This is a genomic window from Arthrobacter sp. BL-252-APC-1A (assembly GCF_009696625.1).
Classification (GTDB): domain Bacteria; phylum Actinomycetota; class Actinomycetes; order Actinomycetales; family Micrococcaceae; genus Arthrobacter_B.
This window is the reverse complement of sequence record NZ_VULS01000001.1, coordinates 1-115,103: the sequence shown is the minus strand read 5'-3', so window position 1 is coordinate 115,103 and position 115,103 is coordinate 1. Positions and strand designations below refer to the sequence as shown.

103 protein-coding genes and 1 pseudogene (1 of these 104 running past the window's edge) are annotated in these 115,103 nt (G+C 64.9%); 38 read left to right on the top strand and 66 right to left on the bottom strand.

Annotated elements, in window-relative coordinates; all coding sequences use genetic code 11:
• The 3 genes in view from cydD to FYJ28_RS00500 are tightly spaced (at most 15 nt apart) and all read right to left on the bottom strand, a layout consistent with a single transcriptional unit that may run on beyond the window.
• Positions 1-168 carry the beginning of a thiol reductant ABC exporter subunit CydD gene (gene cydD, locus FYJ28_RS00510; RefSeq protein WP_326831408.1) on the bottom strand. 3,189 nt of this gene lie to the left of the window's left edge, so the window shows 168 of its 3,357 coding nt (coding positions 1-168); it begins with the start codon at positions 166-168; its stop codon lies beyond the left edge, outside the window.
• Entirely contained in the window at positions 165-1,181 is a 1,017-nt protein-coding gene (cydB, locus tag FYJ28_RS00505; RefSeq protein ID WP_055241683.1) for a cytochrome d ubiquinol oxidase subunit II, read from the bottom strand. The genes cydD and cydB overlap by 4 nt, the downstream gene beginning before the upstream one ends.
• Positions 1,182-1,196: 15 nt before the next feature.
• On the bottom strand, positions 1,197-2,825 hold the full coding sequence (locus tag FYJ28_RS00500; RefSeq protein WP_326831407.1) for a cytochrome ubiquinol oxidase subunit I: 1,629 nt from the start codon (positions 2,823-2,825) through the stop codon (positions 1,197-1,199).
• A gap of 224 nt (positions 2,826-3,049) precedes the next feature.
• Here FYJ28_RS00500 and FYJ28_RS00495 point away from each other — a divergent pair, with 224 nt between their 5' ends.
• The gene (locus FYJ28_RS00495) at positions 3,050-3,421 is read left to right on the top strand and encodes a BlaI/MecI/CopY family transcriptional regulator (RefSeq protein WP_055241689.1); all 372 of its coding nucleotides are present in this window, start codon (positions 3,050-3,052) and stop codon (positions 3,419-3,421) included.
• A 21-nt stretch (positions 3,422-3,442) separates the two neighbouring features.
• A complete protein-coding gene (locus FYJ28_RS00490) occupies positions 3,443-4,414 on the top strand; it encodes a M56 family metallopeptidase (RefSeq protein ID WP_154577923.1) in 972 nt (323 codons plus the stop codon).
• A 43-nt stretch (positions 4,415-4,457) separates the two neighbouring features.
• On the opposite strand, the gene FYJ28_RS00485 is transcribed toward FYJ28_RS00490, so the two are convergent.
• Entirely contained in the window at positions 4,458-6,584 is a 2,127-nt protein-coding gene (locus tag FYJ28_RS00485; protein ID WP_326831406.1) for a DNA gyrase/topoisomerase IV subunit B, read from the bottom strand.
• Positions 6,585-6,876: 292 nt separating this feature from the next.
• On the opposite strand from FYJ28_RS00485, the gene FYJ28_RS00480 reads away from it, so the two are divergent.
• Positions 6,877-7,098 carry a DUF7455 domain-containing protein gene (locus tag FYJ28_RS00480; RefSeq protein ID WP_055241697.1) on the top strand — a complete coding sequence of 74 codons (222 nt, stop codon included), beginning with the start codon at positions 6,877-6,879 and terminating at the stop codon, positions 7,096-7,098.
• Between the two features lie 226 nt (positions 7,099-7,324).
• Here the strand turns inward: FYJ28_RS00480 and FYJ28_RS00475 are convergent, their stop codons facing one another.
• The 4 genes and pseudogenes from FYJ28_RS00475 to FYJ28_RS00460 all read right to left on the bottom strand — a co-directional run.
• On the bottom strand, positions 7,325-8,533 hold the full coding sequence (locus tag FYJ28_RS00475) for an RNA polymerase sigma factor (protein ID WP_235472088.1): 1,209 nt from the start codon (positions 8,531-8,533) through the stop codon (positions 7,325-7,327).
• Between the two features lie 334 nt (positions 8,534-8,867).
• A complete protein-coding gene (locus tag FYJ28_RS00470) occupies positions 8,868-10,202 on the bottom strand; it encodes a DUF4192 domain-containing protein (protein ID WP_154577922.1) in 1,335 nt (444 codons plus the stop codon).
• A gap of 153 nt (positions 10,203-10,355) precedes the next feature.
• A complete protein-coding gene (locus tag FYJ28_RS00465) occupies positions 10,356-11,750 on the bottom strand; it encodes an MFS transporter (RefSeq protein ID WP_154578167.1) in 1,395 nt (464 codons plus the stop codon).
• Between the two features lie 261 nt (positions 11,751-12,011).
• Positions 12,012-12,905, bottom strand: a pseudogene (locus FYJ28_RS00460) (proteasome assembly chaperone family protein); the annotation flags it as partial.
• Positions 12,906-13,115: 210 nt separating this feature from the next.
• Here FYJ28_RS00460 and FYJ28_RS00455 point away from each other — a divergent pair.
• From FYJ28_RS00455 to FYJ28_RS00390, 14 genes are all read left to right on the top strand, one after another.
• Positions 13,116-14,642, top strand: a complete 1,527-nt coding sequence (locus FYJ28_RS00455) for a leucyl aminopeptidase (protein ID WP_326831405.1) — start codon at positions 13,116-13,118, stop codon at positions 14,640-14,642.
• Positions 14,643-14,836: 194 nt separating this feature from the next.
• On the top strand, positions 14,837-16,219 hold the full coding sequence (gene lpdA / locus FYJ28_RS00450; protein WP_326831404.1) for a dihydrolipoyl dehydrogenase: 1,383 nt from the start codon (positions 14,837-14,839) through the stop codon (positions 16,217-16,219).
• Positions 16,220-16,346: 127 nt separating this feature from the next.
• Positions 16,347-18,095 carry a 2-oxoglutarate dehydrogenase, E2 component, dihydrolipoamide succinyltransferase gene (sucB, locus tag FYJ28_RS00445; protein WP_154577920.1) on the top strand — a complete coding sequence of 583 codons (1,749 nt, stop codon included), beginning with the start codon at positions 16,347-16,349 and terminating at the stop codon, positions 18,093-18,095.
• A gap of 147 nt (positions 18,096-18,242) precedes the next feature.
• A complete protein-coding gene (locus FYJ28_RS00440; protein WP_055241710.1) occupies positions 18,243-18,590 on the top strand; it encodes a hypothetical protein in 348 nt (115 codons plus the stop codon).
• A 196-nt stretch (positions 18,591-18,786) separates the two neighbouring features.
• Positions 18,787-19,215 carry an OsmC family peroxiredoxin gene (locus FYJ28_RS00435; RefSeq protein WP_154577919.1) on the top strand — a complete coding sequence of 143 codons (429 nt, stop codon included), beginning with the start codon at positions 18,787-18,789 and terminating at the stop codon, positions 19,213-19,215.
• A 164-nt stretch (positions 19,216-19,379) separates the two neighbouring features.
• Positions 19,380-19,685 carry an urease subunit gamma gene (locus FYJ28_RS00430; protein ID WP_154577918.1) on the top strand — a complete coding sequence of 102 codons (306 nt, stop codon included), beginning with the start codon at positions 19,380-19,382 and terminating at the stop codon, positions 19,683-19,685.
• 1 nt (position 19,686) lies between these two features.
• On the top strand, positions 19,687-20,592 hold the full coding sequence (locus tag FYJ28_RS00425) for a cobalamin biosynthesis protein CbiX (protein ID WP_154577917.1): 906 nt from the start codon (positions 19,687-19,689) through the stop codon (positions 20,590-20,592).
• A 59-nt stretch (positions 20,593-20,651) separates the two neighbouring features.
• Positions 20,652-21,098, top strand: a complete 447-nt coding sequence (locus FYJ28_RS00420; protein WP_229780065.1) for an urease subunit beta — start codon at positions 20,652-20,654, stop codon at positions 21,096-21,098.
• Entirely contained in the window at positions 21,098-22,822 is a 1,725-nt protein-coding gene (gene ureC, locus FYJ28_RS00415; protein ID WP_154577915.1) for an urease subunit alpha, read from the top strand. The genes FYJ28_RS00420 and ureC overlap by 1 nt, the downstream gene beginning before the upstream one ends.
• A 9-nt stretch (positions 22,823-22,831) precedes the next feature.
• Complete coding sequence (locus tag FYJ28_RS00410) at positions 22,832-23,521, top strand: urease accessory protein UreF (RefSeq protein ID WP_154577914.1); 690 nt, start codon at positions 22,832-22,834, stop codon at positions 23,519-23,521.
• 81 nt (positions 23,522-23,602) lie between these two features.
• A complete protein-coding gene (gene ureG, locus FYJ28_RS00405; RefSeq protein ID WP_055242287.1) occupies positions 23,603-24,238 on the top strand; it encodes an urease accessory protein UreG in 636 nt (211 codons plus the stop codon).
• Entirely contained in the window at positions 24,235-25,284 is a 1,050-nt protein-coding gene (locus FYJ28_RS00400) for an urease accessory protein UreD (protein WP_082413567.1), read from the top strand. The genes ureG and FYJ28_RS00400 overlap by 4 nt, the downstream gene beginning before the upstream one ends.
• A gap of 14 nt (positions 25,285-25,298) precedes the next feature.
• Complete coding sequence (locus tag FYJ28_RS00395) at positions 25,299-26,495, top strand: HoxN/HupN/NixA family nickel/cobalt transporter (protein ID WP_326831402.1); 1,197 nt, start codon at positions 25,299-25,301, stop codon at positions 26,493-26,495.
• Positions 26,492-27,421, top strand: coding sequence for an urea transporter (locus FYJ28_RS00390; protein ID WP_154577912.1), 930 nt, complete (start codon positions 26,492-26,494; stop codon positions 27,419-27,421). Before FYJ28_RS00395 ends, FYJ28_RS00390 begins: the two co-directional genes overlap by 4 nt.
• A gap of 37 nt (positions 27,422-27,458) precedes the next feature.
• On the opposite strand, the gene crcB is transcribed toward FYJ28_RS00390, so the two are convergent.
• The 4 genes from crcB to FYJ28_RS00370 form a co-directional block, all read right to left on the bottom strand.
• Positions 27,459-27,836 (bottom strand): fluoride efflux transporter CrcB, encoded by a 378-nt coding sequence (crcB, locus tag FYJ28_RS00385; RefSeq protein WP_154577911.1) that lies wholly within the window; start codon positions 27,834-27,836, stop codon positions 27,459-27,461.
• On the bottom strand, positions 27,833-28,288 hold the full coding sequence (locus FYJ28_RS00380) for a fluoride efflux transporter FluC (RefSeq protein WP_154577910.1): 456 nt from the start codon (positions 28,286-28,288) through the stop codon (positions 27,833-27,835). The genes crcB and FYJ28_RS00380 overlap by 4 nt, the downstream gene beginning before the upstream one ends.
• A gap of 189 nt (positions 28,289-28,477) precedes the next feature.
• Positions 28,478-31,990, bottom strand: coding sequence for a S41 family peptidase (locus FYJ28_RS00375; RefSeq protein ID WP_154577909.1), 3,513 nt, complete (start codon positions 31,988-31,990; stop codon positions 28,478-28,480).
• A 10-nt stretch (positions 31,991-32,000) separates the two neighbouring features.
• On the bottom strand, positions 32,001-33,650 hold the full coding sequence (locus FYJ28_RS00370; RefSeq protein ID WP_154577908.1) for a serine/threonine protein kinase: 1,650 nt from the start codon (positions 33,648-33,650) through the stop codon (positions 32,001-32,003).
• Positions 33,651-33,727: 77 nt separating this feature from the next.
• Here FYJ28_RS00370 and lipB point away from each other — a divergent pair, with 77 nt between their 5' ends.
• The 3 genes from lipB (at position 33,728) to FYJ28_RS00355 (ending at position 36,350) form a co-directional block, all read left to right on the top strand.
• Complete coding sequence (gene lipB, locus FYJ28_RS00365) at positions 33,728-34,480, top strand: lipoyl(octanoyl) transferase LipB (RefSeq protein WP_268234965.1); 753 nt, start codon at positions 33,728-33,730, stop codon at positions 34,478-34,480.
• Positions 34,477-35,481, top strand: a complete 1,005-nt coding sequence (gene lipA / locus FYJ28_RS00360) for a lipoyl synthase (RefSeq protein ID WP_326831401.1) — start codon at positions 34,477-34,479, stop codon at positions 35,479-35,481. Before lipB ends, lipA begins: the two co-directional genes overlap by 4 nt.
• 116 nt (positions 35,482-35,597) lie before the next feature.
• Positions 35,598-36,350 (top strand): DUF4191 domain-containing protein, encoded by a 753-nt coding sequence (locus tag FYJ28_RS00355; RefSeq protein ID WP_154577906.1) that lies wholly within the window; start codon positions 35,598-35,600, stop codon positions 36,348-36,350.
• A gap of 65 nt (positions 36,351-36,415) precedes the next feature.
• Here the strand turns inward: FYJ28_RS00355 and FYJ28_RS00350 are convergent, their stop codons facing one another.
• Positions 36,416-36,862, bottom strand: a complete 447-nt coding sequence (locus FYJ28_RS00350; RefSeq protein WP_326831400.1) for an RDD family protein — start codon at positions 36,860-36,862, stop codon at positions 36,416-36,418.
• Between the two features lie 262 nt (positions 36,863-37,124).
• Here FYJ28_RS00350 and glnA point away from each other — a divergent pair, with 262 nt between their 5' ends.
• On the top strand, positions 37,125-38,549 hold the full coding sequence (gene glnA / locus FYJ28_RS00345; RefSeq protein ID WP_055241744.1) for a type I glutamate--ammonia ligase: 1,425 nt from the start codon (positions 37,125-37,127) through the stop codon (positions 38,547-38,549).
• A gap of 147 nt (positions 38,550-38,696) precedes the next feature.
• Complete coding sequence (locus FYJ28_RS00340; RefSeq protein ID WP_154577905.1) at positions 38,697-39,818, top strand: serine hydrolase domain-containing protein; 1,122 nt, start codon at positions 38,697-38,699, stop codon at positions 39,816-39,818.
• A gap of 5 nt (positions 39,819-39,823) precedes the next feature.
• Here the strand turns inward: FYJ28_RS00340 and FYJ28_RS17190 are convergent, their stop codons facing one another.
• The 5 genes from FYJ28_RS17190 to FYJ28_RS00315 all read right to left on the bottom strand — a co-directional run bounded on the left by FYJ28_RS17190 (position 39,824) and on the right by FYJ28_RS00315 (position 46,991).
• Positions 39,824-40,012 carry a hypothetical protein gene (locus tag FYJ28_RS17190; protein ID WP_229780058.1) on the bottom strand — a complete coding sequence of 63 codons (189 nt, stop codon included), beginning with the start codon at positions 40,010-40,012 and terminating at the stop codon, positions 39,824-39,826.
• 298 nt (positions 40,013-40,310) lie between these two features.
• Complete coding sequence (locus FYJ28_RS00330) at positions 40,311-41,039, bottom strand: amino acid ABC transporter ATP-binding protein (RefSeq protein WP_055241750.1); 729 nt, start codon at positions 41,037-41,039, stop codon at positions 40,311-40,313.
• A complete protein-coding gene (locus FYJ28_RS00325) occupies positions 41,036-42,511 on the bottom strand; it encodes an amino acid ABC transporter substrate-binding protein/permease (RefSeq protein ID WP_055241752.1) in 1,476 nt (491 codons plus the stop codon). The genes FYJ28_RS00330 and FYJ28_RS00325 overlap by 4 nt, the downstream gene beginning before the upstream one ends.
• Positions 42,512-42,610: 99 nt before the next feature.
• Positions 42,611-45,634: a bifunctional [glutamine synthetase] adenylyltransferase/[glutamine synthetase]-adenylyl-L-tyrosine phosphorylase gene (locus FYJ28_RS00320; RefSeq protein ID WP_154577903.1), complete on the bottom strand. Its 3,024-nt coding sequence runs from the start codon at positions 45,632-45,634 to the stop codon at positions 42,611-42,613.
• Between the two features lie 16 nt (positions 45,635-45,650).
• A complete protein-coding gene (locus tag FYJ28_RS00315) occupies positions 45,651-46,991 on the bottom strand; it encodes a glutamine synthetase family protein (protein WP_055241758.1) in 1,341 nt (446 codons plus the stop codon).
• Between the two features lie 251 nt (positions 46,992-47,242).
• On the opposite strand from FYJ28_RS00315, the gene panB reads away from it, so the two are divergent.
• Positions 47,243-48,097 carry a 3-methyl-2-oxobutanoate hydroxymethyltransferase gene (gene panB, locus FYJ28_RS00310; protein WP_055241760.1) on the top strand — a complete coding sequence of 285 codons (855 nt, stop codon included), beginning with the start codon at positions 47,243-47,245 and terminating at the stop codon, positions 48,095-48,097.
• A gap of 19 nt (positions 48,098-48,116) precedes the next feature.
• Here the strand turns inward: panB and FYJ28_RS00305 are convergent, their stop codons facing one another.
• Positions 48,117-48,281, bottom strand: a complete 165-nt coding sequence (locus FYJ28_RS00305; protein WP_152969970.1) for an SPOR domain-containing protein — start codon at positions 48,279-48,281, stop codon at positions 48,117-48,119.
• 103 nt (positions 48,282-48,384) lie between these two features.
• Between FYJ28_RS00305 and map the strand changes: the two genes are divergently transcribed.
• Together map and ppgK are read left to right on the top strand one after the other, a co-directional pair.
• A complete protein-coding gene (gene map, locus FYJ28_RS00300; RefSeq protein WP_055241762.1) occupies positions 48,385-49,263 on the top strand; it encodes a type I methionyl aminopeptidase in 879 nt (292 codons plus the stop codon).
• Between the two features lie 24 nt (positions 49,264-49,287).
• The gene (gene ppgK / locus FYJ28_RS00295) at positions 49,288-50,085 is read left to right on the top strand and encodes a polyphosphate--glucose phosphotransferase (protein ID WP_055241763.1); all 798 of its coding nucleotides are present in this window, start codon (positions 49,288-49,290) and stop codon (positions 50,083-50,085) included.
• 77 nt (positions 50,086-50,162) lie between these two features.
• Here ppgK and nrdR read toward each other — a convergent pair whose 3' ends face one another.
• The 25 genes from nrdR to dinB all read right to left on the bottom strand — a co-directional run bounded on the left by nrdR (position 50,163) and on the right by dinB (position 78,851).
• A complete protein-coding gene (nrdR, locus tag FYJ28_RS00290; RefSeq protein ID WP_055241765.1) occupies positions 50,163-50,660 on the bottom strand; it encodes a transcriptional regulator NrdR in 498 nt (165 codons plus the stop codon).
• A gap of 95 nt (positions 50,661-50,755) precedes the next feature.
• A complete protein-coding gene (hisD, locus tag FYJ28_RS00285) occupies positions 50,756-52,117 on the bottom strand; it encodes a histidinol dehydrogenase (RefSeq protein WP_326831399.1) in 1,362 nt (453 codons plus the stop codon).
• A gap of 14 nt (positions 52,118-52,131) precedes the next feature.
• On the bottom strand, positions 52,132-55,671 hold the full coding sequence (dnaE, locus tag FYJ28_RS00280; protein ID WP_326831398.1) for a DNA polymerase III subunit alpha: 3,540 nt from the start codon (positions 55,669-55,671) through the stop codon (positions 52,132-52,134).
• A gap of 27 nt (positions 55,672-55,698) precedes the next feature.
• Positions 55,699-56,634 carry an RluA family pseudouridine synthase gene (locus tag FYJ28_RS00275; protein ID WP_154577901.1) on the bottom strand — a complete coding sequence of 312 codons (936 nt, stop codon included), beginning with the start codon at positions 56,632-56,634 and terminating at the stop codon, positions 55,699-55,701.
• Complete coding sequence (gene lspA, locus FYJ28_RS00270; protein ID WP_055241771.1) at positions 56,627-57,199, bottom strand: signal peptidase II; 573 nt, start codon at positions 57,197-57,199, stop codon at positions 56,627-56,629. Before lspA ends, FYJ28_RS00275 begins: the two co-directional genes overlap by 8 nt.
• Before the next feature lie 172 nt (positions 57,200-57,371).
• Positions 57,372-58,031, bottom strand: a complete 660-nt coding sequence (locus tag FYJ28_RS00265; protein WP_055241773.1) for a DivIVA domain-containing protein — start codon at positions 58,029-58,031, stop codon at positions 57,372-57,374.
• A 156-nt stretch (positions 58,032-58,187) separates the two neighbouring features.
• Positions 58,188-58,475, bottom strand: a complete 288-nt coding sequence (locus FYJ28_RS00260; protein WP_055241775.1) for a YggT family protein — start codon at positions 58,473-58,475, stop codon at positions 58,188-58,190.
• A 60-nt stretch (positions 58,476-58,535) separates the two neighbouring features.
• The gene (locus tag FYJ28_RS00255; protein WP_154577900.1) at positions 58,536-59,069 is read right to left on the bottom strand and encodes a cell division protein SepF; all 534 of its coding nucleotides are present in this window, start codon (positions 59,067-59,069) and stop codon (positions 58,536-58,538) included.
• An 81-nt stretch (positions 59,070-59,150) separates the two neighbouring features.
• On the bottom strand, positions 59,151-59,897 hold the full coding sequence (locus tag FYJ28_RS00250; protein WP_154577899.1) for a YggS family pyridoxal phosphate-dependent enzyme: 747 nt from the start codon (positions 59,895-59,897) through the stop codon (positions 59,151-59,153).
• Positions 59,898-59,947: 50 nt separating this feature from the next.
• Complete coding sequence (locus FYJ28_RS00245; RefSeq protein WP_154577898.1) at positions 59,948-60,637, bottom strand: polyphenol oxidase family protein; 690 nt, start codon at positions 60,635-60,637, stop codon at positions 59,948-59,950.
• A gap of 31 nt (positions 60,638-60,668) precedes the next feature.
• Positions 60,669-61,838, bottom strand: a complete 1,170-nt coding sequence (gene ftsZ / locus FYJ28_RS00240) for a cell division protein FtsZ (protein WP_055241783.1) — start codon at positions 61,836-61,838, stop codon at positions 60,669-60,671.
• 215 nt (positions 61,839-62,053) lie between these two features.
• Entirely contained in the window at positions 62,054-63,085 is a 1,032-nt protein-coding gene (locus tag FYJ28_RS00235) for a cell division protein FtsQ/DivIB (protein ID WP_195840570.1), read from the bottom strand.
• Complete coding sequence (gene murC / locus FYJ28_RS00230) at positions 63,075-64,493, bottom strand: UDP-N-acetylmuramate--L-alanine ligase (RefSeq protein ID WP_154577895.1); 1,419 nt, start codon at positions 64,491-64,493, stop codon at positions 63,075-63,077. Before murC ends, FYJ28_RS00235 begins: the two co-directional genes overlap by 11 nt.
• The gene (gene murG, locus FYJ28_RS00225) at positions 64,490-65,599 is read right to left on the bottom strand and encodes an undecaprenyldiphospho-muramoylpentapeptide beta-N-acetylglucosaminyltransferase (RefSeq protein ID WP_055241788.1); all 1,110 of its coding nucleotides are present in this window, start codon (positions 65,597-65,599) and stop codon (positions 64,490-64,492) included. The genes murC and murG overlap by 4 nt, the downstream gene beginning before the upstream one ends.
• A complete protein-coding gene (gene ftsW / locus FYJ28_RS00220) occupies positions 65,596-66,915 on the bottom strand; it encodes a putative lipid II flippase FtsW (RefSeq protein ID WP_055241791.1) in 1,320 nt (439 codons plus the stop codon). The genes murG and ftsW overlap by 4 nt, the downstream gene beginning before the upstream one ends.
• On the bottom strand, positions 66,916-68,457 hold the full coding sequence (gene murD, locus FYJ28_RS00215; protein ID WP_154577894.1) for a UDP-N-acetylmuramoyl-L-alanine--D-glutamate ligase: 1,542 nt from the start codon (positions 68,455-68,457) through the stop codon (positions 66,916-66,918). It lies immediately after the preceding gene.
• On the bottom strand, positions 68,454-69,560 hold the full coding sequence (mraY, locus tag FYJ28_RS00210; RefSeq protein WP_055241794.1) for a phospho-N-acetylmuramoyl-pentapeptide-transferase: 1,107 nt from the start codon (positions 69,558-69,560) through the stop codon (positions 68,454-68,456). Before mraY ends, murD begins: the two co-directional genes overlap by 4 nt.
• Positions 69,557-71,041 (bottom strand): UDP-N-acetylmuramoyl-tripeptide--D-alanyl-D-alanine ligase, encoded by a 1,485-nt coding sequence (locus FYJ28_RS00205; protein WP_154577893.1) that lies wholly within the window; start codon positions 71,039-71,041, stop codon positions 69,557-69,559. Before FYJ28_RS00205 ends, mraY begins: the two co-directional genes overlap by 4 nt.
• A 6-nt stretch (positions 71,042-71,047) precedes the next feature.
• The gene (locus tag FYJ28_RS00200) at positions 71,048-72,631 is read right to left on the bottom strand and encodes a UDP-N-acetylmuramoyl-L-alanyl-D-glutamate--2,6-diaminopimelate ligase (RefSeq protein ID WP_154578158.1); all 1,584 of its coding nucleotides are present in this window, start codon (positions 72,629-72,631) and stop codon (positions 71,048-71,050) included.
• A 53-nt stretch (positions 72,632-72,684) separates the two neighbouring features.
• A complete protein-coding gene (locus tag FYJ28_RS00195) occupies positions 72,685-74,478 on the bottom strand; it encodes a peptidoglycan D,D-transpeptidase FtsI family protein (protein ID WP_055241800.1) in 1,794 nt (597 codons plus the stop codon).
• A 27-nt stretch (positions 74,479-74,505) separates the two neighbouring features.
• The gene (locus tag FYJ28_RS00190; protein WP_055241801.1) at positions 74,506-75,177 is read right to left on the bottom strand and encodes a hypothetical protein; all 672 of its coding nucleotides are present in this window, start codon (positions 75,175-75,177) and stop codon (positions 74,506-74,508) included.
• The gene (gene rsmH, locus FYJ28_RS00185) at positions 75,177-76,172 is read right to left on the bottom strand and encodes a 16S rRNA (cytosine(1402)-N(4))-methyltransferase RsmH (RefSeq protein ID WP_055241803.1); all 996 of its coding nucleotides are present in this window, start codon (positions 76,170-76,172) and stop codon (positions 75,177-75,179) included. Before rsmH ends, FYJ28_RS00190 begins: the two co-directional genes overlap by 1 nt.
• Before the next feature lie 196 nt (positions 76,173-76,368).
• The gene (mraZ, locus tag FYJ28_RS00180) at positions 76,369-76,800 is read right to left on the bottom strand and encodes a division/cell wall cluster transcriptional repressor MraZ (protein WP_154577892.1); all 432 of its coding nucleotides are present in this window, start codon (positions 76,798-76,800) and stop codon (positions 76,369-76,371) included.
• 281 nt (positions 76,801-77,081) lie between these two features.
• Complete coding sequence (locus tag FYJ28_RS00175; protein ID WP_055241806.1) at positions 77,082-77,462, bottom strand: DUF3040 domain-containing protein; 381 nt, start codon at positions 77,460-77,462, stop codon at positions 77,082-77,084.
• Positions 77,463-77,630: 168 nt separating this feature from the next.
• Positions 77,631-78,851, bottom strand: coding sequence for a DNA polymerase IV (dinB, locus tag FYJ28_RS00170; RefSeq protein WP_326831397.1), 1,221 nt, complete (start codon positions 78,849-78,851; stop codon positions 77,631-77,633).
• A gap of 84 nt (positions 78,852-78,935) precedes the next feature.
• On the opposite strand from dinB, the gene FYJ28_RS00165 reads away from it, so the two are divergent.
• Entirely contained in the window at positions 78,936-79,445 is a 510-nt protein-coding gene (locus FYJ28_RS00165; RefSeq protein WP_154577891.1) for a hypothetical protein, read from the top strand.
• A 12-nt stretch (positions 79,446-79,457) separates the two neighbouring features.
• On the top strand, positions 79,458-80,594 hold the full coding sequence (locus tag FYJ28_RS00160) for a polyprenyl synthetase family protein (protein ID WP_154577890.1): 1,137 nt from the start codon (positions 79,458-79,460) through the stop codon (positions 80,592-80,594).
• Positions 80,595-80,598: 4 nt separating this feature from the next.
• On the opposite strand, the gene FYJ28_RS00155 is transcribed toward FYJ28_RS00160, so the two are convergent.
• Positions 80,599-80,952 carry an Rv2175c family DNA-binding protein gene (locus FYJ28_RS00155; RefSeq protein ID WP_055241811.1) on the bottom strand — a complete coding sequence of 118 codons (354 nt, stop codon included), beginning with the start codon at positions 80,950-80,952 and terminating at the stop codon, positions 80,599-80,601.
• A 225-nt stretch (positions 80,953-81,177) separates the two neighbouring features.
• On the opposite strand from FYJ28_RS00155, the gene FYJ28_RS00150 reads away from it, so the two are divergent.
• Positions 81,178-82,536 carry a lytic transglycosylase domain-containing protein gene (locus tag FYJ28_RS00150; RefSeq protein ID WP_154577889.1) on the top strand — a complete coding sequence of 453 codons (1,359 nt, stop codon included), beginning with the start codon at positions 81,178-81,180 and terminating at the stop codon, positions 82,534-82,536.
• Between the two features lie 92 nt (positions 82,537-82,628).
• A complete protein-coding gene (pknB, locus tag FYJ28_RS00145) occupies positions 82,629-84,716 on the top strand; it encodes a Stk1 family PASTA domain-containing Ser/Thr kinase (RefSeq protein WP_326831396.1) in 2,088 nt (695 codons plus the stop codon).
• A gap of 79 nt (positions 84,717-84,795) precedes the next feature.
• Here pknB and FYJ28_RS00140 read toward each other — a convergent pair whose 3' ends face one another.
• Entirely contained in the window at positions 84,796-86,184 is a 1,389-nt protein-coding gene (locus tag FYJ28_RS00140; protein ID WP_055241816.1) for a class II 3-deoxy-7-phosphoheptulonate synthase, read from the bottom strand.
• Positions 86,185-86,251: 67 nt separating this feature from the next.
• Positions 86,252-87,175 (bottom strand): lysophospholipid acyltransferase family protein, encoded by a 924-nt coding sequence (locus FYJ28_RS00135; protein WP_326831395.1) that lies wholly within the window; start codon positions 87,173-87,175, stop codon positions 86,252-86,254.
• Positions 87,176-87,342: 167 nt separating this feature from the next.
• Here FYJ28_RS00135 and FYJ28_RS00130 point away from each other — a divergent pair, with 167 nt between their 5' ends.
• Together FYJ28_RS00130 and FYJ28_RS00125 are read left to right on the top strand one after the other, a co-directional pair.
• Positions 87,343-88,107 (top strand): alpha/beta hydrolase, encoded by a 765-nt coding sequence (locus tag FYJ28_RS00130; protein ID WP_055241820.1) that lies wholly within the window; start codon positions 87,343-87,345, stop codon positions 88,105-88,107.
• Entirely contained in the window at positions 88,104-88,643 is a 540-nt protein-coding gene (locus FYJ28_RS00125; protein ID WP_055241822.1) for a hypothetical protein, read from the top strand. The genes FYJ28_RS00130 and FYJ28_RS00125 overlap by 4 nt, the downstream gene beginning before the upstream one ends.
• A gap of 13 nt (positions 88,644-88,656) precedes the next feature.
• On the opposite strand, the gene FYJ28_RS00120 is transcribed toward FYJ28_RS00125, so the two are convergent.
• Positions 88,657-89,727 carry an ROK family glucokinase gene (locus tag FYJ28_RS00120; RefSeq protein WP_154577887.1) on the bottom strand — a complete coding sequence of 357 codons (1,071 nt, stop codon included), beginning with the start codon at positions 89,725-89,727 and terminating at the stop codon, positions 88,657-88,659.
• 140 nt (positions 89,728-89,867) lie between these two features.
• Here FYJ28_RS00120 and FYJ28_RS00115 point away from each other — a divergent pair, with 140 nt between their 5' ends.
• Complete coding sequence (locus FYJ28_RS00115; RefSeq protein WP_326831394.1) at positions 89,868-91,676, top strand: AMP-dependent synthetase/ligase; 1,809 nt, start codon at positions 89,868-89,870, stop codon at positions 91,674-91,676.
• Between the two features lie 84 nt (positions 91,677-91,760).
• Here the strand turns inward: FYJ28_RS00115 and FYJ28_RS00110 are convergent, their stop codons facing one another.
• Both FYJ28_RS00110 and FYJ28_RS00105 read right to left on the bottom strand, forming a co-directional pair.
• Positions 91,761-93,188, bottom strand: coding sequence for a mycothione reductase (locus FYJ28_RS00110; RefSeq protein WP_326831393.1), 1,428 nt, complete (start codon positions 93,186-93,188; stop codon positions 91,761-91,763).
• 40 nt (positions 93,189-93,228) lie between these two features.
• Positions 93,229-96,630, bottom strand: coding sequence for a pyruvate carboxylase (locus tag FYJ28_RS00105; RefSeq protein WP_154577886.1), 3,402 nt, complete (start codon positions 96,628-96,630; stop codon positions 93,229-93,231).
• Between the two features lie 246 nt (positions 96,631-96,876).
• On the opposite strand from FYJ28_RS00105, the gene FYJ28_RS00100 reads away from it, so the two are divergent.
• On the top strand, positions 96,877-97,719 hold the full coding sequence (locus tag FYJ28_RS00100) for a ParA family protein (protein WP_326831392.1): 843 nt from the start codon (positions 96,877-96,879) through the stop codon (positions 97,717-97,719).
• A gap of 78 nt (positions 97,720-97,797) precedes the next feature.
• Here FYJ28_RS00100 and FYJ28_RS00095 read toward each other — a convergent pair whose 3' ends face one another.
• The 9 genes from FYJ28_RS00095 to FYJ28_RS00055 form a co-directional block, all read right to left on the bottom strand.
• On the bottom strand, positions 97,798-98,388 hold the full coding sequence (locus FYJ28_RS00095; RefSeq protein WP_055241833.1) for a MerR family transcriptional regulator: 591 nt from the start codon (positions 98,386-98,388) through the stop codon (positions 97,798-97,800).
• 231 nt (positions 98,389-98,619) lie between these two features.
• Positions 98,620-99,117, bottom strand: coding sequence for a bifunctional nuclease family protein (locus tag FYJ28_RS00090; protein ID WP_055241835.1), 498 nt, complete (start codon positions 99,115-99,117; stop codon positions 98,620-98,622).
• 5 nt (positions 99,118-99,122) lie between these two features.
• Positions 99,123-99,878, bottom strand: coding sequence for a transcriptional regulator FtsR (gene ftsR / locus FYJ28_RS00085; protein ID WP_055241836.1), 756 nt, complete (start codon positions 99,876-99,878; stop codon positions 99,123-99,125).
• 12 nt (positions 99,879-99,890) lie between these two features.
• The gene (locus FYJ28_RS00080) at positions 99,891-100,361 is read right to left on the bottom strand and encodes an FHA domain-containing protein (RefSeq protein ID WP_154577884.1); all 471 of its coding nucleotides are present in this window, start codon (positions 100,359-100,361) and stop codon (positions 99,891-99,893) included.
• A gap of 225 nt (positions 100,362-100,586) precedes the next feature.
• A complete protein-coding gene (locus tag FYJ28_RS00075; protein ID WP_326831391.1) occupies positions 100,587-102,074 on the bottom strand; it encodes an FAD-dependent monooxygenase in 1,488 nt (495 codons plus the stop codon).
• A gap of 94 nt (positions 102,075-102,168) precedes the next feature.
• Positions 102,169-103,245, bottom strand: a complete 1,077-nt coding sequence (locus FYJ28_RS00070) for a PQQ-dependent sugar dehydrogenase (RefSeq protein WP_154577883.1) — start codon at positions 103,243-103,245, stop codon at positions 102,169-102,171.
• Positions 103,246-103,316: 71 nt separating this feature from the next.
• Entirely contained in the window at positions 103,317-104,651 is a 1,335-nt protein-coding gene (locus FYJ28_RS00065; protein ID WP_154577882.1) for a hypothetical protein, read from the bottom strand.
• A gap of 72 nt (positions 104,652-104,723) precedes the next feature.
• Positions 104,724-105,215 (bottom strand): TetR/AcrR family transcriptional regulator, encoded by a 492-nt coding sequence (locus tag FYJ28_RS00060; protein WP_326831390.1) that lies wholly within the window; start codon positions 105,213-105,215, stop codon positions 104,724-104,726.
• Positions 105,216-105,286: 71 nt separating this feature from the next.
• The gene (locus tag FYJ28_RS00055) at positions 105,287-106,051 is read right to left on the bottom strand and encodes an SDR family NAD(P)-dependent oxidoreductase (RefSeq protein ID WP_055241848.1); all 765 of its coding nucleotides are present in this window, start codon (positions 106,049-106,051) and stop codon (positions 105,287-105,289) included.
• 205 nt (positions 106,052-106,256) lie between these two features.
• On the opposite strand from FYJ28_RS00055, the gene FYJ28_RS00050 reads away from it, so the two are divergent.
• The gene (locus tag FYJ28_RS00050; RefSeq protein ID WP_055241849.1) at positions 106,257-106,778 is read left to right on the top strand and encodes an alpha/beta fold hydrolase; all 522 of its coding nucleotides are present in this window, start codon (positions 106,257-106,259) and stop codon (positions 106,776-106,778) included.
• Here FYJ28_RS00050 and FYJ28_RS00045 read toward each other — a convergent pair.
• A complete protein-coding gene (locus tag FYJ28_RS00045; RefSeq protein WP_229780056.1) occupies positions 106,775-107,254 on the bottom strand; it encodes a small multidrug efflux protein in 480 nt (159 codons plus the stop codon). The two genes, FYJ28_RS00050 and FYJ28_RS00045, sit on opposite strands and share 4 nt — an antisense overlap.
• 485 nt (positions 107,255-107,739) lie before the next feature.
• On the opposite strand from FYJ28_RS00045, the gene FYJ28_RS00040 reads away from it, so the two are divergent.
• Positions 107,740-108,180: a hypothetical protein gene (locus FYJ28_RS00040; protein ID WP_229780055.1), complete on the top strand. Its 441-nt coding sequence runs from the start codon at positions 107,740-107,742 to the stop codon at positions 108,178-108,180.
• Between the two features lie 31 nt (positions 108,181-108,211).
• Here FYJ28_RS00040 and FYJ28_RS00035 read toward each other — a convergent pair whose 3' ends face one another.
• The 3 genes from FYJ28_RS00035 to FYJ28_RS17185 are packed head-to-tail and all read right to left on the bottom strand — an operon-like array spanning position 108,212 to position 109,764.
• A complete protein-coding gene (locus FYJ28_RS00035; protein WP_326831468.1) occupies positions 108,212-108,979 on the bottom strand; it encodes a helix-turn-helix domain-containing protein in 768 nt (255 codons plus the stop codon).
• A 30-nt stretch (positions 108,980-109,009) separates the two neighbouring features.
• The gene (locus FYJ28_RS00030; RefSeq protein ID WP_326831389.1) at positions 109,010-109,675 is read right to left on the bottom strand and encodes a glutaminase; all 666 of its coding nucleotides are present in this window, start codon (positions 109,673-109,675) and stop codon (positions 109,010-109,012) included.
• On the bottom strand, positions 109,636-109,764 hold the full coding sequence (locus FYJ28_RS17185) for a glutaminase (RefSeq protein ID WP_326831467.1): 129 nt from the start codon (positions 109,762-109,764) through the stop codon (positions 109,636-109,638). Before FYJ28_RS17185 ends, FYJ28_RS00030 begins: the two co-directional genes overlap by 40 nt.
• On the opposite strand from FYJ28_RS17185, the gene FYJ28_RS17580 reads away from it, so the two are divergent.
• Together FYJ28_RS17580 and FYJ28_RS00025 are read left to right on the top strand one after the other, a co-directional pair.
• The gene (locus tag FYJ28_RS17580; protein ID WP_326831473.1) at positions 109,706-109,888 is read left to right on the top strand and encodes a hypothetical protein; all 183 of its coding nucleotides are present in this window, start codon (positions 109,706-109,708) and stop codon (positions 109,886-109,888) included. The genes FYJ28_RS17185 and FYJ28_RS17580 overlap by 59 nt on opposite strands.
• Positions 109,889-109,978: 90 nt before the next feature.
• Positions 109,979-111,121, top strand: coding sequence for an NAD(P)-binding domain-containing protein (locus FYJ28_RS00025; RefSeq protein WP_154577877.1), 1,143 nt, complete (start codon positions 109,979-109,981; stop codon positions 111,119-111,121).
• A 7-nt stretch (positions 111,122-111,128) separates the two neighbouring features.
• Here FYJ28_RS00025 and FYJ28_RS00020 read toward each other — a convergent pair whose 3' ends face one another.
• A complete protein-coding gene (locus tag FYJ28_RS00020; RefSeq protein WP_154577876.1) occupies positions 111,129-111,875 on the bottom strand; it encodes an SDR family oxidoreductase in 747 nt (248 codons plus the stop codon).
• A 129-nt stretch (positions 111,876-112,004) separates the two neighbouring features.
• On the bottom strand, positions 112,005-112,616 hold the full coding sequence (locus FYJ28_RS00015) for a TetR/AcrR family transcriptional regulator (protein WP_326831388.1): 612 nt from the start codon (positions 112,614-112,616) through the stop codon (positions 112,005-112,007).
• Between the two features lie 77 nt (positions 112,617-112,693).
• On the opposite strand from FYJ28_RS00015, the gene FYJ28_RS00010 reads away from it, so the two are divergent.
• Positions 112,694-113,758: a hypothetical protein gene (locus FYJ28_RS00010; RefSeq protein WP_154577874.1), complete on the top strand. Its 1,065-nt coding sequence runs from the start codon at positions 112,694-112,696 to the stop codon at positions 113,756-113,758.
• A gap of 253 nt (positions 113,759-114,011) precedes the next feature.
• On the opposite strand, the gene FYJ28_RS00005 is transcribed toward FYJ28_RS00010, so the two are convergent.
• The gene (locus tag FYJ28_RS00005) at positions 114,012-114,908 is read right to left on the bottom strand and encodes a hypothetical protein (protein ID WP_154577873.1); all 897 of its coding nucleotides are present in this window, start codon (positions 114,906-114,908) and stop codon (positions 114,012-114,014) included.
• Positions 114,909-115,103 lie beyond the last annotated feature (195 nt).

The window sequence follows — 115,103 nt, the reverse complement described above, 5'->3', positions numbered from 1 at the left end:
CGTGGCTGCCACGTAGCCCCAGTCCGGTCCGTCCGCAGCCAGCCCGGCAATGCCGGCGGCCACTCCGGAGGCCAGAAGCACGAGCGCCAGTGCCTTCACTGCGGCGATGAGCCCCAGCAGGTACAGTGCCCGGCGGCTGGTGGCACTGACAGGAAGGACCGGCTTCACTGGACCTTCACCTTGTGCACGGCGGGGATGGACTCAGCGGTGACGCGCTTGCGGAATACCCAGTAGGTCCAGCCCTGGTAGAGCAGCACAATGGGCAGGCCGAATACGGATACCCAGGTCATCACCTTGAGCGTGTACGGGCTGGAGGAAGCGTTGTCCACCGTCAGGTTCCACGCTGCGTCAAGCGAGGACGGAAGGACCACGGGGTACATGGCCGCGAAGATTGAAACCGCGCCAAAGAGAAGGAATGCGCCCAGTGCTGCGAAGGACAGCGCTTCCCTGCCCCTGAAGGCCATGAGCCAGGCAACCACCAGGGCAACCACGGCAACGGCCAGCGGGATCAGGGACATCAGCTCGCCGCTGGTGAACTGCACGCCGATGGCCCAGACAGCCAGAGGCAGCACACCAACAGGCAGCCAGCGCACGACGGCGCGGCGGGCCCGGGCGCGGATCTCGCCGTCGGTCTTGAGCATCAGGAAGGCGCACGCGTGCACCAGGGCAAAACCAACAACGGCGAGGCCGCCCAGGACGGCCCAGGGGGTCAGCCACGCGAAGGCGCCGCCCACGCGGTCGCCGTTCTCATTCAGCGGCAGGCCCGTGGAGGTAAGGGCCAGTGCCGCGCCGACGCCGAAGGCGCTCACAAAGGAGCCGAGGGCCATGGCCCAGTCCCAGCGGTTGCGCCAGCGGTCGGAGTCCCGCTTGCCGCGGTATTCGATGGAAACGGCGCGGAAGATCAAGCCGAGGAGCACCAGGGTCAGCGGCAGGTAGAGCGCGGAGAACAGTGCCGCGTACCAGAAGGGGAAGGCTGCGAAGGTCATCGCGCCTGCGGTGATGAGCCAGACCTCGTTGCCGTCCCAGACAGGGCCGATGGTGTTGAGCAGTACGCGCCGCTCGCGCTCATTGCGGGCGAAGAGCTTCATCAGCATGCCCACGCCCAGGTCGAACCCTTCCAGGAAGAGGTAGCCAACCCACAGGAACGCAATAACAATGAACCAGAATGTTGGAAGCGTCATGTTCTTCCCTTCCTGCTAGTAGGCGAAATCTAGGACGTCGTCGGACTTGCGCCCGCCGGGCTTGCCGGGCCCGCCGTCGCCGTCGCTGTCGGCACCATCCGGTCCGCCCGCTCCGTCGCCGTCGTGCCCGTTTCCGGGCAGCAGCTCAGGCATGGCAGACGGAACGCCGCCGCGGACATACTTCGCCAGCAGTCCGACCTCGACCACGAGCAGGGCCAGGTAGATCACCGTGAAGGAGATGACTGAGAAGAGCAGTTCGGCCTTGCTGACTCCCGGGGAGACCGCTGCCGCCGTGAACATAAACACGTTGTCTATGCCGGTGAAGCTGGGGTTGGGCACCACGACGAAGGGCTGGCGGCCCATTTCCGTGAAGATCCAGCCGGCGCTGTTGGCGCCGAACGGAGCGAGGATGCCGAACACAGCCAGGCGCATAAGGCCCTTGGACTGCGGCACGGTGCCCTTGCGGGTGACCCACAGCGCCACCGCGGCAGCCACTGCCGCAACACCGCCGAAGCCGATCATGATGCGGAAGCCCCAGTAGGTCACGGCCATGACCGGCAGGTAGTCGATCTCCTGGCCGGCCTGCTCGCCGTACATCGGGTCATCAGGCAGGTGGGTGCCGTAGTTTTCCTGGTACTCCGGGATCAGCGTGTTCACGCCGTCCACGGGCGTGTTGAAGTCGCCGTTTGCCAGGAAGGACAGGACGCCGGGAACCTCGATCAGCGTCTTAACGTCGTCGCAGTCACGGGCACCCACGTCCCCGACGGACAGGATGGAGAACGAGGTGCCGTTGTGGCAGGCAGCTTCCGCGGCAGCCATCTTCATTGGCTGCTGCTCGAACATCAGCTTGCCCTGCAGGTCGCCGGTGATGGCGGTGCCGGCAAAGGCGACAACGGCAACGGCGGCACCGATGCGCAGCGCCTTGATCCAGACGGCGTGGTCCGTCTTGTCACGGCCGATAGCGGCGTCCTCGCCCACGATCACGCGGCCGTTCTCATCCACCGTGTCGATGCCGTCGCGGCGCCGCTTCCACAGGTGGTACCAGGAAATGCCCAGCAGGAACCCGCCGGCTACGGCGAAGGCGCCGGTGATCGTGTGCGGGAAGGCCACAAGGAGCGTGTTGTTCGTAAGGACAGCCCAGATGTCCGTCATGACGGCACGGCCGTCCACCAGCTCCACGCCTACCGGATGCTGCATCCAGGAGTTGGCGGCAAGGATGAAGTAGGCGGAGAGCGCAGAGGCTCCCGTTGCCAGCCAGATAGTGGCCAGGTGCAGCTTCTTGGGCAGCCGGTTCCAGCCAAAGATCCACAGGCCCAGGAACACCGATTCGGTGAAAAAGGCCAGGAGGGATTCCAGCGCCAGCGGGGCGCCGAAGACGTCGCCAACGAAGCGGCTGTATTCACTCCAGGCCATGCCGAACTGGAATTCCTGCACCAGGCCGGTGGCCACACCCATGATGAAGTTAATCAGGAAGAGCTTGCCCCAGAACTTGGTGAGGCGCAGATACTCTTCCTTGCCCGTGCGAACCCATGCGGTCTGCAGGGCGGCAACCACCAGCCCCAGGCCGATGGTCAGCGGGACCATCAGGAAGTGATACACCGTCGTAATGCCGAATTGCCAGCGGGCAATGTCCAATGCTTCCACGTGCAGGTCCTTAGTTATGTCATGTTCTACAAGCGGTAGAAAACCCTTATTCTACGAATCGTAGAACACCAGGCGACACATTTCTACGTGACGTAGAGAACTTCCGAAAAAGTCGGTATTGTTAAGCTCCTCGGCAGGACCCGGCAGGGTCCGCTGTGAGGGACAACCAGCCCGGGGCGAACTCCCGGACCAGGAACCAGAAGAGACAAAGGAAGATGCGGACTATGGCGACTCTTGGAGAGCTCGAGCGTGCGATGATGGACCTCCTCTGGGAGTCCGCCGAGGCGTTGACCGCCAATGAACTCCGCGAACGCCTGGCGCAGAATGACGCGGGACGCGCCGAGGCAAAGGGCCTGGCCGTGACCACGGTCCTCACTGTTCTCTCCCGGCTCGAGAAAAAGGCCCTGGTGGCGCGGGAACGCGACATCCGTCCGCACCGCTACCGGGCAGTGACAACACGCGCGGAGCACACAGCCGAACTTATGCATGAAGTCCTCGGATCTGCCAACGACCGCGAGGCTGTCCTGGCCCGGTTTGTTGGTTCCGTCTCGGCAACCGAAGCGCAGACACTGCGCAGGCTGCTCGACGGCGCCTAGGCCCGCCGGCCGGCCCGCCCGATGTTCTGGGCCTCCTATTTCCTGGCCGCGCTGGCAGTAATTCTCGCGTGGCCCGTCCCCGTCTTCCTGTCACGGGCCAAATGGCCCGCACGCTCCCCGTTCACCGCGATGGTGCTGTGGCAGTCGATAGCGCTCGCCGGCGGTTTGTCGATGATCGGTGCAATGCTCACCTGGGGTCTGGAGCCTATCGGCGACAACCTGGCCCAGGGACTCAGCGGACTCTGGGACATCCTCATGCAGCGGCGGTCAGTTGCATCGCTGGGCCTGGTCCACGTGTTCGCCATCAGCGCAGCCGTTCTGCTGAGCGTGCATCTTGTCTTCACCCTGCTGCTGACCTACTACCGCATTGTCACCGGGCGCCGGCGCCACAGGGACATGCTCAATCTGCTCAGTTCCCCGTCAGTTGATACGCCTGCCACCGTGGTAATCCCGCACCCCTCCCCCGTGGCGTACTGCCTCCCGGGCGGAGCCAAGTCCGTCACCGTGCTCTCGGACGGGCTGATGGACATCCTGACGGAATCGGAACTCTCAGCCGTCCTGACCCATGAGAAAGCCCATCTCAGCCAGCATCATCATCTGCTGCTCTGGGCCTTCGCAGCCTGGCGGGCGGCGCTGCCGTGGCTTCCCACCTCGCAGCTCGCGCAGCATGCCGTCAATGAACTGATCGAAATGCTCGCTGACGACGAAGCGCTCAAGCGGGTGGACAGGCCAACGCTGATCCGCGCCGTGGCAATAGTGGGCTCGGCTACTGGATCCGGTGCGGAAACGGCTGCAAGCCTCCCCGGTTCCTCAGGTACTGCAGTCACGGGCGGCGGCTACGACGACGAAATCGACATGGCGGCACGCCTTAGCCGTCTCCTCACGCCGCGGCCCCCGCTTTCCGGCTGGGTAAAAGCCCTCATTCAGGCTGCGGCCGTGCTGCTGCTGGCGGTTCCCACCGTGCTGCTGTTCGCGCCGGGCCTGATCCACTGAGCCGGGCCTAATCCACTGACCAGGCCGGACCCGGGCCGGGCTGCTAGGCGTCGATCCGGTCGCGGTCCAGCATCGCAGCACCGGCGATGATGAATTCCTTGCGCGGCGCAACGTCACTGCCCATAAGCAGTTCGAAGGTCGACTCATCAACGTGCCGCTCGGCCTCTTCGGCTTCGCTCAGGCGGATCCGGCGCAGTGTCCGGTGGCGGGGGTCCATGGTGGTCTCCGCAAGCTGGTCGGCGTCCATCTCGCCCAGGCCCTTGTAGCGCTGGATCGGTTCCTTGTAGCGCTTGCCTTCCTTCTCCAGACGGTCCAGCAGCTGATGCAGCTCCTTCTCGCTGTACGTATAGACCATTTCATTGGCCTTGGAGCCGTGGTTGATGACTTCGACCCGGTGCAGGGGCGGAACAGCGGCGTACACCCGCCCGGCCTCTACCAGCGGACGCATGTACCGGAAGAACAGCGTCAGCAGGAGAGTGCGGATGTGGGCCCCGTCGACGTCGGCATCCGTCATGAAGATCACCTTGCCGTACCGTGCCGCATCCAGCTGGAAGCTGCGGCCGGACCCTGCGCCCACTACCTGGATTAGGGCGGCGCACTCGGCGTTGGAGAGCATGTCCGAGACGGAGGCCTTCTGGACGTTCAGGATTTTTCCCCGGATGGGAAGCAGCGCCTGGAAGTCGGACGAACGGGCCAGCTTGGCCGTGCCTAGAGCGGAGTCGCCCTCCACGATGAACAGCTCGGAACGCTCGTTGTCGTCGATCCGGCAGTCCGCAAGCTTGACGGGCATGGACGAGGTTTCCAGCGCGTTCTTGCGCCGCTGGGTTTCCTTGTGCACCCGGGCCGAGATCCGGGACTTCATCTCCGAGACGACTTTTTCGAGAAGCAGGGCAGTCTGTGCCTTGTCCCCGCGCGCCGTGGAGTTCAGCCTGGCGGTGATCTCCTTCTCAACGACCTTTGCGACAATGGCGCGGACGGCTGAGGTGCCGAGGATTTCCTTGGTCTGGCCCTCGAACTGCGGCTCCGCCAGCCGAACGGTGAGCACGGCCGTCAGGCCCGCAAAGACGTCGTCTTTCTCGATCTTGTCGTTGCCTGCCTTGAGCTTGCGTGAGTTGGCTTCGATGACCTTGCGGAAGGTCTTCAGCAGGGCCTGCTCGAACCCGGCCTGATGCGTGCCGCCCTTCGGCGTGGCAATGATGTTGACGAAGCTGCGGATGCTCGTTTCGTAGCCGATTCCCCAGCGCAGGGCGATGTCCACCTCGCACTCGCGCTCGACCTCAGTGATCTTGCTGTGGCCGCGCTCATCAAGCACGGGCACGGATTCCTTGAACTTGCCGGCTCCGTGCAGGCGCCAGATATCCGTAACGGGTGCGTCTGCGGCGAGGAACTCGACGAACTCCGAAATACCGCCGTCGTGGTGGAACACCTCTTCGACCGGCCCGTCTTCGCCGGGGGTACCGGGCAGCCGGCGTTCATCACGGAGGGTGATGCGCAGTCCCGGCACCAGGAACGAGGTCTGGCGGGCACGGGATTCAAGCTCGGCGTAGGAGAACTTGGCATCCGGAGTGAAAATCTGCCGGTCAGCCCAGTAACGGATGCGTGTTCCGGTAACGCCGCGCTTGGCCTTGCCGACCACCTCAAGCTTGCTGCTCTCCAGGAACGGGGTGAATTTGGCATCCGGTGAGGGTTTGGACCCGGAGTCTGCAAAGACACCGGGCTCGCCCCGGCGGAAGTTCATCTGGTAGGTCTTCCCGGCACGGTCCACCTGGACGTCAAGGCGGGATGAGAGTGCGTTGACCACTGAGGCGCCCACACCGTGCAGGCCACCGGACGCGGCGTAGGAACCGCCGCCGAACTTGCCGCCCGCGTGGAGCTTGGTGAACACCACCTCCACACCGGACAAGCCGGTCTTGGGTTCAATGTCCACGGGTATTCCGCGGCCGTCGTCATGGATTTCCACGGAGTTGTCCGCATGCAGGATGATCCTGATGCTCTGTCCGTAGCCAGCCAGGGCTTCGTCCACGGAGTTGTCGATGATTTCCCACAGACAGTGCATAAGCCCGCGCGAATCCGTGGAACCGATGTACATGCCCGGACGCTTTCGGACAGCTTCAAGGCCCTCGAGCACTGAAAGGTGTCGGGCGTTGTACTCAGTATCCAGGGGGACCACGGTGCTGAACTCCTAGGGCCGTCGAACGGCCTTGTTATGCGTTGGGAAGCCTTGCGGCTGGCCAGCCGGCGGAAAACCGGCCTCCTATAAGGTTAATGCCCTCCGGTGACAGAGGATGGCAGCGACTCAGCCGGGGGCACCGTTCCTGCCTTCCACAGGACCGCGGGCAACGGTTGAATCCGCGGGTGTGACGTACTCATTGGTACGCGCAGAGCGAAAGACACGCCCTAATGGAAAGCGCAGTCCCACAAAGGTGGTTATATGAAGTATCAACACCCTTAAGGAGGCACTCATGACAGCAGCAGTTGCTACACGTCAACTAAACACGCTGGACCGCTGTGACCGCTGCGGCGCTCAGGCCTATGTGCGCGCGGTACTCGAATCCTCCGGTGGGGAACTGCTTTTCTGCGCTCACCATGCCCGGGCGGTGGAGGCCAATCTTCGGCCCCTGACGTCCGAATGGCAGGACGAAAGTGCACGCCTGCACCAGAAGGCCGGTTCCCCGGAGGACTAATTCCGCGGACCAGCTGTTCAGACTTGGCGACGGCCCCTCCTGCTGGAGGGGCCGTCGTTCTGTTCTAAGGGGACGTTCTGTTCCGAATGGACGTTGTGTTCGCGGACATGCTTAAGACAGCGGGTATTCGTCTCACGCCCGGGCAGTGAAACAGCGAACACCTCAACCAGAAGGCAGGGCCCCCGCACCTGGTGCGGGGGCCCTGCCTTTTGGCTGTCGCCGGTTCCTAGTCCAGGTAATCCCGGAGGACCTGGGAACGCGACGGGTGGCGCAGCTTGGACATGGTCTTGGACTCGATCTGGCGGATCCGCTCGCGGGTCACACCGTAGACCTTGCCAATCTCATCCAGCGTCTTGGGCTGGCCGTCGGTCAGGCCGAAGCGCATGGCCACCACGCCTGCCTCACGCTCGGACAGGGTGTCCAGCACAGAGTGCAGCTGCTCCTGGAGCAGGGTAAAGCTGACGGCGTCGGCCGGAACAACAGCCTCGGAGTCCTCAATCAGGTCGCCGAATTCGGAGTCGCCGTCCTCGCCCAGCGGCGTGTGCAGCGAGATCGGTTCGCGGCCGTACTTCTGGACCTCGACAACCTTCTCCGGGGTCATGTCCAGTTCCAGGGCCAGCTCTTCAGGAGCGGGCTCGCGGCCCAGGTCCTGAAGCATCTGGCGCTGGACACGGGCCAGCTTGTTGATGACCTCAACCATGTGGACCGGGATACGGATGGTGCGGGCCTGGTCGGCCATGGCGCGGGTAATAGCCTGCCGGATCCACCAGGTGGCGTAGGTCGAGAACTTGAAGCCCTTGGTGTAGTCGAACTTCTCAACTGCACGGATCAGGCCCAGGTTGCCTTCCTGGATCAGGTCGAGGAAAAGCATGCCGCGGCCGGTGTAGCGCTTGGCAAGCGACACCACCAGACGAAGGTTCGCTTCGAGGAGGTGGTTCTTGGCGCGCTTGCCGTCATGGATGATCTGCTGCAGGTCGCGCTTCAGCTTGGGATCCATGTCCGGGTCAGCGGCGATCTTCTCTTCGGCGTAGAGACCCGCCTCGATACGCAGCGCCAGGTCCACTTCCTGCTCGGCATTCAGCAGGGCTACCTTGCCGATCTGCTTCAGGTAGTCCTTGACCGGATCGGCGGTAGCGCCGGCGGAAACAACCTGCTGGGCAGGTGCGTCGTCGTCGTCAGCATCGGAGTAGACGAAGCCGGAGCCGGTGGGTGCTGCTTCCGGAGCGTCTGCTTCGGCTACTTCAACGTCAGCGGGCTCGGCATCGGCGTCATCGGTGTGGACGTCGGTGTCCTCAGCCGGCTCCGCAGCCTTCTTGGCCTTTGCTGCGGCGGTCTTGGCCGGGGTCTTCCGAGTGGCAGGCTTGCGGGCGGGCTTGGCCGCCGTTTTGGTGCCTGCGGCAGGAGCCGCCTCGGCAACCTCGGCTGCGGCAGTCACAGTGTCAGTCTCTTTGACAGCAGTTGTCTTTCTCGCGGACACAGAAAACCTTTCAATACGGCGGGCTGCGATATCACCATGGGGGCAACACCACTATGACCCTGTCAAGTCCGTGCTCTAACCCAAGTGGTCCATACGCGGTGCTCTTCATCAGAAAACACACCACGCACTGTTCCTATTCCCGCCTAAGACGGAAGCGCGGAACGACACTTGGTACACGAACCCAACCGGGTCTCGGTTCCCATTGTCGCATGCTTTAGGGCAACGTCACCACCGGAGGCGGCGGTTCGGGAACCGGAGCCCGGCTCAAACCGGCCTCGGCATGCGCACATCCTTACAACACGGGCGCACCCCGCCAGGCAGTCTCCGGCGACTGCGACCACTTCGGCAGCTCCCCGCGGCGGAGCAGCTCCCGCAGCAGCACTGCCAAACGGTAGCCGGGTTCTTCCCCCAGGGCGCCGGAGAGGTAAAGCTCGGCACGTGAACTGCGCCCCCGCGCCCACTCGATCCAGCCCAGCAGAGTCAGCAGCGCCGCGGCCTGTTCACCGCCCGCCATCAGCGCCAGCTCGCTGAACGCCCCGTACGCGCGGTCCAGCCGGTCCCAGTCCGGAGACAGCCGGCTGTTTCCTATCAGCACGGCGCGGAACAGGACACCTGCCTGGGCAGAACGCCCCGATACGGGGCCGGCCTCACCCCCCAGCCAAAGGCCTGAACCCTCCAACGCCGTTTCCATGCCCAGGGCGGCCAGGACCAGGACTGTGTCCCGAACCGGCTTCACTGCCAGGCTGGCGAGCAGCAGTGCGTCGTCTTCAGCCTGCCGGTCAGCCCGGAGGGTTCCGGAGCTGCCGCGCACCGGCGAACCCGGTGAATTGGGCTGTGGCATGGACCTGATCCGCCTATCCCAGGCTTCCAAAACCGGGCCGAACTTCCCTGGCCTGGTCCACAACCCCAGCATCCGCTGTGAAACAGAGTCAACGGCGGCGTCCAGGTCATCATTCCGAAAACGGCCGGCACCGCCCACCGTGTCCTGGAGCGAGGACGCGTAGGCACTGCCGCGGTACACGAGCTCGGCGTTGAGTCGGCTTTCCATGACGTCGCCCAGCGGATTCCCGGGCCAGGGGCAGTATCCGCTGTCACCGCAGAAATAGTCACGCCAGATCCCCTGTCCCACCAGCCACCCGTCTCGCAGCCGGATGCCGTTCTCCGCGAGGTCTTCCGTCAGGAGTTCCACCACGCCGCTGTAGGGCGGCGGTGTCCCCTCTTGCCAGGGCAGGTCCGTGTACATCACCATCAGCACCCCGTCTGTCTCGTCATCCCCGGCAAGGAGGGAGCTGATCCGGGCCGTGTAGGCGCAGACCAGGCCGAAATCCCCGCTCCCGCCATCCTCCGCCGCATATGAGGCATCCGGAAGGTCCAGCCTGAGGGTGGCTCCGAGCCGGGAGCCGCGCAGTCCCAGCAGCACCAGCGATTCCTGCGGCCCGAAGCCCAGGCAGTGCGGTACGAAGGCAAGAATGTCCTGCGGCGAACCCACCCGCAGGGTTTCCGGCGCCCCGCGGCCCGCCGCTGACGGCTCAGGGTCTGGTGGACCTTCCGGGCCGTGGGTCGGGATCTTGCCGGCTACTGATCGCGGGCCGCTGGCGTCAGGTCCGGTTCCTTGGGAATCGTTCATGGGGCAAGACTGCCCCTGCTGCTTCGGCGGTGAAGCGGCTGCGGCTCCGGATCCGGACAACTACCCTGGCGTGGGCTCATGTGGAGGAGAGGACAGGACGGTGCTGCCAGCGGAGGTGCAGAAAGGGTGCAGGGAACCGGCAGGAAGCTGTTGCTACTTCGCGCCTGGGCCTGAACCGCTGTCGGAGGCCCGGTCCGGTTCGGATCCGGTGTCGGGAGCGGTTTCTGAATCAGCCGCGGGTTCGGTTCCGGTTTCATCCGCATTGCTGCGGTTAGGCTCCGCACCCTGACGCTCTTCCCTGCGGCGGCGGCGGTCGCGCGCGAGGGCTTCGCGGAGAGGAGGCAGGTGAAGGCCTTCGGTCGCCATCGCTGCGCGGACCTTCCGCCGGTTCCGCAGGATGCCGGCCACGCCCAGCGCCATGACCAGGAACTGCACCGCGAGGGCAATGCGGAAGGACATGAGGCTGTACAGGTTGCCGTCAGAGAACCCGGTATTGAAGAGCACATCGAGCACCAGGCCAACCAGGTACATCGAGACCAGCGAGGCAACGAACCCGCCTATGTTCACGATTCCGGTTGCGGTGCCCAGCCGGCTGCTGGGGTTGTACGTCCTGGCGAAATCAAAGCCGATCATGGATCCCGGTCCGCCGATGGCAAGCACGGCCACAAGGCCGGCCAGCACCCAGACAGGAGCCTGGCCCGGCCAAAGCATCACGGTCAGCCAGGCGCCGGCCATTGCGGCAGCGATGAGCAGGACCATGGTTGACCGTCTCAGCGGATGCCGGCCAACCCAGGAACCCAGCCACGGACCGCAGAGGATGGCAACGGCCACGAAGAAGGTCATCAGGAAAGAGGCAGTGCCCGGGGAAACCTGTTCCCCGCTGACCAGGTATGGGTAGCCCCACATCAGCACGAACACGGTTCCGGGGAACTGGATAGTGAAGTGGGTCCACATACCCAGCCGCGTGCCGGGATGCCGCCATGCAGCAGCCAGGGAGCCGCCCTGCATTCCGGCCTTCGGGGCGCGGACCACCCCTCCGGGCTGGTTGCGGATCAGGGCCAGCGACAGGACAAAGGCCACCACGGACAGCGCGGCAGCACTGAGGAAGGCGGTGTTCCAGCCCAGGGCGTGCAGAGCCAGCGCGAAGGGGATGGCACTGGCGATCTGGCCCAGCTGGCCAATGATGCCCGTCCACTGGGTCAGTACCGGAACCCGGTGCGGCGGGAACCACGCAGGAAGCAGGCGAAGTACGGAAATGAAGGTCAGGGCATCTCCGGCACCAACCAGCGAACGCCCGGCGATACCGGCAGCAACGCTGTCCGCCATGGCCAGCTGGAACTGCCCGGCACACATCAGCGCAGCCCCGGCAGCAATGAGCAGCCTCGGACCGAAACGGTCCACCAGCATGCCTACCGGAATCTGGAGGCCGGCGTAGACCAGCAGCTGCACAACCGTGAAGACGGAAAGAACCGATGCAGTTGCGTCGAACCGTTCAGTGGCTTCGACGCCGGCGACGCCGAAGGCCGTCCGCTGGGTAACAGCCACCATGTAGGCGAAGACTCCTGCGCCCCAGACAAGCCATGCTCCCCTGTGCTTCACCGGCAACCTCCGTCGGGAGAAGCGGCGGCAGGTTTACGAAGTGCCGCTGCCCCCTTGGGTTCCCGGACGGTCGTCCGTGCCGGGAAGGCTGTCGGGGCCATTCGGTTCAACGCTGTCCTCATCCTCGTCTGCGTCCGGGGTTTCACCTTCCGGTTCCCGGCCGCTGTTTCCAGCAAGCAGTGCCTCGGTCTCTTCTTCAGCCTGCGGGCTGGCCAGGTACGCCTCGACGGCGGCACCGAGCTCCTCGGCGTCGGGCAGCTCGTCATTGTCCTTGACCAGCAGCGATCGGCGGGCCGTGCTGCCGGTGAATTCGTCGTACCGGGTTTCCAGCGTCGCAACCACGCCGCGGACTTCCGCGGAAGCTTCAACCTGTTCGGCAATCTGCTTCTCGACTTCCCGTCCTGCTTCCCGCAGACGGTCGGTCGGCAGGACCAGATTAGCCGCAGCACCAAGGTATTCAAGTGCCGCCACGGCAGCCGGAGGGAATTCAGCATCGGAAAGGTAATGCGGCACGTGGACCACATGGCCTACGACGTCGACTCCCGCCTCGGAGATCCGCAGTTCAAGCAGATGCCCCACGGCCGCCTGGATCTGGGCAGTCGGCTTCCAGGAGCTGATGCCCTCAATGAGGTCGGGGCGGTTGCCGTGGGCCGTGACGCCAATTGGCCGCGTATGCGGAACCGGCATCGGTACCGAATGCACCCAGGCAACCAGCGAAACATCCAGCGCCTGGACAAGCCGCAGCACGGCGGCGCTGAACCGTTCCCACTGGAAATCAGGTTCGAAGCCCGTCAGGAACAGGAACGGCTCCCCCAGCCCGTCATAGAAGCGGTGCAGCTCGATCCGGGGCGGCTCGTATCCGGTGAAGTGGTCTTCAACGAACGTCAGCTGCGGACGGCGGGCACGGTAGTCGATGAGCTGGTCGGCATCGAATGTGGCTACCAGATCATGTTCAAGGTTCTCAAAAAGTTCGTCGCGGACCTGGGACACCACATGGCCTGCCTCGCCGAAACCCGTGAAGCCGGCAAGCAGCCGCAGCCCGTGAAGTTCGGAGGAGGCGGCCAATTCCGGATCCAGGTTAAACAGGGTCAGCGGATCAAGCATGTTGTACCTTCCTGCCACTCGTCCCGTTGGTTTGCGGGTGCGCCTGGAAAACAAAGCGCGAAGTTGTCAATCCCTTACTCAAGGGTAAACGCCGGGACGGGGCCGATTCATTCCGTGCAGCGCGCATGACGTCGGCACCCCGGACGGCGGAAGAGACTACGATCGATAGAGCAAAGCACCAAGAACACACAAACGTGAGGATGAAGCTTCGTGAGTAAAGCCAGTGAGCCAGACCTGCAGGTAATCTCCCGGGACGTACGCAAGGTCCAGGCGCAGGCCCTCGTGGTCGGCGTCGGGCAGAGCCCGGACGGACCGGTACTGGTGGACAGCCCGCTCTCTCAGAAGTCTTCCTCGGCTGTTGCCGGATCCTTTGCCCTGCTGGGTGTCACGGGTGCCGCGGACCAGGTTGTCCGCCTTCCCGGCCTCCCGGAACTGGACGCCGAAATGCTGGTTCTGGCAGGACTGGGACCGGTTGCTGCGGGTGAACCGCTGAGCACTGAAGCCCTGCGCCGTGCCGCGGGATCCGCTGTCCGCCAGCTGGCCGGGACAGAAACCGTGGCCCTGGCCCTGCCCGCTGCCACAGTGGAGGACGCCGCTGCCGTCGCCGAAGGCGCCCTGCTTGGTGCCTACAGCTTTACCGAATTCCGCAGCGCCCATTCAGCGAAGGCACCGGCTGCGGTTTCCAGGATCACGGTAATCACCAGCACCGCCGGTGAAGCGGAACTGAAGTCCGCCATGGAACGGGCGCAGATAGTTGCCCGGGCCGTGAACGCCACCCGGACCCTGGTCAACCAGCCCCCCAGCCACCTGTACCCGGAAACCTTCGCTGCCGCAGCCCGGGAGGCCGCACGGCCGCTGCCGGTCAAAGTCACGGTCTGGGACGAAAAGAAGCTTGAGCGTGAAGGGTTTGGCGGCATCCTAGGCGTCGGCAAGGGCTCAGCCCGCCCGCCCCGCCTGGTGAAGGTGGAGTACTCCCCCGCCCGCGCCAAGGCCAAACTGGCCCTGGTGGGCAAGGGAATCACCTTCGATTCCGGCGGAATCTCCCTGAAGCCCGCTGCCGGCATGCAGGCCATGAAGTCTGACATGGGCGGCGCCGCCGTCGTTCTCAATGCCCTCCTGGCCATCGCCGAGCTGGGCCTGCCCGTAAAGGTGACCGCGTGGCTGTGCCTGGCGGAAAACATGCCCTCGGGATCCGCCCAGCGGCCTTCAGACGTGCTGACCACCTACGGCGGCCGCACGGTGGAGGTGCTGAACACCGACGCCGAAGGCCGCCTGGTGATGGCTGACGGCCTGGCGATCGCCAGCGAAGAGGAACCAGACGTGATCATCGACGTCGCCACCCTCACCGGCGCCCAGATGGTCGCACTGGGCAACCGTGTTTCCGCCGTCATGGGCGAAGACGGGGTCCGCGACGCCGTTAAGGCAGCCGCAGACCGCGCCGGAGAACTGTTCTGGCCCATGCCGCTGCCCGAAGAACTGCGTGGCAGCCTGGATTCGCCCACCGCGGACCTTGCCAACATCGGTGAGCGCTTCGGCGGCATGATGACCGCAGCGGTGTTCCTGCGCGAGTTCGTTGGAGAGGTCGACGGCGTGAAGATCCCGTGGGCCCACCTGGACATCGCCGGGCCCGCATTCAACGAAGGCGCCCCGTACGGCTACACGCCCAAGGAAGGAACGGGCGTCGCAGTGCGGACCCTGGTCTCCTACGCCGAGGACGTCCTCGCCCGGGCGGTATAGCACCGCCTCATGTTTCGCGTGCAACTTAGAAGGGCAATTGTTGCGCGTGTTTCTGGTTACATTCGCCTTCCGGCCCACTTCACCGAGTGGATGCCGGGGAAACTGGGCGATAGTGTGAAACCTATTCACAACCGCCCGAATCACTAACCGACGCGCCATCAGTGCGTCAACAGATTACGCGAGGGAGCGTCCACGTGGCCGAAGAGGCAACTGCGCAAGAGTTCGACATCCTGATCCTCGGTGGAGGAAGCGGCGGCTACGCCGCAGCACTCCGCTCCGTGGAACTGGGCTTTTCCGTTGGGCTGATCGAAAAGGGGAAGCTGGGCGGCACCTGCCTGCACAACGGCTGCATCCCCACCAAGGCACTGCTGCACTCGGCTGAAATCGCCGAAAACGCCAAGACGGCGGAGAAGTACGGCATCAAGGCCACCTTCGACTCCGTGGACATGAACGCGGTCAACTCCTACAAGGACAACATCATTGCGGGCAAGTTCCGCGGCCTGCAGGGCCTGATCAAGTCCAAGGGCATCACCGTGATCGAGGGCGAAGGCCGGCTGACCAGCGAGAAGACCATTGAGGTCAACGGCCGCACGTACACCGGATCCAATATCATCCTGGCCACCGGCTCCTACTCCCGGTCACTCCCGGGCCTGGAAATCGGCGGACGCGTCATCACCTCCGACCAGGCGCTGACCCTGGACTACGTTCCCAAGAGCGCCGTGATCCTCGGCGGCGGCGTGATCGGCGTCGAGTTCGCATCCGTGTGGAACTCCTTTGGCGTGGACGTCACGATCGTGGAGGGCCTGCCCTCGCTGGTTCCCAACGAAGACGCTTCCATCATCAAGAACCTGGAACGCGCCTACAAGAAGCGCGGCATCAAGTTCAGCACCGGCATCTTCTTCGAGAAGGTGGAACAGAATGACGACGGCGTTGTTGTCACCCTCGCTGACGGCAAGACCTTCGAAGCTGAACTGCTGCTCGTAGCAGTCGGCCGCGGACCGGTCACGGCGAGCCTCGGCTACGAGGAAGCGGGCCTGACCATGGACCGCGGCTTCGTCATCACCAATGAGCGCCTGCACACCGGCGTCGGCAACGTATACGCCGTCGGCGACATTGTTCCCGGCCTGCAGCTGGCCCACCGCGGCTTCCAGCAGGGCATCTTCGTCGCCGAGGAAATCGCCGGCCTGAAGCCCGTTATCGTCGAGGACGTCAACATCCCGAAGGTCACCTACTGCGAACCTGAGATCGCCTCCGTTGGCCTGACCGAGGCCAAGGCCAAGGAAAAGCTCGGCGCAGAGAACGTCCAGGTCCAGGAATACAACCTTGCCGGCAACGGCAAGACCTCCATCCTGGGCAGCTCCGGCCTGATCAAGATGGTGCGTGAGAAGGACGGCCCCATCATTGGCGTCCACATGATCGGCGGCCGCATCGGCGAGCAGATCGGTGAAGCACAGCTGATCGTCAACTGGGAGGCCTACCCCGAAGACCTGGCCGGCCTGCTGCACGCGCACCCCACGCAGAACGAAGCCCTCGGCGAGGCTGCCATGGCCCTGGCCGGCAAGCCGCTGCACGGCTAAGAGGCCCGCAGCAACAGTTTTTCCCTGGTGCACCCGGCGCCATAGCTGCCGGGTGCACTAGGCTTCAAACCAACCAGCACCAGCGGTACGGCTGGTCAGAGAACTAACAAGGAGAAACGGGGACAATATGTCTGAAACCGTGAACTTACCCGCCCTTGGTGAGAGCGTCACCGAAGGCACCGTTACCCGCTGGCTGAAGCAGGTAGGCGATACCGTCGCCGTTGACGAGCCCCTGCTCGAAGTGTCCACCGACAAGGTCGACACTGAAATTCCTTCGCCGGTAGCCGGCGTCATCGAGGAAATCCTCGTAGCTGAAGATGAGACCGCTGAAGTTGGCGAAGCGCTGGTGCGCATCGGCGACGGCTCCGGTTCCTCCTCCGATTCCGATTCCCCGGAACCGGCGCAGGAAGAAGCAGCCGCCGAAGAAGCTCCGGAACCCGAAGCCAAGGAGGAAGCACCCGCTGCCGAGGAAGCCCCCGCTGAGGACTCCGGCTCCGGCGATTCCGGTGACAGCACCGAGGTCACACTTCCGGCACTGGGCGAAAGCGTCACCGAAGGCACCGTCACCCGCTGGCTGAAGTCCGTGGGCGACGACGTAGCCGTTGACGAGCCCCTGCTTGAGGTCTCCACTGACAAGGTAGACACTGAGATCCCGTCCCCCGTGGCCGGCAAGCTCCTGGAGATCAAGGTCAACGAAGACGAGACCGCAGAGGTCGGATCCGTCCTGGCCGTCATCGGTTCCGGCTCCGCTGCCCCCGCAAAGGCAGAACCGAAGGAAGCCGAGCCTGTCGCTGCCGCGCCGTCGACCGAGCGTGAAGAGCCCGTAGCCGAGCCCAAGCAGGAGGCCCCGAAGGAAGAGGCTCCGAAGGAAGAGGCCCCGAAGGAAGAGGCTCCGAAGGAAGAGGCTCCGAAGCAGGAAGCCGACAAGGAAGAGTCCGGCTCCGGCACTTACGTCACTCCGCTGGTCCGCAAGCTGGCCAACGAGCACGGCGTGGACCTCTCCACGGTCAAGGGCACCGGAGTTGCCGGACGCATCCGCAAGCAGGACGTCCTGGCAGCAGCCGAATCGGCCAAGGCAGAGGAACCGGCAGCAGCAGCGCCGTCGTCGTCTGACAAGGCTGCTCCGGCCAAGATCAGCGAGGAAAGCGCCAAGCTGCGCGGCACCACGGTCAAGGCACCGCGGATCCGCCAGACCATTGCCCGCCGCATGAAGGAGTCCCTGGACACCTCGGCACAGCTGACGCAGGTCCAGGAAGTGGACATGACCCGCATCGCCACGATGCGGCAGAAGGCCAAGGCAGGCTTCAAGGAGCAGAACGGTGCAAACCTGACGTTCCTGCCCTTCATCGCCAAGGCAGTGGTTGAGGCACTCAAGGCGCACCCGAAGCTGAACGCCTCCTACGACAGCGAATCGCAGGAGATCACTTACCACGACGCCGAGCACCTGGCGATCGCCGTTGATACTGAAAAGGGCCTGCTCGTTCCGGTCATCAACGACGCCGGCGACCTCAACCTCGCCGGTCTGGCCAAGCGCATTGCCGATGTCGGAGCACGTACCCGCAGCGGCAAGATCGGTCCGGATGAGCTCTCCGGCGGCACCTTCACGATCACGAACATCGGCAGCGTCGGAGCACTCTTCGACACCCCGATCATCAACCAGCCCCAGGTTGGAATCCTGGGCACCGGTGCGATCGTGAAGCGCCCCGTGGTCCGTACGGATGAGGACGGCAATGACACCATTGCCATCCGGTCCATGATGTACCTCTCGCTGACGTACGACCACCGCCTGGTGGACGGCGCCGATGCCGGCCGTTTCCTTCAGACCCTGAAGGCACGACTGGAAGAAGGCAGCTTCGAAGCCGATCTGGGCCTCTAAGCGCTAAAGCACGCGGACAGGCGGGCGTCCCCTCAGGGGACGTCCGCCTTCGCATTATGTGGCCCCCGGCATGGGAATTTCTACCCGTTGTAGAATAGTTACCGGAATAATTACGCACCCTGACATAGTGTCGGTAAGATCGAAAGCATGGACTTCCTTCACAGCTTCCTTGTCTTCCTCCACATCCTCGGAGCCGGCATCATCGTCGGCATCTGGGTTGCCAAGATCAAGAACCCCACCGTGATGCCCGGCCAGTTCCACGCCGCACTGCTGCAGCTGGTGACCGGCATCCTGCTGGTGGGCGTCAACGAGATGGGCGACGGCGATGTCAACCACATCAAGATTGCGGTCAAGCTCGCCATCGCACTGGTCATCGCCGTCATGGCCTTCATCGGCCAGCGCAAGTACAAGAAGGACCAGCCTGTTTCCGGTGTCCTGGCAAACGGCGTGGGCATCCTTACCGTGGTGAACGTGGCCCTGGCCACCATGTGGTAACCAACCCCTAAGAGCGGCAAGCGGTTCAGCCGCCCGGTTCCTCCCCTTCGTTTCGGAGGGGAGGAACTTTTTTTTGCCTCTGCCCAGGGAGTCGCCGGAACACAGCAGGTCTGGCAGCAGGGCTCCGGGCCTGCAAGGATTGCGTCAGCAGCCCGGGCAGCCGCCCCGGCGCCACCTGCGAATAAGGAGAGCTTCCATGGCTACTGTCCGTTCAGCACACACCGTCTGGAACGGGGACCTGTTCCACGGCAAGGGTGAAGTCACCCTGGACTCCTCCGACCTCGGCACATTCGATGTCACATGGAAGGCACGCGCGGAAGAAGCCGAAGGGCGGACCAGCCCGGAGGAACTGATCGCTGCAGCACACTCGGCCTGCTTCTCCATGGCCTTCAGCAATGCCCTCGCGGAGGCAGGAAAGACGGCAGAACGCATCGAAACTGCCGCCGAGGTCTCCTTCGTTCCCGGCACCGGAATCACCGGCAGCCATTTGCGGGTCAACGCCGTGGTGCCGGATCTGACCGCCGAGGAATTTACCGATATTGCCGAGTCCGCGAAGACCGACTGTCCGGTATCCCAGGCACTATCCGGTATCACCATCACCATGGATGCGACGCTGGAAACCTAGGTTCCCCACGCCGCCAGGACAAAAAGGACCTCTCCCCCGCCGGGAGAGGTCCTTTGGGGTATTGCCCGCCAATGCGGGCGCGTACTCTCCTTTACAAGCGAGCTTGGCCCGGGGGCCAAGGGAGCGATTTCGAAACGACCGCAACTGCGTCTGAAGGTGAAGATATGAACCTCACGCCAAAAGAAATCGACAAACTCTATGTCTACCAAGTGGCCGAGCTGGCCCGCAGGCGGCGGGACCGGGGAACCAAACTCAACGTCAGCGAAGCCATCGCCCTGATCTGCGAGGCAATCCTGGAAGGCGCTAGGGACGGCAAAACGGTCGCTGAAGTGATGGAGCTTGGAAAGCAAATCGTTTCCGAGAGCCAGTGCATGGACGGCGTCCGCGAGCGGCTGCCCCTGCTGCAGGTCGAAGCAACGTTCGTCGACGGCAGCAAGCTGGTCTCCTGCCACGATCCGATCGGGGTGTGACTTGACCCGGCCCACGGAGCCGGATGCGACGGTAGTGCTGGTCGGAGGACACGAGAGCGGAAACGGCGCGGATCTGTGTTTCGTGCCGGATTTCCTGCCCGGGTCCCTCGTCACCCCCGCCGGTCGCCCCCTTCACAATCTGCTCACGCGGCTGCTTGGCCGCAGCAGGGATGCCGACGGCTCAGTTCCACAGCCGGTAGTAGTGCTTCCGATGACTTTCGGGCGCAATCCCACTCTTGTTGCCGACACAGCCAAGACGCTTCGATGGCTCGGCACCGGGGACAGCAACGGAGATGCGGCAGCACCGCTGGCGCTGGCCGATGCCTTTGGAACGGGCGACCACCTCACAGCCTGGCTAAGGACAGCAGCCGTCGAAGTGCGCAGGCGGTCAGCGGAAGCGGCAATGCTGATTACTGCCGACGCCGCGAACCCGTTCGACGACGCCGAACTCTACCGCATCACCCACCTGGTGCGGACGCACGGAGCAGGCGTCCCCGTCGAGACGGCAGCTGCGGGCAGCGCGGCCGGGCTCCTGGAAGCGGTCCGGCGGCTCCGTCTGCTTGGAAGCAAACACACAATCGTCGTTCCGGCGGGCTTTCGCCGTACTCCGGTCGTTTCCTCAGAACTGGTGCCGTACGGCTCAGGCGATTTCTCCGACACTGAGTTCTACGGCGGACTGCTCAGTGAGAGGGCTGTGCTGCGGGTCATCGGCGAGCGTGTCCGCGACGCCCTTCACGCCCTCAGCCACGGCCGGACCGGCGTAGAAGCAGGGCTGCAGGCTGACCACGGCCACGGCTACGCCCATTCCCACGCATTTGAGGAGTCCGTCGGCCACTCCCATCCGCACAGTCACGGAACGGGCGCAAGCCATCCGCACAGCCACCCCGCCCCGATCGGCAGGAATTGACCGGGTCCCCCACCAAACACCACATGCAGCGACCCTGCACCGCTAGGGAAGGACAGATCATGCTGGGCACCCCAAGTTATGACCATAAGCAAGAGGACATTGAGATAAACGCCGGCCGGCCAAGTGTCACCCTGCTGGTAAGCAACACCGGAGACCGCGCGGTGCAAATAGGCTCGCACTTCCACTTCTTCGAAACCAACAAGGCCCTGCTGTTCGAACGTGAACGCGCCTACGGAATGCATCTGGATCTTCCCGCAGGCACCGGCGTCCGGATCGAGGCGGGTGATACCAGGGAGGTAACCCTCACCGCCTACGCCGGAAACCGGCGCGTGATCGGCTTCAACAATCTCGTTGACGGCGGGCTCGACGCAGCGGACACCAAAATCCGCGCCATGGAACGGATGAGGGAACTCGGGTTCCAGGACGGGAAGCCCACCACCAAACCAACTGCCGGTAATAAGGGCGGCGCAGGCAAAACCGGCGCCGCAAAAGAGGAGAAGAAGTGATGGCAAGGATCCCGCGCAAACAGTACACCGACCTCTTTGGCCCGACTACCGGCGACCGGGTGCGCCTGGCGGACACCAATCTGGTAATCGAGATCGAGAAGGACTTCAACGAAGGCCATTACGGCGATGAAGTTGTCTACGGCGGCGGCAAGACAGCCCGCGACGGCATGGCCGCAGATCCCCAGGCGACTTCCGCTGAGGGAGTCCTGGACCTGGTCATAACGAACGCCATCATCCTGGACCCGATTCTCGGAGTCGTTAAAGGCGACATCGGCATTCGCGACGGAAAGATAGCCGGGGTCGGCAAATCCGGGAACCCGCACACCCAGAGCGGAGTCGACCCGCGCCTGATCGTTGGCCCAGGCACCGAACTCCTCGCCGGTGAACACTTCATCGCCACAGCCGGAGGCATCGACTCCCACGTGCACTACATCTCCCCCGAGCAGGCCCTGGCAGCGCTTTCAAACGGCATCACCACGCTTTTTGGGGGCGGCACGGGGCCGACGGACGGTACTAACGGCGTTACAACCACCCCAGGCGTCTGGAATATAGCCACGATGCTTAGGTCCATCGAGGCGATGCCGGTCAACATGGGCATTCTTGGAAAGGGCAACGGATCACTGCCGGATGCATTGATCGAGCAGATCGAGGGCGGAGCGGCGGGACTCAAGGTCCATGAAGACTACGGTGCCACCCCGGCGGCACTAAGCAGGGCGCTCTCCGTTGCGGACGATTACGACGTCCAGATCTCGGTGCACACCGACAGCCTCAACGAGGCCGGATATGTAGAGAACACGCTGGACGCCATCGATGGCCGCACCATCCACACCTTCCACACCGAGGGCGCCGGCGGCGGGCACGCCCCGGACATCATCAGGGTGGCCGGCTACCCCAACGTGCTTCCGTCGTCAACGAACCCCACATTGCCTTATACGGCCAACTCCGTGGATGAGCTGCTGGACATGGTGATGGTCTGCCACCACCTCTCCCACGACATCCCCGAGGACGTCGCCTTTGCGGACTCGCGCGTTCGTGCCGAGACCATCTCCGCTGAGACGGTTTTCCACGACGAGGGCATCATCTCGATGGTGTCCTCCGATTCCCAGGCCATGGGGCGCATCGGTGAATCCTTTATGCGCACCTTCCAAATTGCGCACCACTGCAAGGACCAGCGCGGCAAGCTGCCGGAAGACAGCGCGGACAATGACAACTTCCGCGTGCTGCGGTTCCTTGCCAAGATCACCATCAACCCGGCCATCACCCAGGGTGTCTCCGATTACATCGGGTCCCTGGAAGAGGGCAAAATGGCGGACATCGTGCTCTGGCCGATTCAGTCCTTCGCCGCCAAGCCGAGGCTGATCGTTAAGGGCGGCCTGATCAACTGGGCGCTGATGGGAGACCCGAACGCTTCGCTGCCCACCCCGCAGCCGGTGTTCTACCGGCCTATGTTCGGCGCCCAGGGCAAGGCGCTGCAGAGCACCAGGGCGACCTTTATGTCCAAGGCAGCCATTGACAAGGGCGTGCCGGAAACGCTTGGCCTGGAGAGCCAGGTCCTGCCGGTGCACCGCTGCCGCGGCATCGGGAAGGAACATATGGTCCGCAACAATGCCACGCCGGATATCACGGTGGATCCGGAGACCTATGACGTGACCTATAACGGCACGCTGGCGAAGATACCCCCGGCGCAGTCCCTGCCGCTGACCCAGCTGTTCTTCCTGGCGTAGGAACACTGTATGTCGGACATAAGGCAGCTGCTCACCAGCCTGCAGTTCGCGGACTCGGCCTTTCCCAGCGGGTTCTACACGATGTCGCACGGGCTTGAGGGCTACAGCCAGGCCAGGCTCGTCTCTCGCGGCGATGTGCAGCCCCTGCTGGCCGATCTGCTTCTGCACTCCGTTGGACCCGGGGATGCAACGGCACTCGCCGCGGCACACCGCGCGGCGTCCGACGGCGACATCGAACTCGTTCAGGAAATCGACCAGCTTCTCTTCGCCTCCAAGCTGAACGCGGAAATGCGCACGGCCTCCGTGCGCAGCGGACACCAGCTGATCGATCTCGGTGCCGAGTTGATTGAGCAGCCGCTGCTCGCTGAATACGGTGCCCGGGTGCGCAGCCGGGCCACCCCCGGCTGCCAGCCTGTCGCCTCGGCAGTGATTTATGCGGCCAACGGCGTGCAGACCCGGCAGGCCGTGGCCTCGGACCTGTTCGCCTTTTCGGCAAGCTTCGTTGGTGCCGCTCTCCGCCTGCGGCTTACCGACCACCGGCATGCCCAGGCCGTCCTGCTGGAAACGGCTGGAGTGATGGAACAGGCCACCGATGCCGCACTTGAACGCGGCCTCTCCGACCTTGGCGGCTGCGTGCCGCTGGCCGATGTCATGTCCGCCCAGCACGAAAAAGCCGAGGCACGGCTCTTCGCCAGCTGACGCCGGCACACGAAGGAAGTTCGGGACGGCACCGGAAGGTGCCAGACACGAAAGATGCAGAACACCGGAAATGAGGAAGTTATGAGCGAGAACGTGTTGAGGATCGGTATCGGCGGACCGGTAGGCAGCGGCAAGACTGCGCTGACGGAGGCCCTCGTCCCCCGGCTCATCGCGGCCGGCCGAACCCCGGGCGTCATCACTAACGATATCTACACCCAGGAGGACGCCCACCATGTCCGCCGGGAGCTGGACGGCATCCTGGACCCTGAGCGTGTCATGGGGGTCGAGACCGGTTCCTGCCCGCATACGGCCGTGCGGGATGATCCGACCATGAATCTGGCCGTCGGCGCCGAGATGCTGGAACGGTTCCCGGACATCGATACCCTCATCTACGAATCGGGCGGCGACAACCTGACCCTGACCTTTTCCCCGGCCCTGGCAGATGTGTTCGTGTTCGTGCTGGACACTGCCGAGGGCGAGAAAATGCCCCGCAAACGCGGACCGGGCATTACGGACAGCGACATCCTGGTGATCAACAAGATCGATATAGCGCAGTACGTACGCACGGACCTGGGCGTCATGGAGGCCGATGCGCACCGGGTACGCGAAGACAGGCCGGTGGTGCTGACCAACTCACTGACCGGGCAGGGGGTCGATGAGCTGTACCAGCAGATCATGACGCAGTGGAACGGTGCCAGAACCGAGCTCATCGGATGACGGTCAAAGCCGCGGAACCGGAAAGCACCGCTGGCCCCCGGCTGAGTCCGGCCCCTCAGAAGCCGGCTCCCCAGGCCGGAGGCCGGCCCCCGAGCACGGGCGGTTACCGGCTCGAACCGGCCTACTACGAAGCGGTCCGGGTGCCGGAGGAAGTGCTGCGCCACGCGGGCTCACCGCGCAGCCTGCCCGTCGGCAGCCCGGGCAAGGTCGGCGTGCTGCAGCTTGGCTTCGACCGCAACCGCGGCCGGACCGAACTGGTGGAGCATTACCAGAAGTCCCCGCTGCAGATCATGCATCCGCTGTACTTCAATCTGCTGCGCCCCGACATGCCCTACACCTACCTGATGTCGTCCGGCGGAGGCATCCTGCAGGGAGACCGGCAGCGCACCGACCTGCGGTTCAGTGCCGGAACGTCGGCGCACGTGACCACCCAGGCCCATACCCGGATCTACCGCATGGACTATGGGTACGCGACCGCCGTCGTCAACATCGCGGCTGAAGAAGATGCCTATGTGGAGTACCTGCCGGACCCGGTTGTGCCCTTCGCGGATTCGCGTTTCTACCAGCAGACGTCGGTGGTGCTGGACGAGTCCGCGACGCTGCTCCTGGGCGAGACCGTCTACGCCGGCCGGCTGGCGCGGGGTGAGCGGCACGCCTATGACGTATATGCCTCAGATTTTGAGGTACGTCGTCCTGACGGGCGGCTGGTAGCCCTGGACAGGGTGCGGCTCTGTCCCGGGGACGGGGAAGACGGCCGCGGCGTAAACGGATTGGGTGTGCTGGCGGGCCACGATGTGCTCGCTATGCTCTACGTCTTCACTCCCCTCGTTCCCCCGGCGCAACTGGCAGACTCGCTGTCCCGGGCAGTTCGCGAAAGCGGGGGTGACCTGATCTTCGGGGTGAGCACCCTGCCCGGCGATACCGGCGTGTGGATGCGGCTGCTTGGCAACGACACTGTGGCCGTGGCGGCCGCGAACACAGCAGCTGCATCCGCCATGCATGAGCTGCTGACCGGGAAGCAGGCACCCCTCATTCGGAAGAACTAGGAAGGGGTCTGACCGTGCGTGGACAAAGCGTTACGCAGACGGCGGGGGCAAAGCCGCAGCACTCCTACCGGGCGCAGGTAGTTCTCGCCTTCATACCCGTCGTGCTCCTGCACGTCGCGGGGTTCGGACTGTTCTTCTTCCTGGTGGAACCGCTGCACCTGCAGCTTGGATCCTCCGTCTTTGGTGTCGGCATTGCCGTGGTGGCCTATGTGCTTGGCGTGAGGCACGCCTTCGACGCCGACCACATTGCCGCCATTGACAACACGACCCGCAAGCTCGTTGACCTGCGCCGGCCAGCCGCCGGCGTCGGCCTGTTCTTTTCACTGGGGCACTCCACGATCGTCTTTCTCATGGCGGCACTGCTGGCACTCGGAGTGAGCTGGGCGGTGGGCCTGAGCGATGACGGCAACGAGGTCCGCAATGGCCTGGGCGTTTTCGGCACGCTCGTGTCCGGAGTCTTCCTGCTGCTGATCGGGCTCATCAACGCCGTCGCCTTTCTCGGAATCCTGAAGGTCTGGCGGGCTTCACGCAACGGAGAGCTGGACCAGGTGGAGCTGGAACGCCACCTTCAGGGTCGCGGGTTCATCACCCGGATCCTGCGGCCGCTGCTGAAGACGATCGACCGGCCGGGCAAGATGTACGCGGTCGGGTTCCTATTCGGGCTGGGTTTTGACACCGCCAGTGAGATTGCACTGCTGGTGCTCGCCGGAACCGGAGCCGCGACCGGGCTGCCCTGGTACGCCATCCTCTGCCTGCCGCTCATCTTCGCGGCCGGCATGAGCCTGTTCGACACACTCGACTCGGCCGTGATGGTCCGTGCCTACGGCTGGGCCAGCGTCAACGCGATCCGCAAGGTTTACTACAACCTGACCATCACCGGGCTCTCCGTGATGATTGCGGTCATCATCGGCGGCATCGAGCTCGTAGGCCTGCTGAACGAGAAGCTTGGCCTCCAGGATCCCCTCACCGGGTGGGTGGCCGGCATCGACCTGGAGAACGTGGGGTACATCATCGTGGGCACCCTGGTCCTGGTCTGGCTAATCTCCACCGCCTACTGGAAGTTTGGGAGGGTGGAGGAGCGGTGGGCCCTGCCGTGCCCCGGGCCCGGGGGCGCCGTGCCCGGTGAGGGTGCATCACCGGCAGCCAGACCCGGAAAAACACCCGGGCAGGGCCGGCCGCCGAACACACCCGCGGGAGAGGACAGGATATGAGCAGCGTAGGCGCAACCCCCCCGCATCCTGCCATCCCAGCCGCAGGCTGGCTCAAAGGCTGGTGCCAGGGGCTCTCACAGATCTTCTTCCAGAGCAACGTCTTCACAGCGCTGCTGATACTGGCCGCCTTTGCCGTCGCGGACTGGCGCATGGCGTTGCTGGTCCTCATTGGCGCTGCAGGCAACACGGTGACCGGACGGCTGATCGGAGCTGACTCCTCCTCGGTCACGGCGGGCATGCAGGGTTTCTGCGGGGCCCTGGTCGGAGCGGCAACCTTTGCGGCCATCGGAGGCCAGTGGGCGGCCTACCCGATCGCCCTGATCGGCGGTGCTCTCTGCGCTCCCGTGATCTGGCTGGTGAACGCGCTCTTCACGAAGACCCCGCTGAGGATCTACGGACTGCCCTCGACCACAGCGCCGTTCTGCATCGTGGCCACGATCATCCTGTTCAGTACCGAGGCGCTGCATGTAAGCGCGCCGACGTCGGCCACCATCGATTCGGCGCCGCTGGCCTTCGTCCGCTCACTGCTGACGAATGTGTCCGAGGTAGTCCTCATCAACAACGAATGGTCCGGCGCGCTGATTCTGCTGGGCCTGTTCGTGGCGAGCTGGAAGGTTGGCCTGGCCGGCCTGCTCGGCAGTGTGGTGGGCAGCCTGTGCGCACTGGCGCTCGGTGAAGCACTGACCGAGACGGCCAACGGCCTGGCCGGTTACTCCGGCGTGCTGACCGCCATCGCACTGGCCGTCGTGTTCCTGCGCAGCAGCACGATCTCATGGGTGCTTGCAACCATTGGAACGGCCGTGACAGCGGTGGTGACCCTGCTGATGCATGAGATCGCCGCACCCACCTACACATGGCCGTACATCCTCACCACCTGGGTGTTCCTGATAATCGCCCACTACATTCCCGCAGCGAAGCGTCCCTAGCAGTGGGTCGTCCGGATGTATCCAGGCTGGAATTGGGCTACAGCGAAGTACCTATCCAGAGGCCGGCCACGGCAGCGGCAACGGAGAGCAGCAGCATCACGACGCCGCTGATGAACGAAGCCCCGTAGCGGCCCTTCTTGATGAGCTGTACGGTCTCGTAGCTCGCCGTGCTGAAGGTCGTATAACCGCCAAGGAATCCGGTACCGATGACGATGCTGACGTCGGTGGGTACAAAATGCTCGACGGTGAGGCCGGTGAGAAAACCAAGCACGAGGGAACCGGAGACGTTGATGATCGTCGTCGCCCAGGCAAACTGCGTCTTGGAGTGGGCACGGATGAATCCGTCCAGCATAAACCGCACAGTGGCGCCCACACCGCCGGCCAGGGCCAGCAACAGGAAGATTCCGGGGGTCATGTCGCATCCTCCTGTTCATCCCTGCGCGGGCCAGGGGCACGGTTGTTGACGGCGGTCGCAATCGCGATGCCCGCCCAGGTGGCGCAGGCACCCACAATCACCGTGGCCAGCGCGTAAATCACCGCGGATCCCGGGAGCCCGTCGCGGAAAAGCACGGCGGTGTCGGTGGCCAGCGAGCTGTAGGTGGTGAAGCCGCCGCAGAACCCGGTGCCCAGCAGGAGCTTGAGGTTCGCGCCGGTGGGCCGCGCCTTGTCCAGGCGCGTAACGGCTTCGTAGAGGTAGCCGAGCAGGAAGGCGCCGATCACGTTGATGATCGGGATCGCGATCGGGACTTCGCCGAGGTTCGGGATGACGAGCGACAGGCCCTCGCGGCTTGCTGCGCCGGCTCCGCCGCCAACGAAGACCAGCCCGATGGCTGCCCAGCGCAGGTACGGCGCGCGGGTGCCGCTCATTTTGCCGTCCGATCCCGGGCCGCACCGGCCCCGCGGGGACCGCCGGTGACGGTCCGCAGCCAACTGTGATTAGAGTCCATTCTTGAACGCTACGCCTGCGTACCGGCTGGTTCAATCAAGCAGACCGCCGGAAACGCCCGGACGGAGGAATCCCTCCCGCCAGGAAGAGGTCCCTCCCTCCGGTTCCGCCTAGCTGTCCTTGCCGGACCGGCCCTGCGGCCGCGGCGGCAGCGGTGCCGGGCGAAGGCTGGGATAGCCCTCCCTGGCCGGCGGCTGGTCCGTGGGGATTTCTGCGAGCATCTCCTTGAGGATGGCGACACCCTGCTCCAGCTGCGGGTCGGCTCCGGCCATGTAGGAATGCGGCGGGTACGGAACTTCAATGTCCGGTTCAACCCCGCGGTTCTCCACCCCGAAACCAACGCCGCCGGTGAACCAGAAGGCGTACCGCGGCTGGGTCACCGAAGTTCCGTCAGCCAGGGCAAAACGCCCGTCGATGCCCACTACGCCGCCCCATGTGCGTGTACCGACCACAGGGCCGATCCCGCGCAGCTTGGCCACCTGGGTAACGATGTCGCCGTCAGATCCCGCGAATTCGTCAGTCAGGATCACCACGGGGCCACGCGGGGCCTGCGCCGGATAGGTACCGGCCTGGTCTCCCCGGGGCAGGCTCCAGGCCGTCACCTTCCGGCCAATCAGTTCCGCCACCAGCTGGGACGTGTGTCCGCCCCGGTTGTGCCGGACGTCGATTACCAGGCCGTCCTTCGCAGCCTCGCTGTCCAGGTCCCTGTGCAGCTGTGCCCACCCGCTGGCCACCATGTCCGGGATGTGCAGGTAGCCGAAGGAGCCGTCTGAAGCGGCACGCACCGCACGCCGGTTGGCATTTACCCAGTTCTGGTAACGGAGCCGCTCTTCGCTGCGCAGGGGCACGACGGCGATCCGCCGCTGCTGCGGGCTGTCCCCGTTGCGGATAACCGTCAGCTCAACCACCCGCCCTCCGGCGCCGACGAGCAGCGCTGCCGGACCCTTGTCGGCAGGGACAGGGAGCCCGTCCACGGCGGCGATCACGTCTCCGGGACGCACATCGGCACCCGGAGCGCTCAGCGGCGATATTGCCTGCGGGTCAGAGGATTCCGGATCGAGGATCCTGGCCACTTCCCAGCCGCCGTTTCCGGGCCGGAGATCTGCGCCAAGGAAGCCCTGCGGTCCTCCCCCGGCTTCGGCGATGCCGGCCGGAGTGACGTAGGCGTGGGAGGTTCCCAGTTCACCCTGCAGCTCCCAGAGCAGGTCCACAAGATCATCATGGGACCCAAGCTGCTGTACCAGTGGCCGGTACCGTGCGTGGACGGCATCCCAGTCGAGTCCGCCCATATCCGGGGTCCAGAAGAAGTCCCGCTGCAGGCGCCAGGTCTCATCGAATGCCTGCCCCCACACCTGGAGAGGCTCCAGGAGTACGCGGATGCGGGAAAGGTCAATGGTCGTGCTCTCCGGGGAATCCTCGTCTACCCTGGCTGCTGCGGGCACGGCACGGACACGGTTTTCCTGCCGGAGCACAACCGTTCCGGCGTCGCCGCTGAGTTCGTAGTCATCCAGCGCCGGAACCAGCACGGAGACTTCCCTTTTGGCCAGGTCGAAACGCTCCAGACGCTTGCCGGGCAGCCGGTCGGAGGAGCTGGCCTTCCCGTCGCCGGTTACGCCATAGACGTCCTCCGCGAGCCACAGCAGCGCACCGTCAGCCGCCCGGAGTTTGGAGTAGCGCCCCTGCGGGACCGGAACGGGGATGATGCGTTCTGCCAGCCGGTCCAGGTCCACCAGCGTTTCCAGTGCGTCCCCGGAAGCGTCCCCGGGGTCGTCCGACCCTACGGCCGGTCCTGCCGAGGGCTGTTCCACCGTGTGCGCGGACGGACCGAACGGCGAGTTGGTGGACGCTGCGAGGGCAACCAGGAAAGGCTTCGTGGACGTGGGGAACCCCAGGTCAAAACCATGTGTGTCATAGACCGGGTCAAAGCTGCGCTCTGACAGGAAAGACAGGAACGCTCCATCCGGTGTGAAGGAAGGGCTGTGGTCGTGGAAGCGGCCGTCCGTAACGTCAGTGACGGCCGCGTCCGAACCGTTCGCGGGACGGAGCCGGATCCTGCGGCGGGCCCCTTCGATGGCGACGGGCTCGGCCCATGCCAGCCAGCGGGAGTCAGGACTGAATGCGAGTTCCTCAACGGCCCCGTGGCCGCTGTCGGCGATCTCGGACAGCTGGCCGGATTCGACGTCGAGCAGGTAGACCTGGCCGAACTCCGTGGCAGCGGCCACGAGCTTCCCGTCGGGGCTGGGGACCAGCTGGGACACCCGGGTGGGGGCGGGGAACTGGATCCGGACTACGGCATTGCCGGCTGCGCTTTCCTGGGATGCGAGGACTGCCTCGGAGGCACCCTGCTCGCCGCCCTCTGCCGGGACGGCGGCGGCCGGAGCTGACACCGCTGCGGGGGCAGCAGGCACTGCCGTGCTGCCTGCCGGGGGACGGCCCAGAGCCGATACGGGCCTGGGAAGCTCATCCTGGCCGTCTTCTGCCGGTGCAGCCGGCGTTTCGGTGGCTTGCTTTGCCTTCTCTGCCACGGCTGGCAAAGAGGCGAAAACGTCCTTGATGAACAATGCCTCTTCGTTGCCGGGATCGGCCACAAACACGGCGCGTCCTCCCGGCAGCGGCCGGCCCAGCCGGGCCCGGACACCCGGGGTTGCCTCGATTACCCGCGAGGGTCCGTCCTTGTGCGTGAGCCAGTGCAGCGTGCCGTGGCTTTCAACCACACTGGATTTGCCGGCGGTGTCGGGCACTGCTGCGGCCAGGTGGCGCGCGGCGTTGAGCGGGCGGGGCCGGCGTCCGGTTCCCGCCGAACCCAGGCTGATGTCCAGCCGCTCAGGTTCCGCGTCCAGGTTCGCAAGCAGCCAGAGTGCGCCGGCAGATTCGAAGATGATCCGGGTACCGTCCGAGGACGGGTGCCGGACGTAGAAGTCCTGGAAGTCAGTGTGCCTGCGCAGGTCGGATCCTGCCGGCGTCACCGAGTAGATGTTGCCGTAGCCCTCATGGTCGGAGAAGAAGGCGACCCGGCCGTCTACCCACATCGGGTAGGCGAGGTTGCCGTCAAGTTCGGGAACCAGGCGGACAAACTCGCCGTTGCCGTCGGCATCGATCCAGAGTTTCCCGGCAGTGCCGCCGCGGTATCTCTTCCAGCGTGCGGGCTCCCGGCTAAGCACGGATCCGATAACAAGCGGGCGCTCGTCGCCCAGTGCCGGCCCGTGTGCCAGCGTGTCCAGCGGCCCGTAGGGAAGCCTCGACGGCGCTGCGCCGTCCAGTGGAACCTCGTAGGCCCAGCGGAGGCGAAAGTCCTCGTACTCAAAAGGGCTGGTGGCGATGACCGCCCCTGAGGGCGCGAACCCGCGGACCCGGGTGTTCTGGTTGCCCCAGAAGGTCAGCTGGCGGAAGTCTCCGCCCTCGGTATCGGCCGTCACGACTTCCGGTGCGGCACCCTGGATGACAGTCCAGGCGATCCGCGATCCGTCCGGCGAGAACTTGGGATTGCGGGCAGGCAGCTGCAGGGAGGACACACGCCAGGCCCGTCCCCCTGAAACCGGCACCACCCACACGTCGTCCTCGGCTACGAAGGTCACGCGGTCGCCGTGCAGGTCGGGATAGCGAAGGTACGCAGTTGAACTCATATTTCCGATCCTATCTTTCGGCTTCCCCCCTCCTGTCCAGGCTTGCCGCAGCGGGCAGCACTGCGGCGATCCGCCACTGTCCCTCCACTCGAACCATCTCCAGGAGCACGTCCTGCCGGACCGGGCTCCCGGCGGGGGCAGCCTCTGTGCCGTCTGCACGGACCTGCTGCCAGCCTGAGAGCTGCGCCGAGACATGGATCCGGGCTGCCCCTGCGGGCGGGCCACCTGGTCCGTCCCGCTCAGCGGCTGAGGCCTGTAGGACTTCGACGCCAAAACCGGCCAGCCGTTCCCCCCGTTCCTCAAGACGTGCCAGCTGGGCTTGGTCTGCCGCCTGCGCCGCTGAGCCTTCCTGATTGACCCATGCCAGCAGCTCAGTACTGCCCTGTTCGAACGCACGTGCGCGAAGAGCCGAGAGAACCCGGACAGCGGTGAGCGGATCCTCTGCTGCCAACGCAGCCTGCTCCTCGGCTGAAGGCTCCCCCGTCCCGGCTGCCTCACCGCTTCCCGGCCGTTCATCGGCCGCGTCGCTCCGGCCCGGCAACGCGGAGCCCTCCACGGTGTCCCCTGACGCGGGCACGAAGGCATGCTGGCGGGGATAGAGGACTTCCGGGGCCAGAACGGCGACAGCTCCGAGGCCGGCGGTCGCGGACACCAGCAGCGTGGCGATGACCATCCTGGCTTTCCCGTGGCCGCCTTCCGCTACCCGTCGCCGTGCCGGGCCCGTTCCCGCAGAACGGGGTTTCCTGTCCTGCTTCTGTCTCCGGCGTCTTCCAGACCCGGCACGCAGGGATACGGAAGCACCCGCCCCGGGGCGGCGGAGGCCGGCGGTGAGCAGGTCCATAGGCTCCGGGTCCCAGGCCCCCAGTACCTCCGCAGCGAATTCTCCGGCTCCCGGACGCAGGGCAGGGTCCTCCCGGAGCGCCGAATCCAGCAGGTCCCGCAGCACGGCGGGCGCCTCCGGCACCAGGACGCCCAGCGGAGGACGTAGACCAGGCACCAGCGGCCTGCCCGTCAGCATGAACCAGCCGAGGGCCCCCAGCGCGTACACGTCCTCCGACGGTCCGTGACCCGGCACAGACGTAGAAACCCCTGCCGTGCAGGACCCGGGATCCCCCGCTTTGAGGCCATGCGCCGGGGGCAGGATCATTCCCGTCCCGAAATCCGCCAGCAGCGGCTTGCCGTTGGCCGTGAAGAGAACGTTCCCGGGCGTGAGCCGTCCGTGGACAGCCCCTTCGTCATGCAGGGCCTGGAGCGCCCGGCCCACACCCACCAGCACTGTTACGGCCTGCCCCGGCGTCAGAGCGCCCCGCGCAGCAACCTCCCGGGCCAGGGTGCCGCCGGGCGCATATTCAAGCAACAGCCCCGGACCGTCGGCCGCAGCAACGATTCCGTGGACACCCAGCAGGTTCTCATGGTGGTAGCGGGAGAGGATCGTGAGTTCCCGGCGCAGTTCATAGTCATCTCGGAGGGTACTGCCGGCGTGCGGGATTTTGAGCGCATAGCTCTGCCCCTCACCAATGTGTTCCACCAGCCAAACCGACGCACCGCTTCCCGTGCCCAGACACGGACCGGTTCGCCAGGCCTCCTCAGGGAGCAGCGGAGGGCGGACGGTGCCGGCGTCTTCAGATGCGTCAGCGTCAGTTCCCGGCCCTGTCTCCATGCCGACAGTTCTAGCCTGCCAAAGCGATTGGTGCAGGACTTATCCACAGGCTGCGGCAAACGTGACGCGAAACACATCTGCTTTCCGTCACTGCACCGGTTAGGGTAGCCCCTATGGATCTGCAGTTTCTCCGCGTTGGCCTTGCTCCCGGCTACCTGGACTACCAGGAGGGATGGGATCTTCAACGCAGGGCCCACCGGGAGGTCAGCGAGGGAACCCGGCAGAACACCGTCTACCTTCTGGAGCACACCCCGGTCTACACGGCCGGAAGGCGAACCGAGCCCCATGAGCGCCCCTTCGACGGCACCGAGGTGGTCAATGTTGACCGCGGCGGCAAACTCACCTGGCACGGTCCCGGGCAGCTGGTGGGTTACCCAATCCTCCGCCTGCCGGATCCCGTCCTGGTGGTGGACTACGTCGCAGCTCTTGAGTCCGCCCTTATCAGCGTGCTGGCCGACTACGGCCTGGCCGGGGAACGCGTAGACGGACGCTCGGGTGTCTGGATCCGCGGGACGGACGGCGGGCAGGACCGCAAGATCGCCGCCGTCGGCATCCGCGTGGACCACGGCGTTACGATGCACGGATTCTCACTGAACTGCAGCAATGACCTCGCTCCCTACGCCCAGATCGTGGCGTGCGGAATTTCCGATGCAGGCACGACTTCAATCAGCGCCGAAACGGGCACTGCGGTGACGCCCTCAGACGTGGTGGAGCGTGTGCAGGAAGAACTGCGGCACACCCTCGCGAACCTATCTCCCCATCCCGGTGCTGCACCCCCAGCGCCGGGCAACTCCGGCACAGCCAACAAAGCACAAGGAGCCATGACGTGACACTTGCCCCCGAAGGCCGCCGCCTGCTGCGCATCGAGCAGCGAAACGTCGCCGTTCCGGTGGAACGCAAGCCCGACTGGATCAAAGCGAAGGTCAACATTGGCCCGGAGTACGTCCACTTGAAAGGGCAGGTGAAGAAAGAAGGCCTGCACACAGTCTGCGAGGAGGCAGGCTGCCCCAACATCTTCGAATGCTGGGAAGACAAGGAAGCGACGTTCCTGATCGGCGGTTCGGACTGTACGCGCCGCTGCGATTTCTGCCAGATCGACACTGGCAAGCCTTCGCCGCTGGACCGCATGGAACCGCTGAAGGTTGCGCGTTCGGTCCAGTCGATGAACCTGCGCTACGCGACCGTCACCGGCGTCGCCCGCGACGACCTTGCGGACGAGGGAACCTGGCTGTACGCGGAGACGATTCGCCAGATCCATGCCCTCAACCAGGGAACCGGCGTCGAAATCCTCATTCCGGATTTCTCCGGCAAGCCCGAACACATCCAGGCCATCTGCGATGCGGCCCCGGAAGTATTCGCGCACAACGTGGAGACGGTCCCCCGCCTTTTCAAGCGGATCCGGCCGGCATTCCGCTACGAGCGTTCCCTGGATGTCATCACTCAGGGGCAGGCACTGGGCATGGTCACCAAGTCGAACCTGATCCTGGGCATGGGCGAAACACGGGACGAAATCTCCGGTGCGTTGCGGGACCTCCGTGAGGCAGGCTGCGACCTGCTGACCATCACCCAGTACCTGAGGCCCAGCGAACGCCACCTGCCGGTGGACCGCTGGGTCAAGCCGGAGGAATTCGTCGAGCTCAGCGCAGAGGCGGAAGAACTGGGCTTCCTGGGAGTGATGAGCGGTCCCCTGGTCCGTTCCTCCTACCGGGCAGGCCGGCTTTGGGCAGGCGCCATGCGCAAAAAGGGCCGCGTGCTGCCGCCCAACCTCGCCCACATCGCTGACTCCGGGACCGCTGCCCAGGAGGCATCCGCCGTCCTGGCCCGCCGGTAATGCCCGCCGGTAATGCCCGGCGGATACCTTCGTTTTCCCTAGTCTCAACAGGCCCGCCTGCTCCCCGCGTCACGGGGAGATAGTGCTGCGCCTTCATCACGTAGAATTGACGCATTATGGCCAACAGCACTGATTCCGACGCATCCAAGGGCGCCCGCCGCGGCCTCTTCTCCCGCAAGCCGAAGGCGGAAAAGAAGAACAAGCAGCCCGGCCGCATGAAACAGATCGCCGATGTCTTCAAGATGACCCGGCGCAATGATCCCAGTGTCATTTGGCGGATGGTGGGTGCCTTTGCGGGCATCATCGCCATCGGCCTGATCATTGGTTTCCTGATCGACAACTGGGTCACGATGCTCATCATCGCGATCCCGCTCGGCCTGCTGGCCGCCATGTTCATCCTGTCCCGCCGTGCCGAACGCGCAGCCTTCGCGCAGATCGAGGGACAGCCGGGAGCCTCCGGTGCCGCACTTTCCGTCCTGCGCCGCGGCTGGATCCTGGAGGAACAGCCCGTTGCCGTCAGCCCGCGTACCCAGGATGCTGTGTTCCGCGCCATCGGACGTCCCGGCATTGTCCTGGTCACCGAAGGTCCGTCGAACCGGGTCAAGGCACTGGTTGACGGTGAACGCCGCAAGATGAACCGTATTGTCCCCAACGTTCCGGTCCACGTCATCCAGACGGGACGCGGCGAAGGACAGGTTCCCCTCCAGCAGGTTGCCAAGAAGGTCAAGAAGCTCAAGAAGTCGCTGACCAAGCAGGAGGTCGCCGCCGTGAACAAGCGGCTCTCCGCCCTCGGCCAGCGCCTTCCAATCCCCAAGGGCATCGACCCGTACAAGGCACGCCCGGACCGCAAGGCCGCCCGCGGCCGCTAAGACCGCAGCATAAAGAATGCCCCCGTCAGGTGAACCTGGCGGGGGCATTCTTTGTGTTGGGGGGGTCAGCGCCCGTGCTTGACCTTCACGAGGACAGTCTTCATCGCCCTGTCATGGAGACCACGCTGGTCGGCATCGAAGATCAGGGCCGGGATAACGAGGCAGAGCAGGACAGTGCGAACGACGCCGGCAAGCGGGCCGGCAGCGCTGCCGTCGAGTTTCTGCACCTGCAGGCTGAAAACCCGGTGTCCGATGCTGTAGCCCAGCAAGCCGACGAGCACGATCTGCTCTGCAGCAAACACCAGCAGGATCGAGTTTCCCGTGCCGCCGAAAAACGCGTACGCAATCAGTGACGCCAGCGCCCAGTCGATGATGAGCGCACCCAGCCTCGGGCCCACCCGGGCGATCGAACCAGGACCTGTCCGGGGCCTGCCCAGCCTGCGGCCCGGCCAGTTCTCTTCGTCGGATGGGGGGCCTTCAAGCCATGAACCAATGCTTCGTCTGTCAACCACGGTTTAAGACTACCGGGTAGCCCAGAGCACCGCCGACGGACTGTGAAGCGCCCAATTATGCCTGTGGCGGCGCGCACAGGCTAGGGTGGAGACAGGAGCATGGTGCACGTAACGTTGCCGAAACATTGGTGACACGGGCGGGTAATGGGGTGCTCCTAGACTATTTTCTGTTGCCGGATCCTGCGGGAATCACCGACTGGCGCAAGGACAGGCCCACCGCCCGAGGCCTTCCAACCAAACATGTATAAGGAGCATAGACACGATGTTCAAGAATGCGGACGAGGTCCTCAAGTTCATCGCTGACGAAGATGTGAAGTTCGTCGACATCCGTTTCACCGACCTGCCCGGAGTGCAGCAGCACTTCAACGTACCCGCCAAGTCAGTGGACGCCGACTTCTTCATCAACGGCCAGCTCTTCGACGGATCCTCCATCCGCGGTTTCCAGGGAATCGCCGAATCCGACATGCAGCTGATCCCCGATGTGACCACCGCATTCCTGGACCCGTTCCGCATTGAGAAGACGCTCGCCCTGAACTTCTCGATCGTCAACCCCCGCACCGGCGAGCCCTACCACCGCGATCCCCGCGGCGTAGCTGAGCGCGCTGAGGCATACCTCGCGTCCACCGGCATTGCGGACACGGCCTTCTTTGCTCCCGAAGCCGAGTTCTTCATCTTCGACAACGTCCAGTATGAGTCCGCTCCGCAGGGCAGCTTCTACAAGGTGGACTCCATCGAGGCACCCTGGAACAGCGGCCGGGAAGAAGAGGGCGGCAACCTCGGCAACAAGACGCCGTTCAAGGGCGGCTACTTCCCCGTAGCTCCGGTGGACAAGCAGGCCGACCTGCGCGACGCCATCTGCGTTGAGCTGGACAACGCCGGCCTTGAGGTTGAGCGCTCCCACCACGAAGTTGGCGGCGCCGGCCAGGCAGAGATCAACTACAAGTTCACCACCCTGACCCACGCGGCCGATGACCTGCTCAAGTTCAAGTACATCGTCAAGAACGTTGCCGATGCCTGGGGCAAGTCCGCAACCTTCATGCCGAAGCCGATCTTCAACGACAACGGTTCGGGCATGCACTGCCACCAGTCGCTCTGGAACGGCGGCGAGCCGCTCTTCTACGACGAGAAGGGCTACGCGGGCCTCTCCGACATTGCCCGCTGGTACATCGGCGGCCTGCTGAAGCACGCTTCAGCCGTTCTGGCATTCACGAACCCGACGGTGAACTCCTACCGCCGCCTGGTCAAGGGCTTCGAAGCTCCGGTCAACATGGTCTACTCGCAGGGCAACCGCTCGGCCGGTATCCGTATCCCGATCACCGGTTCGAACCCGAAGGCCAAGCGCATCGAGTTCCGCGCACCGGATCCCTCCTCCAACCCGTACCTGGCCTTCGCTGCACAGCTGATGGCAGGCCTGGACGGCATCAAGAACCGCATTGAGCCGGCCGACCCGATCGACAAGGACCTCTACGAGCTCCCGGCCGAGGAAGCCAAGGACATCCAGAAGGCTCCGGGCTCCCTCGAGGAAGCCCTGGATGCCCTCGAAGCGGACAACGAGTTCCTGCAGGCCGGCGGTGTGTTCACCCAGGACATGATTGACGCCTGGATCGCCTACAAGCGCGAATACGAGATCCTGCCGCTCGCCATGCGCCCGAACCCCTTCGAGTTCGAGCTCTACTACGGCGTCTAAGACGTAACCGGTTCCGGCCACAGGAGGGCCCGCACAGCTGCCGAAAGGCGGCGGTGCGGGCCCTTTTGCGTTACCCGGCTTCCCCACCAGCACAGCGCCTGCCAGTGGGCCTTGACCGGTACCCGCGGAGTGGGTCAGGGTGTACCCATGCCGCAGATAACCGAGGAACTGTGGGATGCAGTGGACTCGCGGGTGGAATCGTGCTGGTGCCCGGGACTGGTAGCCGGGGTGCGGATTGGCGGCGAGCTGGAAGTCCATTCCTGCGGCACATACGCCTTCGGCAGCCCCCGCGCAATGGACACGTCCACGCCCTTCCGGATCTCTTCCCTGAGTAAGCTCGTGGGCGGTGCCCTTGCACTCAGCCTGGTAGACGATGGAACGCTGGCCCTGGACGACGACGCCGCACGCTGGCTTCCACAGCTGGCGGACCTTCGGGTCCTGGCCACTCCGGATGCCCCGCTGTCCGTCACCGTCCCGGCACGCGGGCCGGTGACCGTCCGCCACCTGCTGACCCTGACTGCCGGCTTCGGAGTCGACTTCGGGCACACGCCCTATGCCGCGGCGACCCGGGACCTGCTCTGGGGCCCCAATCCGCCGGCCATGGAACCGGATGCTTACCTTGACCAGCTGGGCAGCCTCCCGCTCGCTGCGCAGCCCGGGGAACGGTGGATGTACCACGCGGGTGCCGACGTGCTCTCAGCGTTGCTTGCGGCCGCTGCCGGCATGCCGCTGCGCGAACTGGTTGCCGAACGGATATCCGCCCCGCTGGGACTCACCGCCACGGGTTTCCCGTCCGGAAACGAGGAGTTTCCAGCCGTTTACGAGTCCACGGCCTCCGGACTGGTGGAAGCGGCCGCCTACCGGGACGCGTTCGCGTCCCCTCCGGTGTTCGAGTCCCTTGCCGGGGGCCTGGTCTCAACAGTCCCTGACTACCTGACGTTCCTCGCGGCCCTGGCAGATGACCGGCTGCTCCCCCGCGGACTGCGGGAGTCCATGACCTCAGACCAGCTGGCCGGCAGCCAGCGCGCCGGCGCCGCGGAGATGAACGGTCCGGATGAGTCCTGGGGCTACCTCACCGGCGTCCAGACAGGGCCGGGGCCGGTCTGGTCGGATCCCGGAATGTGGGGCTGGGCCGGTGGATCCGGAACCAGTGCGGCGGTCTACCCGAACGGGGACATCGGGGTGGTTTTCACCCAGCGCTTCCTGGGCGGCCCCGGCGACGGCTTCGACTGGTTCTGGGAACCCCTCGGTGCCGCGCGGGGCCGCTGAGAGGATCAGGTCCGCGGCTGCGCCGGGTTGGTGGGGACACCCTGTGACGGCGGGTTGATCTTCGGCCCGGCGGTGGCTGGGGAAACCTTGGAGCCTGCCGAGCCCTCGCTCATTTCCGGATTGTCCTCCGGGATGGACCCGCTGGGTTCCGCACCGTTCTTCAGCGAGTCGAGCCGCGCTTCGAGAACCTGCACTACCGGGAGGCGGTTCCCGTGCTCCCGTTCGTAGGACAGCAGGGCGGAGATACCGTCCTGGTCCAGCGCGGTGATCCGGGTGGGCAGGGTACCGAGCGGAATATGGTCGTAATCGGGAAGCGGCAGGTTATCGTGGGCGGTGTTTCCGTCATGGATCCTCCTACGGTTCGGTTCCGATAATCAGCCACCTTATCGTCTTCCCCGCCGTCACGGCCAACCTGGACTCCCGGAGCTTAACGCACGACGGCGGTGAGGCACCCAGCCGGGCACCGCACCGCCGTCGTAGTCAGCTGCGGTCCTAGAGGACCTTCGCCAGGAAGTCCTGCAGCCGCGGGGACTGCGGATTGCCGAAGAGTTCCTCGGGTGAGTTCTCCTCGACGATCAGGCCGTCGGCCATGAAGACCACACGGTCGGCGACTTCGCGGGCGAAGCCCATCTCGTGGGTGACCACGACCATGGTCATGCCCTCCTGCGCCAGGTCACGGATGACCTGCAGCACCTCGCCCACCATCTCCGGGTCAAGTGCCGACGTAGCCTCGTCAAAGAGCATCACATCCGGCTTCATGGCCAGGGCACGGGCAATCGCCACACGCTGCTTCTGCCCGCCGGAGAGCTGTGCCGGACGGGCGTCGGCCTTGTCTGACAGGCCAACACGGTCCAGCAGTGCCAGGGCATTTTTGCGGACCTCGTCCTTGGAACCCTTCTTCAGTTCCACCGGTGCCAGCATGATGTTCTCCAGCACGGACATGTGCGGGAACAGATTGAAGTGCTGGAACACCATGCCGATGTGCTGGCGGACCTTGTTCAGGTCTACCTTCGGATCAGTGAGGTCGAAGCCGTCGATGACGACCTTGCCGCCGGTGATGTCCTCAAGCTTGTTCAGGCACCTCAGGAACGTGGACTTGCCTGAACCGGACGGGCCAATCACGCAGACAACTTCACCCTCGGCGACGGCAACGTCCAGACCCTTCAGGACCTCGACCGGACCGTAGGACTTGCGCAGGCCAATGGTTTGGATCTTGCTCACTTGTTGAACCTCTTATCCAGGACGTCCGCCAGCTTGGTCAGCAGCGTGATGACGATGAAGTACAGGGCGGCGACGATGATGAGGACCTCGGCGGTCCGGAAGTTCACCGCGTAGACCTGCTGCGCCTGGTACGTCAGTTCCGCGAAGCCGATAACGGCCAGCAGTGACGTGTCCTTCAGCGTAATGACGAACTGGTTAATGAAGGACGGCGTCATGATCTTCACGGCCTGCGGAATGACGATCTTCTGCATGGTCTTGCCGTAGCCAAGGCCGAGGCTGCGGGCAGCTTCCATCTGGCCCGGGTCCACGGACTGAATACCTCCGCGCACGATTTCAGTCATGTAGGCACCGGCGTTGAGGCTCAGCGTCAGCACGCCTGCGGTCAGCACGTCGACCGGCTGGCCAATGATCTGGGGCAGGCCGAAGTAGAAGAAGAAGGCCTGGACCAGCACCGGGGTGCCGCGGAAGATGCTCACATATGTGGTGGCGATGCCGCGCAGCACAATCTTGGAGCTGACCTTGAAGAAACCGAAGATCACGCCCAGGATCAGCGCGAAGAACAGGGACAGGGCCGTTGCCAGCAGTGTCAGGCCAAGGCCCTTGGCGAAGGCCGGGGCGTTGTCAGTCACGAGGGACCAGAAGCTGGAGTCAGCGGCGCCGGCATCCAGGTAGCGGTCCAGGATCTCGTCGTACTCCCCGGATTCCTGGAGGTTCGCCAGACCGGCGTTGAATGCCTCAAGCAGTTCCGGGTTGGTCTCTGCGTTCACCGCGAAGCCGTAGGAGGAGCCCACCTCTTTGTCCGTGACCGTCTTCAGGCCGTTGCCGGACTTGATTCCGTAGGCCAGGACGGGATAGTCGTCGAAGACAGCTACCGAGGAGCCGGCCTTGACGTCGTCGTACATCTGGGCAGACTGGGCGAAGGCGATGACGTCGAAGCCATACTCTTCGCGGATGGATTCGGCGAAGGCCTGGCCTTCGGTGCCGGTCTTGACCGCGACGCGCTTGCCCTCGAGATCCTCGTAACCGGTGATCTCGTTGTTGTTCTCCGCCACGGCCATCTGGATGCCGGATTCAAAGTACGGGTCCGAGAAGTCGAAGACCTTTTGCCGTTCCTCCGTGATGGACATGCCGGCGATCACGCCGTCCACCTGGTTGGACTGCAGCGCCTGGAGAGCGGCGTCGAACCCGAGGGAACGGATTTCAACCGAGAAATCCTGGTCTTCGGCGATCGCGTTCATCAGGTCGATGTCGATGCCGACGAGTTCACCGTTTTCGCGGAACTCGAACGGGGCGAAGGTTGTGTCAGTACCGATGGTGTAGGTCTTGCCCGCCACGCTGTCCGACGCCGGTGAGGTGGCCGCGAGGGCCCCGGAGGCGGGGACGCCCACAAGCAGCGCTATGGCCGCCAGCAGGGTGGTGATGGGAACCGCGAGTGAGGCCGGGCCTTTCAGCGCCCGTTTGCCACTGTGCAAAGTAAACGTCTCCTAGCTAATGGTTCGCGGCGATGCGCAGCAAACGCCACAAAAAGCCTACTAGGAATGCGGACACCGAAATTACCGCGGGGTCCCAAATCAGCTGTCTTCGAGTCCGTAGCCGTAAAACCAGCGTTCGAAGACGGCACGGGCACGGCGGGTGATCCGCAGATAGTCTTCCTCCAAAACCCCGCCCTGACCTGCGGCGTAACCGCACCAGCGTGCCACCGCCTCCAGTTCCCGGCGGGAGGAGGGCAGTACATCGGGGTTCCTTCCGCCACGAATCACATTTGCACAACGGATCCGGCTGGCAAGCAGCCAGCTCTCCCGCAGCATGGCTGTATCCGGGTCGGGGAGGAACCCTGCGTCAGAGATCGCGTCGAGTGCAGGAAGGGTGGCAGTGGTCCGCAGGGCAGGGTATTCACGTGCATGCTGCAGCTGCAGCAGCTGCACGAGCCATTCAACGTCGCTGAGGCCGCCGCGGCCGAGCTTGAGCTGCCGGGACGGGTCCGCTCCCCGCGGAAGCCGTTCCGATTCGACCCGTGCCTTGATCCTCCGGATTTCCCGTACATCGGATTCGGACAGCGTTTCGGGATACCGGATCGGGTCGATCAGGGAGAGGAAGTCCTCGCCCAGACGGTCGTCCCCCGCCATGGGGCGTGCCCGCAGCAGCGCCTGCGCTTCCCAGGCAAGGGACCAGCGTTCGTAGTAACCGGAGTAGGAGTCGAGGCTGCGCACCAGCGGCCCCTGCCGCCCCTCGGGCCGCAGGCCGGCGTCGAGCACCAGGACCCGCTCGGCCTGCACTGCCGGCCGGCAGGGCTGCTGCAGCAGGGAAGAAACCATCTGGATGATCCGCTCGGCCTGCCCCTGTGCAGCCTGCGGGTCTGAGCCCGGCAGCGGCCGGTGGACGTAGAGTACGTCGGCGTCGGACCCGTAGCCGATCTCCCGCCCGCCCTGGCGGCCCATTGCCACCACCAGCAGTTCGGTCAGCTGCTCTTCCTGGGCATAAACCTCGTTTTCGGCGGCGTGCAGCGTACCCAGCACGGCGGCCCGGTCATTGTCTGCCAGTGCCCTGCCCACTTCTTCCTGGGTGATCAGGCCGGCGCTGTCTGCCAGTGCGATGCGCAGCATTTCGCGGCGCCGGATCAGGCGGATCAGGCGCACGGCTTCGTCCGGCCGCGGATGACGGGACATTTTCGCCCGCATCTCCTGCCAGAGGGAGTCGAAGCTGACCGGCTGGAGGTCCTTGTCGCTGCCCAGCCACACGGTGGACTCCGGTGAGACTTCCAGCAGTTCGCTGATGAACCGTGAGGAAGAGAGGATCTGGCAGAGCCGCTCCCCCGCGGCCGAAGAGTCGCGGATCATCCCCAGGAACCAGTGGCTGTCCCCCAGCGATTCGCTCAGGCGCCGGAAACCGAGCAGTCCGGCGTCGGGGTCCACGCCGTCACCGAGCCAGCCCAGCAGCACGGGCAGCAGCTGACGCTGCAGGGCTGCCCGGCGGCTGATGCCGTTGGTTAGTGCCTCAATATGCCGCATGGCCCCGCGCGGATCGGCGTAGCCAAGGGCAGCCAGCCGGGCCTGGGCGGCTTCCGGGCTGAGCCGAACCTCGGCTTCGGAAAGGTTCGCTGCCGTGGCCAGCAGCGGACGGTAGAAGATCGCCTCATGCAGCCGGCGGACCAGGCGCTTGGTGCGCTGCCAGTTCTCCAGGAGCCGCTCGGCGCTGGGACGGACCAGTGCCAGGGCACCGGCAGAGGATTTCGAGAGCGCCCGCAGTGCGGCGTCGGACTCCGGCATGAGGTGGGTCCGGCGCATGTGGACCATCTGGATCCGGTGTTCTAGCACCCGAAGGTAGCGGTACGCGGCATCCAGGTCGGCGGCGTCGCCCCTGCCTATGTAACCGCCCTCGCTGAGCGCCGCGATAGCAGCGGTGGTGGTGCGGACCCGCAGGCTTTCATCGATCCGGCCGTGAACCAGCTGAAGCAGCTGGACAGTGAACTCGACGTCCCTCAGCCCGCCCTTGCCCAGCTTGATCTGCCGGGTCTCTTCGTGGGTGGGAATGTGGTCGGTGACCCGGCGGCGCATCGCCTGCACTGACTCGACGAAGCCATCCCGTTCGGAACTGGACCAGATCAGCGGCGCGACGGCGTCCTCATAGCGGCGGCCAAGATCCGGATCACCGGCCACGGCGCGCGCTTTGAGCAGGGCCTGGAACTCCCAGGTCTGCGCCCACCGCTGATAGTAGGACAGGTGGGAGTCGAGGGTACGGACCAGCGGCCCGTCCTTGCCTTCGGGCCGCAGGTTGGCGTCAACGTCCCACAGTCCCGGCTCCGGGGCCGAGGCGTTGATGACGCGTGAGATCCCCGCAGCCATGGCGGTTCCGATGCGTGCGGCCAGGGTTTCATCAAGGTCCGGCGCTTCCATCACGTAGATCACGTCGACGTCGGAAATGTAGTTCAGTTCACTGGCGCCGCACTTGCCCATACCGATCACGGCCAGATGGACCGCCGAGACGTCGGCCGGGTCAAATGCTTCGGCCAGTTCTGCCCTGGACACGGCCAGTGCAGCTTCGAGCGCAGCACCTGCCAGGTCAGCCAGTTCCCGCCCGACGGCGGGCATGGTGTCTTCCGGCGAAGCCGCCCCGAGGTCCCTGATCGCCAAATCCAGCAGGTGCCTGCGGTACCGGGTGCGCAGCTGCACATAGGCATCGGTCCCGGTCAGCCGGGCCACCGGGTTGGGGCCCGAGCCGGCCTGTACCGATTCAAGCAGCGAGGCACGCAGCGTCCGGACCGGTGTCTGGCCCGGTTCGGCGCGCAGGCCGGTCCGGAACAGGTCCGCGTTCTCCGGGTGCCGCATCACGAACTCTGCCAGCGCCTCCGAGGCTCCGAGTACCCGGAAGAGCGCTTCGCTTTCGTCCTGGTCGGCACTGACCAGCTCCCCGAGGGAAGGGATGCGGGAGAGCAGGCGTACAAGGGACTGAAGCGCCATGTCCGGGTTTGCGGACCGCACAAACCCGGCGAAGAGCCGTTCCTGGTCGATCCCGGAAAGTTCCGGGGCACCCAGGAACCGTTCGCTTTTCTCGAGATCCGTAAAACCGGCTGCGATCAGGCGTCTGGTCAGGCTCATCGGCGCTCCGCTTCCCTTAGAGGATGCTCAGGTTCTTCTTCAGCTCGAAGGCAGTGACCTGCTGGCGGTATTCGTTCCAGTCGGCCTGCTTGTTCCGCAGGAAGTTTTCGAAGACCTGCTCGCCAAGGATGTCCGCCACGAGTTCTGAATCCTCCATGACCCGAATCGCGTCATGCAGGCTCGAGGGAAGGGGCGCGTGGCCCATGGCGCGGCGTTCGGCAGCGCTCAGCGACTCAATGTCATCCTCGGCGCCCGGCGGCAGCTCGTAGCCTTCTTCGATGCCCTTCAGCCCTGCCCCGAGGAGTACGGCGTAGGACAGGTACGGGTTGGCGGCGGAGTCGATCCCGCGGTATTCGATCCGTGCGGACTGGCCCTTGCCGGGCTTGTACAGCGGCACACGCAGCAGGGCTGAGCGGTTGTTGTGGCCCCAGGAGAGGTAGCTGGGGGCTTCCCCGCCGCCCCAGAGCCGCTTGTAGGAGTTCACGAACTGGTTGGTGACGGCAGTGAATTCCGGTGCATGCCGCAGGATTCCAGCCATGAACTGGCGTGCGGTAGCGGAGAGCTGGAACTCGGCGCCTGCTTCGAAGAACGCGTTGGAGTCGCCCTCAAAGAGCGAGAAGTGGGTGTGCATCCCCGAACCGGGGTGATCGGAAAACGGCTTCGGCATAAACGTCGCGTAGCAGTTGGTCATCAGAGCGACCTCTTTGACCACCGTTCGGAACGTCATGATGTTGTCTGCGGTCTGCAGGGCATCCGCGTAGCGCAAATCGATTTCGTTCTGGCCGGGGCCGGCTTCGTGGTGGCTGAACTCAACGGAGATGCCCACGGCTTCCAGCATCGAAACCGCTGTGCGGCGGAAGTCCTGGGCCACACCGCCGGGAACATGGTCGAAATAGCCTGCCCTGTCCACCGGCACCGGCTCGCCGTCGGGGCCTGGCTGGTCCGACTTCAGCAGGTAGAACTCGATTTCCGGGTGCGTGTAGCAGGTGAAGCCCATGTCGGCGGCCTTGGCGAGCTGGCGCTTCAGCACGTAGCGGGGATCGGCAGCGGAGGGCTGGCCATCCGGGGTGAGGATGTCGCAGAACATCCGGGAAGTCTGCTCTTCGTCGCCGCGCCAGGGCAGGATCTGGAACGTTGAGGGGTCCGGCTGGGCCAGCATGTCCGATTCGAAGATCCGGGCCAGTCCCTCAATGGAGGAACCGTCGAAGCCCAGGCCCTCTTCAAAGGCCCCTTCCACCTCAGCCGGTGCCAGGGCCACGGACTTCATGGAACCCACCACGTCGGTAAACCACAGCCGGACAAACCGCACGTCGCGTTCTTCGATCGTTCGCAGAACGAATTCCTGCTGGCGGTTCATGCTTAACCTCTTTCGCTGTACTTCGCTTGGCGGTCCCTTGTCCGGACTGCCACCCGGGCTTCCGAAGGCAGGCCGGCACATGGGGCCGGGCTGCAGGGCAGGCTGGCTCGGCGGTGCGCGCAACCTGCAATTACTCTACCCAGCCGCGGCCCTTTTCCGGCCCAGCGCATCGCGTGGCTCGCGGACATTACGCGCAAGGCAATAAACCGCGGCCGGGCACGGTGCAGCCCAACCTTTAGTAGTCTCGAAGAATGACCAGCGCTGAACAGCCCAAACCGTACGGCACCGAGCAGGCAGCGGCACCGGTGCCGCCCCGGCGGGTACGAACCTCCTACCTCCAGCAGCTCAAGGACACCGGCGGCAGGTTCGCCATGCTTACGGCCTATGACCAGTACACGGCCCAGATTTTCGACGAGGCCGGCATCGAGACCCTGCTGATCGGCGACTCTGCGGCCAACAACGTCATGGGACACGAGACAACGCTGCCCATCACCCTCGATGAAATGATCGTTTTCGCAAAGTCCGTCTCGGCCGGAGCCAGGCGGGCACTGATTGTCTGCGATCTTCCCTTCGGCTCCTACGAGGTGTCCCCTGCCCAGGCCATCGAGTCCTCCGTCCGGCTGATGAAGGAGGCAGGGGTGCAGGCCGTGAAGATGGAGGGCGGCGCCCACTACGCCGGCCATGTGCGGGCGATGACAGCAGCCGGCATCCCGGTCATGGCGCACGTTGGCTTCACCCCGCAGAGCGAGCACGCCCTGGGCGGCTACAAGGTGCAGGGCCGCGGTGACGCAGCGCAGGCGGTGATTGACGACGCCGTCGCCCTGGCTGATGCGGGTGCCTTCTGCGTGCTGATGGAAATGGTTCCGGCCGATGTCGCAGCCGCCGTTGACGCAGCTGTGCGCGTACCGACGATCGGCATTGGGGCCGGCAACGCAACTACCGGCCAGGTGCTGGTGTGGCAGGACATGGCCGGCATGCGCGGCGGCAAGGCGCCGAAGTTCGTCAAGGCTTTCGCGGACGTGCGCTCAGTGCTTTCAGCTGCGGCGAAGGAGTACGGGGACGAGGTCCGCAGCGGATCCTTCCCCGGCCCGGAGCACAGCTTCTAGCGGGCGCCGCCCGGCCGGCCTAGTCGTCGTCCTGTCGGTCCCAGGCTTCGTTGCGGGCCTGGACCTTCTGCAGGGCAGCTGCGGCTTCTTCCCGGGTCTTGTACGGGCCCAGCAGCTTCGTCCAGTCCGACTGGGGGCCCACCTCGATTTCATGGGTGGACAGGTTGAACCAGTACTCGGCCATGGGCCCTCCTTTGGTCGGCGCCGTCCGGCCGATTGGGCCGCACCGTGGCGCACATTCACCGTCCCATGCAGCAGCACGGAACGCTGGCGATAAGATCGATACTATGCCCCAGAATATTGCCACCGCACCCCTTGGCCGCCTGCAGCCGGGATCGGTCTCTCCCCGACGGCATGTGCCGTCGTCGATTGCCCGTCCCGAATATGTGGACAGGGACGCGCCGGCGAAATTCACGGGTTCGGAAGTCAAGTCCGCCGAGACCATCGAGAAGATCCGCATCGCCAGCCGGATCGCGGCACAGGCGATTGTCGAGGTGGGCAACCGGATCGAACCGGGTGTCACTACCGATGAACTGGACCGCGTGGCACACGAGTTCCTGATGGACCACAAGGCCTACCCCTCCACACTGGGCTACCGGCACTTCCCCAAGTCGATCTGCACCTCCATTAATGAGGTCATCTGCCACGGCATCCCGGATACAACCGTCATCCAGGACGGCGACATCGTCAACGTGGACATCACCGCCTACATCAATGGTGTCCACGGGGATACCAACTACACGTTCCTGGCGGGCGATGTGGACGAGGAATCCCGGCTGCTGGTCGAGCGCACCGCGGAATCCCTGCGGCGCGCCATCAAGGCCGTAATGCCCGGGCGTGAAATCAACGTTATTGGGCGTGCCATTGAGTCTTACGCCAAGCGGTTCGGCTACGGTGTGGTTCGGGACTTCACCGGCCACGGCGTGGGCGAGGCTTTCCATACCGGCCTGATTATCCCGCACTATGACGCCGCGCCTGCCTACAGCCGCCTCATTGAGACCGGGATGGTGTTTACCATTGAGCCTATGCTCACCCTCGGGACGATTGAGTGGGACATGTGGGAGGACAACTGGACCGTGGTCACAAAGGACCGCAAACGCACCGCCCAGTTTGAACATACCCTGCTAGTCACTGACAACGGCGCCGAAATCCTGACCCTGCCCTAGGGCAACGCCTAGCACTGGAGAACCATGGCCAAGAAGCACAAGACCAAGCACGACGCCGTTATCGGTATCGACATCGGCGGTACCGGCATCAAGGGCGGGATCGTTGATCTCGCCAAGGGCAAGCTGATCGGTGACCGTTTCCGGATCCCGACGCCGCAGCCCGCGACTCCCGAGGCCGTTGCCGGCGTCGTCGGCCAGATTGTTGCCGAGCTCTCCTCCCGTCCCGAGGGTCCGGGCACCGATGTACCGGTAGGGGTGACTTTCCCGGCCATCATCCAGCACGGCGTCGCACGCTCTGCTGCCAACGTGGACAAGAGCTGGGTTGATACTGACGTTGACGCCCTGCTGACCAAAGCACTGAACCGCGAAGTGCAGGTCATGAACGACGCCGATGCCGCAGGTTTGGCGGAAGCGCGTTATGGCGCAGGCCGCGGCGTGGACGGCACCGTCCTGGTCATTACCCTGGGCACGGGCATCGGTTCAGCGCTGATCTCCAACGGGGCGCTGGTTCCGAACGCAGAACTTGGCCACCTTGAAATCGACGGTGTGGACGCCGAGACGCGTGCGTCGGCCTCGGCTCGCGAACGCGATGACATCAGCTGGGAAGAATACGCCAAGCGGCTCCAGCGGTACTTCTCCCACGTGGAGTTCCTGTTTTCCCCGGACCTGTTTGTCATTGGCGGCGGCATCTCCAAGCGCAGCGAGGACTTCCTGCCCATGCTGGACCTGCGTACCCCCATGGTCACCGCCAACCTCAAGAACAACGCGGGCATTGTGGGTGCCGCCCTTCAGGCTGCACTGCACTTCAAGTACATCAAGTAGTTCCGCCTTTTCGACATAGCAGAAAGTGCCCGTTAGAGCGTTCTAACGGGCACTTTCTGCTATCTCGATGGGGGCGGCTACTGGGCCGTGAGCGGCCGCTGTGAACCGGCCGGCACTCCCCCGCTGCGGGCTGACTCCGCCCGCAGCGCAGCGATGGCGGTTTCGAAGTCTTCCAGCGACTCGAAGGACTGGTAGACGCTGGCGAACCGCAGATAGGCCACCTGGTCCAGCTTCTGCAGCGGGCGCAGGATAGCAAGGCCCACCTCGTGCGCCTGGATCTCTGCGACACCGGAGGCACGGATGGTCTCTTCAACCTCTTGGGCCAGCAGGGCCAGGTCGTCCTCGCTCACGGGGCGGCCCTGGCAGGCTTTGCGTGCGCCGTTGATGACTTTGCTGCGGCTGAACGGCTCTGCCACGCCGGAACGTTTGATGACGCTGAGGCTGGTGGTTTCCACGGTGCTGAACCGGCGTCCGCATTCGGGACACTGCCGGCGGCGCCGGATTGCTGATCCGTCATCAGCCAGGCGGCTGTCTACGACCCGCGAGTCGGCGTTGCGGCAATACGGACAGTACATTCCTCGGTCCTTTCACACGCGGGCGGCGGGCTTGGCGCCCTCATTCTAGGTGTCCGTGCCGCCTGGTTCACAATCGGCGCGGCTGCGGCGCAGCGCTAGCCGGCGAACCGGATGCTGACCGCGTCGCCGTGGGCGGGCAGGTCTTCCGCACGTGAGAGTGCGACGACGTGCCGGCTCACTTCATCCAGGGCGTCACGGCTGTAATCGATGACCTGGATGGCACGCATAAACGTGGTCACGTTGAGTCCGGAGGAGAAAGCCGCGGTGCCGGCGGTGGGCAGCACGTGGTTTGAACCGGAGCAGTAGTCACCCAGGCTCACCGGGCTGTAGTTGCCCACAAAGATTGCACCGGCACTCGTGATCCGGCCGGCAGTGTCCCGCGCGTTGGCCGTCTGGATCTCCAGGTGTTCGGCACCGTAGGCGTTGCAGACAGCGATTCCGGCGTCCAGGCCGTCTACCAGCACGACGGCGGACTGGGCACCGGCGAGGGCAGTGCGGACCCGCTCGGTGTGTTTGGTGGCGGACACCTGGATGTCCAGCTCTGCGCGGACGGCACGGGCCAGTTCCTCGGAGTCCGTTACGAGGACGGAGGCAGCGTTGGGATCATGCTCCGCCTGGCTGATCAGGTCGGCCGCCACGAGCTTCGGCTCGGCAGAGGCATCTGCCAGCACTGCGATTTCAGTTGGGCCGGCTTCCGCGTCGATCCCCACGACGCCCTTGACCAGGCGCTTGGCAGTTGCCACGAATACGTTCCCGGGGCCGGTGACGACGTCGACCGGTTCCAGGGCGGGCCCGGCTTCAGCGGCAGGGATGCCGTAGGCAAAAGCGGCGATCGCCTGGGCTCCGCCGACGGCATAGACCTCTTCGATGCCCAGCAGTTCGGCGGCAGCAAGGATGGTGGGGTGCGGGAGGCCGCCGAATTCCTTCTGCGGGGGTGAGGCCAGGGCCAGGGAGGCAACACCGGCGGCCTGCGCCGGCACCACGTTCATGACCACGGAGGACGGGTAGACGGCCAGGCCGCCGGGCACATAGAGGCCAACCCGGTTGACCGGCACCCACCGGTGGGTCACCGTCGCGCCGTCGGCGATCGCGACTTCGACGTCGGACGGCCGCTGCGCCTGGGCAAAGACGCGGGCACGGCGGATGGACTCTTCCAGGCCCTCGCGGACCGCGGGATCAAGGTTCTCCAGCGCCGACACCAAAGCGTCGCGCGGCACCAGAGGATGGGTCTGGTGGACGCCGTCGAACTTTTCCGCCAGCTCCGCCAGCGCAGCGAAGCCGCGCGTACGGACGTCACTGATGATCGCGGCCACGGTGTCGGAAGCGACGTCCGTGGTGGTCTCGGCCCGCGGCATCAGAGTCTTCAGCTGGGCAGGGGTATGCACCTTGCCGCGCAGATCGATGGTGCGCAGGGAAGGAAAGGGCTGGTCAGTTCGTGCGTCAGCAGAAAGAGTCACAACCCCCATTCTACCTAGGCGTCGAGGCACGCAGGCCCCAGCAGCACCTTCAAGTCGCCGAAGAGCGAAGGGGTGGGGTTGACCCGCAGATCCACACCGAGTTTCATGACTTCCACCGTCCGGTTGCCGTTGAGCCGGATCTGCACTTCGGAGGTGCCCGGATGCGTCCTCAGCACGTCTCCGAGCTGGGTCACCACCGTCTCCGTGGCCTTGTAGGTCGCCATCGAAATGACCACCGGCCCCGAATGACCCTCACTGAGGTCCGGAACAGTGAGCTCCTGCGCGTTGAGGGTCACCGCGCCGTCGTCCCGGCGCTGCAGCCGGCCGCGTACGACGACGATCAGGTCCTCCGCGAGCACGGCGGCAATCGGTCCGTAGACCTGGCCAAAGAACATGACTTCCATAGACCCGGCAAGGTCCTCGATCTCGCACCGGGCGTAGGCGTTGCCGCTGTTCTTCGCGATCCGGCGCTGCAGCGAGGTAATCATGCCCGCGATGGTGACGATGGCGCCGTCGGGCGGGCCTTCTTCACTGACAATCGAGGTAATCGACGAATCCGCATGCTGGCTCAGGATCCCTTCCAGGCCCTGGAGCGGATGGTCCGAGACGTAGAGGCCGAGCATGTCACGCTCGAAGGAGAGCTTGTCCTTCTTCTCCCACTCCGGCAGGTCCGGGATGTCGATGCTGATGGAGGCTTCCGGCTCTGCCTCGCCGATGCCGGCGAAGAGGTCGAACTGGCCCACGGCTTCGTTGCGCTTGAGCACCACCACGGAGTCGATGGCTTCTTCGTGGATCATGGCCAGGGGACGCCGGGCATGGCCCATTGAGTCAAAGGCACCTGCCTTGATCAGCGACTCGATGGTGCGCTTGTTGCACACCACTGCAGGGACCTTCATGAGGAAGTCCTTGAAGTTGGTGTAGGCGCCCTTTTCCTCACGGGCGGCAACCATCGCCTGGACTACGTTGGTGCCCACGTTGCGGATGGCGCCCATGCCGAAGCGGATGTCCTTGCCCACAGGGGTGAAGTTCACTGAGGACTCGTTGACGTCCGGGGGCAGCACGGTGATGCCCATCTTGCGGCATTCGTTCAGGTACATCGCCAGCTTGTCCTTGTCATCACCAACAGAGGTGAGCAGGGCGGCCATGTATTCGGTGGGATAGTGCGCCTTGAGGTACGCGGTCCAGTAGGAAACCAGTCCGTACGCTGCGGAGTGGGCCTTGTTGAAGGCGTAGTCGGAGAACGGCAGCAGGATGTCCCACAGCGCCTTGATGGCTGCTTCGGAGTAGCCGCGGTCCACCATGCCCTGATGGAAGCCTGCGTACTGCTTGTCCAGTTCGGACTTCTTCTTCTTGCCCATGGCGCGGCGGAGGATATCTGCCTGGCCAAGCGAGAAGCCGGCCACCTTCTGGGCGATCGCCATAACCTGTTCCTGGTAGACGATCAGGCCGTAGGTGGTATCCAGGATCTCCTTGAGCGGTTCCTCCAGCTCAGGGTGGATCGGCGTGATTTCCTGGACACCGGTCTTGCGCAGCGCGTAGTTGGTGTGCGAGTTCGCGCCCATGGGGCCCGGACGGTACAGGGCGATCACAGCGGAGATGTCTTCAAAGTTGTCCGGGCGCATCAGCTTCAGCAGTGAACGCATGGGCCCGCCGTCGAGCTGGAACACACCCAGGGTGTCGCCGCTGGCCAGCAGGTCGTAGGACGCCTTGTCATCGAGCTCCAGGTGCTCGAGGTCAAGGTCGACGTCCTGGTTGAGCTTGATGTTCTCTATGGCGTCGGAAATGATCGTCAGGTTCCGCAGGCCCAGGAAGTCCATCTTGATCAGGCCGAGGCCTTCACAGGTCGGGTAGTCGAACTGCGTGATGACCTGGCCGTCCTGCTCACGCTTCATGATCGGAATGATGTCGATCAGAGGGTGCGAGGACATGATGACGCCGGCGGCGTGGACGCCCCACTGCCGCTTCAGGCCTTCAAGTCCAATAGCCGTTTCGAAAACCCGCTGGGAATCCGGGTCCGTGGCCAGCAGTTCGCGCAGCTCTTCGGCTTCGCCGTAGCGCTTGGCTTCCTTGTTGTGGACGTCGCTCAGCGAGATGCCCTTGCCCATAACGTCCGGCGGCATGGCCTTGGTCAGCCGCTCGCCCACCGAGAAGGGGTAGCCCATCACGCGGGAGGAGTCCTTCAGCGCCTGCTTGGCCTTGATGGTTCCATAGGTGACGATCATGGAGACGCGGTCAGCGCCGTACTTCTCGGTGACGTAATGGATCACCTCGGCACGGCGCCGATCATCGAAGTCGACGTCGAAGTCAGGCATGGACACACGGTCCGGGTTCAGGAAACGCTCGAAGATCAGGCCGTGGTTCAGCGGGTTCAGGTCGGTGATGCGCATGGCGTAGGCCACCATGGAGCCTGCACCGGATCCTCGGCCCGGACCAACACGGATGCCGTTCTTCTTGGCCCAGTTGATGAAGTCGGCAACCACCAGGAAGTAGCCCGGGAAGCCCATCTGGGTGATGATGCCGATCTCATACTCGGCCTGCTTGCGGACGTCGTCCGGAATGCCCTTGGGGAACCGGTAGTGCAGCCCGGCTTCGACTTCCTTGATGAACCAGGATTCCTCGTTTTCACCCGGAGGGCACGGGAAGCGCGGCATGTAGCTGGCTTTGGTGTTGAACTCGACGTCGCAGCGCTCGGCGATGAGAAGCGTGTTGTCGCAGGCCTCGGGGTAGTCCCGGAACACGGCGCGCATTTCTGCCGGTGACTTCAGGTAGAACTCATCGGCGTCGAACTTGAACCTCTTGGGGTCCGCGAGGGTGGATCCGGACTGGACGCACAGCAGGGCCGCGTGGGCCTTGGCGTCTTCCGCGTGGGTGTAGTGGAGGTCGTTGGTGGCTACGAGCGGCAGGTCCAGTTCCCTGGCCAGCTTGATGAGGTCGCCCTGGACGCTGCGTTCGATGTCCAGCCCGTGGTCCATCAGCTCGCAGAAAAAGTTGTCCTTGCCGAAGATGTCCCGGAAGTCCGAGGCCGCCTGGACGGCTTCCTTGTAGAGGCCCAGCCGCAGCTTGGTCTGTACCTCACCGGAGGGGCAGCCGGTGGTGGCGATGAGTCCATTGCCGTAGGTCTGCAGCAGGTCGCGGTCCATGCGGGGCTTGTAGAGGTAGCCCTCCAGGGAAGCCAGGGAGGACATCCGGAACAGGTTGTGCATGCCTTCGGTGTTTTCGGCCCACATTGTCATGTGGGTGTAGGCACCGGCACCGGAGACGTCGTCGCGCCCGCCGCCGCCCCACTTCACGCGTGTTTTGTCCTGACGGGCCGTGCCCGGTGTCAGGTAGGCCTCGACGCCGATGATCGGCTTGATGCCCGAGTTTCGCGCCTTGTTCCAAAAGTCGAAGGCGCCGAAGACGAACCCGTGGTCCGTCGTCGCCAGGGCATTCATGCCCAGTTCATCGGCGTGGCTGAACAGGTCGGTCAGGCGTGCCGCCCCGTCCAGCATCGAATATTCGGTGTGGTTGTGAAGGTGGACAAACGATTTCGACGAACTAGTTGCTGAAGCCACCTAACCATTCTAGGGGGCCCGGCAGGTTCAGATGTCTCCCCGGCCCAGCGCGTCGAGGGCGTACTGCAGGTCCTGCGGATAGGAGGAGACGAACTCCACCCACTCCCCTGTGCCCGGATGGCTGAACCCGAGCTTGCGGGCATGCAGCCACTGCCGGGTGAGGCCGAGTTCGGCAGCCAGGCGCGGATCCGCTCCGTAGGTGAGGTCGCCGGCGCAGGGATGGCGCAGCGCGGAAAAGTGGACGCGGATCTGGTGCGTGCGGCCTGTTTCCAGGTGCACTTCCACCAGGGAGGCCCGCCCGAACGCTTCAAGGACCTTGTAATGGGTCACAGAGTCCCGGCCATCGTCTACCACCGCAAAGCGCCAGTCGTGCCCCGGATGGCGTCCAATGGGCGCGTCGATGGTGCCCTCCAGCGGATCGGGCAGGCCCTGGACCAGGGCATGGTATTCCTTCTCCACGGTGCGGTCACGGAAGGCCTGCTTGAGCAGCGTGTAGGCGTGCTCGCTCTTGGCAACCACCATGACGCCGGAAGTTCCGACGTCGAGCCGGTGCACGATACCCTGCCGTTCTCCTGCCCCGGAGGTGGAGATGCGGTAGCCGGCGGCTGCAAGGGCGCCCACCACTGTGGGGCCCACCCATCCCGGCGAGGGGTGCGCGGCGACGCCCACTGGCTTGTCGATCACGACGAAGTGCTCATCGTCACCAAGGATCCTGAGGTCATCAACCGGCTCGACGACGACGGCCAGGGGGTCCGGCTGTTCCGGAACGTCGGCGGCCACGCTGTCCCCGGTGTGCAGCCGGTCAGACTTGGCCAGCGGCCTGCCTGCACGGGTGAGCCAGCCTTCGGCACACCAGCCGGCGGCGGTGGAACGGGAGACCTCAAGGAGCTCGGCCAGCGCTGCGTCTGCGCGCACGCCGTTGTGCTCCTCGCCGATAGTGAAGCGGGAATGGATTTCAGGCATTCGTGGTGTCCTTGCCCGTTGCTGCGGCCCGGGTGCCGTCCATGTTGATCCCCCGCAGGGTGAGCAGGCAGACGAGGATCACGCCGGAGACCACACACGAGTCTGCGATGTTGAAGATGGCGAAATTGGGAAAGGCGATGAAGTCCACCACGTGCCCCTGGCCGAAGGACGGTTCCCGGAACAGGCGGTCCGTGAGGTTCCCCACCGCGCCGCCGAGCACCAAACCAAGTGCAATGGACCAGGCGGCGGACCGCAGGCGGAACATGAGATAGATCAGGAACCCGGAGACCACGGCCATGATGATCGTGAAGATCCAGGTGTAGTCGGTGCCAATCGAGAACGCGGCACCGGGGTTCCTGATGAAGTGCCACCGCAGGACCGGCGGAAGGACGTCCGTGACCTGCCCTTCAGTCATGGTGGACACAACCCAGATCTTGGTGAGCTGGTCGAAGACCCACGCAGCCAGGGCAATGACAGCCATGATCAGCGCGTAACGGGTCAGTGCGGCCTTCGGGCGCGCGGGAGGCTGTGGCTGGGGGGCAGCGGCCCCGGAGGATTCAGTCATGGTGCTTTCGGGGAGTCGGGCAGCAGGTTTGTGCGTGGCACTTGGGCGCCGGAACGGGTCTTTCAAAGCCATGGGCCGGCGGCCGGGAGATCCCGACCACCGGCCCGTGGCTTTGTTACCAGTCTAATCCTGATTAATATCCGTCCATGCGGAAACGACTAGCTGCACACGCTTAGGCGTCTGCGGTCTCCGAGGCTACTGATCCGCGGGAGTCGAGGTCGCGGAGCTGGCCTTCGATGTAGGCCTTCAGGCGTGAACGGTAATCCCGCTCAAAGCCGCGCAGCTGCTCAACCTTGCGCTCCAGGAGAGCCTTCTGCTGCTCGAGGGAGCTGAGGATCTTGCGGCTCTTCTCCTGGGCCTCATTAACGAGTCCGCTGGCTTCGATCTGCGCTTCGGCGATGATCTTGTCCCGCTGCTCGACGCCGGCGCTCACGTAGTCGTCGTGCATCTTCTGGGCCATGGCCAGGATGCCTGCAGCGGACTCAGCGGTGTTGGCCGCCGGAGCGGGCTCGGCAGCGCGCGGAGCCTCAGCCTTCGGCTCTTCGGCCTTGGGAGCCGGTGCCGGTTCGGGCTTCTTCTCTTCCTTGACCGGCTGGGAAACCTGCTCGGTCTTGGAAGCGGCCGAAACCGGTGCGGGAACCTGGTTACCAGCGGGAGCACCGGCCACGGCTTCGGCAAGCTGCCGGCGCAGGTCCTCGTTCTCGGCGTTCAGCCGGCGGAGTTCCACGACGATTTCGTCGAGGAAGTCATCCACTTCGTCCTGGTCGTAGCCTTCGCGGAACTTAGTCGGCTGGAACCGCTTGTTGACTACATCTTCTGGCGTCAAGGCCATCTGGTCACCTCATACTGGTTATCAGGCCGGCCTGCCATGCGGCAGTGAGCCTAGTTACAGAATCTCGAACATTAAATCAGGGATCAATTCAATACTATTTTTCACATTATATCTTTTGCGAACCGATATCGAACCGGCCGCACCTGCGGCGATCCCCTAGGCGGCGGCCAGCGTAATCTGCATTGCGATGCTGACCACAATGAACAGGACCAGGAAGGCCAGGTCCAGCGAGATTCCGCCCAGGCGCAGCGGAGGAATGATCTTCCTCAGCGCACGGATGGGCGGATCGGTCGCCCCGTATACCGAGGTCGCCAACACCAGTGCGGGGCCCTTCGGCCGCCACTGGCGTGCAAACATCTGTACGGCGTCAAACACAATGCGCAGGATCAGGGCAAGCTGAAAGAGCATCAGCACCAGGTACAGCAGGGCAAAAATAATACTCACGCGTCTTTTCGTTTCCGCCGTAGAACCACGGCTGCCCGTTCCGCCCGCAGGGAGCGGCGGTTAGCTCTGGTTGAAGAATGTGGACTGGGACTCGCTGACCTTCTTGTCATCTCCCAGCACCTCGACGTATGCCGGCGAGAGCAGGAAGACCTTGTTGGTCACCCGTTCGATGGTACCGCGCAACCCGAAGACAAGTCCCGCCGAGAAGTCCACCAGACGCTTGGCGTCGGCTTCTCCCATGTCGGTGACGTTCATGATGACCGGGATCCCGTCGCGGAAACTCTCGCCGATGATCTTGGCGTCATTGTAGGAACGGGGATGGACGGTGGTGATTTGCCGCAAGCCTGCCACGTCTTCCTTTGCCGATGAGGGGGCGCGCTTGATGGGAGTTACGGGAGCGCGGTATTCCTCTACCGCGGTCTTGCGCTCGGGAGCAGACGTCACGGCCGGCTCGCGGTCGTTTCGCTCATTGTCCTGTGTGCGCTCTTCATCCCTGGCGGGTGCCTCACGTACAGGCTTCTGCTCGTCCTCGTAGAGCTCATCGCCATCGGCGAGCCCAAGGTAGATCATCGTCCTGCGCATTGCGCCAGCCATGGTTGCTCCTTCAGTCCTTCAGCGTCCCGCGTTTTCCAGTGGTACCCAGTGGTTTTGCAGTGTTGCCCTGCCCTGTTGACGCTACCCCACAGCAGGGCGGGGACCGAGAACATCCGAGCCAATGCGCAGGTGTGTCGCGCCGTGTTCCACAGCAGCTTCCAGGTCCTGGCTCATGCCGGCGGAGATGCCTGCGGCATCCGGGTACCGGTCCGTGAGCACAGCCGACAAGTCCCGGAGCCGCTCGAAGGCCGCAGCAGGATCCTCGCCCAGCGGCGCCACTGCCATAAGACCGGCAAGACGGAGGTCCGGCTGGGCAGCTACGGCGTCAGCAAGTTCCAGCATCTCCTCGGGCCGGGCACCGCCGCGCCCTGGCTCCAGGTCCTGGCCCTGGCGCAGATCGAGCTGCAGGTAACAGTCGAGGGGCCCGCGTGCGGGCTTGCCCTCCCCGCCGCGGCGCCGGTTCTCTGCAGCCATTGCCTTGGCCAGCGCGCCAACCAGCCCGGCACGGTCAACGGAGTGGACCGCCGCTGCGTACCTGACCACGGACTTGGCCTTGTTTGTCTGCAGCTGCCCAATGAAGTGCCAGCGCAGGCCGCTGTCAACCAGTTCAGCCGCCTTTGCCTCTGCCTCCTGGGCTTTGTTCTCCCCCACATCGTGCACCCCCAGCGCAGCGAGGATGGCGGCGTCGGACGCCGGGAAATACTTCGTGACAACGATGAGGTTCGGTTCGCTTCGGCCGCTTGAGGCTGCTGCGGCTGCAATACGGCGGCGGACGGCGTCCAGGCGCTGCCGAAGGTCATTTACCCGTTCAGGCGTGGTGGTGCTCATGGGATCCTCGTGCTGCTGCTTTCTTTTCGTCTCCCCGCCGCGTGCGGGGACTACAGGCCGGGCCAGACCAGGCCGGCGAAGCGTCCGGTGGGAGCATCGCGGCGGTGGGAAAAAAGCGCCGGCTCTTCCATGGTGCACCCCGGCACCTGTACCGCTGATACGCCGAGGGACTTCAGCTGATGGAGTGCGGCGGCTGGCAGGTCCAGCGCTGGAGTGCCCCAGCGGGTGCGTGATTCCGCGCCCGGGAGGTGCTGCGCATCCGCCAGCATCTCTTCGGGCACTTCATAGCACCGACCGCAGACACCCGGCCCAACCCAGCCCATGAGGTCCCGTGCACCGGCGCTGCGCAGGGCGGCAACCGTGTTCAGCAGGATTCCATCAAGCAGGCCGCGCCGTCCGGCATGGGCTGCGGCCGTTACCACACCCCCGGGGCGGGTACCCGCGAACAGTACCGGCAGGCAGTCTGCCACCATCACCGCAAGCGGAACGCATCCGTCCGGACTGAGAAGCGCGTCTGCAACGGGAACATCCTGCCCGCCGGCCACTGCAACGTCCGCGGAATGGATCTGTTCCATGAAACGCAGGCTTCCGGAGGCAATCCCCATCTGTTCTTCCAGGGCATTCCGGTTGCTCCGGACCGCCGCGGGATCGTCCCCAACGTGCAGCGCGAGGTTGCCCGCCGATGTGTCAGTAAAGGCTACGCGGAGCCCGCCGGGGCCCTGCCCTTCCCACCAAAACATACGATCAGGCAACCTCGCGCCGGTGTTTGGACTACTTGAGGAAATCCGGGACGTCCAGGTCATCCTGGCGGCCGGCACTCAGGTCGGGTTCAACCACGGCCGGGAGGTCGATGTCGAATCCTGCGTCTGCGGGCACATCCGAAGACTGGGGACGCTGGGCCCAGGCGGAGGTGCCTGCACCGGCTGCAGCAGCTGCGGCGGCCGGAGGGGTCAGCGGCTCGGCAGGCTTGGCCGAGGCCGGCTGCGAGGTCACGTCAACCTGGTCGAACCCGGCTGCGATGACGGTGACGCGTGCTTCGTCGCCCAGGGCGTCGTCAATGACGGCACCGAAGATGATGTTGGCTTCGGGGTGCGCCACTTCCTGGACCAGGCGGGCAGCTTCGTTGATCTCGAACAGGCCGAGGTCGGATCCGCCCTGGATGGAGAGCAGCACGCCGTGGGCGCCGTCGATCGAGGCTTCCAGCAGCGGGGAGGCAATGGCCAGCTCCGCAGCCTTGACGGCACGGTCTTCACCGCGGGCGGAGCCGATGCCCATCAGGGCCGAGCCGGCACCCTGCATAACCGACTTCACATCGGCGAAGTCGAGGTTGATCAGGCCCGGGGTGGTGATTAGGTCGGTAATGCCCTGGACGCCGGAGAGGAGCACCTGGTCAGCGGAACGGAACGCGTCCAGCATGGAGACGTTGCGGTCACTGATGGAGAGCAGGCGGTCGTTCGGGATGACGATCAGGGTGTCGACTTCGTCGCGCAGGGTATCGATGCCCGATTCCGCCTGGTTGGAACGGCGGCGGCCTTCGAAGGTGAACGGACGGGTTACGACGCCGATGGTCAGGGCCCCGAGCGAGCGGGCGATGCGTGCCACGACGGGCGCGCCGCCGGTGCCGGTTCCGCCGCCTTCGCCGGCGGTCACGAAGACCATGTCCGCTCCGCGCAGCACCTCTTCGATTTCTTCGGCGTGATCCTCAGCCGCCTTGCGGCCGACTTCCGGATCAGCCCCTGCGCCGAGGCCGCGGGTCAGTTCACGTCCGACGTCGAGCTTCACGTCGGCGTCGGACATCAGCAGCGCCTGGGCGTCTGTGTTGATGGCGATGAACTCGACTCCGCGGAGTCCGACGTCGATCATTCGGTTTACGGCATTCACGCCGCCGCCGCCGATGCCGACGACCTTGATGACGGCCAAGTAATTCTGCGGTGCTGCCACGTCCTGTGTCCCTTGTTCGAATCTGTGCAACTGATCAATGTGGCCGGGTCTGCCCCAGCCGAAACCTTCAACCGAACAACCTTAACCCTCCACTTGAGGGTTATAGTTATGTCAAGTAATGCTCTACTCCCGACGCTATGGGTAGGGCCATGCTTCTGCAATTACCCTTCCGCGCGTGTCGGGGAGAAGTTTGCTGCGGTTTTCCGCCGCGGCGCTCATCGGGTCACCGGCCGGTTCGGAGTGCTCACATCAAACACCGAGACCGGCGGGTCCGCAGCGGGCATCAGGAGCAGAGCTTCCAACGCCCGTGCTTTGGCCACGTTCGCTTCCGCGCTCCCCCAGAATACCGTCTGGCCGCTGGTGAGCTTGAGTTCCACCGAGTCCACCGTTTCTGCGGAAGCATGGTCAAGAAGCGCCAGGACATTGGCGGGCAGGGCAGCCAGGACCGCCGTGATAGTGGGGAAAACGTCGCTGTTGACCGCTTCAGTGCCCCCGTCGATCAGGGGAAGCGGAGCGTCGCCGCGGCTGGCCACTGCCTTGAGCTGCCGGCCGTCCTCGTCGATCAGGAGGAACTCCCGCCCGTTCTGGAGCACGGCAACCGGCACGCGTTCGGTAATTGTGACCACGAGGTCCGAGGGCGGAACGGCAGTAACCCGCACGGATTCAACTTCCGGGCGGTCGGCCAGCAGCTCACCGGCATCAGCATCGGAGATGCGTGTCAGCGGGGTTCCCAGCAGAGGGGCCAGCGCCGTCTCGGCCTCTTCCGCAGCCAGCAGCGAGTTGCCCTCCACCTGCAGGTTCTTCAATGCCAGGGCAGGCGAAAAGAGCAGAACGAACAGCAGTGCCGCGGCCAGCACGGCTGCAGCACCGGCTGACGCCAGGAAGTAGCGCCTGCGACGGCGTACCGGGGGTTCCGGAAACGCCAGGATGCTGGCCTCCGGGGATGCCTGCTTCCCCCCACCCTGTCCGGCTGGTTCCTTTGCGCCTGGTTCCTTTGCGCCTGGTTCACCCGCACCTGTGTACGAGTCCGCTGAGTCCCGCGTTGCTGAAATGACTGCATCCTGGTAGCCAGGGGCAGCAGGGCGCAGTTCATGGATCTGGGCACCATGCCCGGGAAGCAGTTCCACCTTCGCCGAGTTTGCCGCGGTGCGGGCAGGCTGGGCCTGCCCTCCCGGCTTTTTGGCTCCGGGGGCCTGGCGGTCCGCTCCTGCCCCCGCAGGAGGCTGGCGGGGCTTCCTACCCGGCATCAGAGCCGCTTCCATGCGGAGCGGCAGCAGACAGGGCCGCTACGAGCTGCGGACCGTACTGGGTAACGTCTCCCGCTCCGACCGTCAGGATGATGTCCCCTTCCGCTGCACGCGCAGCGATGTCCTGCACGGCAGCTGCCGGATCGGCCGCGACAGTGCCCGGGGTCTTCAGCTGCTGCGTGATCAGGTCGCTGGTTACACCCGGGATTGGATCTTCGCGGGCGGGATAGATCGGCAGGACGGTGACCGAGTCAGCGAGGTCCAGGGCGGAAGCGAACTCGGCGGCGAAATTGCGTGTGCGGCTGAACAGGTGCGGCTGGAAGAGAACGTGTACTGAGCGCTCCCCTGCTACTGCACGCGCCGCCTGCAGTGCCGCAGCAACTTCAGTCGGGTGGTGCGCGTAGTCATCGAAGACCCGCACGCCCCGCGCCGCTCCCTTGGGTTCGAACCGGCGTGCTGCCCCGGAGAAGGCGGCCAGCCCGCGCAGGGCTGCCTCTGGGCCGGTCCCCGCTTCAAGCGCGACCGCAAATGCTGCAGCGGCGTTCAGCACGTTGTGCCGGCCCGGCACCTGCAGCAGCAGGGTCTGTTCCTGGTCTCGGTAGTCCCATCGGAAATGGACGGTGCTGGTGCTGGTGCGGCCGTCCGCCCGTGTCCCGCTGATGCGGATATCGGCGTCCTCGGCGTACCCGTAGGTCCGGACGCGGGGCGGTTTGCTGCGGTGCAGCAGGTCCCGGACTCCGGGATCGTCGGCGCAGGCTACCAGCAGTCCGTCCTCAGGCAGCAGCTCAACGAAACGGTCGAAGGAGGCAAAGACGGCTTCGGCGGTGCCGTAGTGGTCCAGGTGGTCCGCTTCCACGTTGGTGACCACGGCGATCCGGGGCGTGTAGTTGAGGAAGGACCCGTCCGATTCATCGGCTTCCGCGATGAACATGGGCCCGGCCCCTGCAGCGGCGTTGACACCCAGCGCTGCCACGTCGCCGCCGATTGCGAAGGAGGGATCGTACCCGGCTTCACGCAGCGCCACGGTGATCATCGCCGTTGTGGTGGTCTTGCCGTGCGTGCCGGCGACTGCCACCACTTCCTTGCCGCCCATGGCGGCTGCCAGGGCCACCGAACGGTGGATTACCCGCAGCCCGGAGGATTCGGCAGCGGCAAGCTCGGGGTTATCCGGCCGGATGGCGGTGGACACAACCACCGTGTCCACTTCGGCCACGTTGGCGGCGTCGTGTCCCACGGAGACCCGGGCACCGAGTGCTTCCAGGGCCCGCAGCCCTGCCGAGTCCCTGGCATCGGAGCCGGAAACGCGAACGCCCCTGCCGATCATCACGCGCGCAACAGCTGACATTCCGGCGCCGCCGAGTCCAATGAAGTGCACCCGGCCCAGATCAGCGAGGTTCAGCCGGCTCATGCGTTCTTCCGTTCTGCTGCCTGGACGATCAGGTCAGCCATTTGGGCATCGGCATCCCGGATGCCCCGGGCGGCGGAGGCCTCCGCCATGGTCTTCAGTGCCTGGGGATCGAGCAGCAGCGGTATGAGATGTCCGGAGATCCATTCGGGGGTGAACAGGGAGTCCCGTACCAGGAGCGCTCCCCCGGCCGCGACGAGTCCGGCAGCGTTCAGCGCCTGCTCGCCGTTGCCGTGGGGCAGCGGAACGAGGACGGCAGGAAGGCCGACAGCGGAAATTTCACTGACGGTTCCGGCACCGGACCGGGCCAGCAGCAGGTCTGCGGCCGCATAGGCCTGTTCCATCCCGTCCACATACTCCACCTGGCGGTAGAGCGGCGCGGTGAGGGACTTGCCTTCGGCATCGGCGGCGGCCTTGCCGCGGCCGGTGACGTGCAGCGTCTGGATACCGGCTTCGGCCAGCGCGGGAAGGGCGGCGGTAACGGCTGCGTTGATGCTCGCGGCGCCGGAGGAACCGCCGGTGACCACCAGGGTGGGCAGGTCCAGTTCCAGCCCAAGGGCTGTGCGGGCCTCCTGCCTGGCAGCTTCGCGGTCCAGTCCGGAGATTTCCCGCCGCATGGGCATGCCTACCCAGCGGGCGCCCGGGAGCTTGGTTTCCTCGAAGGCAACGCCCACCACTGCGGCGCTCTTGGCCCCAACCCGGTTGGCCAGCCCGGGACGGGCATTCGCCTCATGCACCACAACGGGAATCCGGCGCTTGCGGGCGGCCAGGTAAACGGGAGTTGAAACATAGCCCCCCACGCCCACGACGACGTCGGCTTCAGCTTTCTCCAGGATCTCCCCTGCCTGCCGCACGGCACGGGCCAGGCGGGCAGGGAGGCGTGCAAGGTCCCCGCTTGGACGCCGGGGCATTGGCACGCGGTCAATCACGGCAAGCTCGTAACCCGCGGCGGGAACCAGCCGGGTCTCCATGCCGGCTGAAGTTCCAACCACTTTGATGCGGGTGCCGGGCCGCAGCCGCCTTACGGCGTCGGCTATTGCCAGCAGCGGGCTGATATGCCCGGCTGTGCCGCCGCCGGCGAGTACAACGGAAAGTGGGGACTGCGTCATGGAGCTGTGGGTTCCCTTTCAGGGATAGTGCGTGCAAAGGACAGTAGGACTCCTACGGCTGCCAGCGTAAACGTCAGCGAAGAGCCGCCGTAGGAAATGAAGGGCAGCGGCACGCCGATCACGGGCAGCAGCCCTGTGACCATGGCGATGTTCACTGCTGCCTGGCCGGTAATCCAGACCAGGATGCAGCCGCACACGATGCGGATGAAAGGCTGCGTGTGGCGCATGGTCACCCGGACCGTGGCCACTGCAAGGATACCGAAGAGGACCAGCACCACCAGGGTTCCCAGCAGCCCGAATTCCTCGCCGATGATCGCAAAGATGAAGTCGTTGTGGGCTTCCGGGATCCAGTTCCACTTCTGCCGGCTCTGCCCGATTCCCACGCCAAACCAGCCGCCCGAGGCCAGCGCATACATACCGGCGTTGGCCTGGTCGCAGAGCCCGGCGGAACAGTCCAGCTTCAGCCACGCGCTGATCCGGCTGGTCCGGTTGCTGCTGATCATTGAAAAGAGCACGGCCGCGGCACCTGCTCCAAGGGCAAGCATGCCAAGGAGCTTCAGCCGCACGCCCGCGAAGAAAAGGGCAGCGAGCATGATCAGGCCCATGATGATCACGGTGCCAAGGTCATGCCCCAGGAGCACGAGGACGATCAGGAGGCCGCCTCCGGGCAGCACCGGGATCAGTGCGTGCTTCCAGTCGGCAAGCAGGGGGCCCTTGCGGGAAAGCACGGAGGCGAACCAGATGGCCATGGCCAGCTTCGCCGCCTCGGAGGGCTGGCCCGTTACCGGACCGAACGCCAGCCAGTTCTTGTTGCCGTTGACTTCCACGCCGATGAACAGCACCAGCACCAGCAGCACGACGGCGGCGGCCAGCGCCAGCCAGGCTATGAACCGGTAGAAGCGCGGCCCGAACCGGGAAAGCAGGAGCATCGCTCCGACACCAATCGCAGCAAACATCAGCTGCTTGACGAACAGGTCGAAGGTAGTTGCAGCGCCGGCGTCCGATCCCGCGGCGGCCGCGATGGCCTCAACAGACGACGCTGAAAGGACCATCATGAGCCCGATCGCCGTGAGGGCCAGCGTGGCTCCAAGGATCATGTAGTAGCTGGAGCCTGTTGCCTTGGCTCCGCTGCCTTCAAGGAGCACCATAAACGAAACCAGGCGTTCCCGAAGCCGGAGTCCACCCTTTTTGGGGTCCTGCGTTCCCTTGGCCTCAGGTGCCAGGGTGGCCGTGCCGGCGGCGGATGGAGGGGGCGTCCCTGCCGGGCGCCTTCGCGCCGTCGGCTTTCGTCCCTTGCCCGTGGGCGTGGTCACCATCTACGGCTCCTTGGTGGTCTGCGCCTGTCCTTCCACGTAACCGCGGACAGCTTCGATGAAGGCCTCACCACGGTGGGCATAGGAGCGGAACTGGTCCATGGACGCCGAGGCAGGCGCCATCAGGACCGTATCCCCGCCCTTCGCCACAGCGGCTGCAGCAGCCACGGCCTGGACCATGACGGCTTCACCCGTCGGTGTTCCTTCCCCTCCAGTGTCCGCCTGCGGGGCTTCAATTACCGGCACATCGGGAGCGTGTCGGCTCAAAGCGGTCCGGAGCTCTGAGGAATCCGAACCGATCAGCACGACGGCGCGCAGCCGCTGCCGATGGGCTTCGATCAGCTCGTCGTAGCTCACGCCCTTGGACAGCCCGCCGGCTATCCAGACGACGTGCCCAAAGGCAGCCAGGGATGCATTCGCAGCGTGCGGGTTGGTGGCTTTCGAATCGTTGACCCAAAGGATGTCATTCAGCTTCGCCACCGGCTCAATGCGGTGCCCGCCGGGAGCGTAGTTGCGCAGCCCGTCACGGACGGCGACTGGCTCAACGCCCAGGGCGCGGACCAGGGCCGCAGCGGCAAGGGCATCAGCGGCCAGGTGCCGGGGCGCGGTATCCCCCAGATCATCCAGGGACGCCAGCTCGGCGGCGGAGTTGCGGCGCTCTTCGATAAAGGCGCGGTCCACCAGCAGGCCCTCGACAATCCCGACCATGCTGACCGCCGGCATGCCGGTGGTGAAGCCAACGGCCCGGCAGCCTTCAATGACGTCTGCTTCCTCGACCATGTGCTCGGTTGCAGTCTGCTCTGCGTTGTAGATGCAGGCAACCTGGGTGTTCTCGTAAACCCTGGCTTTGTCAGCCTGGTAGGCCTCGAAGCTGCCGTGCCAGTCCACGTGGTCCTCGGCGATGTTCAGGCAGACGCTGGCCAGCGGCGACATTGAGTATGTCCAGTGCAGCTGGAAGCTGGAGAGTTCGACGGCGATCGCGTCCCAGCCCTGCGGGTCCCGGATAGCGTCCAGAATCGGTGTGCCGACATTCCCAGCCGCGATGGCCCGCAGCCCGGCGGCCCGAAGCATGGATTCGGTCATGCCCACGGTGGTGGTCTTGCCGTTGGTTCCGGTGATGGCCAGCCAGGGCGCGGTGGGACGGCCCTCGCGGATACGCACCCGCCAGGCCAGCTCAACATCGCCCCAGATGGGAATTCCGGCATCGGCTGCTGCGGCCAGGAGTGGATGGGACGGCCGGAAGCCCGGGGACGTCACCACCAGTTCGGCGGGGGCACCGTCAACCTGGGGCAGGGCGGCCACGGCTGCTTCGCCCAGCAGGACGTCCGCCGCACCTACGATCCGCAGGGTGTCCGCCTTGCCGCGGTTTTCCTCGGAGTCCACGCCGTCCGCGATGACCACCCGTGCTCCGAGCTCGATCAGAGTGTCGGCAGCAGAGAACCCGGAGAGCCCGATTCCGGCGACGACGACCCGCAGGCCGCGCCAGTCGGAGTCCCAGGTGGTCAGGGAGTCGAGACGGGGGTTGCCCGTGGAGGGGATGCTCATTGTCCAGCCACCCAATCAGCGTAGAAGAGTCCCAGGGCCACGGCGACGCAGAGTCCTGCGATGATCCAGAAACGGACCACCACTGTGACTTCGGCCCAGCCCTTGAGTTCGAAGTGGTGCTGCAGCGGAGCCATCTTGAACACGCGCTTGCCCCCGCTGAGCTTGAAGTAGCCCACCTGGATGATCACCGAGGCAGAGATGATGACGAAGAGGCCGGCCAGGATAACCAGCAGGAGCTCGGTCCGGGAAAGGATGGCGAAGGCTGCGATTGCGCCGCCGATGGCCAGCGACCCGGTGTCGCCCATAAAGATCTTTGCCGGGGAGGTATTCCACCAGAGGAAGCCCACGAGTGCGCCGGCCATGGCTCCGGCGAGCAGCGCCAGGTCCATCGGGTCGCGCACCTCGTAGCAGACGCCGCCGTCGTTGGCAGGGCCAAGGCAGGACTGGTTGAACTGCCAGATGCCAATCAGGAAGTAGGCACCGAACACCAGCACCGAGGCACCCGCCGCCAGGCCGTCAAGTCCGTCCGCCAGGTTCACCCCGTTGGTGGCTGCGGTGATGATGACGCTGGACCACAGGATGAACAGGATCGCGCCGATGATGGTTCCGGCGAACGCAAGGTCAATCGCGGTGTCACGCACGAAGGACACGTTCGTTGAGGCAGGCGTCAGACCGGCATTGTTCGGGAACTGCAGCGCCAGGACCGCGAACACGATGCCCACGATCGCCTGCAGGATGATCTTCGCCCTGGCGTTCAGTCCCAGGGATCGCTGGCGGGAAATCTTGGTGTAGTCGTCGATGAAGCCGACAAAACCCATGCCCACCATCAGGAACAGCACCAGCAGGCCGGAGACCGAGGGACCAAAGCTGGTGGGATTGATCGCGTAGGAAATCAGGTGGGTGGCGAAGTAGGAGACCACCACGGCAGCCACAATGACCGCGCCGCCCATGGTGGGCGTTCCGCGCTTGGTGTGGTGCGACGTCGGACCGTCATCGCGGACGAATTGTCCGTACCCCTTTTTGACGAGGAAACGGATGAACAGCGGCGTGCAGGCGAAGGCCAGTACGAGTGCCAGGGAGCACCCAATCAGGAGCGAGATCACAGGGCCTCACCCCGGGCCGTGTTCTCCTGGGCGCCGCCGGCTGCGGGAAGGGTTTTCAAGGCAATCCGATCACCAAGGAACCGCAGTCCGGCTCCGTTGGAAGATTTGAACAGGACAATGTCCCCGGGCTCCAGCGAGGATTCAAGGACGGCCTCGGCTTCCTCGGGGGACGATACGAAGGTGGACTCGTCTCCCCAGGAGCCTTCCATCACGGCGCCGGTGTGCATTGCGCGCGCACCCGTGCCCACCACGATGAGCTTTGAAATGTTCAGCCGCACTACGTAGCGGCCAATGGCGTCATGCTCGGTGACTGACTGGTCGCCCAGCTCGAGCATTTCCCCAAGAACTGCCCAGGTCCGCCGCCCGGAGCCCAGCTCCGCAAGCGTCCGCAGCGCAGCGCGCACGGATTCGGGGTTGGCGTTGTACGCGTCGTTGATGACAGTGACGCCGTCGGCGCGGTCTGTGCGTTCCATCCGCCAGCGGCTGGCCGCTTTCTGGCCGGAGAGTCCCGCAGCGATGTCTGCCGGGGCAATACCTGCGGCCAGCGCCGCGCCGGCTGCTGCCAGGAGGTTGGCGGTGTGGTGCGCCCCGATCAGTCCGGATTCGACCCGGTGCTGTTCGCCGTTCGGGAATTCAAGAGTGAATACCGGCCGGCCCTGCTCGTCGGTCCCTGCGTCGAGGGCACGCAGTGTGGCGTGGTTTCCCGGGAGATCGTCGGTGGAGGAGGTGAAGAGCAGCACGTTGGCCGTGGTGCGCTTGTCCATGGCAGCAACGCGGATGTCATCGCCGTTGAGCACCACGGTGCCCTCCGGGGCAACGGCTTCGGCCAGTTCCCCCTTGGCGCGGGCAATGTTCTCCACTCCGCCGAATTCGCCGGCATGGGCGCTGCCCACACAAAGCACAACCCCAATGTCGGGGCGGACCATATCCGTCAGGTAGGTGATGTGCCCGATGCCGGTTGCACCCATCTCCACCACGAGGTAGCGGGTGCCGTGCCCGGCACTGAAGATCGTCAGGGGAACCCCAACCTCGCCGTTGTAGGAGCCTACGGGCGCCACGGTCGGGCCGTGGGAGCGCAGGAGCCCGGCAAGCAGGTCCTTGGTAGTGGTCTTGCCGGCCGAGCCGGTGATGCCGATGACGGTCAGCGGGCCTTCAGCGCGCAGGCGCCGGACAATCTCAGCTGCCAGCTGCCCCATCGCGGCCACGGCATCGGGAACGACGATTCCGGGAAAGACCTCTCCGGCGTCGTTCGTCACCGGCCGTTCCGTGAGAGCCAGTTCGGCGCCCGCCTCGAAAGCGCGCGCGACGAAGAGATGCCCGTCGGAGAACTCTCCGGGCTTCGCAATGAACAGCGCTGCCGGACCCGCTTCGCGGGAGTCTGTAGTGGCTGATGTCACTGAGATGGAAGGGTCTGCTGCTGCTGCCCCCACCAGCTCGCCACCCGTAATTGCCGCTATTTCGGCTGCATTTAGTTCAATCATGACGAATTAGGACTCTACCCCGTCGTAAGTAGGCACTGTGAATCCGGCTTTGGCCAGGGCAGCCCGGAGTTCGACCCTGTCATCGAGGGCCAGGTTGACCCCCTTGACCTCCTGCCACACCTCGTGGCCGCGTCCGGCCACCAGGATGGTGTCCTGCGGGCCGGCAAGTTCGACGGCGCGGGCAATAGCCTCCGCCCGGGGCGCCACTTCCAGGATTTCGGTTCCGGACTCTTCGCCTGCGCTGAAGGCTCCGCGGAGCACATCGGCGCGGATGGCCGCCTCGTCTTCGTCGTGGGGATCATCATCGGTGACAATCACCACGTCGGCCAGGCGGGCGGCTATCGAGCCCATCAGCGGGCGCTTGGTCTGGTCCCGCTCCCCCGTCGCGCCAAAGACCACAATGACGCGTCCTTCGGGGCGTCGGACGGATTCAAGCGTCCGTTCAAGTGCGTCGGGATTGTGGGCAAAATCGACGATCGCCGCAGGAGCTTCGCAGAGAAGCTGCATGCGTCCGGGCACCTCAACGGTGAACGGATCATGCTCCTCCAGGGCACGCTGGACTTCTGCCGGGTCGGCGCCGGACTCCATGACCATGGCCAGCGCCAGTGCTGCGTTGGAGACGTTGAAGCTGCCGGGCAGTCCGGTGCGGGCCCTGAGGGGTGTTCCCTGCCGGGGGCGGAGTTCGAAGGAATGGCCGAGACCCTCCCGTGTGACGGAGCGGACCTGCCAGTCCGCGTCGCCGGCTTCACCGGTGGTCTGCAGGGTGACGCCGCGGTCTCCGGCCACCGCTGCCATTCGGCGGCCCCACTCGTCGTCCACCGTGAGCACCGCGCGGCGGCTGCGTTCGGACCGGAACAGGTTGGCCTTTGCCGCGAAGTACTCTTCCATGGATCCGTGCAGGTCCAGATGGTCCTGGGTCAGGTTCGTGAAACCGGCGATGTCGAAGACAACGCCGTCAACGCGCCGGTAGGAGATCGCGTGCGACGAAACCTCCATGGCGGCGGCGTCGAGGGCGCGTTCGCGCATAAGCGCCAGCAGCCCGTGCACCTGGGGCGACTCAGGGGTGGTCAGGACGCTGGGAATCGCTTCGCCGCCGGCCAGGATTTCGATGGTTCCGATCAGCCCAGTGGTGCGTCCGAGCGCCTGGAGCAGCGAAGTGATGAAGTAGGTGGTTGTGGTCTTCCCGTTTGTTCCGGTTACCCCGAAGAGCGCCGGTGCGCTGCCGTCCTGCGGCTGGCTGTTGAATACGGCAGCGGACAACGGTCCGACCAGCCGCCGGATGTCATCGGCCAGGAAAACCGGAAGCCCGGTCCGGGGCAGCTGGGAAACCCCGGCAGCGTCTGTCAGGATCGCCGCTGCTCCCGCCGCTGCAGCGTCCGCGGCAAAGCCCGCTCCGTGGTGCCGGGCGCCGGGCAGCGCCAGATACAGGTCTCCGGGCATGATCTCCCGGGAATTGATGCTTATCCCGGTCAGTTCCGTTTTCCAGGCATCGGTGCCGGTTCCCGGCGCGGCCGTGATGGCCGGTGAGCCCGGGGGAAGCGCTGCCGCGGCGTCGGCCAGGCTGACGGGACGCACCCGCTCCGGGCGCATGCCGTCCAGGGCGCGCTGATGGTTGCTATGTGGCACTGCACTGCTCCAGCTTTTTAGTACTCAATGGGGTAGGTAACCGGCTTCCCCTCGGAAGGGGCTACGTTGTTGGTGGTCAGGACTTGTTCCATGACTTTCTGGAAGGTCTTTCCCGGTTCTATGTAATAGAGGTCTCCCTTGGGCCGCTGCAGGGTAACCACAGTGACGTACTTGGGATCGTCCATGGGCGCAATACCAGCATAGGAGACGGTGTATCCGTCGTACCCGCCGCTGGGGCTGGGTGCCTCTGCCGTGCCGGTCTTCGATCCAACCCGGTATTTCTCGAGCGCCCCGGAGGCACCGGAACCTTCAACGGTGGTGGTCTCAAGCATGTGCTGGACTTCCACCGCCGTCTTCTCGGATACCACCCGGGTGCCCTTTTTACGCTCCGTTGGGTGCTCCACACCTTCCGCATCGATACGTGCGTCCACGAGCCGGGGAGAGAGCCGCACGCCGTCGTTCGCGATGGTCTGGTAGACCATGGCCGTGTGCAGGGCGGTCTGTGTGAGGCCCTGGCCAAACAGCACGGTGTACTGCTGCCGCGTGTCCCACGTTTCCGGGGCGGCCAGCAGGCCGGAGGTCTCGCCGTTGAGGCCGGTGCCAAGCTCCGTGCCAATGCCGAACTTCCGCAGCCAGTCATAGCGCTGCTGAGGGGTCAGCTGCTGGCCGACCATAACGGTCCCGGTGTTCATGGACTTCGCCAGGACGCCCGCCGCGGTCATGCGGACCGTCCCGTGGTCGAAAGCGTCCTTGAAGGTCTGGCCGTCAATCGTATAGGTGTTGTCGATCTGGAACTGCGAGGTTGGGGAAATAATCCCCTCCTCTATTGCTGCAGCCATGGTGATGACCTTGGTGGTGGAACCGGGCTCGAAGGAATCCGTGACAGAGCGGGCTTTGCGCGACTCGGCTTCCGTTGCCCCGGGGTTGTTCGGGTCAACGGTGGTGGACTCCGCCATTGCCAGCACGTTGCCGGTCTCCACCTCGACAACTACCACGTTGCCCCAGTCGGCGTTGTAGTCCCGCACCTGCGAGGCAATTGTCTGCTGCGCGAACCACTGCAGGTCCTGGTCGATGGTGAGCCGGATTGAATCCCCGTCCTGGACGGGGACGTCTTCGTTTGTGGCGTAAGGGATCCGAATGCCGTCCCCGCCAATTTCGTAGGTCTTGCTGCCCGGCTCGCCTGCCAGGATCGAATCCTGGGTGAGTTCGAGTCCTTCCTGCGCACCTTCCGTGCCCAGGAAACCGACGATTGATCCCGCCACGGGACCTGAGGGGTACGTGCGCAGCGTGGTCCGGTCCGCGTAGACGCCGGGGAACTTGACGGCAAGGACCTTGTCCCTGATCTCGGGGGTGACGGTCTTCGCCACGAAGTTGAATCCCTTGTCCCCAAGGATGGACCTGCGCAGGGTAGCCGCGTCCTGCCCGAGAATGCCCGCGAGCTCCTCAAATGCATCATCGAAGGTCACGGTTTCCTTGTCGCCTTCGGAATTGCGGCGCTCGTATTCCTCTTCGTCGTAAGCGGCAGAGAGCCTCTGGTCCACCACGATGTCAAAGCGCTCCACGCTGCGGGCCAGGTAGTTGCCCTCGGAATCGAGGATGCCGCCGCGAAGGGCAGGCACGTTCACGGTGACCAGGCGGTTGGCCACGGCGGCGTCAGCCATGCCTTCAGGGTCCACCCCCTGTACCTGGAACAGGCGCACCCCGAGCACGGTGAGCAGGACCAGCACGATGATCAGCCCCGTGCGGAGCCTTCCGGTGACGAGAGAGACTCTGTGGTTCTCCTGTGCCGGAGCCTGTCCTGCTTTTGCCACAACGTGTCCTCGTCGGTGCTGGTTGGTTTACTGGCCGCTTCTCTGGCTGGGGGCCGGAATCGTGCCGCCGTTCAGATCTGGTTCCACAGCCGCGGGAGCTGCCGGCGCAGGTACCGGATCGGCTCCGGCCGCCGCATCGTCCTGCTGTTCTGCTGCCCTGGCATTCTCCGCAGGTTCCGGGGCTGCCGGCTGAACGGGGGCGACGGGCTGGGTAAGGACCTGGGGCAGTTCCACCAGGGTTCCCGGGCCCGTTCCTTCCTTGGCCGGTTCGGGGGTCCCCGTAACAGCAAGTGTCTGCAGGTCGATCGTACCGAAGGTCGGAGAGACTACCATTCCCAGCTCGGCGGCTGCTCCAGCCAGGACCTGGGGGGCCTGGTGGTGCTCGACCTGCTGGGTCAGTGCCTCGTTTTTCTGGATGAGCTCGGTGCGCTGGTTCTGCAGCTGCACCAGCTCATACTGGCCGCTGGAAACGGAAATATTCAGTCCCAGGACTGCGGCGAGGCCGGCAGCCAGCACGGCGAAGCAGAGGGCAGCTACTGGGACGCGGCGCCGGCGTGCGGCGGCCGGCACCAGTGCCAGCGGCGTACGCCGCCGAGGTGCGGGCGCCTGCGGGGACTGCAGCGGAAGGGCACGGGCCAGGTTGCCCTCGATCGCCCGGGCAGGTGCCTGCGGCCGACGCCGTCCCGATCCTTCAGCCATTACCGTGCCCCGTCCATGGTTGCGCGAATACGTTCGACCGCCCGCAGCTTGGCCGAAGCCGCACGCGGGTTTTCTGCAATTTCCTGTTCCGTGGGCACTTCGGTGCCCTTTGTCAGCCGCTTGAGCTGTGCTTTGTGTTCCTCCAGCTCCACCGGGAAGCCCTTGGGCGCCGAGGACCGGGATCCAGCCGCGAAGATGTCCTTGACGATCCGGTCTTCCAGGCTGTGGTAGGACATCACAACGATCCGTCCGCCGACGCCCAGCACGGACAGGGCAGACGGAATCGCGCGTTCAAGGACATCAAGTTCTTCGTTGACCTCGATCCGCAGGGCCTGGAAGGTGCGCTTCGCCGGGTGGCCGCCGGTGCGTGCAGCGGCTGCGGGAACGACGGCCCGGATGGCATCGACCAGTTCACCGGTGGTGGTGAAGGGCTTCTTCGCCCGGGTGGAAACGATCGAGGATGCAATGCGTCCCGCGAACTTTTCCTCTCCCCAGCGCCGGATGATCGAGACCAGTTCAGCTTCGTCGTAGCTGTTGACGATTTCGGCAGCGGTCCGTCCGCGGCTTGTGTCCATGCGCATGTCCAGCGGGGCATCGTAGGAATACGCGAAACCCCGGTCACGCTCGTCGAGCTGCATGGAGGACACACCGAGGTCGAAGAGGGCTCCGTCAATTGAATTGAACCCAAGGTCCTGGACTACGTCGGCGATTTCGTCGTAGACGGCGTGGACAAGATCGGTGCGGTCCTGGAATGCTGCCAGCCGCTCCCCCGCCAGTGCCAGCGCCTGGGTGTCACGGTCGATTCCGATGACGTGCAGTTTCGGGAAGCGTTCGAGCATGGCTTCGGTATGGCCACCCATGCCAAGTGTGGCATCCACCACGACCGGTGTGCGGCCGGCTGCCTCTGCTGCTTCGATCCCAGGGGCCAGCAGATTGATGCAGCGGTCCCGCAGTACGGGTACGTGCCGCTCTTCGGTGGGACGGTCTTCGCTCATTGGTCTCTCCTTCCGCTGCGTGTCCGGTTCAGCGGTTTCTTGGACCAGATCCCCATCCGCGCCTCGCGGGTACGCCTGGCTCCGGGGAAGGTGAGCCAGGTGAGTTCCGCGGGGCGGCTGGAGATCTCGTTCAAGATCCCGCCGTTTCCGGTTTCGAATTTCCCTGCATACTGCTGTGTTTAGTGCTGTGCAACGGCTAGAAGATGCCGGGCATCGTGTCTTCGTCGGTTTCCGAAAACGCGTTTTCCTGTTCTTCCAGGTATTCCTGCCATGCCGTGGCATCCCAGATCTCCGCCCGGGTGCCCGCGCCGATTACGGCGAGTTCACGTCCGAGCCCGGCATACGAGCGCAGAGCCTGCGGGATGGTTACCCGGCCCTGCTTGTCTGGGACTTCGTCAGAGGCCCCGGACAGAAAAACGCGAATGTAGTCACGGGCCTGGCGTGAAGACAGTGGTGCCTGCCTCATCTGCTCGTGGACCTTTTCGAATTCCTTCTGGCTGAAGACGTAGATGCAGCGTTCCTGGCCCCGGGTCAGAACCAGCCCGTCAGCCAGTTCATCGCGGAATTTGGCGGGAAGAATGAGCCTGCCCTTTTCATCAAGGCGCGGTGAGTGAGTTCCGAGGAACATCAGCCACCACCTGTCAGATCCGGGAGATCCACCCCTCCTCCACTGTCCTACCCTCTTACGCCCCCCACTTTACTCCACTTCCCTCCACAGTCAACGCAATTTGATAACGTTTTTCGGCGCGTCGCACCCCTGGTTCCCAGTAACTGCAAGGAAGGAGAAGGCAGCGCGCGTGGTGGAGGGAAATCCGGCTCCGGCGGGCCCTTAAACGAAGAAGACCCGCCGAAGCGGGTCTTCCTGGTTCCCGGCAGCCGTACCGGGGAGGAAAGTGGGGGGCTGTGGCGCTACGGCTGGTCCCGCTTGCGCTCGTCCCACTTGTTCTCGAGATTGGTCATGAATCCGCGGGGTGCGGCTTCGCGCTCTTTTCTGCCCGCGGGGACACGTGTCTCCGCCTGTTTGCCTTTGGTGGTGGCGTAGTACATGCCGGCACCCATAACTATGAAGCCCAGGATTCCCACGACTATGTTGGCCGGACTGTCCAGCGTGATGCCCAGGATCAGAATGGCTATTCCCGCCACTGCCACGAGTGCGCCCAGCACGATCCGCCGGGTAGACATGCCACGACCAGCTGACGATGCCATGGAGTTGGCGAATTTGGGGTCCTCAGCGTGTAATTGCTGCTCCAGCTGATCAAGCAAGCGCTGCTCGTGCTCTGAGAGTGCCATTACTGTCTCCTTGCGGTCCAAATGTGCCCTGTAAACCAAGCAACGAACCTGACGCGGTGGTTGTTCCCACGAGGCCTCGACGCTGATCTGCACTTACCCACAAGGATAGTTTGCAATCGGGTCCGGGGAAAGCCACCGATAAGCCTGCTTAACCCGGCTTGCCAAACCTCAGCCCGTCCCCTCGGGTTTCCTGCTCTTTTCGCGTCCGATTAAGCGGGCGGGCATGATTCCGGCCTGGCCGAACCGCTGGTTGATTTTGTCCAGCGCGTCTTCCGCGGAGCGCCAGTTGTCATCCCGTCCGTCGAGCGTGAGCTGCTGCGCAGCGCCCGCCGGCTCAAGGTTCTCCGCACGAAGTCCAATGAGCCGGACGCTCATGGGCCGGACGCCCAGGCTGCCCAGAAGCCCCCGGACAGCTTCGTACAGCAGCTGCGCACTGTCGACCGGCTCAGAGAGGGTCCGTGAACGCGTGAGCGTGGAGAAATCCGCGTAACGCAGCTTGAGTGACACGGACCGGCACTGGAGTCCCGCTGCACGCATCCGGGCTGCGGTCCGGTGCGCGAGCCTCAGCAGTTCAGTCTCAAGCACCTCGTCCTCGTCCACGTCCCGGGCGAACGTTTCCTCCGCGCCGATGCTCTTTTCCACCCGGACCGGGGTCACCGGGCGGGAATCCCTCCCCCAGGACAGATCGTAGACGTGCCTGCCGGTGGCGCCGAGAAGCCGCTGCAGAACAGTCGGAGGGGTATGGGCAACATCCGAGACGGTATTGATGCCGACCCTTGCCAGGGTTTCGCGAGTCTTGGCGCCCACTCCCCAAAGTGCGGACACATCCAGGGCATGGAGGAACGCGATGGTCTCTTCCTTCGGAACCACCAGCAGACCATCGGGTTTCGAGCGGGTGGAGGCAATCTTGGCAACGAACTTGGAGGATGCGATTCCAACGCTCGCAGTGATTCCAAGCTCCCGGGACACACGGCTGCGGATGAGCTCACCGATTTGGCGCGGGGCCCCCAGTCGGCGCATGGACCCGGCGACGTCGAGGAAGGCCTCGTCCACGCTGAGCGGTTCCACCAGCGGTGTTATGGACTCGAAGATCCCCATGAGCCGCGCGGAGACCTGATGGTAGACCTCCTGGTGCGGTTCCAGGATCTGGGCCTGCGGACACATCCTGCGTGCTGTTGCCATCGGCATAACCGATCTGACCCCGAACCGCCGCGCTTCGTAGGAGGCGGAGAGAACCACAGACCGGCCGCCGAGTCCGCCGACGATCACCGGGGTACCCCTCAGGTCGGGACGGCGAAGCAGCTCCACCGAGACATAGAAGGCGTCCATGTCCACATGCATGATGGTGCAGTCGCGGTTTTCACCCGCTGCCTCCGTTACTGTTCCCACGTCCTCATACTATGCAGCCCGCGGACATTGGAACGCTCCCCTAGACTGGATTCAGGCCCTGACCCTTCGTCGATGCGGATTCCCATGAAGAAAACCCTCGCCCTTGCCTGCAGCGCAGCCATCCTTGCCGCCGTCGCCGGATGCAGTTCAACAGAGTCAGCTCCCTCCACCTCGCCCTCGGATTCCTCGTCCCAGGTATCGGCCTCCGCATCTCCCACCGCCACCGCAAAGGCGTCCGCGAGCCCTTCACCTTCCTCCGCCATAGCCGCCGGATTCCCTGAAGACCTGGTTCCGGTTTACACGGACTCTGTCCCCACAGCTTCCAGCTTCGAAGATGACGGCCAGCTGCTGACTGCATCCCTGACCGCGTCCTCCTCCGCGACGGCAGAAGAAATCCTGGCGTTCTACACCGCGCATTTCGAGAAGCTCGGATTCACCGCCCTTGAGGGCGACGCCGTGGACTCAACACCGGCCAAAGACTTTGCCCGCACCACGGACTCAGAGACCGAGACCGCGAACGTTTCCGTGATCACACGGGAGGGCAGCTCGATCTACACAGTCGGGGCCAACGTACTTCCCGGCACCGCAGAATAGGACAGACATTCAATGAGCCAGGCACCCGCGGAGTCGGACGCAAACCGGGAGAAAAAGGGCGCGGAAGAAACTGCCGCCCTCGAACAGACTGCCTACCGGCAGGCCCTTTCCTCCGACCTTGAGCAGTTCCTGGGCCGGCAGCGTGAAGTCCTGGAGGACGTTTCGGCGGAGTCCCTCCCTCTCCTGGGCGCAGTACATACCCTGGCGCAGGGCGGAAAGCGGCTGCGGGCGCTGCTGAACTACTGGGGCTGGCGGGGAGCCGGCGGCGAGGCACTGGGCGCACCGGCTGTCCGGGCCGGAGTCGCCCTGGAACTGTTCCAGAGCGCTGCCCTGATCCATGACGACATCATCGACCGTTCCGATACCCGCCGGGGAGCGCCGAGTGTGCACCGGCACTTCAGCAACCGCCATGCTGAAGCCGACTGGTTCCTGGACGGCACGCATTTCGGTTCCTCTGCCGCCATCCTTGCCGGAGACCTGTGCCTGTCCCTCAGCGAGGAAGCCTTTGCTTCCGTGGGCGAGAGGGCGGCGTACAACACGCGGGCCCGTTCGGTTTTCAACCGGATGCGCACGGAAGTGATGGCAGGCCAGTACCTCGACATCCTGGAAGAGGTTGTCGGCCCCGGCCATGAACCCGAGCATGCCGTGATACGCGCCAGGAACATCCTGCGCTACAAATCCGCCAAGTACAGCATTGAGCATCCACTGGTCATTGGCGGGGCCCTGGCCGGTGCCGGCGATGAGCTTCTCACGGCCTACTCCGCCTTCGCGCTGCCGCTCGGGGAAGCCTTCCAGCTCCGGGATGACGTCCTGGGGGTCTTCGGTGATCCCGAGGTCACGGGGAAACCGGCCGGGGACGACCTGCGTGAAGGTAAACGGACCGTGCTCATTGCCTACGCCCTGAGCGCCGGGTCCGGCGCAGTCCGGAAGGAAATCACGGACAAGCTCGGTCAGCCGGACCTGGACGATGCCGCCGTGCAGTCGCTGCGGGCAGCGATCGAAGACAGCGGAGCGCTGGCCACCACCGAAGCCCTGATAGCAGAGCACACCGAGCAGGCCTTCAACACCCTGGCCGCGCTTGCGGTGGATGAGCAGACCCGCTCGGCGCTTGGGTCACTCGCGCATGCAGCAGTGACCCGTACCGCCTAGCCTGTTACCAGGCCAGGGCCTGGGCCCTGCGGCGGATTTCCGTCTTGCGGCCTTCCTTGAGGGCATCCACCGGGCGCCCGGGAAGAGTCTCGTCGGCTGTGAACAGCCAGCGGAGCATCTCTTCATCAGAGAAGCCTGCATCCGTCAGCACAGAGATAGTTCCCTTAAGGCTGTCAAGGATGGCGCCGTCATTGATGAATTCGGCGGGCACGCTTCGGATTTTGCGGTCCCCCAGGCGTACTGCCAGGAGGGCGCGTTCTTCCAGCAGGCTGTGTACCTTGCTGATTGTTACGTCTAGTTGTTCAGCCACATCGGGCAGGGTTAGCCAGTCGGAAACCAGTTCCTCGAGTTCATTCACGTTCCCAAGATTGCCACGGCGGCATCATTACGGGCCAGTCGGGACCCTTATCCACTGCTTCCGCGCACCCATATGTCCACGTCCGGGTATTGCGGATCACCTTTTCTCGTGTAAATTCGCATAAGTCACAGTAATCACATCTGTAACACTTGTATCACTACTTGTTTTTTGTCCCACGGACTGCGGTAAAGGCCGCGCCGCCAACAGATGAGGAAACGACCCGTTATGACAGTGCAGCCCACTGCAAAACCGCGCACCGCGGCCTTGCCCCGCAAACTGAGTGTCGCGGTAACAACTGCAGCGATACCGGCCGTCATGATGTCCTCACTTGCCCTGGCCGAACCTGCGCAGGCTGCTCCTGCCCCGTCTCCGTCAAAGGCACTGTTCCCGCAGCTGCCGCTTCAGGCAAAGAAGCAGCTCACCGGTGGACTCATTCCAGCCTCGCAGCTGGCAGCCCAGGTTCCTGCCACTGTGGCGGCCGAATCCGCTGCGCCGGCAACCCACCGGATCGTTCCCGGCGACACGGTGAGCTCCATCGCAGCGCGTTACGGCCTGGATCTGAACGAGGTGCTGCGGATCAACAACCTCACACCCACGTCCATCATTTTCGCCGGCAAGGAGCTGAAGCTCACAGGCACCCGGACCGCATCCGCACCCGCTGCTGAAGCACCGGCCAAGGGCACCTACACGGTGGAAGCCGGTGACACGCTGAGCGCCATCGCTGCCAAGCACGACGTGAGCCTGGCCTCCGTCCTGAAGGCAAACGGCCTGAGCATGACGTCCGTGATTCATCCCGGGCAGCAAATCGCCGTCGACGGCGCAGCCCCGTCCGCGCCCGCAGCCGCCCCAAGTGCCCCTGCCGCACCTGCACCTGCAACTGCGCCTGCCTCCGCGGGAACCTACACCGTGGTTCCCGGAGACACGCTCGGTGCTATTGCCGCGCGTCACGGCGTGAGCCTGCAAACCGTGCTGAAGGCTAACAACCTCAGCATGACTTCCATCATCCGCCCCGGCCAGAAGCTCTCCCTCAGCGGTTCATCCACCATCACCACCGCATCGTCCACACCCGCTGCTCCGGCCGCGGCTGAGGCTCCGACGGACCTCGTGCCCAGCACGTTCCTGCACTACACGTACCCGCAGCACGTGGTGGCCAACGCCAACCTCAACAAGCAGGCACTGAACGCAGTTGCTGTGCCTTCGCGGGCACAGATGCAGCAGATGGTCGCTGACACCGCTGTCTCCATGGGTGTGGATCCGGCTCTGGCACAGGCCTTCGCCCTGCAGGAGTCCGGTTTCGACCAGCGCGCCGTTTCCCCGGCAAACGCCATCGGCACCATGCAGGTCATCCCCTCCTCCGGCGAATGGGCTTCGGACCTGGTCGGCCGCCAGCTGAACCTGCTTGACCCGCAGGACAACGTGACGGCAGGTGTGGCGATTATCCGCGCGCTCGTCCGCACCAGCCCGAGCCTGGAAGTCGCTATCGCTTCCTACTACCAGGGCCAGTACTCAGTTACCACGCAGGGCATGTACCCGGACACGCAGGCATATGTTGCCTCTGTCCTGGCCCACCGCTCGGGCTTCTAAAGCGGTCCCAGGCAAACCGGGCAGGCGGTGGATCGGGTGTCGATCCGCCGCCTGCCCGTTCTCGCTTATAGGATCAAAGGGTGCATGAGCCCGTGAGTGACCCACTTCTGGAAACCCTGGTAGACAACCGCTACCTGGTGCGTTCCCGCATCGCCCGCGGCGGAATGTCCACCGTCTACCTGGCCACGGACACCCGGCTGGACCGCGACGTCGCACTGAAGGTGCTGTATCCCCATCTGGCCGCTGACCGGGGATTCCTGGACCGGTTCGAGCGCGAGGCGAAGTCCGCGGCACGGCTGTCCCACCCGCACGTCGTCGGCGTCCTTGACCAGGGAGTGACCGAGTCCCTGTCCTACCTGGTGATGGAATACGTGCCCGGACGCACCCTGCGCGACGTCCTCAACGAGCGCCGTGTGCTGACGCCGCGCCTGGCGCTGGCCATGATGGACGCGGTGGTGGACGGCCTGGCCGCTGCCCACGAAGCCGGCCTGGTCCACCGGGACGTCAAACCCGAAAACGTACTGCTCGCCGGCAGCGGTGCCATCAAGATCGCGGACTTCGGCCTGGCACGTGCGGTCACCACCAGCACCAATACGGGCACGCTGGTCGGCACGGTCGCCTACCTTGCACCCGAACTCGTAACCGGCGCCGGGGCGGATGCGCGCAGCGACATCTACTCCGCCGGGATCATGCTCTACGAAATGCTGACCGGGTCCCAGCCTTTCACCGGTGAAGTACCCATCCAGGTTGCCTTCGCGCATGTGCATTCCTCCGTGCCCGCACCCTCCCAGGCCTGCCCCGGACTCGCCGAGGACCTGGATGAACTGGTCCTTTGGTGCACGTCGCAGGATCCCGAAGACCGTCCGGTGGACGGTCGGGCACTGCTGGGCGAACTGCGGCACATCCGAACCTCACTCACCGACGAGCAGCTGGATTTCCATGCTCCGGGGACCTTGGAAGCCCACCCTGAGGCACCCGGCCGCAACGAGAGGACCACCGTCATCGCGCCGGCGCCCTCGGGGGCTACCGAAGTGATCAGCCGCGGCGAGCCCAACGCCACCGAGGTCCTGCAGCGTACCGACAACGCCACCACTGTCCTGGGCCGAACCGGGACCGCTGCCGTTCCGGCTTACCAGCCCGAAGAGGACGGTTACGGCGCAGATGAGGACGATGGCTATTCGGAGCCTTCCGGCTGGGCAGGCAGGCGCCAGGCCCGGCGGAACTTCAAGGCAAGCCAGAAACAGGCGAACCGGGATGCCCAGCGGCCTGAAGTCTCCCTGCGCTCAGGCCGTCCCCGCAGGCGTGGCGTACTCCTGGCCCTCCTGCTTGCCCTGCTGGTAGCCGCAGCCGCGTTCACGGGGTGGTTCTTCGGGGCCGGCCCAGGAGCCCTTGTGACTATTCCCGAAGTGTCCAACAGTTCTGTCGAGGCTGCCGGCAGCCGGCTGGGCGAGGAGGGGCTCCGCTACACCACGAATGAGGTCTACGACGAGGTGGTTGCTGCAGGACTGGTTGTGGGAACCGATCCTGCCGCTGCACAGCAGGTCCGCCGGTTTCAGCCGGTGACCATGCTGGTCTCCCGCGGACCCGAACTCTTCACTGTGCCCAACGTGATCCAGCGTCCCCTGGAGTCAGCGGAAGAGAACCTCGTTGACGCAGGGCTGGCCCTGGGCACGGTGACCGAAGAATTCAGTGAATCGGTCCCCGCCGGACAGGTAATCTCGCAGGTGCCGGCCGCCGACGCCGATCTCCGCCGCGGGACGCCGGTGGATCTGACCGTTTCCAAGGGCCCCGCCCCGGTGGAGGTCCCGGATGTTACCGGCAAGAGCGAGCAGGAAGCGGTGCGGCTGATCGAAGACGCCGGGCTGGAGGCCACTGTCTCTCCCGAGCGCGTGAACAGTGCTGACATACCCAAGGGGTCCGTCGCATCCCAGAACCCGGCCTCCGGCCTGGTGGAACGCGGCGGAACAGTTACCCTCACGCTCTCTGACGGCCCGCGGATGGTCCAGGTGCCCAGCTACGTGGGCAAACAGGCAGACACTGCACGGCGTGAACTCGAGGCCCTGGGCTTCAAGGTGGAGGTCAACGAGATCCTGGGCGGGTTCTTCGGTACCGTCCGTGCCCAGGATCCCTCCGGCGGTTCCGTGCCGGAGGGCTCAGTCATCACTCTGACCGTCGTCTAGGACACCGCAGCACCCTGATGCGGTCAACCGGCCGGGGCTCCGCGCAAAGTACCTCAGCGAAGCCCCGGACCAATCGACGCTAGTTCTTTTCCGCCAGGGCCCCGGCTACAAGGAATGCCATCTCCAGGGACTGCATGTGGTTCAGGCGCGGATCGCATACCGATTCGTACCCGTCTGCGAAGGCTTCCTGGTCCACGGGGTCCGCTCCGCCCAGGCACTCTGAGACGTCGTCGCCGGTCATCTCAACATGCAGGCCGCCGGGGAACGTCCCCAGTTCGTTGTGCACTTCGAAGAATCCGCGGACTTCGTCCATGACGTCGTCGAAGTTACGGGTCTTGTAACCGTTCGGGGACGTAACAGTGTTGCCGTGCATGGGGTCGGTGACCCAGAGGACCTGGGCGCCGGAAGCGGTGACTTTCTCCACCAGCGCGGGAAGCTTCTCCCGGATGTTCTTCGCGCCCATGCGGGTGATGAACGTGAGGCGTCCTGGTTCGCGCTCCGGATCCAGCTTGTCGATCAGTGCCAGTGCGTCCTCGGCCGTGCTGTTCGGGCCGAGCTTCACGCCAATCGGGTTGCGTACCCGGGACAGGAAATCCACGTGCGCGGAATCGAGGTCCCTGGTGCGTTCACCGATCCAGAGGAAATGGGCCGAGGTGTCGTAGGGGTAGCCCGTCCGTGAGTCGATGCGGGTCAGGGCACGCTCGTAGTCCAGCAGGAGTGCTTCGTGGCTGGCAAAGAACTCGACGCGCTTGAGTGCCTCAAAGTCCGCCCCGCACACATCCATGAAGCGCACGGCGCGGTCGATGTCCCGGGCCAGGGACTCGTAGCGGGAGTGTGCCGGGTTTGCTGTGAAGCCGCGGTTCCAGTGGTGGACCAGCCGGAGGTCGGCAAACCCGCCCTGGGTAAAAGCGCGGATCAGGTTCAGGGTGGAAGCGGAGGTGTGGTAGGCCCGGACCATGCGGGCCGGGTCATGCCGCCGGGATTCAGGAGTGAATTCATATCCGTTGACCATGTCCCCGCGGTACGCCGGGAGCGTGACGCCGTCGCGGGTTTCCTCGTTGGAGGACCGCGGCTTGGCGAACTGGCCCGCCATCCGCCCCATCTTGATGACGGGCAGGGAAGCACCGTAGGTCAGCACCACTGACATCTGGAGGATGGTCCGGACCCGCGCACTGATCTTGTCGGCCGTAGCAGCCTCGAAGGTCTCGGCGCAGTCGCCGCCCTGCAGCAGGAAGGCCTTGCCCTGCGCTGCCTGGGCCAGACGGTCACGCAGGATGTCCACCTCACCGGCGAACACCAGCGGAGGCACCATGGAGAGTTCGGCGACTGCCGCGGCATACCCGGGATCCTCGTGCCAGGTGGGCTGCTGGGAAATCGGCAGCGACCGCCAGTTATCCAGTCCGGGATAGACGGCGGCTCCGGAGGACGGCGGGAAACTGGGATCGAGATCAGCAGGTTTTTGGCTCACTCCTTAACCCTACTTCGCGGCGGAGCAAGGCTGCGATCCGATGTGTCCTGTTACGCAGTATGCCGGGCTAGGCGCTGTGGGGGCTCTGGGCTGATCCGTCCGAAGAGTTCTCCCCTGGCTGGCGCGGGTCCTCTTCAGCTGCGGGGCCGGCCGGCTCGGCGGGAACCGGGCCGCCGATCAGGGTGACTTCCCCGGGTTCCTTGGCGGAAGGCCGGCGGACAGCCCCGGGGCCAACTCCCGGTTCGGGGGTTTCGGCGTGCGGCAGGCGAACGGCGGCGCTGCGGGATTCGGCCGATTTGGAAGCCTTTCGGGCAGCTGCCATCTTGTCCTTGACCGTGCTGGCATACACGTCGACGTACTCCTGCCCGGAGAGGCGCATGAGCTCGTACATGATTTCGTCCGTCACGGAGCGCTGGACGAAGCGGTCGTTTTCGAGGCCTGCGTAGCGGGAGAAATCGAGGGGTTCTCCGACGATGATCCCGATCCTGCGGATATTCGGGATCCTGCGTCCAATCGGCTGGACCTTGTCGGTGCCGATCATGGCCACGGGAATCACCGGGACCCCGGTCTGCAGTGCCATCTTTGCCACGCCCGTTTTGCCCCGGTACAGGCGTCCGTCCGGGCTGCGCGTGCCTTCGGGATAAATCCCCAGGAGGTTGCCGCCCTCAAGGACCTTTACCCCTGCACGCAGCGCTGCCTCGGAGGCCGCACCGCCAGAACGGTCGATGGGCAGCTGGTTCGTGAGCCGGAAGAAGGCCGCAGTCAGTTTGCCTTTGATGCCCCGTCCGGTGAAGTACTCGGACTTCGCCAGGAAGCTCACCGGGCGCGGAACGGCCAGCGGCAGGAAGATGGAGTCTGAGAAGGAGAGATGGTTGCTGACGAGGATCGCCGGCCCTGTGGCAGGAACGTTGTCCATGCCCTTGACCCATGGCCTGAACAGGAGGTTCACCACCGGTCCGATGAAAATCGTCTTCATCACCCAATAGAACACGCGGCCAGCTCTCCCGTCCGGACAAAACAATATGACGAACCCGTTTGGCTCCTCTTAGTACTACTGTAAGGGCCGCAGCGGCACCGTAGAATTTCAGCCGCGGCTGACACGGGCAACTTTGTTTCCGGCGGGGTGGAAAATCACTCGCCTAATGCAACCATAGAGACATGACTTCCCCCGGGGGCCCTGCGCCGTTTTCAAGCGCCGGCGAAGGCCCAAACGCATCGACCGGCGTCCTGCTCAGCCATGGGTTCACCGGATCCACCGTGAGCATGCTGGGCTGGGCCCGCTACCTGGCGGACGCCGGATATGCGGTGAGCCTGCCCCTGCTCCCGGGCCACGGAACCACGTGGAAGGAACTTGCACGCACCCCGTGGCAGCGCTGGTACGAGGGTTATGAAGACGCTTACAGGGAGCTTTCGGGGCGCACTGAACGAGTTGTGGCCGCCGGTCTTTCGATGGGCGGGGCCCTGGCCCTGCGCCTCGCTGCCCTGCAGCCGGTTGCCGGGGTAGCCGTTGTAAACCCCGGCCTGACTGTGGCTGACCCGAGGGCACGCTACGCCCACCTGCTCAAGTACGTGATGCCCTCTGTTCCCGCAATCGGCAACAGCATCCGGATGCCGGGCCAGGACGAAGGCGCGTATTCACGGACACCGGTGGGTGCAGTGGCGGAGCTGCTGAAGCTGTTCAGGAACACGGCCGAGCTCCTGCCCCGGGTGAACGCCCCGGTTATCGCTTTCCGTTCCGCCGTTGACCCGGTGGTGCCCGAATCCAGCATGGACGTGCTCCGGGAGCGGATCGGAACCTCCGAACTGGAAGTCATCCCCTTGGCCAACAGCTACCATGTGGCAACAATGGACCACGACGCACAGCTGATTTTTGACCGTTCCCACGAATTCATCCAGAGGGTGAGTGCAGGTGCCCCAGCATGAGTGACCGCGAACCGGAGCGCAACGAATCCACCGATGAAGCCACCTGGCTGGACCTGGTGGCGCGGCTGCAGGAGACCCCGGACACTGATCCCCGGCAGCATCCGCCGGCACCGGACCAGCCGGGGAAACAGGCAGAGGCTCCACGGACGGCGCCGGACACGGGCACGCCCCCTGCCGCCGAGCCGCGCACTCCCGCCGAACGCACCCGTGCCATCTTCGAGAACCAGCCCCTGCACCGCGGCCGCCAGCAGCCGGCATCCGGCCCACGGGACTACATACCCGAGGAAGACGAGACCGACGGAACGTTTATCCCGGAGGAACCGCCGCCGCTGGGCAGCGGTGAGCCGCTGGTGATCCTCGCCTGGCTGGGTGCCGCAGGCGGGCCGCTGCTGCTGCTGCTCTTCGCAATGTTCTGGCGCGGTGCGCCCATGCCGGTGGTCCTTGGCATCGTCGCCGTGTTCGTGACGTGCGCCGGCTACCTTTTATTCCGGCTTCCTCAGTCCAGGGATGCGGACGACGACGGAGCTGCGGTCTAGCCGCAGCGGGACCCTAGCGCCGGGCAGCGACCCGGGAAAGATCCGCGGCGCCGATCAACCCGGCTTCCGGTCCAAGCGCAGCTTTCTCAATCCGCGCCTCGGGACGGAAACCCCGTCCGGTGAGGTTTCGGGCGTACGCACGCCTTGCGGGTTCAAGCAGCAGCTCCCCGGCGTCGCTGAGGCCGCCGCCCACCACGAACATGCCCGGGTCGAGCGCCGCAGCAAGGTTCGCCAGGCCCAGCCCCAGCCATTCCCCTACTTCGCCTACCAGTTCGACGGCGGTGCGGTCCCCTTCGAGGGCGAGGCGGGTGACCACTGCACCGGTAATGTCCGGGATCCTGCCGTCCACGCTGCGCAGAAGTTCCTGTGCCACGGGAGAATTGGCGGCTGCGAGTTCACGTGCTTCACGTCCCAGCGCGTTACCCGAAGCGTATTGCTCCCAGCAGCCGCGGTTGCCGCATTCGCAGCGCTGTCCCTGCGGCATGATGATCTGGTGCCCAAACTCCCCGGCCACGCCGAAGCGGCCGCGCTCCAGCCGGCCGTCCATGATCATGGCGCCGCCTATTCCCGTTCCCAGGGTGATGCAGACGAGCCGGCTCTCTCCCCTGCCGGCGCCGAAGCGCCATTCCGCCCAGGCTGCGCCGTCGGCGTCGTTGGCCAGGTACACCCGGCGCCGCAGCAGCCGCTCAAGGTTCTCCTGGAGGGGTTCATTCCGCCAGGCGAGATGCGGGCTGAAGAGAACAGTGCTGCCGGTGAGGTCCATCCATCCCGCTGCGCCGATCCCTACGGACCACACGTGTTTATGCGCGGAGAGCTCACGGACCAGTTCCACGATGACCTTTTCAACCTCGCGGGGGTCCTGCCCGGGGGTAGACCGCCGGAGGACTTCCAGCACCCGGCCGCTGGCATCCACCAGCCCGGCCGCCACCTTGGTTCCGCCAATGTCAATCCCGATGGCCAGCCCCCGGCGCCGCATGGGAGAAGCCAGCCGTGCGCTTCGCCGCGGCCGAAGCGGGTCGGCCGGACGGCGCGGCCAGCGGGCAGCAGGAACGGGGGGAACAGGAGCTGGGTTCAGGGGAGGCATCAAAGACCCATTCTAGGCAAAGGGCAACCCCCGCACACGCAAGCGTTATGGATTCGAAAGTTACCGGCCAGTATAAAATGTGATCTAGGTTATAGGCTAAGGGGCAACCCGCCGTCCAAACAGATATCAAAGGAGCTATCGTGCGCGAATACAGCGTTCCAGTCCTAGTGGAATCCTCACCGGAGACGAACACTACGGACCTGCTTCTGGAACAGGCAGCCAAGCCGTCCAATCCGGCGCTTTTCGCCGTGCGTTCGACGGGTGAGAACTGGACCAACATCAGTGCCACGGAGTTCCTCGCCGATGTTTCCCGCATTGCCAAGGGCCTGATCGCCAGCGGAATCGGGCAGGGCGACCGCGTGGGAATCATGGCACGCACACGCTACGAGTGGACGCTGGTGGACTTTGCGATCTGGTTCGCAGGTGCAGTCTCCGTTCCCGTCTACGAAACCTCCTCCCCCGCACAGGTTGCCTGGATCCTTGGCGATTCCGAGGCAGCCGGCATAATCGTCGAGGCAGCCCGGCATGAGAACGTGGTCCGCCAGGCAGGAGCCGACGCAGATCTCTCCTCAGTGAAGAACGTCTGGCAGATGGACGGCGGCGGGCTGGACCAGCTGCGCGAAGCCGGTGCATCCGTCACGGACGAGGAGCTGGAGTCACGCCGGTCAGCTGCGACCCTGGCAGACACCGCCACCATCATCTACACCTCCGGCACAACGGGGAAGCCCAAGGGCTGCGAGCTCACCCACGGCAACTTCGTGAACCTTTCCCGCAACTCGACCGCTGCGCTGCCTGAAGTTGCCAAGGAGGGTGCCCAGACCATCATGTTCCTGCCCCTGGCACACGTCTTCGCGCGGTTCATCTCGGTGCTGGCTGTTGCGGCGGGTTCCACCGTGGCACACACCCCGGACGTCAAGAACCTGCTCCCTGACCTGCAGAGCTATAAGCCCACCTTCCTGCTGGTGGTCCCCCGAGTCTTCGAGAAGGTCTACAACTCCTCCATGCTGAAGGCCGAGGACGGCGGCAAGGGCAAGATCTTCCATGCCGGCGCCAAGACGGCCATCGAATGGTCCAAGGCCAATGAAGCGGGCAAGGTGCCGCTGGGCCTAAAGCTGCGCCATGCGCTGTTCGACAAGCTGCTCTACTCCAAGATCCGCACCGCCATGGGCGGCCGGGTACAGTACGCCATCTCCGGCGGAGCCCCGCTCGGGGACCGCCTGGGACATTTCTTCCATGGCATCGGCGTTATGGTCCTGGAAGGCTACGGCCTGACCGAAACCACGGCCCCCATCAGCGTGAACACTCCCCAGCTGATCAAGATCGGCACAGTCGGTGCACCGCTGCCGGGAAACGCCGTCAAGATCGCCGACGACGGAGAAATCCTCACCAAGGGCATCAGCGTCATGAAGGGCTACTTCAAGCGCCCCGACCTCACGGAGGACAATTTCGCCGACGGCTGGTTCCGCACCGGAGATATTGGCCAGCTTGATTCCGACGGCTTCCTGAAGATCACCGGCCGCAAGAAGGAAATCATCGTCACAGCCAGCGGCAAGAACGTCATCCCCGCCATGCTGGAAGATTCGATCCGGGCCGATGCGATTGTGTCCCAGTGCGTGGTGGTCGGCGACCAGCGCCCGTTCATCGCGGCACTGATCACCGTTGACGAGGAAGCACTGCCCGGCTGGCTGGAGCGGCACGGCATGCCGGCAACCACCACGGTTGCTGAAGCGGCCCAGTCCCAGCAGCTGCAGGACGAGCTCCAGACCCTCGTTGACCGTGCCAACAAGGCAGTGTCCCAGGCCGAGCAGATCAAGGTCTTCCGCGTAGTCACCACTGACTTCACCGAGTCCAGCGGCCACCTCACGCCGTCGCTGAAGATCAAGCGGGCCCAGGTGCTCAAGGACTTCTCCGACGTGGTCGAGGAGATCTATTCCGGCCAGCGCGTCTAGCCTGCGCGGCCGGCAACGGGCACACAAAAGAGGCGGGAGCCCCGGATTCGTTCCGGGGCTCCCGCCTCTTTTTGGCTTACAGCGTCAGGGACGGAGCTCCGTGTCCTGGGGATCGGTGCCCAGCGAGAGCAGCGCGTTCTCCACTACTTCTGTCAGGGCCGGGTGGATCCAGTACTGGCCCCGCGCCATCGTGGCGGCGTCCAGCCCGAAAGCCATGGCCTGGATGAGCGGCTGGATCAGCATGGACGCCTCGTGGCCCATGATGTGGGCGCCCAGCAGCTTGCCGGTGGTGCGGTCAGCCAGCAGCTTCACGAATCCGGTGCTGTCCTCCATGGCCCAGCCATACGCCGTCGAGCCGTATTCCTGCACCGCCATGACCAGGTCCAGCCCGTTGGCCAGGGCGTAGTCGCGTGCCTGGGCTTCGGTGAGGCCAACGGAGGCAATCTGGGGGTGGCTGAATACGGCGGCGGGAACAAAGCGGTGGGAGGACGCCTGCAGGGCCTCGGGGTGGACGAGGTTGTGGGCCACGGTCCGGGCCTCAAGGTTTGCCACGTGCTTGAGCTGGTCGGCACCGCTCACGTCTCCCAGTGCCCAGAGCCCGGGTACGGGTTTTCCGCCGCTAAGGACCCGCTGGTACTCGTCCACGGCGAGCCTGCCGTCCGGTTCAACGTCCAGGCCTGCCGCTGCAGGGTCCAGCCGGTCCGTGTTCGGAACCCTGCCGGTGGCCACCAGGACAAGGTCGACGTCGAGGTCCGTCCGGCCGTCCGGACCGTTCAGGACGGCGCGGACGGAACCGTCCGGGTTTTCCTTCAGGGACTCGGCCTGCGTGTGCAGGCGGACGTCCCACTGACCGGCAGCTGCTGCCGTGAAGCGTTCGGACACGGTTTCGTCCTGGGCGCGGAGCAGGGCGCCGGAGCGGACCGCCATGGTGACCCGGGACCCAAAAGCGGAGAAAACAAACCCGAATTCGGCTGCAATGTAGCCGCCGCCCAGGATCAGCACACGGTCCGGCAGGTCATCCACGCGCATGACGGTATCCGAGGTGTGGACCTGCGGCAGGTCCATGCCCGGGATATCCGGCAGCACCGGGCGGGAACCTGCCGCAACCACTATCTGGTCAGCGGTGATTTCCTGGCCGGAGGCTGTCTCCAGGCGGTGGGGCGAAGTGAAACGGACGTATTCGCTGTAGAGCGTGACGTTTTCGAGTTCCTCTGCACGGTAGCGCCGCCCACCTTCTGAGATGGCGTCGATGCGGCCAAAGATCCGGTCGCGGATTTCACGCCAGCGGACCTTCTCCACGCGCTGGTCCACTCCCAGCCGCCCGGCCTCCTGTGCGGAGGCGGCAAGCTGGGCCGGGTAAACGAACATCTTGGTGGGAATACACCCGACGTTCAGGCAGGTGCCCCCGAAGGTTCCGCCGTCGATGACGGCGACCTTCCGGTTGTCCCAATCCGGGGTGATGAGGGAATTGCCGGAGCCCGAGCCGATGATGGCGAGATCGTAATGAGTCACGCTTCCAGTCTATCGGCGCAGGCTCCGGCACCCGGCTGAATTATGCGCTGGGCTCTATGACCACCAGCAGGTCACCGCCGTCCACCTGCTGCACCCCGCTGACTGCGAGCCGCTTGACCTTGCCTGCAACGGGTGCGGTGATCGAGGCCTCCATCTTCATCGCCTCAATGGTGGCGACCGTTTCACCGGCTGCTACCTGGGCGCCTTCCTCGACCGTAAGGGTGACAGCTCCCGCGAACGGCGCGGCCACATGGCCCGGCTGGGCCGGATCTGCACGTTCGGCAACCTTCGCGTCCGTAGTGACACTGCGGTCCCGGACCATTACGGGACGCATCTGTCCGTTGAGGGTGGTCATCACCGTCCGCATGCCCTTTTCGTCGGGCTCGGAGACCGCCTCGAGCGTTGCGATGAGCCGGACGCCCTTTTCAAGTTCTACAACGTGTTCCACGCCGGGACGCAGGCCAAAGAGGTAGTCCCGGGTGTCCAGGACGGAGAGGTCGCCGTAAGCCTCCCGGGTGGTCGCGAATTCACGGGCCGGCCCGGCGAAGAGCAGCCGGTTCAGGGTCTCGCGCCGCGTGGTGGAGTCTCCGGCCAGTCCCTGCTCGTCGATGTCGGTCAGCTCCACGTGGCGTGCCTTGGGCTTGCGGCCCTGCAGCGCCTTGGTGCGGAACGGTTCCGGCCAGCCTCCGGGCGGGTCGCCAAGCTCGCCGCTGAGGAACCCGATCACTGAATCCGGGATGTCGTAGTTCTGCGGGTTCTCTTCAAAGTCCGACGGCGCCACGTTGCTGCCGACCAGCTGCAGCGCCAGGTCCCCGACCACTTTGGAGGACGGTGTGACCTTGACCAGGCGTCCCAGGATCCTGTCCGCGGCCGTGTACATGTCTTCAATGGCTTCGAAGCGTTCGCCAAGACCCAGGGCAATTGCCTGCTGGCGGAGGTTCGAGAGCTGGCCTCCGGGGATCTCATGCCGGTACACGCGTCCGGTGGGCCCGGCCAGCCCCGACTCGAAGGGGGCATAGACACGGCGGACGGCTTCCCAGTACGGTTCCAGCGAGCTGACGGCGGCCAGATCCAGGCCCGTGTCACGTTCGGTGTGTGCCAGTGCCGCTATGAGGGACGACGCCGAGGGCTGGCTGGTGGTGCCGGCCAGCGTCGCGCTGGCCACGTCCACGGCGTCGACCCCTGCTTCCGCGGCGGCGAGCAGCGTGGCAAGCTGGCCGCCGGCTGTGTCATGGGTGTGCAGGTGGACGGGCAGGTCGAAACGTTCCCTCAGTGCGGCAACCAGCTTGGCAGCAGCGGCCGGGCGGAGCAGTCCGGCCATGTCCTTGATAGCCAGGATGTGCGCCCCGGCATCGACAATTTTCTGTGCCAGGTCCAGGTAGTAATCCAGCGTGTACAGCTTCTCCTGCGGATCGAGCATGTCTGCCGTGTAGCACAGCGCGACTTCGGCGACGGCCGTACCGGTCCGCCGGACCGCTTCGATAGCAGGAGCCATCTGGCTGACGTCGTTCAGCGCGTCGAAGATCCGGAAGATGTCAACGCCCGACGCCGCTGCTTCCTCGACGAAGGCGTCCGTGACCTCGGTCGGGTACGGCGTGTAGCCCACCGTGTTGCGGCCGCGGAGCAGCATCTGGATGCAAATATTCGGCAGTGCCTGGCGCAGGGCGTCCAGCCGCTCCCATGGATCCTCCCCGAGGAAGCGGAGTGCGACGTCGTAGGTGGCGCCGCCCCAGGCTTCAACGGACAGCAGCTCCGGGGTGAGGGCCGCGACGGCGGGGGCAGCTCCCACGAGGTCGCGGGTGCGGACACGGGTGGCCAGCAGGGACTGGTGAGCGTCGCGGAACGTGGTGTCCGTGACGGCCAGTGCCTGCTGGGCGCGCAGTTCTGCGGCAAACTTCTCCGGACCGAGTTCCAGGAGGCGCTGGCGGGATCCGGGCTTGGGGTCGGGAAGCTCAGTTGGCAGCTTCTCGCGGGGATCGATCTGGGCGGGCAGCTCACCGTTCGGCTTGTGGACGGTGACGTCGGCGAGCCAGTTCAGCAGCTTGGTTCCCCGGTCAGCGGGCCCGCGGGCATTGAGCAGCTCCGGCCGCTCTTCGATAAAGGAGGTGGCGACGTCGCCGGCAACGAAATCCGGGTCCTCCAGGACGGCCTGCAGGAAGGAGATGTTGCTGGAGACTCCGCGGATGCGGAACTCGGCCAGTGCCCGGCGGGCGCGGGCAACGGCTGCCGGGTAGTTGCGGCCGCGGCACGTGAGCTTGACCAGCATGGAGTCAAAGTGCGGACTGATGTCCGCACCGGCGTACACGGTCCCGCCGTCCAGCCGGACCCCGGCTCCGCCGGCAGACCGGTAGGCGCTGATCTTGCCGACATCGGGCCGGAAGCCGTTGGCCGGGTCTTCGGTGGTGATGCGGCACTGCAGGGCCGCGCCGCGGATCTGCAGGTCTTCCTGCACCAGGCCCAGGTCCGCGAGGTTCTCCCCCGCAGCAATGCGCATCTGGGACTGGACCAGATCCACGTCCGTGATTTCTTCGGTGACGGTGTGCTCAACCTGGATGCGCGGGTTCATTTCGATGAACACGTGCTGTCCGGCCCGTTCACCCACGGTGTCCACCAGGAACTCAACGGTTCCGGCATTGACGTACTTCAGTGACTTGGCGAAGGTGACGGCATCCCGGTAGAGGGCCTGGCGGATGTTCTCATCCAGGTTCGGTGCCGGGGCTATTTCGATGACCTTCTGGTGCCTGCGCTGCAGGGAGCAGTCGCGCTCGAACAGGTGGATAACATTGCCCTCGTTGTCGGCCAGGATCTGCACCTCAATGTGCCGCGGCCGGAGCACGGCCTGCTCCAGGAACACCGTGGGGTCGCCGAAAGCGGAGTCAGCTTCGCGCATGGCGGCCTTCAGCGCTTCGGGCAGGTCGTGGGCTGTATCTACCCGGCGCATGCCGCGGCCGCCGCCGCCGGCGACGGCCTTGACGAAGATGGGGAACCCGATCTCCTCCGCTTCTGCCAGGAGGGTTTCGGGGTCGGCGCTGGGAGCGGTCGAGCGCAGCACGGGGATTCCGGCTTCCCTGGCCGCGTTCAGTGCGTGGACCTTGTGCCCGGCCAGCTCCAGGATGTCAGCGTCCGGTCCGATGAAGGTGATCCCGGCGGCCTTCGCTGCCCTGGCCAGCTGTGGGTTCTCGGAGAGGAATCCGTAGCCCGGGTAGATCGCGTCGCAGCCGGCTTCCCTGGCCACGCGGATAATTTCCTCCACATCCAGATAAGCCCTCACGGGGTGGCCTTCGCTGCCGATCAGGTAAGCCTCGTCCGCCTTCTGCCGGTGGATGGAGTTGCGGTCCTCATGCGGGAAGACGGCGACTGTCTTGGCGCCAAGTTCATAGGCCGCACGGAAGGCTCGGATGGCAATTTCGCCGCGGTTGGCTACCAGGATCTTCGAGAACATTGCACTCCTGCATCATTGCGTTGGTTGGAGTCGGGCCGTCGGGCATCACCGTTCAGTCTCTGCACGGGTCCGGCCTACGGTAACCGGGTATGACACATCACACACGAACATAGTTCAATGCAGGGCCAGGATGTGCAAACCCGCGCCTAACGGGCCTGTCGGGTAGCGTCACATAGAATGATTACGGTTCCCTGGCACGGACCCGGCGCCCGTGATCCCTCGACACGTTAGGTTTTGGTTCAACAAGTGCAAGTAGTGAGCATCAGCAGCCTGAAGGGCGGCGTCGGCAAGACCTCCGTGACGCTGGGCCTGGCATCAGCCGCTCTGGCTGCCGGCATCCCTACCCTGGTCGTGGACCTCGATCCTCATGCCGATGCGACCACCGGCCTGGCGGTCTCCCCCGGGAACAACCTGGGCATCGGCGAAATGCTGCGCAATGCCCGCAGGGCCGATTTGAAGGCCAACGTCATGCCCAGCGGCTGGGTGGAAACCGCCCGTAAGCAGCCCGGGAGTGACCCCAAGCGCCAGCCTGTGCTCGACGTCGCCATGGGATCTGCCTATTCGGGGATCTATGACCGGCCCGATCTCGGCAAACGGGACCTGAAGCGTCTGTCCACCCTCCTGGGCCGGGTAGAAGGCTACGGACTGGTCCTGATTGACTGCCCGCCTTCGCTGAACGGACTGACCCGCATGGCCTGGACCGCCAGTAACCGGGTGGTGCTCGTCGCGGAACCCGGGCTTTTCTCGGTAGCCGGCACCGAGCGCACCATGCGTGCACTGGACCTCTTCCGGCAGGAGTTCGCACCGAACCTGGCCCCCGCCGGCATCGTTGCCAACCGTGTGCGTCCCACATCGAACGAACACACGTTCCGCCTGGCCGAAATGAAACAGATGTTCGGTGAGCTGCTGATGGAGCCCAACATCGCCGAGCACGCCAACTGGCAGCAAATCCAGGGCGCTGCCCATTCCGTGCACCACTGGCCCGGTGATTCCGCGAAGCAGGCCGCAGCAACTTTCGATGCCCTGCTGAAGAACCTTGTACAGACCGGAAGCGTCCGCAACTGCGTGATGCGCCGCCCTGCAGGCTAAGAAGCCGCACAGCAAAAGGCCGCTCCCCTGAGGGAAGCGGCCTTTTGTTTTTGGTTTGGGGCTAAGTTCCGGCAGGACCTAGCTGATCTTGCGTGCTGCGCGGCGGCGGCTCAGCTCGTCTTCCGGGTAGGAGTGATCGTCAGCGTGCTCACTGGGAAGCTGGGCCAGGCTGCCTTCCACTTCGCGCCAGACACGGCCGACGGCGATGCCGAAGACTCCCTGTCCGCCCTGGACAAGGTCAATCACTTCGTCTGCGGAAGTGCACTCGTACACGCTGGCGCCGTCGCTCATCAGGGTGATCTGGGCGAGGTCCTCCACACCGCGTTCCCGCAGGTGCTCCACTGCTGTGCGGATCTGCTGGAGCGAAACCCCAGTGTCCAGCAGGCGCTTGACGACCTTCAGGACCAGGATGTCCCGGAAGCTGTAGAGGCGCTGTGTGCCTGAGCCGGAGGCACCGCGGACGGCGGGCTCAACCAGGCCGGTACGGGCCCAGTAGTCCAGCTGGCGGTAGGTGATGCCTGCAGCCTTGCAGGCGGTGGGGCCCCGGTATCCTGCGTCTTCATCCAGGACCGGCAGGTCTTCGGTGAACAGCAGTCCCTGGGCACTTGCCGGCAGTACCTTGCCGGGGGCTACGGCGCGGTGTTCGCCGGCATCGCCTTTCGGACTCACTGTTCCTCCTAGTAACGGTCCCCGCGAAGTCTGTAGCCGCACGGCTACCGAAGTGGAGTGGGACTGTCAGCCTTTGGCTGGACCTGTTCCTGCCGGCAGGGATGCCAGCGTTCTCACTAGTGTGTCTCCGGTAGCCCATTGGCGCAATGGGAACTCTATGCTTCGACGTTAGATCCGCGCGCAGGCAAGGTCAAAGATGCCGCCGGTTTTTTTGAAGCGTGTCGAAAACCGTCAGCGCTCAAAATCCTCGGGTTCAACGTCCGCCAGGAACTCCCGGAACTGCCTCAGTTCCTGCTCCGCGTTCTCGGTTTCGTCTTCGTCTTCCTCGTCATCGGATTCAGTGATCCGGACTCCGGCATCTTCGAGGACAGCATCTGCGCACATAATCGGGCAGCCGGCACGCAGTGCCACTGCGATCGCGTCCGATGCCCGCGAACCAACCCGTGCGCCGTCGTCGAACACCAGTTCGGCGTGGAAGACCGTGTCCTCCACGGACACCAGCCGGACTTCTGTAACGCGGCGGCCCAGGGCCTTGATCACGCTGACCATGAGGTCATGGGTCATCGGGCGCGGGGGAACGATTCCCTGCTGCACAAAGGCGATGGCGCTGGCCTCGGGGGCTCCGATCCAGATGGGCAGGTGCCGCTCCCCCTCAACCTCCTTGAGGAGGACAAGGGGCTGGTTGGAAGGCAGTTCGATCCGGACGCCTACAACTTCGACTTCCTGCATTCGCTTCAGCTCTCCATCCGGGCTATTTGTCCGTGGACCAGGGCACTGTGCAGGCTGAGGCAGAGATCGCTGATCTCCCGCGCCGTCTCTGCGGCCCGTGCCTGCGACGCGACGTCCCGTCTGGAGGCAACGGGGGCAACAACGCGTTCCACTAGTCCGATTTCACGGTCCGCCGCGGCCCGGAACGGCCGCAGGTGCCGTGGTTCTATGCCGTGGGCTTCCAGCTGTCGGCAGGCTTTGGCGACCTTCAGGGCGTGTTCATCATACTGCTGGTCGGGGGCGGTGATAAGGCCGAAGCTGATCAGGCTGCGGACCAGCTCCACGGACGCCCCGGACTCCGCGACCAGCTCACTGAAAGAAAGCAGCCGTGCCCGGGTACGCGCCGCGAGTTCCTCCGCCAGCTGTTCGGACACAGCGCGCGGAGCCAGGGTGATGCCGCCGGGAAGGGATTCGGGCCGCTCTCCCCTGTCAACGGCGTCGAGGTAGTCCTTGATGACTTTGAGCGGCAGGTACTGGTCCCGCTGCAATGCCAGGACAAAACGGAGACGCTCTACATCCTGGGACGTGTATTTCCGGTAGCCGGCCGGCGTGCGCTGCGGCGAAACAAGCCCTTTTTCCTCCAGGAACCGGATTTTCGACGCGCTGATTCCGGGAAATTCAGCGCTCAGGTCGGCAAGGACCTGCCCGATGTTGAGTACGCGCGGGCGCGCGCGCTCGGCCGCTGAGCCGAGGGCGCGCCGCGCAGCCTCTGGTCCTGGCATCCGCGTCCGCCTTTAGGCCGTGCCGGCGGCCGGGCGTGCAGCGTAGAAGGTGAGCCGGAACTTGCCAATCTGAACTTCGTTGCCGGTGCGCAGCAGCAGGTTGTCCACGCGGTCATTGTTGACGTAGGTCCCGTTCAGGCTCATGGCATCCACCACCCGGAATCCTTCGGGCGTACGGCGGAACTCCACGTGCTTGCGCGAGACCGTGACGTCGTCCAGGAAAACGTCGGCATTGGGATGGCGTCCGGCAGTAGTCACATCCTGGTCCAGCAGGAACCGGGCTCCGGCGTTTGGTCCGGTATGTGCGATGAGCAGGGCCGAGCCGGACGGCAGTGCGGCGACGGCGGCCCGCTCGTCGGTGCTGAGCTTGGGCTCAACCGATGTGGCATCGGTGATAGGCGGAAGGCTGATCGACGTCGTGTCCTCCGCACTGAAGTCACGCTGATCATCCGCTCGTGCGGCGTTGAAGTCCTCGCCCGCCATGTGTTTCCTCCCCAAAAAGAACCGGCCATCCCGCCGTTGCGGCGGCTGGCCTGTTTCCACTCGCTTACCGTTCGTGCCTTACCGGCTGTCTTAGCCTACCTGTTATGGGGCGTCTGCGGCACAGCAGATTCGCACGCCCCTGCGCTTCCCGCTTCCCAGGTGTCCGTAAGACGCCAAATGACGTGCTGACGTGGGAGGACCCGCGCCTTCCCCGGACTTTGCATCTCAGTCCAGCTGGGCCAGCTGGGCGATGCTGGGCAGGCTGGGCGGCCCAAACCAGGTCGTCAGTGCTTCTACCAGGTCCGCCTCGCTGCCTGCGGAAAGGCTGCCGTCCTCCTCCTGATCTTCTCCCACCCAGACGATGTGCCCGTCTGGGCGCAGCAGCAGAGAAGGGGCTGCTGGGCCGGCGGGGGAATCAACGATGTGGTCCACTCTGTCTTCCCAGCCCTCCGGCAGCAGCCTCCCGGTTCGATCCAGCAGGATTCCCCGGCCGGTGTGCATGTAGTCGTAAAGCCGCTTCGTCCCCACCTGCACGTCGCGCTGCCGCCTGCCCAGCAGCGCCGGACCCGGTCCGAGGTCGTAGCGGATGTCCAGGCCGGTGATCTTGCCGATCAGGTGCCGGTTCACGACGTCGTACTCCATCAGTTCCGTCAGCAGTCTGCGCAGCGCCTGCGGACCCGGGTCCGTGGATACCAGCTCGGACTGCACCCTGGTGGTGTTGAGGACATCTGCTGCCACCGGATGCCGTTCGGTGAAGTAGGTGTCCAGCAGCTCTTCCGGTGCCCATCCGTTCACGGCGGCGGCGAGTTTCCAGCCCAGGTTCAGTGCATCCTGCAGCCCGAGATTCAGTCCCTGTCCGGCAAAGGGAGGGTGAACGTGGGCGGCATCCCCTGCGAGGAACACCCTGCCCGCCCGGTAGCTCTCTGCCAGGCGCGTTGCGTCCCCGAACCGGGAGATCCACCGCGGGCTGTGCGCTCCGAAGTCAGTTCCGGAGTACTGCCGCAGCTGCTCTTTGAGTTCATCGAGGCTTGGCGGCACTGCCCGGTCCTCAGCCACGCCCGCCGCCGGAACCACCACGCGGTACCCGCCCCCGCTGACCGGGCCGGCCCCAAAGTCCCGATGGGTTTCCCGTACCCTGGCAACGACACCGGCCACTTCCTCCAGCGGCGCACTCAGCTCCACCTCGCCCAGCAGGAACTCCCGCCTGCTCGGCTCGCCGGGGAAACCAACGCCGATGAGGCGCCGGACGGTACTGTGCCCGCCGTCGCACCCCACCAGGTAGCGGCAGCGCAAGGCGGAGCCGTCCGCGAGGGTGACCGTAACGCCGGAGGCGTCCTGGCTGATGGTGGTGACTTCGCAGCCTCGGCGGATGGCAACACCGAGTTCGACGGCGCGGGCGGTGAGCAGGCGCTCGGTCTCGGTCTGCGGGATGCCCAGCACGTAGGGATGGGTCGAATCCAGGTCCGGAGCCGGGCGGATGATGCCCGCGAAGAACCCGTCGAGCGGGTGCCGGATTCCTGCGGCGGTGAATTGGCCGGCCAGTCCGCGCTGGTCCATAATCTCGATGCTGCGGGCGTGCAGCCCAAGGGAGCGCACAACGGGACTGGGCTCGCGCTCCCTGTCCAGCACCTCCACATCCACGCCGTGCAGGCGAAGTTCAGCGGCCAGGAGGATGCCCGTTGGCCCGGCACCGGCAACGATTACTTCGGGCACTGAAGTCCCCCTTTATCCGTGCGGCGATTGGCTGCGCCAAAAAAGCGTACGCCCCGGGACGGCGGATGTTGAGGGGAACCGGGCCGTCTGGCGGTCAGCGGTCCAGAACGATCCGCAGGATCCGGTCGTCGTCCGGTCCGGGGCTCCCGCGTCCGTCGGTGTTGTTCGTCAGGACCCACAGGCTTCCGTCCGGAGCTGCCACGGCGTCGCGGAGCCGTCCGTAGCCGGGCAGGTGCTCGACGGCGGAGGCCGTGTCAGCCAGCGGAATCTCCCTCAGCCGTTCGCCACGGAGATTCGCTGCGAAGACCGAGTCTCCCAGGACCGCGATGCCGCTGGGGCTGGCATGGGCCGGGTCCCACTGCTGCACGGGATCGATGAAGCCGTCCCTGTCGGCCATGCCCTCGGCCTCGGGCCACCCGTAGTTGCCTCCCGCTTCAATGATGTTCAGTTCATCCCACGTGTTCTGGCCGAACTCACTGGCGTATAACCTGCCCTCACCGTCCCAGGCCAGGCCCTGCGGGTTGCGGTGTCCGTAGCTGAACACCGGGGAACCGGGAAAAGGATTGTCCCCGGGGACACCGCCGTCGGGCATTAGCCGCAGGATCTTTCCGGAGAGCGACTGCGTATCCTGCGCACTGTCCCGGTCCCCGGCGTCGCCTGCAGTGGCGTACAGCATCCCGTCCGGGCCAAAGGCGATGCGCCCGCCGTTGTGGACCGGGCCGGCCGGGATGCCGGAGAGCACCTGCTGCGGTTCTCCGAGGCTGAGGGATCCCGGCGCTCCGCGCAGTTCACGGCGTTCGATCCGGTTTTCGTCTCCGGCGGTGAGGAAGCTGTAGAGGTAACCGTCCTGAACGGCGATCCCCAGCAGGCCGCCCTCTCCGCGTCCCTGCGCGTTGATCAGGCCTGCTTCGCGCTGGTTCCCCGCGCCGTCGAGCTCCAGGATCCGGCCCGAGTCCCGTTCGCTAACCAGCGCGGTGCTGTCCAGGAACGCGATGGACCACGGCGACTGGAGCCCGGTGCTTATAGTCTCGGGCTCGGAGAGCGCCGCCGTGGACACCTCCGGCCCCGGTGCCCGGCTGTTCCCTGCACTGCAGGCGGCGAGGGCCAGCACGGCCGCGGCGGCAATCGCCGACAGCCGCCGCTTTGTTCCTGGGCACCTGGCGTTGGGCATGGCGGTGCACTCCTCGGGTCGTGTGAGTCGAAATTACCAGTTCATGCCCGGCTCCTCCATGCCTGCAGGCGTCACGAATCCCAGATGGGTCCGAAGGCGGGGATGCCCCGGCGTTCGAATTCGCTGACCACACGCCCGGTAACGGCCTTGTTGGAGACGATGATGACGGCGTCGGCTCCGGATGCCTTGAACGCCTCGTAGGAGAGCTCGAAAACGTCCGGTTTGCCCTGCTCGCTGGTGTTCCAGATGACGGCCTCCGGCTGGGCCTTCTCCACCTCGCTGACCAGGCCGTCGCCGTAGGTGGCACGCGGGGTCTTGGTGACCCAGACCAGCCGGGCTCCCTGGGTATCCGTGAGCAGATGGCCCAGTGCCGGGCCGATCCCGCTGCCGGTGGCGATGTAGAGCACGCGGTTGAAGAGGCGCTTGGCGTTGGCGACGCCGACGGTCGGAATGCCGCGGACCCAGACGTGCGGCGGCGGGTTTTCGATGAACTCGCTGGTCCAGCCGCCCGCGCGGGAAATGACCATCCGGTAGCCGCTGTCCCCCGCGGCCGCCGGAATGCAGGCGAAGGGGTGCCAGCCCAGCAGCGGGTGGCGGCTGATTGCCCGGGTGGTGCCGACCGGCGGTACAAACCCGTGGTCCAGCCGGACAATGATGGTGTGGTTCGAGGGGCGCTCGGTGGTGATGGGCACCTTCCGCAGGAGCAGCCAGGGCCAGAGCGCAAGCCCGGTGGAGACCACCAGCATCCAAAAAATCGGGGAAGCCAGCAGTGCCTCGCCAAAAGTGCGTTCCGGGGTCTGCAGATGGGCGAGGATCAGTGTGTTCGCCCAGCCCAGGATCAGGACGGTCCAGGTGCCGAACCGGTGCGAGGCCTCAAAGACGTCATGATGGCGGGTGCGGAAACCGGGTGCGGCGAGGGCACAAATGGTGAGCAGCACCAGGCAGACCGTCACCGCGATAGCCAGGGATGCGTCGTCGTACCCTGCCTCCCCGTCGGCCCAGGCCGGCGCCAGCTCGGACACGTAAACCACGTACCAGAGGGTTCCCGCGATGGCACCGCCCACGTGCAGGCCGCCCACGTGGTAGTACTGGGCCAGCCGCCAGCGCAGCCGGAGCGGCCAGGACGTAGGCGCCCTGGTGGCAAGGAAGGACAGCAGGTTCACCATCCAGTGCTGCCTCGGCAGGATTGAGAAGAGGATGTTGACCTGGGAAATCGCGGCGATCACCTGCAGGCTGGAGGCGTGCGGGTGCCACCAGCCGGCGGCCAGGCCCCAGCCGAAGAGTGCCGCATTGGCGATGAGCACGCCGGCGAAAAGCGCCACGTAGGTTCGAATGCGCGCGCGGCGCCGGGGAGCAGGTTCGACGGCGCCTGTGCCGGCCGCAGGGATCGGGTCTGTATTCATCACTTGCCCATAATGGTGGACACCGTCCAAAGTATTGAATTGTGACGGGGACAGCGTTGACCCGGAGCTGGCGCCCTAGGCCGTTCTGAGAAGTCCCCGGCTGATATTCTCGACCCATCGGCGACGGGATTCATCCGGCTCATCCGCGGGCATTGTTGACATCAACAGATAGATATCCGCCGGCTCCACGTCCGGCCGAAGATCGCCGGAACCCGCCCCTTGCTGCAGAAGCTGGCGCAAAGCCCCATCCATCCGCACCATCGCGTCGCTTTCCGTACTGTAGGCGCCCAGGGATCTCGCCGCTTCTTTCAGGATCCGGCTGTCAGAGTGGCTCTCAACCCAGCCAAGGAACAGACTCCGAATCTCCTCCCTCGCGGGAGCTCCGTCGCCGATGCGGCGCACCGACGACTCCAGCTGTTCCGCAATTGAAGCGATGTGCTGCTCGAGCGTGGCGGCAACGAGATCCGCCTTCGTGGGGAAATGCCGATACAGCGTACCCACGGCTACTCCGGCGGCGCGGGCTATGTCCTCCATGGGAACCCCCGGTCCCCGAGAGGTTATGAACACTCTGAAGGAGTGGTGACGCGGACATTACAGGAACAGCTGTCCGACCATGGCAGCGGGCAGAGCGGGCGACCTTAGTCAGGGCTCATGCCGCCGGTGAGGTTCAGCACCGTGCCGTTCATGCTGGCAGCCCCGCCGCTGGCCAGGAAGACCGCGGAACGCGCGACGTCACCGAGCGTCGGGAGCGTGCCGCTGGTAGTGAGCGATTCAAGAAACCGGGTGAACTCCTCCAGCTCCATGGGAAGGTCCGCAGTGTTGCCGATCGTCTCGCGGATCCGGTGCGGACGCAGGCATACAGTCCGCACGCCTGCCGCCCCGGTCTCGGCGGCGAAGGTGCGGGTGAGCGCCTCGACGGCGGCACAGGCGGCAGAAAACCCGCCGACGCCGGCGAGGGCCAGCCTGGCCGGCGACGCAGAGAGCATCAGGATAGTTCCACCGCCCTGCGGCACCATGTATCCGGCCGCCGACCGTGCGGTGAGGAACTGGGTCCGCAGCCAGGCGGCGGCGGGAGCGACGACGTCGTCCGCGTCCATTTCCAGCAGCGGGACACCCTGGACCCTCGGGATCTCCACGGCGTTGAACATGACGTCGATCCGTCCCGCAGTATCTGCCACCGCGTTGGTATACGCGTCTACCTCCACCCGGTTGTACGCGTCCACCCGGCTGGTGTGTGCTTCCCCTCCCAGGGCACGGACCTTGTCCGCGGTGGCGTTTACCGGGCCTTCATTGTGGCCGGCAAGGAAGAGGCTCGCACCGTGACGTGCGAACTCCGCTGCCACGGCCCCTCCAATCGCTCCCCCGGCGCCGTGGATGATGACGTTCAGCTGGTCTGCCGGCATTCCGGGCTCCTGTCCGTGCAGGGCGAACCGGCCGGAGTTCTCCGGCCGGTTACTGAACGCTAGCAGCGCCGGCTCCCGCCGTCAGCACGCGCCCCGCCCGTTCGGCTGCGCGCAGCCGAACGGGCGGCACTTTGGCGTGCCCCTGTTGGCGGCCCCGCAGCTGCGGGACAGTGGAAGGAGATCAACAGGAAGCAGGTGGTGTGCCGTGGAGGTTCTCTTTCTGCACGGAGCAGGCGGGTGGGCGGACGACCAACCGATTGCCGGGGAACTGCGCTCCCGGCTCCGGGTCCCGGTGGTGATGCCCCGCTTTTCTGAGGATGAAATGACAGCCGGGGCCTGGCTGGCCGGGATTGACGAGGCCATGGAACCGCTGGGGACGGAGACGGTAATCGTGGGCCACTCCTTCGGCTCTTCCATGGCACTGCTCCGCCTGGCGGCCGCGCCCCCGGAGCCGCTGCCCCGGGGGATGGTTCTGCTCGCAACCCCGTTCTGGGGGTCGGAAGGCTGGCAGGGAGAGTATGCCCTGCCAGCGGGCTTCACGCTGCCGCCGGGCCTGCCGGTGTTCCTGCATCACTGCCTCGATGACGACACAGTGCCCTTCGACCACCTCGCCCGGTTCCAAGCGCTGCTTCCCGGCGCGGTGATCCGCCGGCATGAGACCGGCGGGCACCAGTTCCAGGAGCGGATGAACGCAGTGGCGGGCGACGTGGCTGCCCTGGGCTCCTAGACCCCGACGACGAACGTGAGCGCACTCCAGATGAGAACCGTCGAGATGGTGGTCCGGATAATGATTGCCACGCCCTGCCAAAGCAGGACCCAGCGGCGGGAGGTGCCTCCTGCCACGAGGATCGACGCGGTGAACTGGGTCGGGATGGCCAGCGGGCCCAGGATGCTTGCTCCAGGGACACCGAAGCGGACAAGCCAGCGCTTGAAGCGGATGCGCCCCTTCGACTCCGCCTTAGCGGTAGGGGCCGCAACCAGCGTCGACGTGCCGCCTGCCGCGGCCGCTGCTGCCTCCGCCCGGGCGTCCACCCGGGTGGTGACAGCGGTCCGTGCCCGGGAGGTAACAAACACCACCAGCGCCACGCTGGCAAAGTTGCCGATGGCGGCCCCGACGGCCGCGAGGACGGGGTTCAGTCCGCCGACGACGCCGATCACTGCACCCGCCTCGCTCTCCAGGAACGGAACAGCGGCAGCGAGCATCAGGATGAAGGGCTGAAGGGCTGAAGGAGCTCAGGCACCTGGCCTAGAAACTGCTGAAAGTTGTAGACGAGTTCCTGGGTGGGGTTCATCGAACTGGTTCCTAGTCTCCTTACAGAGGGCGTGTCCCTCGGGTAGACGCCAGTAGAAACTATGTTCCCGGCACACGGTCAACCCCCTCAGGAACCGTGCCTTCACCCACCAGAGGGCCCCTTGACCCTGTTCCGGGAACATAGTGTCCGATGGTTCGAACGACGTACCGCCCATCCGGGGCGGACACGGTTTGAAAGGGTCGGACATGGAACTCAAACCAGCCAGCACCCCCCGCACTGCAGCCGTTCCGATGGTGGGAGGCGTTTTCCCGCTCACTGCTGCATCTGTACCTCCGCGGCCCGGACGGCGCGCGCCAGACGTGGTCTGTAGACGTCCGGCACGGCGGCGGCACCGACGGCGAGGTGTACGCGCATTTCTACCGGGACGGCCTGCACATGGCACGCTTGAAGCCTCCCGTCCTGTTCCCTCTTCCGGGAGGGACCATCCGTATTGCGGTAAGCACCTACGGGCTCAGGCAGGCTGACTACGTAACCCACGACGGCGCCGTGCAGCCGCTGGTGCCCGATGCTTCCTCCGCTGAAGGACTGCGCGCACACCTCGACCGGACCCGGCCGGGGCTGAGCTGGCTTATAGGGGCGGCATCCGCACTGGTGCTCCTCGTGAGCCTTGCGCTCGGCGTGCCGCAGCTTCTGCAGTCGGTCACCGAATTTCCGCCGCTGGCGGAGAACATCGGCACGTTCGCCAGTCCGATTCTGCTCCCGGCATGGGCGAACACGTCGCTTCTGCTGGCCGGCCTGGCAGCCAGCACAGAGCGGGCTCTGCGGCTGCGCTATAACTGGCTGCTTGACGGTGGCCTGTTCAGCGGGGGCGACTAATGCTGCCCAACCCGCAGGGCGTACCCGGGGTTCAGCCAGGCTTCCTGCTGATTTCCTCCTGGCTGTGCACCCCCATAGCACTCAGCTGCTCCTCCGCGATCGTGTTCGCGCGGAACAACACGTCCAGCTGAGCGTCGTTGTACAGGTGGACCAGTGCATCTCCGAAAGTCTGGGTGCTAACCTCGCTCCCCTTGGGCATATGGGCCGCAGGATTGCTCAGCCAGGGATACTTGATGAGGTGTTTCACGATGGTTGCTGCGACCCTCTCGGCCAGTTCCTGCCGGGTCTGCTCATCGGCATCGGCGGGCAGGTTGTCAATGTCCGGACCGGTATCGTCCGTCTCATCCGCGGTCATTTCACGGATATCTGCCAGCGCGTCATCGTCGTAGAATCGGGTCATGAGGTGGACGATCGACCGGTCATTCTCCGAGAGCCTTGAGGCGACGGATTCGAAGCCCGCAGGCACGTCTGCCGGAGCCTGATGCCGGATGATCTCTGCTATGTGTGCCCGAGCCTCCTGCAGGGACTGGATGCGCAGCTGGAGTTCGGCATCCACGTCGCGCAGAACCTCCGGCGTTCCCGGCGCTCCGGCCGTGACGCTGTGCATCTGTGACAGCGGGATGCCCAGAACCGCGAGCCGCCGGATGCGCAGCAGGCTCACCAGGTGCCGCACCTCGTACTGCTTGTAACCGTTGTAGCGGCGGACAGGTTCCTCCAGCAGGCCCAAACGGTGATAGTGACGGACGGTGTTCACGGTTGTCCCGGCCAGGTCAGCAAGTTCACGTGTGCTCCACGGAATCCAGTGCTCCTTTCCACGTCCCGGCAGAGTCTACGGGTCCACGGCGAACATCCCGTTCCGGTCGTTCTCCTGGTTACGCACCAGCCCCTTGAGGAGCTGCCCGGCATCCGCAATGACGGGAACCAGGCTTCCGTCGCCGCGGTCGGGATCCGGCATGATCAATTCCGGGTCCACAAAATAGACCCCGCGGCCTTCCAGCATTAGCCGGCGCGCGAGTTCCAGCAGCATACGACGTGCCACGTCATCGATCGAATAGACCAGCGCGAAATCCAGTACCACCCTGCTCTCGGCAATATCACCACCCACAAACCCGCGGACAATTCGCTCAGCACCGGCGAAGCGGATCCCGCCCTGCGCCTGGAGAACACGGACAGCGGAGGTTCCCTCCCCGAGAACGTGGCTTGACCGCACCACCGCCCGTGCGGCGGGCGGGACCTCCATCACGTGCAGGCCCATGTCCGAGGAGAACCGTTCAAACAGCGACACTCCCCGCGCGCTGTTCCCGTGCGCATCCAGGCGCGGCGAAAACGTAGCGATGCCAACCTGGCCTGGCAGGGCACCGATCATCCCTCCGGCCACACCGCTCTCGGCAGGAATGCCGACCTGGGTTGCCCAGTCCCCTGCGGCGTCGTACATTCCGCAGGTGGCCATGACGCTCAGCACCTGCCGCACCACCGGGGCATGTACAACGCGCACACCTGGTGCTCTGCGCCCAGGAGCGAGTGAGTGGTGATCGCTCCGGCGTTGATCATCGGATTCCGAGGCCGCCCGGTTTCGTCTTCCAGCGAGATCTCGTTACTTGCTGCAATCAAAGAAATCTTCATCGATGCATTTACACCTGAGCAGCTCGCCAATCTGGAGAACGCTGCTGCGGCACTGCGCACCCATTTAGGAATGCCGGCACGCTGACAGCTGCCGAAGCCGGCAGCCCCACGAAGGGAATGAACCCATGCATCCAGGCATTTACGCAGTGATACTCATAACCCAGGAGGCCCCAGGATGCTTACCTCTTCGCCGCAGCACGGCACCGATGCGCGGGACCACCCGGTCCGCCGAGCCGGCGTCGTCGTCATCGGTGCAGGCCAGGCAGGACTTTCCGCCGGCTACCACCTGAACCGGCGCGGCTTCGCCAGCGCCTTGACCGGCGGCGATGCCGAGCGAAGCTTCGTGATGCTCGACGCCGGGGCGGCGCCCGGCGGCGCCTGGCAGCACCGCTGGGAGTCGCTGACCATGGCGACAGTCAACGGCATCTTCGACCTTCCCGGATTCCGGCAGACTCCACCCGAACCCGGGACACCGGCCCGGATAGCAGTGCCCGAGTACTTCGCAGCGTTCGAGGACCGTATGCAGCTTCCGATCCTCCGTCCCGTCAAGGTGCATTCGGTGTATCCCGCAGACGATGATCCCGAAGGCGATCTCCTCATCCAATCCGACGCCGGAACCTGGGCCACGCGTGCTGTCATCAACGCCACCGGAACCTGGGACAACCCGACGCTGCCTGCCCACCCGGGGCGGGCGAGCTTCGCCGGGCGCCAGCTTCATACCCGGGACTACTCCTCGCTGGACGAGTTCGCCGGCCAGCGGGTCGCTGTAGTGGGAGGCGGAATCTCCGCCATCCAGCAGCTTGAAGAGATTTCCCGGGTGGCAGATGTCTTTTGGTACACCCGGCGCGAACCCGTTTTCCGGGACGAACCTTTCGATGCAGAGGCAGGGAAGGACGTAGTGTCCCGGGTGGCTGCGGACGTGGAAGCCGGAAACCCCACCGGCAGCGTGGTCTCCTACACGGACCTGCTGTGGACGCCCTATGCCCTGGCTGCGAAGGAGCGCGGAGCCCTGCAGCGGCGGCCGATGTTCACTGGCATCGTGCGGGACGGGGTACGGGAAGCGGACGGCTCGCTGACCCGCGTCGATGCGATTCTGTGGGCCACCGGGTTCAAGCCGTCGCTGAGCCACCTGGACCCGTTCCAGCTGCGCAATGAACGCGGCGGGATCGAGGTTCACGGTACTGTTGCCGCCGCCGATCCGCGCTTACACCTGATCGGATTCGGACCCTCACAGTCGACCGTTGGCGCAAACCGTGCCGGGCGGGAGGCTGTCCGGGCACTGACCGAGCATTTCGATGTGGCGCCCGTGCGGGGCTGAGGAAGCCTCAGGCGAGTCCGCCGTTGGGATAAATGACCTGTCCGTTGATCCAGCGCGAGGGTCCGGCCAGGAAGGCAGCCACCTCGGCAATGTCTTCGGGGGTGCCCAGGCGCTCCATCGGGGCGAGCTGTGCCATATGGTTGATGGCATCCTGATCCTTCCCGTCCAGGAACAGCGGGGTGGCCGTGGGTCCGGGCGCAATCGCGTTGACGGTGATGTCCCTTCCCCTCAGCTCCCGTGCCAGGACCGGAGTCAGAGCCTCCACGGCAGCCTTGCTGGCAGCATACGGCGCGTAGGTGGGATCCTGCAGGCGGGTCTGGCTGGACGAGACGTTCACCAGTGCCCCGCCTCTCCGAAGCCGCTGCGCAGCGAGCTGGGAGACCACAAAGCTGCCTCGGATGTTTGTGCGGTGCATCCGGTCCAGTTCATCGAGGTCCAGGTCTACAACTGTGGAAAGGACCATCACTCCGGCGGTGTTGATAACGACGTCGATTCCGCCGAAAGCGGCCTCAACCTCATCAAAGAGCCGGGTCATGGCAACTTCGTCGGCCACATCCCCGCCGACCGCCATGGCCCGGCCGCCTGCAGCAGTCAGTTCCTTGACGACCTCCGTGGCCTTGTTCATGTTCCCGGCGTAGTGCACTGCCAGGGCGAAGCCGTCGTTTGAAAGACGCTTGGCGATCGCCCGGCCCATTCCGCCTGATCCGCCGGTGACGACGGCAACCCGAGGTGCCGCGGCAGTGCTCTCCGACATGCTGTGCTCCCATCGAAAAAGAACCGATAAGAACATTGAGGCACGAATCGGACGCTCTGTCCCACGATTCCCGTCAACTCATGGCCCGGATGGCCCAGACAAAGCCCGGCGGTTGTGGCGGCTTCGGGGCTACGGCTCTCCGGCCGTCCCCGTCGGTTTTGCCTGGACCAGTTGTTCCAGATGGTTCTCCAGCACGGCTGAGAGAAGATCCGGGGTAGCCAGCCCGGGCCGCATAGCGGCGTGCACAGCCAGCCCGTCGATCAGGCCAAACAGCCTTTCTGTTTCCAGCACCCGCTCCTCGTCTGCGCCTGCGGGACGCAGCTCGGTAATCCAGCGGGCACAGGCCCCGCGAAGCCGGTCATATGCTTCGTCGCGCAGTGCTGCCAACGGAGCATCCACCATCGCGCGGGCCACGAAAGCAACCCAGACCTCGTTCTCAGCGCGCCGCTCTTCATCCAGCGGCAGGAGTTCGGCGAGCACCACCTTCGCTGCTTCCAGCGGTTCCGCCGGCCGCGGAACACCGGCGGCACGGCGCTCAACCCGTTCCATGACGTGGCGCATGGCGAAGGTCAGCAATTCCGACTGGCTGCGGAAGTAATGCCGAAGGGAACCGGTGGACAGCCCGGCTTCGCGTGCCACTTCACGGACTGAGGCTCCCTCCACCCCGTCCCGGCGGATGACCCGCCACGCCGCCAGTGCCAGCTCCCGGCGCCGCTCTTCGTAATTCACTAGTTTCGGCACGGATCTTTTATAGCACAGTCGTACTACTATGCGTTGTAGATCAGCTCCGCAGAACTTCGCGATCCAGAGGAGGAGCGATGGAAGACGGCAGCGAAGAGCAAACAGCCAACACCCGGCTCATGGCGGCCAGCGAAGGCGGGCCCCGCCCCGGAAGATGGCGCGTCATGCGATCCCGATGGCTCTGGGCCGCGATCGCCGGCTGGCTGGCAGCGAACATCTGGACCGTGCTGGCAGCCCCGGCGCAGCTCCCGTTCGACTGGCCTGCGCGGGCGGGCAGGTCCACCGTAGACGTACTCATCGACGTCAACCTCGCCCTGCTGCAGATCCTGCTTCTGATGGGCGTGGTAACCCTGCTAACCCGCCGCCGTCCGGATCCCCGCCTGGCAGCAAGGTCCCCGGGCCGCCGGCGGGCACTGTGGGAGACCTTTGGCCTGCTCGGGTACGGCGCACTTGGCATGACCGGCGGATTCTTCCTGGCGAAGGCCGCCGGGTGGCACCCCTTCGGACTGCATCTGGCCGGGACCATCTTCGGAACCAATGACGCGCCGGCACCCGCTGAAGTGCTGGCCTGGGCGGGCTACAACCTCGTGGTCTACGCGGTGATTCCGTTGATCTACTTCCGGCGCCGCTATTCGCCGCTGGCCCTGGGCCTCAAATCCACGGCCCCCAGGAATGACCTGCTCGTGATTGTTGTGGTGCTCGCACTGGAGCTGGCCTTCCAAATCTATGCACTGAAGCCTGGGAGCCTAGGGCTGCCGCTTCATCAGCTGCTTCCAGGCGCCGCATTGACCTTCGCCCTCTACCTTGCCGGTGCCGTACTGCCCGCCATGGTCTTTGTGTACATGATCCTCATTCCCCGGTATCTGCGACTCACTGGATCCGCCATAGCCACAGTTCTTTTGGGTGGGCTAACGTACGCGGGGCTGCATTTCTGGGATGCATGGACGCTGTTCTCATCAGCGGAGACCACCGTACTGTCGGTCATTTTCGTGATCTTCACGTACCTGGGTCCCGGGATGTTCAAGAGCTTCCTGACGCTGCGTACGGGCAACGCCTGGGTCCATGTCTGGGCATACCATGCCTTCGCCCCGCACACGCTGATCGATACACCGAACATTGTCGGGGCATTCCGGTTGAAGTGACGGCCGCCCCTAAAAGCCCCGGAAACGACAAAGTCCCGGCAAGATTTTCATCTCACCAGGACTTGTATTTGTCGGGTTGACAGGATTTGAACCTGCGACCCCTTGACCCCCAGGTGGTAGGAGTAGGGCTCATAGCCCACCTGACCTGGGGTTTTATGTTTCAGGAGCGCGCTCTGAACGTCACGTTTTGCAGGGTTTGCAGGCTGTTGGTCACCTGATTGGTCCACTTCGCTGCACAAAGGTCGGGCGCCATTCAACCGGCCGAAAGACGTTCCTTCACACGCTCCGAGTCGAGGTCAGGCACTCCGATTCGCCCACGGTACTGGCTGTGCTGAACGAGCAGGCCTTCGGCAAACGGGCTCACGAGCGACGCGACCCGAGTCATCGAGTCGAGGGCCTGCGCGTTCGCGGCTTGCACATTTTCCAAGTCGAGGACCAGATCGGGGATATCACGGAACGAAGGCAAGTAGTGGAAGCGCCCCTGTGTAGCCTTCAGGACGTTCTTCTCCAACTCCTTCCATGCGCCGTTCGACTTGGCCTCGGCCCACTTCTGGTACCTGGGATTCGACGCCAGCTCTCCCGCCCTAGCGAGCAAAGCGAACTCAAACTTGTTCTGAGCGAAGTCGCATGCAGGAGTGAGGATGACCCACCATGTTCCGTCGGACGCACGGAGAAGATCGCCCGGCGCACGGCGAGAGGAAGCAGGCGGATAGATGTACCGATGAGTTGGATCGGCAGTTAGGTTCTGCTCGCTGTCTTCTTCCAGCACCCGCGAAAGCCGACTAAGCAGGACCTGCGCGATACTCGCCGAGTCTGCTGCTTCGGTGTACTCCGCCCAGTTGGGCGCCAGCTCTGTCCACATGTGCTTACGCAGGACGTTGGTCACATGCTGCTCTATACCGCTGATCGTGATCGCAGCGCGGCTCGCTACGGCATTACGAATCGCCTCCGGCAGCTTGTCAGTGTCGTCTTTGGTCACCACCGTGACGAGAGGGGCCATTTGCTCCTGGAGCACGTTCTCTGGCAAGGCAGTCCAGAACACTACGGGGGCAAACCGCGCATCCTTGATACTGAGGTATACGGCATGCCCGGCAGCATCGTCTTCCGGGGAAGGATCTGGCGTGTCTCGACGTACGTCTAGAACGACCACATCGCTCTCCCCGCGGCTGAAGATGGCGAATCCTTCGTCAAAGTCATTCTCAACGACGACCTCGACTTGGGACTGCTGAAGGTTTCGTTGACAGCTGGGGTTGATAATTTTTTACGCGGCTGAGGCCGCGTTTTTTATTGTCTCAAATTCGATGGGTGTCAGCCGTCCGAGGGCACGTTGGCGGCGTTTTCGGTG

Excerpts from the sequence above, each read along its gene's own strand:
- cydB (WP_055241683.1), bottom strand. The coding sequence starts at position 1,181 with ATGACGCTTCCAACATTCTGGTTCATTGTTATTGCGTTCCTGTGGGTT.
- FYJ28_RS00495 (WP_055241689.1), top strand. The coding sequence starts at position 3,050 with ATGGCGACTCTTGGAGAGCTCGAGCGTGCGATGATGGACCTCCTCTGG.
- FYJ28_RS00490 (WP_154577923.1), top strand. The coding sequence starts at position 3,443 with ATGTTCTGGGCCTCCTATTTCCTGGCCGCGCTGGCAGTAATTCTCGCG.
- FYJ28_RS00480 (WP_055241697.1), top strand. The coding sequence starts at position 6,877 with ATGACAGCAGCAGTTGCTACACGTCAACTAAACACGCTGGACCGCTGT.
- FYJ28_RS00470 (WP_154577922.1), bottom strand. The coding sequence starts at position 10,202 with ATGAACGATTCCCAAGGAACCGGACCTGACGCCAGCGGCCCGCGATCA.
- FYJ28_RS00465 (WP_154578167.1), bottom strand. The coding sequence starts at position 11,750 with ATGGTGGCTGTTACCCAGCGGACGGCCTTCGGCGTCGCCGGCGTCGAA.
- sucB (WP_154577920.1), top strand. The coding sequence starts at position 16,347 with ATGTCTGAAACCGTGAACTTACCCGCCCTTGGTGAGAGCGTCACCGAA.
- FYJ28_RS00440 (WP_055241710.1), top strand. The coding sequence starts at position 18,243 with ATGGACTTCCTTCACAGCTTCCTTGTCTTCCTCCACATCCTCGGAGCC.
- FYJ28_RS00435 (WP_154577919.1), top strand. The coding sequence starts at position 18,787 with ATGGCTACTGTCCGTTCAGCACACACCGTCTGGAACGGGGACCTGTTC.
- FYJ28_RS00430 (WP_154577918.1), top strand. The coding sequence starts at position 19,380 with ATGAACCTCACGCCAAAAGAAATCGACAAACTCTATGTCTACCAAGTG.
- FYJ28_RS00420 (WP_229780065.1), top strand. The coding sequence starts at position 20,652 with ATGCTGGGCACCCCAAGTTATGACCATAAGCAAGAGGACATTGAGATA.
- ureC (WP_154577915.1), top strand. The coding sequence starts at position 21,098 with ATGGCAAGGATCCCGCGCAAACAGTACACCGACCTCTTTGGCCCGACT.
- FYJ28_RS00410 (WP_154577914.1), top strand. The coding sequence starts at position 22,832 with ATGTCGGACATAAGGCAGCTGCTCACCAGCCTGCAGTTCGCGGACTCG.
- ureG (WP_055242287.1), top strand. The coding sequence starts at position 23,603 with ATGAGCGAGAACGTGTTGAGGATCGGTATCGGCGGACCGGTAGGCAGC.
- FYJ28_RS00400 (WP_082413567.1), top strand. The coding sequence starts at position 24,235 with ATGACGGTCAAAGCCGCGGAACCGGAAAGCACCGCTGGCCCCCGGCTG.
- FYJ28_RS00390 (WP_154577912.1), top strand. The coding sequence starts at position 26,492 with ATGAGCAGCGTAGGCGCAACCCCCCCGCATCCTGCCATCCCAGCCGCA.
- crcB (WP_154577911.1), bottom strand. The coding sequence starts at position 27,836 with ATGACCCCCGGAATCTTCCTGTTGCTGGCCCTGGCCGGCGGTGTGGGC.
- FYJ28_RS00380 (WP_154577910.1), bottom strand. The coding sequence starts at position 28,288 with ATGAGCGGCACCCGCGCGCCGTACCTGCGCTGGGCAGCCATCGGGCTG.
- FYJ28_RS00375 (WP_154577909.1), bottom strand. The coding sequence starts at position 31,990 with ATGAGTTCAACTGCGTACCTTCGCTATCCCGACCTGCACGGCGACCGC.
- FYJ28_RS00370 (WP_154577908.1), bottom strand. The coding sequence starts at position 33,650 with ATGGAGACAGGGCCGGGAACTGACGCTGACGCATCTGAAGACGCCGGC.
- FYJ28_RS00355 (WP_154577906.1), top strand. The coding sequence starts at position 35,598 with ATGGCCAACAGCACTGATTCCGACGCATCCAAGGGCGCCCGCCGCGGC.
- glnA (WP_055241744.1), top strand. The coding sequence starts at position 37,125 with ATGTTCAAGAATGCGGACGAGGTCCTCAAGTTCATCGCTGACGAAGAT.
- FYJ28_RS00340 (WP_154577905.1), top strand. The coding sequence starts at position 38,697 with ATGCCGCAGATAACCGAGGAACTGTGGGATGCAGTGGACTCGCGGGTG.
- FYJ28_RS00320 (WP_154577903.1), bottom strand. The coding sequence starts at position 45,634 with ATGAGCCTGACCAGACGCCTGATCGCAGCCGGTTTTACGGATCTCGAG.
- FYJ28_RS00315 (WP_055241758.1), bottom strand. The coding sequence starts at position 46,991 with ATGAACCGCCAGCAGGAATTCGTTCTGCGAACGATCGAAGAACGCGAC.
- panB (WP_055241760.1), top strand. The coding sequence starts at position 47,243 with ATGACCAGCGCTGAACAGCCCAAACCGTACGGCACCGAGCAGGCAGCG.
- FYJ28_RS00305 (WP_152969970.1), bottom strand. The coding sequence starts at position 48,281 with ATGGCCGAGTACTGGTTCAACCTGTCCACCCATGAAATCGAGGTGGGC.
- map (WP_055241762.1), top strand. The coding sequence starts at position 48,385 with ATGCCCCAGAATATTGCCACCGCACCCCTTGGCCGCCTGCAGCCGGGA.
- ppgK (WP_055241763.1), top strand. The coding sequence starts at position 49,288 with ATGGCCAAGAAGCACAAGACCAAGCACGACGCCGTTATCGGTATCGAC.
- nrdR (WP_055241765.1), bottom strand. The coding sequence starts at position 50,660 with ATGTACTGTCCGTATTGCCGCAACGCCGACTCGCGGGTCGTAGACAGC.
- FYJ28_RS00275 (WP_154577901.1), bottom strand. The coding sequence starts at position 56,634 with ATGCCTGAAATCCATTCCCGCTTCACTATCGGCGAGGAGCACAACGGC.
- lspA (WP_055241771.1), bottom strand. The coding sequence starts at position 57,199 with ATGACTGAATCCTCCGGGGCCGCTGCCCCCCAGCCACAGCCTCCCGCG.
- FYJ28_RS00265 (WP_055241773.1), bottom strand. The coding sequence starts at position 58,031 with ATGGCCTTGACGCCAGAAGATGTAGTCAACAAGCGGTTCCAGCCGACT.
- FYJ28_RS00255 (WP_154577900.1), bottom strand. The coding sequence starts at position 59,069 with ATGGCTGGCGCAATGCGCAGGACGATGATCTACCTTGGGCTCGCCGAT.
- FYJ28_RS00250 (WP_154577899.1), bottom strand. The coding sequence starts at position 59,897 with ATGAGCACCACCACGCCTGAACGGGTAAATGACCTTCGGCAGCGCCTG.
- FYJ28_RS00245 (WP_154577898.1), bottom strand. The coding sequence starts at position 60,637 with ATGTTTTGGTGGGAAGGGCAGGGCCCCGGCGGGCTCCGCGTAGCCTTT.
- FYJ28_RS00235 (WP_195840570.1), bottom strand. The coding sequence starts at position 63,085 with ATGCCGGGTAGGAAGCCCCGCCAGCCTCCTGCGGGGGCAGGAGCGGAC.
- murC (WP_154577895.1), bottom strand. The coding sequence starts at position 64,493 with ATGAGCCGGCTGAACCTCGCTGATCTGGGCCGGGTGCACTTCATTGGA.
- murG (WP_055241788.1), bottom strand. The coding sequence starts at position 65,599 with ATGACGCAGTCCCCACTTTCCGTTGTACTCGCCGGCGGCGGCACAGCC.
- ftsW (WP_055241791.1), bottom strand. The coding sequence starts at position 66,915 with ATGGTGACCACGCCCACGGGCAAGGGACGAAAGCCGACGGCGCGAAGG.
- murD (WP_154577894.1), bottom strand. The coding sequence starts at position 68,457 with ATGAGCATCCCCTCCACGGGCAACCCCCGTCTCGACTCCCTGACCACC.
- FYJ28_RS00205 (WP_154577893.1), bottom strand. The coding sequence starts at position 71,041 with ATGATTGAACTAAATGCAGCCGAAATAGCGGCAATTACGGGTGGCGAG.
- FYJ28_RS00200 (WP_154578158.1), bottom strand. The coding sequence starts at position 72,631 with ATGCGCCCGGAGCGGGTGCGTCCCGTCAGCCTGGCCGACGCCGCGGCA.
- FYJ28_RS00190 (WP_055241801.1), bottom strand. The coding sequence starts at position 75,177 with ATGGCTGAAGGATCGGGACGGCGTCGGCCGCAGGCACCTGCCCGGGCG.
- rsmH (WP_055241803.1), bottom strand. The coding sequence starts at position 76,172 with ATGAGCGAAGACCGTCCCACCGAAGAGCGGCACGTACCCGTACTGCGG.
- mraZ (WP_154577892.1), bottom strand. The coding sequence starts at position 76,800 with ATGTTCCTCGGAACTCACTCACCGCGCCTTGATGAAAAGGGCAGGCTC.
- FYJ28_RS00175 (WP_055241806.1), bottom strand. The coding sequence starts at position 77,462 with ATGGCACTCTCAGAGCACGAGCAGCGCTTGCTTGATCAGCTGGAGCAG.
- FYJ28_RS00165 (WP_154577891.1), top strand. The coding sequence starts at position 78,936 with ATGAAGAAAACCCTCGCCCTTGCCTGCAGCGCAGCCATCCTTGCCGCC.
- FYJ28_RS00160 (WP_154577890.1), top strand. The coding sequence starts at position 79,458 with ATGAGCCAGGCACCCGCGGAGTCGGACGCAAACCGGGAGAAAAAGGGC.
- FYJ28_RS00150 (WP_154577889.1), top strand. The coding sequence starts at position 81,178 with ATGACAGTGCAGCCCACTGCAAAACCGCGCACCGCGGCCTTGCCCCGC.
- FYJ28_RS00130 (WP_055241820.1), top strand. The coding sequence starts at position 87,343 with ATGACTTCCCCCGGGGGCCCTGCGCCGTTTTCAAGCGCCGGCGAAGGC.
- FYJ28_RS00125 (WP_055241822.1), top strand. The coding sequence starts at position 88,104 with ATGAGTGACCGCGAACCGGAGCGCAACGAATCCACCGATGAAGCCACC.
- FYJ28_RS00120 (WP_154577887.1), bottom strand. The coding sequence starts at position 89,727 with ATGCCTCCCCTGAACCCAGCTCCTGTTCCCCCCGTTCCTGCTGCCCGC.
- FYJ28_RS00105 (WP_154577886.1), bottom strand. The coding sequence starts at position 96,630 with ATGTTCTCGAAGATCCTGGTAGCCAACCGCGGCGAAATTGCCATCCGA.
- FYJ28_RS00090 (WP_055241835.1), bottom strand. The coding sequence starts at position 99,117 with ATGCAGGAAGTCGAAGTTGTAGGCGTCCGGATCGAACTGCCTTCCAAC.
- ftsR (WP_055241836.1), bottom strand. The coding sequence starts at position 99,878 with ATGCCAGGACCAGAGGCTGCGCGGCGCGCCCTCGGCTCAGCGGCCGAG.
- FYJ28_RS00080 (WP_154577884.1), bottom strand. The coding sequence starts at position 100,361 with ATGGCGGGCGAGGACTTCAACGCCGCACGAGCGGATGATCAGCGTGAC.
- FYJ28_RS00070 (WP_154577883.1), bottom strand. The coding sequence starts at position 103,245 with ATGCCCAACGCCAGGTGCCCAGGAACAAAGCGGCGGCTGTCGGCGATT.
- FYJ28_RS00055 (WP_055241848.1), bottom strand. The coding sequence starts at position 106,051 with ATGCCGGCAGACCAGCTGAACGTCATCATCCACGGCGCCGGGGGAGCG.
- FYJ28_RS00045 (WP_229780056.1), bottom strand. The coding sequence starts at position 107,254 with ATGCTCGCTGCCGCTGTTCCGTTCCTGGAGAGCGAGGCGGGTGCAGTG.
- FYJ28_RS00040 (WP_229780055.1), top strand. The coding sequence starts at position 107,740 with ATGGCACGCTTGAAGCCTCCCGTCCTGTTCCCTCTTCCGGGAGGGACC.
- FYJ28_RS00025 (WP_154577877.1), top strand. The coding sequence starts at position 109,979 with ATGCTTACCTCTTCGCCGCAGCACGGCACCGATGCGCGGGACCACCCG.
- FYJ28_RS00020 (WP_154577876.1), bottom strand. The coding sequence starts at position 111,875 with ATGTCGGAGAGCACTGCCGCGGCACCTCGGGTTGCCGTCGTCACCGGC.
- FYJ28_RS00010 (WP_154577874.1), top strand. The coding sequence starts at position 112,694 with ATGGAAGACGGCAGCGAAGAGCAAACAGCCAACACCCGGCTCATGGCG.